Genomic DNA, 111295 nt, shown 5'->3' on the forward strand with positions numbered 1-111295 from the left:
GCTGCTGCGCGCTGGGCGCGCTCACTCTCGTGCCGCTCCTGAGCCTCTTTCGCCGCGGCGCCTGGGAGGCGCCGTGCCTCGTGATGCTCATCGTCGCGCTGGGCGTGGGCTCGGCCGTCCCCGCGGAGCTGCGCGCCCGGCGCGCGGCTCGTCCCCTGCGGGCGGGCGCATCGGCGCTTCTCGCGCTTGCCCTTGTTACGTCTGGGCTCATGGTGACGTCCTCCGTCTTTGAGGCGCGGCGCGGCTTCACGCTCCTCGAGTCAACGGCCGAGCTCACTCACGCCGCAGACGCCCCCGGGGAGACGGAGAACGCCGGCGAGGAGGCCGCGCCGCTCGAGGCTCTTGTCGCCATTGTGACCGACGGCGCAAACCAGCTCGCCGGGGCGCAGACGGATGCCGAGAGCGAGGCCTGGGACCTCGTGATCGTGCTCGGGGGCACCGCGGTCTCGGCCGTGGCCGCGCTGCTCGCGGGCTCAAGGGAGCTGCGCTGCTGCACGGCGCTCATCCCCCTTGGCATTGCCGTGGCGGACCAGCTGGTCATGGGTGCCGTGCGACCGGTTTGGACGGCGGCGGTCGTGGCGCTGGGCCTGCTGCTCGCGCGCGGGGCGGGACGCCCCTCGCGCGGCGCCCTGCGGCTGGGGGTCGTGGTGCTTCTTGCCTGCGGGCTTGCCGCATCCGGCTCGGCGATTGCCTGGGGCGCCGGAGCAACCGAGAGCCGCCTGGGCCAAGGCGACGAGGGCGGCAGTGTGCCGGCCGCCGAGCAGTCTGACGTACCGCGCATCGAGACGCTCGTGGACCTCTCGGCAAACCTCACGAGAAACTCCTCCACCGTGGCGCTCACCTACACCACGTCAGTGGGCAGACCTCTCTACCTGCGCCTTGGCGTGCTCGACCGCTTTGATGGCAGCGAGTGGCGCTTCTCGGACAAGGGGTCGGCGCTCTACGAGGAGGTCAACTGGAGCCTTTACGACGGCATCATTGGCTACGCGCGCGGCGAGGGAACCACGTTCGTAACGACCATCTGGACCGACGGGGATGCGGTCCCCGCGCCGCCGGGAACGCGCGCGGTGCGCAGCCTCGACGAGCGGACCTACGTGATGAACGGCACCTACGTGGAGCCCCTGCGGGATGCCACGGAGGCGGACGTGTTCGTGCAGAGCCTCGAGCAAATCAGGGGGTCCGGCGCCCCGGTGGACCTCACCGGCGGCGACCACGCGGCAGAGCTTGAGGTGTTTGGCTCGGTGCCCGAGAGCGTGAGCGCCGTCGTGGAGGCGGCGCGCGCGGACGGCATAGAGGGAAGCGACTACGTCGGGCGCGCCGAGGCGGTGCGCTGGCTCATGGCGTACTTCTCGTCCGAGGACTTCACCTACTCCGCAGCGGCGCCGGGCGGCGACGGGAAGGACAACCTCAGCGCCATCGGCGACTTCCTCACGCAGAAGCGCGGGTACTGCACGCACTACGCCACGGCGTTCACGGTGCTCGCTCGGCTGCTCGGCGTTCCCGCGCGCGTGGTGATGGGCTATATGCCCTCGGACGCAACGGACGAGAGCGGCAACTACGAGGTCACGATGCGCCAGCTCCACTCGTGGAGCGAGGTGTGGATCGACGGCATCGGCTGGGTGGGCGTTGACGTGACGCCAGCCGCCACGAGCGAGGGCGTGGCGGTGGACGACCTTCCCACCGAGCCGCAGGTACAGCCGGATGAGAGCCCCGTGGACGAGACCCCGCAGGTGCCTGAGGCCGATGCCCCCGAGCCGCCCGACGAGCAGGATGGCCAGGAGCCCTCCGCCGGCGAGAACGAGGCCTGCCAGGACGTGTCCGAGCTGCCGGGCTGGGTGGCGCCGCTGGGTGGCGCCGTGCTTGCGGCCGGCGTGGGGGCGCTCGCGGTCCTTCTCGCCCGCCGTGCGCGACTCGCCCGGCTGCGACGCGGGGACTGGGACTACGCCTGGCGCCGCGTCTGCCGCACCGCTCGCAGGGCACGCCTCTCCTGGGGACCGGAGGCCACCGAGAAGGACGTTGCGGAAGTTATCTGCAACACGCTCTCGGACGAGGGGCTTGCGCGGGCCGTGCGCCACGTGGCGAGAAACGCCTGCCTCACGCGCTACGGAAGCGGCGCGCCCGCAACGGGCGCCGAGAAGCTCCCCGACCTTCTCGCCCGCCTCAAGGGCGCGCTGCGACAGAAATGACGGGGCGGAGGAATTCTGCCCTCCGCCCCGTCGCGACAACCCGGAACCGCTCCGCTCGGCGCGCCCGGAGTGACTACTCCTCGGCAAAGCCGTACCAGGCGATGCCCTCCGGCTTCCAGCCAAGGGCGGTGAGCTTCTCCTCCTCGCTCTTGTCGGCGGTATAGAGGTGCGTAGCCCTCTGCTCGAACGGGTTGAAGAGGCGATAGAGCGGGATGGCGTCCGTTGCGTTCTTGCTGGCAGACAGCCAGGCAACGCCCTCTTTCTGCCAGCCCAGCGCCTCGAGCTTGTCGTACTCGTCGGTGTCCATGGTGTAGTGGTGATCGTCGCTGAACGGGTTGAACAGACGATAGACGGGCTCGCCCGTGGTGGGGGCAACCCACGCCACGCCCTCGCCCGTCCAGCCGATGCCCACGAGCCCGTCATACTCGCCCTTGTCGGCGGTGAAGAGGTGCTCGCCGGTGTACTGGTTGTAGAGGCGATAGAGCGTCTCGTTCTCGGTGTTTACGTTGACCGCAAAGGTCGAGAGGTCAGAGATCTTGACGGTGGCGTAGCCGTTCGTGATGGGCGCGCTCATTGGCGCGAGCGTGCCGTTGTCATTGAAGTGGGTGACCGTGGCGTCACGCCCCTCGTACGTAAGGCCAACCGGGAAGGAAATCTCGAGGGAACCAAAGCCGTCGTGGACTATCTGGCCGTTCACGTAGAGCTCGATCGTATAGGCGGCAAACTGGGTCCCGTAGTTTGCCACGGAGCCCTGTTGCTTGTCGGTGAGCTCGGTCTCGTTGGCAACGATCATGACGCTCGCGCCCTCGGGGACGTTCTCGCCCTTGGCCTGTCCCTTGACGATAATGTTGGCGTCACCATAGACCTGGACGTACTCCTTGCTGGAGAGGTACCACACGTAGACGTCAAACGGCTCGTCGGAGGAGCTGGTCGCCCAGGCGCGCTTGCCAAAGGCATCCTCGTCAACGAGGTCGAATCCGTCCGTGTCCCAGCTCAGGCGCTGACGGAAGTAGCCCTTGTGGCGGTCGGCGCCATAGCGCATGAGGAAGGGCCCGTTGTCCGCGCCGAGGTCGCCGTCGTAGATGAAGACGGTCTCGTTCCAGGTGCTGCCATCGAGCGTGTCGTGGAAGCGAACGGCCACCTGGTCGCGCGCAAACTGCGCGTAGAGGTTGATCGTGGTCCCGCGCTTGGTGGAGGCAACATACGCCACCGTGTCGTCGACGGGCTGCTTTCCCTCCTTGTCGAGGCTCCAGAAGACAAAGGAGACGCCCTCGCGGTCGCGCAGGTACGAGTGGAGCGAGAGGCCCGAGCACTTCTCGAGGGTCTGCGTGGTTCCGTCGTTGGTGTCATGGATGATGACGGTGCGTACGGGCTCATAGCCATACTGGGCGTAGAGGACGACGGTCTTGGCGCCCTCCTCGCTGGCCTCCCAGAGGCTGTTCTCGTTCTCGTCGTAGAGATAGTTCTTCGTGCCGGCGGCGTCCCACGTCAGGCCCTCGCAGCGATAGTCGGCGATCTTCTCGCTGAGGTCCTCGGCCGGCGACAGGGAGAAGTTGCTAGAGCCATACTCGCTTGTGAACGGTATGTTCCAGACCTCGTCGTTCACGTTGTTGTGGACCTCAACCATGACCCGGTAGGCGGCGGTCTGCGCAGTCGCGCCAGCGAGCTCGTGCGCGGCGGCTGCCGACGGGACCGCCTCCTCGGCGTGGGCGAGCGTGCCGCCCCCGAGCGCCAGAGCCGCCCCCAGGGCAACCGAGAGTGCCCCGTGCAAAAGCGTCCTCCTCATACTTCCCCTTTCCTCGGAATCCACAGCGTTGATTCCTTCATAGGGCGAGAAGCTTTTCAGGTCAAGTTAAGCTCTAGGAACGGCACTCCTTGCTCGAGAAGCGTCAGGCGAGACGATCATTGGTCGAATCTCTCGCAGAAAGCGGGGGCGGAGGGTTCTTGCCCCCCGCCCCCGCCAAGGGACGTTTATGTGCCCGACAGGCTACATGAGCTCGCAGACCTGAGTGGCAAAGGCCACGGGGTCCTCGGGAAGGATGCCCTCGACGAGCAGGGCCTGGTTGTAGAGCAGGCCGGCGTAGAGCTTGACCTTCTCGGCGTCGCCCGCCTCCTGAGCGGCGCGCAGCTTCTCGAAGACCGGGTGCTTGGCGTTGACCTCGAGCACGCGGACGGCCTTGGGCGCCTGCTCGGCCTCGGGGCCGGCGGCGAGGACCTTCTCCATCTCAAGGCTGAGCGGGCCCTCCGAGGTGATCACGGCGGGCGCGCCGTCGGCGGCAAGGCGCGTGGACACCGCGACCTTCTCGACCTGGCCCGCCAGCGCGTCCTTCATGGCGTCGAAGAGGCCCTCGTTTGCCTTGGTGGCCTCCTCGGCCTCCTTCTTCTCCTCATCGCTCGCGAGGTCCAGGTCGCCGGAGGTCACGTTCTTGAGCTCGACGGTGCGGTCCTCAAGCTCGGGCTCCGCGCCGTCGGCCACGGCCTTCTCGGCGGCCTCGCGCTCGGCGTCCGTCTCGTAGACCTTGGGCAGGCCCTTGGCCGTGAAGTCGCGCATGGTCTGGAAGCAGAACTCGTCCACGTCCTGCGTGGCCAGAAGCACGTCGTAGCCCTTGGCGAGGACGGCCTCCACCACGGGCATCTTGGCCAGGCGGTCGCGGTCGTCGCCGGCGGCGTAGTAGATGGCCTTCTGACCGTCCGCCATGGCGGCCACGTACTCCTGGAGCGTGACCATCTTCTGCTCGCGTGCGCTCCAGAAGAGCAGGAGACCCGCGAGCTCGTCCTTCTTCATGCCGTAGCTCGAGTAGATGCCGTACTTGAGGCCGCGGCCAAAGTTCTCGAAGAACTTCTCGTAGGCCTCGCGGTCGTCGTTGCGCATGGCCTCGAGCTCGCTCGTGATCTTCTTCTCAATACGGCGCGCCATCGCCTGGAGCTGGCGGGTCTGCTGGAGCGTCTCGCGGGAGATGTTGAGGGAGACGTCGGAGGAGTCCACCACGCCGCGGACAAAGTTGTAGTAGTCAGGCAGGAGGTCGGCGCACTTCTCCATGATGAGGACGTTGGAGCTGTAGAGCTCGAGGCCCTTCTCGTAGTCGCGGCTGTAGAGGTCAAAGGGCGCCTGGCCGGGGATGAAGAGCAGGGCGTCGTACTCGAGCGCGCCCTCGGCGTGCAGGCTGAAGGTGCGCGCCGGGTCTGCCCAGTCGTGGAAGGTGGACTTGTAGAACTCGGCGTACTCCTCGTCGGTGACCTCGGAGGCGTGCTTCTTCCAGATGGGGGTCATCGAGTTGATGGTCTCGAGCTCGGTGTAGTCCTCCCACTCCGGCTTGTAGTCGTCGCCGGCGTCGGCGGGCTTCTCCTTCTCGCGGCTCTTGGTCACGAGCATCTTGACGGGATAGCGCACGTAGTTGCTGTACTTCTTGATGAGCTCGCGGAGCTTCCACTCGCTGAGGAACTCGTCGTAGCTGGCCTCCTCGACGTTGTCCTTGAGGGTGAGGATGACGTCGGATCCGCAGGCTGCGCGGTAGGCGGGGTCGTCGGCGGCAACGGGCTCGATCGTGTAGCCCTCAATGCCGTCGGAGGTCCAGCGGTTGCACTCGTCGGAGCCCCAGGCGCGCGTGACGACGGTGACCTCCTTGGCCACCATGAAGGCGGAGTAGAAGCCCACGCCAAAGCGGCCGATGATGTCCACCGCGTCGCCCTGGGCCTCGGCGTTTGCGGCCTTGAACTCCTCCGAGCCGGAGTGGGCGATGGTGCCGAGGTTCTTCTCGAGCTCCTCGGCCGTCATGCCGATGCCGTTGTCGGAGACCGTGATGGTGCGGGCGTCCTTGTCAAAGGCCACGTTGATGGCGAGGTTAGCCTGGTCCACCCGCACGGAGCTATCCGTGAGGCTCTTGAGGTAGAGCTTGTCGATGGCGTCCGAGGCGTTGGAGATAAGCTCGCGCAGGAAGATCTCGCGGTTGGTGTAGATGGAGTTGATCATGAGGTCGAGGAGCTTCTTGCTCTCTGTCTTGAACTTGCGCATGCGACGCTTCCCTTCCGAGCGGGTTGTTAAACGAAGGGTAGTGTACCCGTTTCAGATAATCTTAGTCACCCACGCTTAGATGTTCATGACAATGGTGACAGGGTAAATTGTCATGACACTGGCATCAGAGCTGAGTGTCACGCTCGTCCATGAGCACGGGGCCGAGAAACTCCGCGTCGTAGGGGATGGCGTCAGGCAGGTCAATCGGGGCGTCAGATGCCACGACGAGGTAGTTGTCCTCCGCCGCGTGCTCGTCGTCTGTTGCCAGGGCAATCTTCACGTTTGAGAAGGCAACGTTTGCGGTTGCCACAAACGAGCGGAGAAAGCTCACGTCCGCCCCACCGTCGCAGGAGACGACGTTTGCCAGCAAAACGCCGCCGGGCACGAGGGATCCTCTGGCCGCGCGCAGCGCCTCGAGCGTGGCAAGGGAGCGGACCGGCTCTGCACCCACAAAGGCATCGAGCACGATGGCGTCATAGGGCCCGGCGCCCCGGTCGAGAAAGGCTCGCCCGTCGTCACAGAAGACGCGCAGGTCGCCGCCAGAGGCACGGGCGAGCGAGACGGCCTCGTCCAGAAAGAACCACCGGCGGGCTGCGCGGATGACGGCCGGGTCAATCTCCACCACGTCCACGCGCGTGCTGGGACGCTCCGAGGCCACGAGCTTGGGGAAGGCGAATCCCCCGCCGCCTATGGCAAGAACGCGGCGCGCCGTGGGCATGATCTCGAAGAGCCTGCCAAAGGAGCGGTAGTACTCAAAGACCGGCTCCATGCGACGGTCGTCGAGATAGGTGGCGGACTGGTAGACGCCACCGGTGCGCAGGACGCGAACGCGTGCGCCCTTCTCGTCCCGTATCGTGTAGACGAGAGCAAGGCCGGACATGGTTCGGATGACGTGCGGACCAATGGCCGAAACGGAACAGGCAACGGAAGCGGCGGCTGCAACGCCCACGGCTGCCAGTGCCCCAGCTCGATGAAGTCCCCTGCCTCGCATGCGGCCTCCTTCCCAACCCCATGATAGTAGCTGCTAGGATTGTTCCAGAGAGGAGCGACATGAAACTGAGGCTCATAACATCGCCGGCAAAGAAGATGCGCGTCGTCGACGCGCCACCGTGGCCCGTACGAAAACCCGCCCATCTTGAGCGGACCGCGCGGCTCATGGAGGCGGTTCGCGCGCTCACACGCAACGAGACCCAGGCGCTCTGGGCCTGTAGCGACCGCCTCGCCGACCTCAACTACGAGCGCTTTCTTCACATGGACCTCAGGCGCGACACCACCGCGGCAGCTATCGCGTACGAGGGAATCCAATACACGCACATGGCACCTGAGGTGATGGACGAGCGCGCCCTCGCGTGGCTCGACGATCACCTGCGCATCCTCTCCGGCTTCTACGGAATCCTGCGACCGCTTGACGGGGTAGTCCCCTATCGCCTTGAGATGCAGGCACGCCTTGCCGTGGACGGAGCACGAAACCTCTACGAGTTCTGGGGGCCCAGCCTCTATGAATCGCTGGCAGACGAGGGATGCGATGTCATCGTGAACGTGGCTTCCGTCGAGTACGCACGAGCCGTCACGCCCTGGGTCCGCACGGATGGCCCCCAGGCTCTCACCTGCCTCTTTGGCACCATGCGCAACGGGGCGTTCCGCCAACCCGCAACGGAGGCCAAGGCCGCCCGCGGGACCTTCATTCACTGGTGCGCGGAGCGCGGCGTTGAGGACGCAGGCGTGCTGCGCGGCTTCAACGAGCGCGGGTATGCTTTTGACGACGCCCTCTCGGACAAAACGACCCTCATATTCGTGCGATAAGAGGCTCTCATTATGAAAAAGGGCCTTCGTGTAGCGCACGGTTAGCCCGAGAGGAAATCTGGCCCTTCGTGTAGCGCGATTTTGAGGGTCCCTTCGGTATCGGACACCTTGCGAACAGGTAATTCTTCAAGTGTCCTAGATACGGTATCCGGAGAATCGGGTCAATTGCCTTGGTTTTACGCTACACGAAGGGGCAGATTTCCTGCCAGACCGGTCGCGCGCTGCACGAAGGCCCGTTTTTCGATCTAACGACCACCCGGTGGCACGTCGCGTTTCAGCGAAGGCTCTGAATCACACCCCATGCCCGCTCCGGTTAAGATGAGTCATCGGGAGGAACCATGAGGGACATCGACGCGATCATCGAGCAGATCATTGCGGCGAGCCGCGCCAAGGCCGGCCACGCGTTTGCCAGCTCGCGCGTCTATTCCGACGAGCCAATCATCATGCGCGGATCTCAGCTCGCAAGCTACGTTCCTGAGCCAATTCGTCAGATGCGCGCGCTCGCGCGACGCCCCGAGGCACGCAGCTGGTCGGACGCGCGCCTCTTCGTCGAGCAGGCCCGCCTCATGGCGGGCTACACTGACGACTTCCCCTACGAGGGAACGTTCTCGAGCTACTTCCCCACCTACGCCGTCATGGGCGACCGCCAGCTGCGCGGGTACTTCACCTGGCGCACCCGTGTGAGAGATGGGCACGTCGAGAAGACCTCAGCGTCATTTGCCTACGTATACCTCTACGAGCTCATAAATGGCATAGGTGCCGAACCTGGGGAGCCGGCCTTCCGCGCCATCGAGGCCTTTTGGCAGGCATATCGCACGTTTGAGCCCACCATGGACCGCTATGTTCGCCCGTGGCTCGTCGATTACGTGGTGTACCACGGCCTCGACGCCACGCTCGCCACGCCCTACCTTAACTCGGAACACGACCGCGCCGTCTGTGCACTTGCCAAGGTCGAGAAGTCCGCGCTGCTTGCAGCCCCCACAAGGGGACGCCGAAAGGAGACGAGAGACTTCGGCGCGCTCCTCGCCTCCGGCACAGGGCTCATCGACGCGCTCGACCTGCTCTCGACCTACAGAATCCGCGAGTCGCGCCTCTACCGCGATGACCCCGACGCGCTCACCACAGTCACCTTTGCCGTGTTCGAGCAGCTCGCTCGCTACTATCACGGCAGCCGGACGCAGGGCCTCACGGAGAGCCTCTTCGGCGTGCGCCACGCCATGCCCCACCTCATGTTTGCCTCAGCCGTCTTCTACCCGGGCGCAAAACATGAAGACTGCGTTTTTGAGCTGGACGAGACCTGCCGCTTTACCTGCCAGAATGGCATCTGGTCCTGCGACGCGCTCCATGACGGTGGCGCCCGGAGCGCAAAGCTGGGCCAGATCCTTCGCGCCGTGGACCGTCAGCTGCGCCTTGCGCTCGACTACCCGCACCCGCTCAAGGAGCACGGCGACCCCAAATACCTCATCAAGATCATTGACCGCGAGGCCCAGGACTACCTCGCGTGGCGCCGGGCCCATGCGCCGCGCCGCATTGAGATCGACCTCTCCAAGCTTGCCGGCATCCGCGCGGGAGCCGCCCTAACGCGCGAGGCGCTGCTCGTGGACGAGGAGCGCGAGGAGGAAGTTGTCGCACCGGAGCCTCATCAGGGGGACGAGAAGGACACTTCCCTCAACCTTACCCCCGCCGAGCTGGCGCTTGTTCGCACCCTGCTCGAGGGCGGACAGCCGGATCCGGCTAACGTCGACCTCCTCGTCGACTCGATCAACGAGAAGCTCTTCGACCTCGTTGGCGACACGGTCGTGGAATTTGACGACTCGGGCGCACCCACGCTCATCGAGGACTACGTCGAGGACGTGCGCGAGGCGCTCGGCGCGTAAAGAACCACAACGGCGTCCCCACCATCGAACACATGTGCTAGAATCTTCTCCCTAGACACGGCGAGAGGAGCAGGGCATGGGAGACGCACCGAGAGTGCCCAAGCGCATAGCGGCGGTCATCATCAACTCCCTCAAGGGAGGCGTGGTGCCGCGCATTGGCCTCCCCTACGTCACCGTGGGCCGCGAGCGCGAGATTGGCGCGCTCCTGCACGACCTTGACCTCGTGGCGGACGGCGGAGCGAGCTTCCGCTTCCTCGTGGGACGCTACGGCGCCGGCAAGAGCTTCCTGCTCCAGACCATCCGCACGCACGCCATGGGCAAGGACTTTGTGGTGGCTGACGCGGACCTCTCCCCCGAGCGCCGCCTCCAGGGCGGGCAGGGCCAGGGACTTGCCACGTACCGCGAGCTTGTCCGTAACCTCTCCACCAAGACCCGGCCCGAGGGCGGGGCGCTTCAGCTCGTGCTCGACCGCTGGGTGGCGGCGCTGCGCGAGACGCCGGACGCGGAGGCAGCGCTCGCCGCGCAGCTCGGGCCCATCCAGGAGCTCGTCTGCAGCTTTGACTTCACGCAGGTCCTCAAGATGTACTACCGCGCGAGCCTCGAGGGAGACGACGAGCGCAAGGCCAGCGTCATCAAGTGGCTGCGCGGCGAGTTCCGCACCAAGACCGAGGCCCGCGCGGAGCTGGGCGTCAACGCCTGCATCACGGACGAGACCTGGTACGAGTACCTCAAGCTCTTTGCGCAGTTCCTCGTGGGCGCCGGCTACCAGGGCCTCATCGTCCTCATCGACGAGCTGGTGAACCTCTACAAGATTCCCAACGCCACCTCGCGCCAGTACAACTACGAGAAGATCCTCACCATGTACAACGACACGCTCCAGGGCAAGGCACACCACCTAGGAATCATCATGGGCGGCACGCCGCAGTCCATCGAGGACCGTCGCCGCGGGGTCTTCTCCTACGAGGCGCTGCGCAGCCGCCTCACGCAGGGGCGATTTGCGAGCGCGGGCCTCGCCGACCTCCTGGCCCCCGTCATTCACCTCGAGCCGCTCACGTATGAGGAGCTCCTTGTACTCATCGAGAAGCTCGCGGAGATTCACGCGGGCTACTTCGGCTACGAGCGCAGCCTCACCGAAGAGCAGCTCGTGGGCTTCCTTAAGGTGGAGTTTGGGCGCGTGGGCGCAGACACCCACCTCACGCCGCGCGAGGTCATCCGCGACTTCATCGAGCTTCTCGACATCGTGTACCAGAACCCGGGCACCAACGTTGCCGCGCTTCTCAAGACGGATGCGTTCTCCGGCGCCGTGGCCGCCCCCGTTGCCGCCGCAGGCGAGAAGGACGTCGACGCCGCCTACGCCGAGTTCACCATCTAGACGCCGCCGTCCTCGTCCCACACCTTCTCGACGACGCCGCGCTCGCCCACCGCGTATGCGGAGTAGATCGGCTTGTCCTGCGCCGTCGCGCTGACCTCAAGATAGCGGGGCTCACCCCCGTTATCAGCAAGCTCGTAGTAGACGACGCCATCCCCCATCCACGACACGCAGCAGGGCCGCCCAAAGCGCTCCTCGAAGTCACCGATGGTCTTCTCGCCCTCGTCGAGAAACGCCGCAGCCTCACCTGTGCCAGAGATGACGTCCCCAGCCTCGTAGCGCAGGGGGTCGTCGTTCACGAGACGCGTCTCCCACTCCAGGGGATAGCTCAGCCGGAGGTGCAGCCCCGGACCCTCGGGCCAGTCCGTCTCCCGTGCGTCGTAGAGCATCGCCGAGTATGCGCTCTCGGACCACACGATGATCGTGGAGACGCCCTCCTCGTCCTCGTCAAAGTCACTCTCGCTCACGAGCGTCATGAAGCACCAGTAGTTCTTGCCATCGAGGGCAAACGAGAAGTCGGTCGAGAGCTCAATGCGGTGCCCTCCGTCATCGACCTTCTCAGACTCCATGGGGCGCGTCACTGAGTGAGTGTCCAGATACTCAACGTGGCCAGAGCAGCTCTCCACGAGCTCTCTGGCCCGCCCGTCAAGATCATCGGACCCTGCGCGGACCTCGGGCGAGAAGAGCCCCACGATCGCGTCCTCGTCTCCCGCCTCGAGCGCAGCGAGAAGCGCCTCCGCCGCATCGAGGCATGCCTGCCCCCGCGGGCTCACGTACTCCTCTCCCGTCACGAGGCTTCCGACATAGCGGACGAGGGAGTCGGCGCCCTCCGCGCATCCCGCGCACGGGACAGTCGCGAGCGCGACGAGCAGGCACGCAGCCAGGCGTCTGATACGACCCCGCCCTCTTCCGAACATGATCTGCCTCCAAAGCTTCGGCAACGTGCAATTTTATTTTATCAGGTCACCGAGGGCCTCTCTCTGGTAGTATGAAACACATGTTCTATTCAAGGGAGGACCGTGGGCGTCTTTGACCGATATGCGCCGTTCGTTCAGGACTTCATCTTTGCGCACGAGTGGGAGAACCTGCGCGGGATTCAGGTTGCCGCCGGCGAGGCCATCTTTGACACGCAGGACCACGTGCTGCTGTGCGCCTCCACGGCGTCCGGCAAGACAGAGGCCGCGTTCTTCCCCATCCTCACGGAGTTCTGGGAGGACCCGCCCGCGTCGGTGGGCGCCCTGTACATCGGGCCCACCAAGGCGCTGATCAACGACCAGTTCTACCGCCTCGAGGAGCTCTGCGAGGAGGCGGGCATACCCGTCTGGCACTGGCACGGGGACGTCTCCTCCTCGCACAAGGCCAAGCTCATGAAGCGCCCGTCGGGCATCCTGCAGATCACGCCTGAGTCCCTTGAGGCCATGCTCGTGCGCCGGCACGCCGCCGTGGCCAAGCTCTTCTGCGACCTGCGCTACGTGGTCATCGACGAGGTCCACGCGCTGCTGCGCCAGGATCGCGGCGGCCAATGCCTCTGCCTCATCGAGCGACTGTCGAGAATAGCGGGCGTGGAGCCGCGGCGCATCGGGCTTTCCGCCACCATCGGCGACCCCGAGGCTGTCGGCGCGTTTCTCGCCGCGGGAACCGGACGCAACACCGTCATCCCCCGCATTGAGGAGCCCCCGCGCACCTGGCGCATCTCGATGGAGCACTTCTACAACACTGATCCCCAGGCGGATGATGGCGGCGCGCGCAGCTCCGGCAACACGGTCGAGGCAGATGTCGTGTCCGTGGAGCCTCGGGACGGGCGGGCACTATCCCCGTGCTCAGACAGCTTCGGCGCAAAGGACGCGCCCGCAGAACTGCGCGCGGGAATAGTGCCCGCCCGTCCCGAGGCGCGTACGGATACCGCACCGGTCAATGCGGACCCGGGCATGGGCTACATCTTCGAGCACACGCGGGGCCACAAGTGCCTGATCTTCTCCAACTCCCGCGAGGAGGCCGAGGAGGTCTGCACCACGCTGCGTGCGTACTGCGAGTTTAACGGGGAGCCGGACCGCTTTCTCATCCACCACGGCAACCTCTCGGCTGCCATCCGAGAGAGCGCCGAGGAGCAGATGCGAGACGACGCCTCTGAGGCGAGCATCGTCGCCACGTCAACGCTGGAGCTGGGGGTGGACATTGGCCGGCTGGAGCGGGCGTTCCAGATTGACGCGCCGTTCACCGTCTCGAGCTTCCTGCAGCGCATGGGTCGCACGGGGCGCAGGGAGCGGCCGCCCGAGATGTGGTTCGTCATGCGGGAGGACCAGCCCGAGCCCCGTACGCTCCTGCCCGAGACCATCCCCTGGAAGCTCCTCCAGGGGATAGCGCTCGTACAGCTTTACCGAGAAGAGCACTGGGTGGAGCCCCCGCGCCTCGATCGCCTCCCCTACAGCCTGCTCTGCCACCAGACGCTCGCCATCCTCACCTCCGAGGGCGAGCTCTCCCCCGCCCAGCTCGCAAGCCGCGTACTCACGCTCACGTACTTCCACCGCGTGAGCGCGGATGACTTCCGCGAGCTGCTGCGCCACCTCATCCGCAACGACTTTGTGGAGCAGACCGAGGGCGGCGGCCTCATCGTGGGGCTTGCCGGCGAGCGCGTAACGAGCTCGTACAAGTTCTTTGCCGTCTTCCAGGAGAACGTCGAGTACACGGTTCGCTCGGGCTCGGAGGAGATCGGCACGCTCTGCGCCCCGCCGCCACCCGGCGAGAAGGTGGCCATTGCGGGTCACGTGTGGATTGTCGACGAGGTGGACCACGAGCGACACCTGCTCTACGTGACCCAGGTCAAGGGCAAGGTTCCCGCCTACTTTGGCGAGGTTGCCGGAGACGTGAACACCCACGTGCTCGAGCGCATGCGCCGCGCCCTGGAGGAGCACGCCGCCTACCCCTACCTCATGCCGCACGCCCGGGCGCGCCTGCGCCAGGCCCGCCACGTGGCGGAGAGCTCGCACCTCACGGACGGCCCCCTCGTGTGTCTGGGCGAGAACGACAAGGAGCAGACCATGTGGTGCCTGCTCCCGTGGCTGGGAAGCTACGCGTTTCTGGCACTGGAGCGCCTCATCAAGATCAAGTGCGCCGACGAGCTGGGCATCAAGGCCTTCAGCTCGTCTCGGCCCTACTTCATCACGTTTGTGATGCGAGAGGACGAGCGCGCGTTCTTCTCGGTGGTGTGCGACGCGGCAGAGCGGCTGGAGGACCCCAACGAGCTCCTCTACCCCGCCGAGGTCCCCTACTTTGAGAAGTACGACGAGCTTGTGCCGGAGAGCCTCATCCGCAAGGGGTTTGCCGAGGGCGTGCTCGACGTGGCGGGCATGAAGGAGCGCGTCGCAGAGTGGGGGCGCCGACTCCTTGAGGCCGGCCGCGCGTAGGCGATCCTCACTTCTTCACGCCGTACCAGCCCACGCCCTCGTCATGCCAGCCAAGCCTCACGAGCATGTCGCGCTCCTCAGCGGAGGTGGTGTAGTTGTGGGTGCCCACCTGCGCGTAGGGGTTGAACTGCCGGTAGAGCGGCACGCCCTTGGCGTCGTCTGAGTACCAGCCCACGCCCTCCTTGGACCAGCCGAGCCTTCCAAGGTCGGAGTACTCCTTGAAGCTCGTCGTGTAGTGGTGGTCACCACCGGCAACGTACGGGTTGTAGAGGCGCCAGACCGGCGTCTGCGAGCCCTTGGGGGCGATCCAGCCCACGCCCTCGTAGGTCCAGCCAATGGCAACGAGCCCGTCACGCTCGTCCCTGCTCTCGGTGTAGAGGTGCTCGCCGGTATACGGGTTATAGAGACGGTGCATCGGCACGGTGGGGCCCTGGTCCGTTGTGTCATGCTGGCCGGAGCTCGAGGTCGTGCCCTTGATCGCGAAGGTGGTCGTGAGCGTCCCCGTGTAATTTCCCTTTCCGGTCACGGTGATCTTTGCCGTGCCGGGCTGCACGTTGTTGGAGTAGGACACGGTATAGCCGCTGGGCGGGACGGAATCGCCGCTGGCGAGACGAACGCTCACGTACGGCTCGATCGCCTTTCCGGTGTAGCGCTGCTCAGAGACGGCCGAGACGGAGCCGCCGCTCAGGCTCCGGGGCAAGATCTTGTACGTGACCGTCTTTGTGCCCATGACCTCTCCCCAGCCGCGAAGGGTGATGGTGACCGTTCCGGCATTGGTGTAGTCGGACTTGTCGAACGGGTAGTCGATGACGTAGTCCTCGCCCTCCTCGAGCACCCTGCCGTTGAGGGTCACGACCGGGTGAACCTTGATGGCGCTGCCCGTGTACGTCTGATCGGGGATTGGGGCCACCGCTGCCGCAGAGATGTCCGGGGCTATGGTGAACGTCTTGCTCCAGCTGTAACCGCCCGGCGACGTTGCCGTGATGGTCGCCGACGAGCCGGGACGGTTCTGTGCCGTCACCTTACCGTTCTTATCGACCGTCAGGACCGACGGGTTGGACGAGGTCCATATGTAGCCGGAGGCCCTGGTGGAGACGTTTGCGTACGTCCACTTTGGATTGCGCATCTTCATAGTCAAAGTGAAAGTCGCGCCTGCGAAAAGCGTATCCGAGCTCGAGCTCGAAGAAATGCTGGTATACGACGCCGGGACCAGACTGCGGTTCACCTCAACCGTAAAGAATCTGGTAATGGATCCGCCTCCCGAGGTAGTGCCACCTCCTACCGACTCAGCAAAGTTCTGACACCAGTACGTAGTGCTTCCAATCGTGACGCACCCGATGCCAACGTAGCGATACTCCTTCTTGAGCATATTCTTCCGGTGGCCCTCGCTGTTCATCCACTGATCGGTGACGGCCTGTGCCGTAGAGTTTCCCGCCGCGATGTTCTCGCCCCACCAGCCGGACACCGGTGTCTGGAGAGCCGTATCCCACTTCTCGCCGTTCGGACGAACGTGATCGAAATAAAGCGCGGTTTCCGCGGCGCGCACGACCGCCGTGTTCTGGAGGGCAGAGCTCATCGTAAGGGGACTCGCCCCAACCTTTGCGCGCTCGGCGTTCATCAGCTTGAGCTGCTCCTCGGCCCGAGCGTAGTCGACCGTCCCCTCAAAAGACACGGTGTCAGTTGAGCTGGCCGCTCGAGCGATCGTGGGCGCAAACGTAAGGACGAGCACCATTCCCAGTGCAAGGGCAAGGCAACGCAGCAGCTTTCTCATGGCTTCTCCCGGTCGCGGCCTGAGGTTAGCGCGATTATATCGGCGAAGCGCAGGTATCTGAAAGGGGAGGGTGCATTTCTCTTTGTCTGGGCAGCAGAGAGCGCTCGACGTACTTGGAGCACCTTAGCAAAGGATTAGCAATCGCTTCATGCGACGTTATGGCGGACGCCCCTAGGCTTGGCTGAGCCACGTCGAAGGGGGAATCATGAACATGACTCGCATCGCGCCGCGCAGGTACCTCAATCGCAGGAGGGCCCGTCGCATTCCGCTTGTGCTCGGGGCCGCCGAGGCGCTGGTGGTCGCACTCGCCGTCGCGCTCTGGTTTGTGGTGGCCTCGACCGCACGTGGCACCGGGCAGGCGGGCGGCTCGGCGCCGGCCCACTCCACGTCGCGCGCGGAGTGGCGCGCAGGGGAGGTCCCCTACCTCTACCAGACCGACCCGCAGTGGGCGGGCCACCCCTACGCCGGGGGCACCGTCGAGAAGAACGGCTGCGGTCCCACGTGCCTCTCGATGGTCTACGTGGCGCTCACCGGGCGCGACGACCTCGACCCCTCCGCCATGGCCGACTTTTCCGAGCGCGGCGGCTACACGACCGACGGGATGACGGCATGGGCCCTCATGACCGACGGCGCGGCCGAGCTTGGGCTCGTCTCAGAGGAGCTGCCCGCCAGCACGGGCGCCGTGCGCGAGGCGCTCCTCGCGGGGAGGCCCGTCATCTGCAGCGTGGGGCCAGGAGACTTCACCACCACGGGCCACTTCATCGTGCTCTCGCGCCTGACCGAGAGCGGCGAGGTCATCGTGCACGACCCCAACAGCGCCGAGCGCAGCGCGCGTCCCTGGGACCTCGAGCGCGTGCTCGACCAGTGCCTGAACCTGTGGGCCTTCTCAGTGTGAGAGCGGCAGCTCGACGGTGAAGGTGGTCCGGCCGTTCTCGCTCGCGGCGGAGATGGAGCCGCCGTGCAGCTCCACGATCTCGCGGGCGATGGCAAGGCCGAGGCCGGCGCCGCCGGTGGCGCTCCCGCGGGACTCGTCCAGCCGGAAGAACCGGTCGAAGATCGCGCGGAGCTTGTGCGAGGGGATGGTCGCGCCCGTGTCGGACACGGTGACGACGACGCTCCCCTCCCCGGCCACGGCCCCGACCTCCACGGGCGTCCCCTCGTCGCTGTAGGCGATCGCGTTGCGCAGCAGGTTGCCGAAGACGCGCGCGAGGCGGGCGGCATCGGCAGTGACCATGAGCGGCTCGCCGGGCTCCTCGACGGTCCGCACGCTCCCCTCCACCGTCACGCGCGCCACGTTGCCGTGGGCGGCAAGCGCCGGGTAGAACTCGTCGGCGAGCTGGACGAGAAGACCCGCGAGGTCCACCGGGGCAAGCTCGAGCTCTATGTGCGTGAGGCTGTAGCGCGTGATGTCGAAGAACTCGTTGACCAGACGCTCGAGCCGGCACGCCTTGTCGAGCGCGACGCCCGTGTAGCGGGCGCGCTGCGCATCGGGCATGTCGGGCACCTCGTCGAGCAGCGAGAGGTATCCGATCACCGAGGTGAGCGGCGTCTTGAGGTCGTGCGCGAGGTAGGTCACGAGGTCGCTTCTGCGGGCGGACTCGTCTGCGAGCTGGCGCTCCTTCTCGGCCGCCGCGCGCTTGGCATCCGACGCCACGAGCGCGAGCTCCTCCCAGCCGGCCGGAAACGCCTCGTGGACCTCCAGGTCATGGTCAAGAAAGACGCGCAACAGCTCGGCGGCGCGGGCGCGCTCCTCGCGACGGGCGCGGCGGGCCGACAGGACGGCAGCGGCCGCACACCCCACGGCGAGAAGAACGATGCCGCAGATGCCCAGCTGCAGGAAGAAGTACTTGATGCCGGAGACGTCCAGCACCATCTCCGGCCAGATGCCAAATTCGTTCAGGTTGTTGGTGTTCAGAATCTGCGGGGCCAGCCAGTCCATGAACGAGCCGTTCCAAGCCTTGTCCACAAAGCCGAAGACCGTGTAGAACGCCGCGGACGCAACCAGGATGGCGCCCGCCACCATCGCGACGGTCAGGACGATTGACCGGGCCCCGCCGCTCTTCTCGCTAGCGCTCAATCTTGTACCCCAATCCCCAGACGGTCTTGATGTAGCGAGGGTCCTCGAAGGAGTCCCCCATCTTCTCGCGCAGGTGCCGCACGTGCACCGTGATGGAACCCGAGCCCCGCTCGTAGTACTCGTCGCCAAAGATGCGCTGGTAGAGGTCGCGCGCGGAGACGACCGCTCCGTCTGCCTCGAGCAGGATCCGCAGGAGGGAGAACTCCGTCGGCGTGAGCGCGAGCGGGCGCTCGTTCAGGGTCGCCTCATGGGCCGGAACGTCGAGCACAAGGCCGCGGCAGGCGATGACGCCGTCCTTCTCGCCATGCGCCCCGCCCGCCGCGTTGTACGTGGTATAGCGCCTGAGCTGCGCCTTCACGCGCGCCACGAGCTCGAGGGGCAGGAAGGGCTTGGTCACGTAGTCGTCCGCGCCCAGGGTGAGGCCGGCTATCTTGTCCGCCTGCTCGCCGCGGGCCGTGAGCATGATCACCGGGTAGCTGTGGCGCGCGCGAATGGCACGACAGACCTCAAGGCCGCTCGCGCCGGGCAGCATGACGTCGAGAACGGCAAGGTCCACCTGCGGCGCATCGTCATCCGTCACGCGAGCGACCGCCGCCGCGCCGTCCGCGAGCGTCTCGACCTCGAAGCCCTCCGCCTCGAGGTAGACGCGCACGAGCTCGCAGATCTCCGGCTCGTCGTCCACCACCAACACGCGTGCGCCCATGCGCCCCTCCCCTCGTATCGGCCACAAGGATACGCGAGAAGGACGCGGCAGTTCCTAACGTTTGCTTAAGGGCGCGAGACGGGCAATCAGACGTAGCGCGCGTAATCCTGCAGCGAGTGGAATATGTGGGCGATCACGATCCTGTTATCGCGGTATGCGTACAGGACGACGTAGCGCATGACGGGCATCACGCGATAGCCGCGGGCGGCAACCTCCGGCATCTGGCTGAGCGGATGCATCTCCGGATGCTCGCAGGCGAGAAGGACCTTGGACTCGAACTCCTCGACAAAGCGCAGGGCGGCCTTCTTGCTGTCGAGCTCGATTGGCAGGTAGCGCACGATCTCCTCGAAGTCCACCTGGGCACGAGGAAGAAGGACGTAGTCACAGGCCATACCTCTCCCTCACGCTCGAGACGAACGCAGGGCCGTCGGCGAAATCGCCCTCTTCGTACGACCTGTCCGCGTCTGCGAGCACGCGCAGGAGGCGTGCCTTGGCAACCTCCTCCCGCATGAGGTCATAGTCCTCGGCGCGCATGACCACGAACTCGCTGTAGCCGTTCTTCGTGACGGTGATTGGCTCGGAAGACTCCCTCACGAGCTTGGCAAACGCCGCCGTGTCCTTCATGTCGCGAACGGGAACGCAGATTGCCATATCAGACGCCTCTTCTCATGCGCGTATGACCGTGGCCTAATAATACCACGTCAGCATAGACAAACCAGACGGAGCCAGGAGCAAATCCTTCTCAACGAAGTAAACGATGTGGACTACAGTGCAGCGGCAATCTTGGAGAAGGGCTTTATCTTCCTGAGCTCGGGCTCGAGCTTGCGTCGGGCCACCTCGATGTCGTACGCCGCCTGCGCACGCAGCCAATACCCGTCAGACAGGCCAAAGAAGCGACAGAGCCTCAGGTCAGTATCGGCAGTTACGGAACGGCGCCCCAACACGATCTGTCCGATGCGCTGTGCGGGTATACCCGTCTCCTTGGCAAGACGGTACTGCGAGATGCCCATGGGCACGAGGAACTCGTCGCGCAGCAGCTCGCCCGGAGTAATTGGAGAAGCCATCTCTCCCTCGTGAACAGGCTCAGTGATAGTCGACGATTTCGACATCCTCGGCACCTCCCTCGACCCACCGAAAACAGACTCGGAACTGGTCGTTGATGCGGATGCTGAATTGCCCAGCTCTATCTCCGCTCAGTGCCTCGAGACGATTTCCCGGCGGTATTCTGAGGTCAGACAGCTCGTTTGCGATTTGCAGCTGACGAATCTTTCTCAGTGCAACACGCTCGAACGCCACAAACCGTGCAACGCGAAATCCCGACGAGAGCCGCTCGGTATCCTTGTCTGCAAATGACCTAATCATAGTATCGCCTCGCGTTACTATTGTCAATGTCAATTTCGCCGCCACAGACCCTGTGGTAGGCTTATTATATAGGAACACGTGTTCGTTTCAAAGGAGTCACATGAGGAGAGAGACATCGAAGGACGGCTCTGCTGATTGCATCCGGCGTGAGCTCGAGGCGCTCGCCGACCCCGCGTACCGCGACTTCCAGGCCAAGCTCGTGCCGACCGTCGACCCCGCGCGCATCCTCGGCGTGCGCACGCCGGCGCTGCGCAGCTACGCCCGCAGGTTCGCACGCGAGCAGCCAGCTGAGGCGTGCGCCTTCCTCGCGGCGCTCCCGCATGAGACCTACGACGAGAACAACCTGCACGGCGAGCTCATCGGCAGAATGGCGAAGATGCCGACGGAGGCGTTCGAGCTGCTCGACGCCTTCCTCCCCTTCGTTGACAACTGGGCGACCTGCGACCTGATCCGCGTCCCCGCCTTCAGGCGCGACCTGCCGGCGGTGCTCGAGCGCATACGCGACTGGATTGCCGCCGAGCCGGAGTACACGGTGCGCTTTGGGGTGGTCCAGCTCATGACGCTCTTCCTGGACGACGCCTTCGAGCCCGAGCACCTTGCGCTTATCGCTGGCATCGATCGCCCCGAGTACTACGTCAACATGGCGCGCGCCTGGTACTTCTCGTTCGCGCTCGTCAAGCAGCCCGCGGCGACGCTTCCCCTCTTTGAGCAGCGACCAATCGCCCTCGACGCTTGGACACACAACAAGGCGCTTCAGAAGGCCCGCGAGAGCCGCCGCATCGCACCGGAGCAGAAGGCATACCTGCAATCGCTCAAGGTTTGACGCACCAAGGTCACGAGCTGAGGAATAGAATGGGCGAGAAGAACGTCGAGGGGAGATTCATGAGAGCCCGAACTACCATCGCCGCCCTGCTCGCCGCGAGTGTTGCGCTGCCCCTCACGGGGTGCTTCGGGCTGCCCGGCCTCGATGACGTCGCCGGTCAGGCGGAGGACGTCGCCTCGCAGGCGCAGGAGCTTGCCGACACGCTCTCGAACGTCGATTGGGGCAAGGTCTGCCGCCTTGTGGTGAAGGACGCCCAGACTGACGAGGTCATTCGCGAGGTGACCGACCAGACGGAGATCGAGAAAGCCTTTGAGCCGTTCTCTGGGGAGAGCGGCATCGCCACGGAGCCGGACGCCGACGCAGAGTACGTCTTCGAGCTGTGGGAGCCGGAGACGCAGAAGCTCGGGCAAAGCGCCGACGACCTCAAGGAGTACAAGGGCCTCGAGGTCACCACCTACGAGGGCTCACCCGTTGTGGGGCTCGAGGTGAGCCCCATCGGCCTCAAGCTCTACCTCACGTCGCAGGCCGCCGCCAACGCGCTGCGTGCGCTCGCGGGGTAGAGGCTACGCGCCGGCAATCTCGCGCTGAACGCGCTTGGGCAGCTTGGAAAAGACGAGGTCGTAGCTCATGTCGCAGAGGTCGAGCACGAGGTCCCCGGGAAGGCCGGCGTCAAGGTCGAGCGAGACCCACGTGCGTCCGTCGGAGTAGTAGCCGGGCAGCACGGCCTCCGGGTGCTCGGCGCTCAGCTCCAGGATGCAGTCGGGGTCGCACTTGAGCGAGAGCAGGTGGCGCCCCGCGTAGGGCGGCTTGGCGTCGGGAGAGGCGACGAACTCGCAGGCGAACTGCCTGCCGCCGACCCAGTAGACCATCCATCCCCACTTCTCGTGGAGGGCCTTGGTGGCGCCGGGGCGCGAGAGCAGGCGGGCGTCTATGCGCGAGAGGTCCATGGCGCGCCTCCTTTGGTCGGGCTCACGCTCCCGATTATATCGGGCGTGCCGCCGACCCTGACGCACCCATGGGATAATGAAGGCGGCCGGAGCGCGGGCGAAGGGCGCCCTCGTCACGCCCGCCGAGCGGGAGCACCATCACGGCCTCCCCGTCGTCGCCGGAGACCTCCCGGAAGTCGAGCCGCTCGTAGAGGCGCGCGGCGGGGTTGGAGCGCTGCACCGAGAGCGACAGCGCGGGGTGGCCGAGCTCCGAGCACCGCTCGATGAGGGCGGAGAGCAGGGCGGTCCCCACCCCGCGGCCGCGATGGCCCGGCAGGACGGCGACGGCGAGCTCCGGCACGCCTTCCCCCGCGAAGCCGTAGCCGCGCATGAGGCGCGTCCAGGCGGCCCCCACGACCTCACCGCCCTCCTCGGCGCAGACGGCGACGTCGCCGGTTCGGCCGAAGCCCTCGACGTAGGCGCGCAGCGCCGGGTCCGCGGTCACGGAGCGCGGCGGGCGCGGCTCGCCCGGCTCGGTGTGGATCGCCTGGTACAGGAACTCGTCCAGCAGCCCGTACTCGCCGGGCAGCATCTCCCTGATTTTCGACATAGCTGTCCCTCCATCCGATAGCTAAAGCATTGGGCGTCATCGGCTAGAGGTCTGTCGTCATGCGCGCCTCCTCGTGAGGGGACGATCGGGGTGATTCTACCCGCAGAGGGGCGCATGGATGCACGGAAACGTGAAGGCGCCCCGTGGGAGGCTCCCTCGGGACGCCCGGTGGCCTCGTCGGTTCCGGCGACGCCGCGCCTACCCGCGGCGGTACCTCCGCCCGATTGCCCAGAACGCGAGGAGCGAGATTGCGCCGCCCGAAACGGCAATCCAGCCGCGCGGCGAGGCGAGGCCGCCCGTCGCGGCGCCGAGGGCAATGGCTCCCACGACCCAGAGCGCCGGCAAGATGGCCGCCGTCCACATCGGGCGGGCGTAACGGCCCAGCATCCGTGCCGCCACCAGCGCCGCGATAACGCCAACCGCCGCCGCGAGCCCGATGAACCCCCGCATATCGAGCATCAGGTCGCCCAGCACGAGCACGCCGATGCCCACGGCGAGCCCCACGAACACCTGGAGCACCAACCGCATGACGTTGGCAGAGGCGCTCTCCTGCGCCGCCTCCACGGGGTCGCCGGATGCCGCGCCCAGAAGCTCAGCCGCGCTCTTGGCCTCCCGGCCCTCCCCGCCGCGCCGCGCGACAAGGGCGACCACGGCGGACGCCAGCACCAGCACCGCCAACAGCAGGCGCAGCACCGGCTCCAGGTACGCGCGCCCCACCACCGCCGTGATGGCGAGCACGGCGATGACGGCGACCTCCACCGCCCCCAGCGCCATCGCGAAGGCCCTCGTCCGCTGCTCGTCCTTCTCGACCATCTCGCGCATCTCATCCACGTCCCCTCTCACCATCTCGTCGATCGTGGTGCCAAAGAGGTTCGCGAGGAGGAGCATGCTCTAGACGTCGGGCAGGGTCCTGCCCTGCTCCCAGCGCGAGATTGCCTGCCGCGTCACGTAGAGCCTGCGCGCCATCTCCTCCTGCGTGATGCCCGCCTCCTTGCGAATGGCAGCGATGACGTCTTTGATGGCCATGGAGTTCCTCCTTGCTCGGGTCTTTCGGTAAGGCCATTGTCACCGGGCGTTCGATGCCGCACAAGAAACGGCCTGTTGCGTGGCCACTCAACGCACAGCATAAGGATGCTGTTTGGAACGCACCGGAGCGAAAGTGCCCGGATGTATGTGCACGATAAGTCCCCTTGCGCCCGAACCGCGCACTACGGAAGATGACTACGAGAGACCCAATACGAGCGCGAGCTTTTCTGTCACCTCGTCCATCCGTTCTCTCTCCAAGACACCAATTCGCTTGCCCAACATACTGCGGCTGACGGAAGCAATTTTGTCCGTCATCACATAACTCGTTCGCTCGAGTCCATTATCTTTGGACGGCTCGACTCGTACGCGCGTCGGTATATTGGAGCTCTCGAACGTTGTCATCAGGCAGAGCACAACGGAATCGAAACCACTTATCTTGTCGCTCTGCACAATGACGACTGGACGCGCTTTGCTCGCGTAGAGGTCATCCCTCATCGTCCAAATCTCACCGCGCATCACTCATCATCCTCAAGGCGAGCCGATTGGAAAACTCCGCTGCTTCCTGCTCAGAAGTGAAAGCCTCGACCTCGGGCTCTGCCAAGCGCACTTCAAACGGGAAACCACGATGTGCGTTAAACGCGGAAACGAAGATGCGCATAGCATCCGCAGGCGTAGTACCCAATAGCCGCGTTATCTCGCGAAAACGCGCCGCCTCAGCATCTTCAACACGCGTAGCAAGTTGCGAACTCATAGCAGCCTCCAACATTCTGTTGAGATTCGCTATGAATTGTACCCAGATTGTCATATCTATCATTCCAAACTCTGCGAACGCGCTCCACTTCGCCACTTGAGAACCTAGCTTCATACCAGCGTCGCCTCATCTTCCAACAGCCACTCGATCTTGTCGCCAAAGGCGGCTATGTCCTCGTCATACACATGCATGAAATCGAGAATGGTCCCACAGCTCTTTGGGAACATGCCCTCGCAATACACGGGGATGACGTCGCGAGGAACCACACCTATGAGATCCTCCCCTTTGAAGCGAGCGAGGATCGCGCGTGCGTCTCTCAGGACAGCAGGAAGCCCCGCGCGCTTGAGCGCAACATAGAAACGCACGGATTCAACCGCCCGATTCCATGCCTTACCGGCCACTACGTAGTAGTAGCCCCATGATTGCTCTGCAGCTCTGAATTCCTCGTCAGAGAGCTCTCCGACGCGGTGTCGAAACTCCGCCTCCCGTCCGTCATGACACACAAAGAGACTCACGTGCGTGGAGTTGCCGCCCCGGCACACCTCCCATGGGTGTCCGCCCCTGCGGGCCCGGTCGAAGAACCACGCATCCCAGGCCGCAGGACTGGTTAGGTCGATGCCTGACCCAGAGCAGAGCCCCATCCCCTTGCCGGTCAAACCCTCATCGCGCCCGTCCGCATAACGGATGTAGAGCTCATCGAGCGGAAGGCGCTCACCGCCTTTTCCGCAGACGTCGTACCCACATGCCTCGTAACCGAGCGCGCAAGCAGCAAGGAAATCGTTGCCCGTCATCGAGGCCAAGCGACCAATCGAGCCTGCGTCCTCCGCATTCGCAGTGGCATATTCGCAGAACGCACGATATGTGCCCTCATCCATACCGTTAAAGATGGCATCCCGTTCTTCTGGTCGCGCAGTCCAGACCACATTTCGCTCGACCACGCCAGCGCGCAGGCAATACGGAAGCTGCTCGGCAACGGCTGCGTTATACGACCCCTCCCGCAGCGCGCGCATGCTTTCGCATGCAGAACGAGCCAGCAGGTCGAGCAGAATGACCGCGTGTTCTTCGAGCCAATCTAAGTCAGCGGGTTTTTTCTGGGAGTCAGCGCAGAGCACCATCACGTTACCAACCGACACCGCCCGACAGAGTTCGTTCTCAACCACAACGAGCTCATACCACGAATAGTCGTCGGGGTATTCATTTTCCCACAGCTCGACATATTCCTCGCGCGAAGAAACCTCCCCCTCGGCAAGCAGTTCCTCGTAATCGCCGAAGTCATCCAAGCTCCCACGCGATATTTTGAGCCAGATGGACTTCACCTCATCGTTGTCAGCCAAAGGCTTGAGGTCAGCAAGGACGTCGACGAGTCGGTCAAGCGCATCGAGCACCTTTCTCGTCTGAGCGGAGGGATTCTTGTATCCCCTACCGAAAGCCCTAAGAAGCCTATCGATTTCGGGAGCAACGAGCTTCCATTCCATGCACGCCTCCAATTCACATGGCGCTCCTGATAAAGCATAGATTCATAAGCTGATCGCAAGCTGCGGCACAAAGACCGAGTGCCTAACGAACCAGCGCGCAAACCCGCACGCCGCTCTTCTCGTCAAAATGATTGATGGACTTCTTGGCCATAGCTGAACCCCCGCCTCACTCGCGGCAAATTAACCTGCATAGACTGTGAGTCCGGACTCTTGGGGTGCCGGAAGACGGGGGCGCGTGCCCGCCCGGGGGCTTCAAGTGTGACCAGTCCCTGCTACCCCTGATCACCCGCCGGCACGTACCATTGGGGGCCTCCGTGCCGCTCTTGTCGCTCCCGTACCTTGCTGAGAGTATAGCACAAGAAGAAACATTTGTTCGTATCAATTTGATACTCTGCCGCGTCTCTTTCCGAGCAGCCCGTTCTTCTCGTCCACGACTCTGAACTGCGAGAATGCGAGAAGAACCATCAGGAGACCCGTCAGGCAAGGGACGCGCGCCACATAACCTCGCGCGCCTGTGCTACGATTCGTCCGACCCAACGGGTCTCTGACGAGGGCAGCCGTACCAGAATCGCAAAGACGGCGCATCTATCTGGGAGGTTGTCATGGATTGGGTCATCTTGGTCGTGTCGGGCGCGATGGAGGCCGTGTGGGCCCAGGCCCTCGACCGCTCCGAGGGCTTCACGCAGCCCGTCCCCTCGATCGTGTTTCTCGTCGCGCTCGCGGCGCCACGAGCCATGTGCCAACTACCATAAGGACGAGCGCGAGGACAAACGTCGGCGCAAGCGGCGTGCGGAACAGAGCGAACGCCAGCGCACTGCCAATGAAGGGGTTCACCGCGTAGAACGCGCTCGTTCGCGCCGCCCCCAGGTCGCGCTGGGCGCGCACGTAGCAGGCAATCGACAGCCCGTATGAGACAAACCCGAGCAGGAGCGCAAGCCCCGCGTCAACGAGCGTCGGCAGGGCGTCGCCCGCGCAGAGCGCCACGACAAGCGCGCCGGCACCCGAGCCCCACCCCTTGATGACGACAATATGAACCGGATCGCAGTCCGACAACCTATTCGTGCAGTTGTTCTCGATGCCCCAGCACAGACATGCTGCAAGCGTGAGAAGCGAGCCGACGGAGAACCCCCACGCCCCTGCGTCCCAGGACAAGAGGACACATGCCAGGGAGATGACTCCAATGCCGACTGCCACACGACCCCCTACCCGCTCCCCGAACACGAGGCGGGCGATAAGGGCGGTCGCCACGATCTCAAAGTTGTTCAGCAGCGACACGCTTTCCGCCGACGAGAGGGACAGTCCGGCCATAAGGAGCAACGGCGCCGCTACGTCGAGAGCGACCATCGCAGCCACATAGGGGGCGTCCGCGCGCTCGAGGGGCCGTCCGCGAACCTCGCCCTCACCTCCGCGTGCGCCGCTCGCGAGCGAAAGCATCGTCATGCCAGCGCCCGCGCCAAGATACAGCAGCGCCGCCATCATGTTCGGCGCGACGTCGGCAAGCAGCACCTTGGAAAACGGCGTGCTCAGAGCATAGAGCGCTGCCGCGGCGAGCGCGAAGGCAACGCTTCGCCCTGTACGACCGGACAACACGCAACGCCTCCCCGATTCTGAACGACCTGCTCAACCTGTTTCAACAGTAAAGCAGGCAATACAACACCGCAAACTGTCAAGAGAAGTAAGGAGGAGCGCATAAGCTCCCGTCACAGACCTCGCAATCGCAGAGCATTCGCAAGTACGTCCCGATAGCGCGGCTCATCGCCCGCGAGCTCACGCCACCCAGAGGACGCGACGCGCTCGGCAAACGCCTGGCGCATGAGCGATGCTACTTCGTCCGACTGTCGGGACTTGTGAGCTGCCCAGGCTTCTCCAGCTTGGGCGGGGTCGAGGCGATCGGCCATGCGGTCCCAGAGCGGAGAGCCGGACGGGTCCGAGCACGCCGAGACGGCCGCCAGATCCTCTGAGGCCCGAGCAAGGGCGTCGAGCGCAGCGTCCTTCTCGCCAGCCTTGCGCAGCACCTCCGCAACCTCAAGGGACATTGTTGCCGAGAAAAACGGGTTCACCGTGCCCATGTCAAGCGCCTGGAAGACCGCTTCGGCGGCATTGCCAGCCGCGAGCGCAAATGCCGCATCATCTCGCATCCCCACCTCCTGCATGAGCGACGAGAGCACGAAGCTCGCCGCGCGCAGGCGCTCTGCCTGCAGGAGCCCGAGAGCCTCGTCGTCACGGGCGAGCTTGCGATAGGCGGAGGCCAGAAGCATCGTCGAGGCGCTCGAGTCCTGACGGCGCACGAGCGGCTCCAAGAGCGAAGCAGCCTCCGCGTAGCGACCTGCCTGGAAGAGCGTCGTGGCCTTCTGCTGCTGCGCGAGATAGAGGGTCGAGGGGTCCGTCGCCACCTCGAGCACGCGACCGAGCAGGGTGAGCGCCTCGTCGGCGAGGTCGTCGGCATCAAGCGGGGCATCGGGCGAGCCGTCCTTCTCGCCCGCGGGCGTAAACGGCGTTGCCATGTCGCCCGCCCAGACCGTGAGGAGCGACGCCAGCATGAGCAGCAGGTTCACGTCCGAGTAGTGCTCCGAGGCAAGCGCGCGCAGTCGCTCGTGCGCGGCGCCAAGGTCCTTCTCGCCCAGCGCGCAGACCTCGGCGTAGAGCGCGGCAGATTCCTCGCTCGTAAACTCGTCGCGCCAGTCGAAGAGCTCGTCCAGGGTGAGCGAGAAGTACGCGGCGATGCGCGGCAGCAGGCTCACGTCCGGGAGGCTCTGGCCGAGCTCCCACTTGCTCACGGCGGCCTTGGAGACGCCGAGGTGGGCGGCCAATGCCTCCTGCGTGACGCCCGCGCGGCGCCGCTCTCGTGCGATCGTACGGCCAATGTTGATGCTCTCGCTCATGGCTCCCCCTCGACGTTGCAGCCGGCTTTCACCTCCAGTATGTGGTCGAGCGTCAGTGGAATCAAAGGAGCGATGGTTGACATCTCTCGCACGCGGTCAACCGAGGCTCGACGCCGCGCACTAAAGCCGCACGAACATGCGGCGAGAATCGCTCGCCAGGCGCTGGAACCCAAAGTGAGCGTAGAAGCCCTCCGCGCGCTCGTCGGCCGGGTCGACGACAAGCGCCCGCGATGCGACGATGCGAGACGCCGCAGCCGCGCGGCGAATGGCGTCCTGCAGCAGACGGGCTCCCGCCGACTCCCCCTGGTAGCGCTCGTCAACGGCAAGCTGGCCAAGCAGCGTGCAGGGGATCGGGTTCGGGGCGTTTCGGCGCAACGAGCCGGCAAGCGTCCCAACGCGCGCAACCGCATGGGTGCTCAGGGCATAGAAGCCACAGATCTCACCGGTAGCGAGGGACAGCACGTACACCCGCGCCGTTCCGTCGCGCATCGCGCGGTGCGCGCGCTCCTTGAGCCAGGTGTCATTGTCGTTGTTGCCGGAGCTAAACCCGCTCACGTCGTCATCGTCGCGAAGCGGGCGGATACGACGAAACGCTAGTCCTCCCATGAGAACTCGCGATCGAGCAGCTCGCGGGTGGCCGCGGGAACGGCAGAGTCAAGCGCGCTCGCAAAGCGCCCGTAGTCATCCGCGGAGAGGTAGGTCGTAGTCTCGTCGCTCACCTGCCGACGAACCTCAAACGGGAAGCCGCCGCACTCGTTGAACATGTGGACGAAGACCTTGATGGCAGCGGACGGCGTCAGGCCCAGAGCAGCGGTGTTCCTGACAAAGGCGTCCTTCTCCTCTGTGCTCAGCTTGGTATTGAGCGACGTCATTGTCGTTGCCATAGAACCTCCCCTTCCGCTTGTCCAAGTGTCATTGGTTGATTCCATTTATACCACGTTAGACCACATTGTAATCCCTATTGATTGGTAATTGGCTGGCTCACGCCCCACCCAGCAGCACGCGCGAGCACTCGCGGACGCAGAGCAGGTAGTACAGGGCGAGAAGCCCGAGCGTACCCACGACCGAGCAGGCCGCGATGGCGAGAAACACCTCGTCAGGCACGCCGCGCGCGAGCTGGCGCACCAGCATGAGCCCAAAGCAGTCGTGCGCCACCGCAAGCGCCGCGGGCAGCGCAAAGGCAACGCCCACCTGCGCCCGCACGGCACCGCGCGCCTCCCGCTCGTCCGTCCCGAGCGCCATGAGCGTGGCGTAGGCGCGCCGGCCGTCTGCGGCCTGGCTCACCTGCTGCAGCGCGAGCACCGCAGCGGCCGCCACGAGAAACGCCTCCCCGTAGAAGATTCCCACGTAGCCGATTGGCGCGAGCGACGCCTCCGAGAGCGCCCCCGGGTCCTCGAGCCCGGCTGCGCGCTGCCCAACCGAGAAGAGAAGCCCCGCGCAGATCATGCAGACCGCGCAGGCCACGAGCACGCACGTGCACGAGAGCGCCTGGCACCCCGTGGACACGTGGCCCTCCACCTGCCGCAGCGTGAAGGCGCGCATGCCCTCCCAGTAGCGGGAGCCACGACGCACGCGACCGGGCACGCCCGTCGCCACCAGACGAAAGACGAGCGAGGTGGCCACGTAGGCAGCCCATCCCATCGGCAGGATCGCGAGCACAAAGAGCCCGGGCTGGGCCACGCACGTGCCCCACACCACGGCGAGAAGGACCACGGCCAGCGCCGCCTGCACGCGCGTCACGCCGCGATGCGTCGCAAAGGCGAGCCGCTCCGGGGCGCGGTCCCGCTCGAGAAGCTCCACGAGCGGCCGGCGCAGCACGTCCACCACGGAGAGCGCGATCGCCAGCCCCTCGATCCCGGCAAACCACGAGAGCGCGTCGAGCGCGGCCGCGGGCGAGAAGGACCAGGCGAGCCGCCACGGCACGCCAAAGACGAACGCCGCCACCGCACCAAAGGCCGGCGACGCCGCCGCTCCGAGCGCAAGTCCCGCCGCCAGCGCCGCGAGCCCCACGAGCGCGCTCTCCACCGCGAGGATCGCCGCAAGCGCCGGCGCGCGCATGCCGAGCAGCGCGTACGTCCCAAACTCCCGCGAGCGCCGGCGCACGATGAAGCGCGTGGCGTAGGCCACGAGCACGGCGAAGACCAGCACAACGAAGACCGAGAAGGCGCCCGTGATGTCGCGCGCCTTGTGGATGACCTCGAGCTGCGTGCCCGTGAGCGGCATCGCCATGAGGTAGTCGCCCGAGGCGTTGAACGAGTAGAGCAGGCACGTGGCAAAGGAGAGCGTGACGAGGTAGACCGAGTAGTCGCGCGCGCAGCGCGAGACGTTGCCGAGCGCGACGCGCAGGGTGACGGGCATGGCGGCTCCTTTCGGGCGGCGTCAGTAACGAGCCCATCGTCCTTCTCGCCCGCCCGGCGCGCCATCGCCCGGACTTATGCTCCCCTAACGGTTTTGCAAGGTTACCTGTCGGCGCGCGCCGCCAACCCCCAGCTCACCTGCTGTAAACTGGGACTCTACCAACGGTCGAGCCAACTCAACTGGCGGTCGGTTGAGCGCGGGGCGCTGTCGCGTGACGATGGCCCTGCCAGACGGATTCCAGCGAAAGGACCATCATGACCAAGCAGACCTTCGGCGCCACCATCTCCGCCCTGCGCAAGGAGAGGGGCCTGACGCAGCTCGAGCTTGCCCAACAGATGGGCGTCACGGACAAGGCGGTCTCAAAGTGGGAGCGTAACCTGTCGTTCCCGGACGTGGCGTCGCTGCCTAAGCTCGCCGAGGTGCTCGGCACCTCGGCGGACGAGCTGCTCGAGGTGAAGACAGCGGCGCAGGAGGAATCGGCGACCTCCAAGGTGCCCGCGCTCGTTGAGCTCGTCCTCAAGGCGGTCGCGCTCGCCATGGGCGTAGGCGTGACCGCGCTCACCATCATGGACGAGGTGGAGCCGAGAAACGCGCTCGGGCTCCTGGGCATTGGAGTCGCGTGCCTGGCGCTCGTCCAGCTCATGCACACCCCCGAGCAGGAGTGATACAAAGGGACTGTCCCCTCGCATCAGTCGCCCTAGCGGGAAAGTACGCCCCGGGCCTTCCGGCGGAGACCGTAGACGCCGAGGTCGCGCGCCTCTTCGCGCGGACCACGATCGCCGACCTTCTCGCCCAGCTCTAGGCCGTTTCCGCGCAGCCGCGCCCAACGAGTCCGCGGCTCGTCGCAAGGAGGCCAACTCAACCACAAAGGGCCGGGACCGTCGCTGGCGGCCCCGGCCTCTCCGCCTCTCCTCGCTGCGCCTACGCGCCGAGCCTCTCCTTGAGGGAGATCAGCTCGCGATAAGTGTCGGCGAAGTTCAGCGCCATGAGCTTGCAGGTCTCGGCGCTCGCCATCTGGTCCTCGGCGTGGAGGAGCAGAAGCGGCAGCGTCTCCTTGCTCTCACCGGACGCCTCGGCCTGGAGCAGCCTCATGTGCACCTCATGCCCGCCGTTGTACGCCTCGTCACCCTGCTTGACCAGGTCGGCCGCCGCGTCGAAGTCGCCCTCCTTGGCCTTGGCGATCGAGTTGACGTAGCAGGACTTTGCGGTGCCCACGTAGCTGATGATCTCGAAGCAGATCTGCTCGAGCTCGTCCATGTCTTCCATCTCAGCCTCCTAGCTGACTAGCCGAGCATCTTCTTGACGTCATCGAGAATCTTAGCGGCATTCATGCGACCGTAGTCGACCATCGGGATGACGGCGACGGGGATACGCCCCTCGACGGCCTTCTCGAAATCGCCCTTCGCGTAGCCAATCTGAGGTCCAAGGAGGATGACGTCGGCCTCGTTGATGTGGTCCATGGCCTCGTTCATCGGGCGCGCCTCGATTGCGACCTCCTCGCCGCGAGCCGCAGCCTCCTTCTGCATCTTCTGGACGAGCAGGCTCGTGGACATGCCCGCGTTGCAGCACAGCATGATCTTCATGATCTGTCCTTTCCGACCGGCGTACCGGTCCTTGCATCCGACGACCGCCAGATGACGGTCACCGCTTCTTGACATGGGACCCCCTCGGGACACCTCCCGGGGGGCACCCTCTGCGGACAAGCTGGTATGGCCCGTCCGCAGAGAGCAGGGGGAACTACGCGACTACTCCTGAGCTATCTCGAACTGCTTGCGCTGCGCGGTCTCCGACGCCTTCATAAAGGGCAGGTAGATCAGCGTGAAGATTACCAGCAGCACGATCTGGAGAATGCCCGCGCGGATATCACCACCCGTGGACAGGACGCCCGAGGCAATGATTGGCGTGGTCCAGGGCACCTGGATGCAGGTGGGGTTGACCAGGCCGACGGCCGTGGCGAAGTAACCGACGAGAATACCGATGATGGTGTTCAGCACGAACGGCACCATGAGCGGGATGTTGAACACGATCGGGTAGCCGTAGATGACCGGCTCGTTGATGTTGAAGACGGCAGGCAGGATGCCGAGCTTGGCCACCTCGCGGGAGGGACGCCACTTGCCCCAGATGAACGTTGCGATGAGCAGCGCCAGCGTGCAGCCCGAGCCGCCCATGAGCGCGTAGACGTTGATGACGTTCATGTTGAGCCACAGGTCCGGGTTGGCGATGACCGCGTCGATGCCGCCGGCGCTGTACACGCTCGTCGCCTCGACGAGCACGATGGTGAGGATGGGCTCGACGAGCACGCCGTTGATGGTGGACTGGTGGATGCCGAGGGTGAACAGGAACACGCCGAGCGAGTAGATCACCACGAGGCCGACCGGGTTGGTGGTAAGGGAGCGCAGCGGAGTCTGGATGAAGGTGTTAATGAGAGCAGTGACGTCAGTCTGGAAGCCTGCGTAGAGAACCATCGAGAGCACGCCGAAGGCGCCCAGGGTGAGCAGCATCGGGATCAGGACGTTGAAGGACTTCTCGACCGCGGGCGGCACGCCCTCGGGCATCTTGATGCGCAGCTTCTCGATGCCCGAGACCTTGATGAAGAGCGTGGGCGCAAACAGGCCGATGATGATGGCGGTGAACATGCCGTTGGTGCCAGTGTAGTTCGTGATGAACGCGCTCGAGACCTGGGCGGTGGTCACCTCTTCGGCCACGTAGAGCGGCGATGACGTAGCAAGGTTGGCAGCCACCGTCTGCGGCATCATGATGAAGAAGACCGCGAGCGCCACCACTACGCATGAGACGGGGTTGTCGAAGCGCTTGTTGTTCGCGAAGCTGTAGCCCACCATGGCGCATAGCAGGATGGCTGAGATGGAGAGCGCACCCTGCGTGAGCGAGTTGCCCCAGTACTGGGCCGTGGCGAGCACGTCGGCGTTCGGGAAGAGCCCGGGGTTGCTCGGGTCCGCGCTCCACAGGAACGTGAAGACCACGTTGTTGAGCAATGCGGCGATGCCGGCAAGGATGAAGATCGGCATGATGGTGGCGAAGCCATCGCGCAGGCTGCGCAGGTGCACCTGGTTGCCGACCTTGGCGGAGACTTCCGCGAACTTGTCGAGGAAGCTTTGTCCGTTGGCCATGTCTTTCACTCCTAACTGAACTGTTGGAAACATTAGCCGTGCCATCGCGCCCCTCTCCAGGGGGGCGCGTATCCGATGACCGAACCAGGGGGGAGGGAGCCCGGGACCGTTCCTCCCGATCCGGACCAAGGACCTACTTCACCACGTGCGTCGTGGTGACCTCCTTGAGCCAAGCGGCTGATTTCTTGGGCCTGCGCTCGTAGTTCTCCATGAGGTCGACCTCGACGAAGCCATAGCGGTTCTTGAAGGCGTTCGCCCAGGACCAGTTGTCAATGAGGCCCCAGTAGTGGTAGCCGCGGCACTTGGCGCCGTCGTCGATCGCGCGGGCGATCCAGGAGAGGTGGTCGCGCACAAAGTCGACGCGGTAGTCGTCCTGGATCTGGCCGCTCTCGTCGCGGTTCTTGTACTCGCCCTCGATACCGATGCCGTTCTCGGACACGAACCACTCGAGGTCGGGGTACTCGTCACGGCACTTCATGCCGAAGTCGTAGATGCCCTTGGGGTAGATCTCCCAGCCGCGGCTCTCGTTCATGACGCGCTCGGGCCAGACGTAGGGCTCGGCAAAGAGAGGATTGCCCCACTCGTCATGATCGCGGCTCGGCGCCTGCACGCGACAGGGCTGGTAGTAGTTGCAGCCGAGCCAGTCCACGACGCCCGAGCGCAGGACCTCCTCGTCACCGGGGCGAGCCGGGACCGGCGTCCCAAGGCGGGCGAGGGTCTCGAGCACGTCCGCGGGCAGGCTGCCCTTGGTCGCGAGGTCGAGCCACCAGCGCGTGGTGAGGCCGTCGTTCATGCGCAGCGCCTCGAGGTCGGCCTCGCTCGGGTCCTCCTTGGTGTAGGAGGGGCTGAAGTTGCACACGATGCCAATCCTCGCGTCCGGACGGAGCGCGCCCTCCTCGCGCGCCGCGCGGTAGCGGGCGACGCCGAGCGCGTGCGCGATCGAGATGTTGTACTGCGCCACCACGGCCTCGCGGAAGCTGTGGTGCTGCGGGTACCAGCCACCGTGCCAGTAGCGGTTCTCGGGCTCGACGCTCGGCTCGTTGAACGTGAACCAGTACCGGACCTCCTTGCCGAACTCGTGGAGCGCCTTCTCGACGTAGTTCGCGTACGCCTCGCAGGTCTCGCGGCTCTCCCAGCCGCCGCGGCGGAAGAGGAAGGTGGGGAGGTCAAAGTGGTAGAGGGTCACGAAGGGCTCGAGCCCTTCTTCGCGCGCCGCGCGGAAGAGCTCGTGGTACCAGGCCGCGCCCTCGGGGTTGACGTTGCCGTCGGCATCGAGCAGGCGGCTCCACTGGATCGACGTGCGGAAGCTGTCGAGCCCGAGGCCCTTGAGGATGGCAAGGTCCTCCTTGTAGTGGTGCATGAAGTCGTTGCCCACGTAGGAGCCCACGCGGTTGTAGAACGCCTCGATGTCCTCGTTGGACCAGGTGTCCCACACGTTCTCAAGCTTGCCGCCTACGTTCCAGCCTCCTTCCGTCTGCGGGCCGGACATAGCCGCCCCGAAGAAGAAGTTCTCGGGCAGGGTCAGTTCTGCCATGACGCCTCCGTTTCCTCGCTCGTCCTGCGCGGCTCTTTGTCGCGCTTTGTTAGTTGAATTGTAGCGCTCTTATTTTCTCTATGTAGCGGATTTATTACCGACAAAGACGGGAACAAAGGAAGATAATGGATTACGTCAGACGAGAATCACGTCGATGAGCTGGGGTTTTACAGCCGACCAGCCCGACGGGGCACAACGCGCACGAACCCGCACCCTCTTGCCTGACCGTAAAATCAAACCGCTCGCGGGCGAAACAAGACCGTTCGCGGAGCGCATCGAGGACCGCGGGAGGCACGAGGGAGGCCGCCATGCTCAAGTACGAGACGATTGCCCAGAACATCCAGAGCCGCATCGAGAGCGGCGACCTCGCCCCCAACGACAAGCTGCCGACGGTCGTCGACCTCTGCGACCGCTACGGCGTGAGCAAGATCACCGTCAAGCGCGCCTTCGAGATCCTCACCGAGAAGGGCCTCATCGCCAGCAAGCGCGGGTCGGGCACCTACGTGAAGAACACCACCGAGCTCTTTGACACGGGGAGCGTCGACCCGTTGCTCGTGGGCGAGGACGGCACGCGGGAGGACACGTTCGGGTTCACCAGGTCCGACCAGCCGATCGGCTTCACCGCCTCGCACAGCGCGCGCGGGAGGAGCGTGAGCTCGGTGGTCTACGACTTCTCGGTCACGAACCCGCCCGAGAGCGTCGCGCGGCACCTGAACATCTCCCCCTACGACTTCACCTACTACTTCTGCCGGGTGCGCTGCCTCGAGGGCGAGCCCATCACGATTGAGTACACGTACATGCCGATCGACGTGACACCCGGTCTCAAGCGCGACCAGCTCTATCACTCCGTCTATGCGTTCGTGCAGGACACGCTCGGGCTGAAGATCTCGAGCTTCCACCGTATCATCCGTGCCGTGGGCGCGACCGAGGAGGAGGCCGAGCGCCTGCAGCTCGACACGAGCGCTCCGCTGCTCGAGATCTCCCAGGTCGGCTTCCTCGATGACGGAACACCCTTCGAGTTCTCCGTCGCACGCAGCAACGGCAAGCGCTCCGAGCTGCGCGACGTGAACGTCATATAGGCGAAAGACGAAGGCAGGAGAGAGACATGAAGAGGCTGGCGGTTCTCGACGTAGGCGGCTCTGCGATCAAGTACTGCACTATGAGCGACTCGGGACTCGAGGACAAGGGCCAGGTGCCCACCCCCGACGGAAAGAGTCACGACCCCGAGGCGTTTCTCGAGACCATCGAGGGCATCCTCAGCCGCATGGGCGACGTCGAGGGTCTGGCCCTCTCCATGCCCGGGGAAATCGACGCGAGCCGGAAGTACATCCGGACGGGCGGCGCGCTGCTCTACAACTACGACGTCGACGTGACGGAGTGGGAGAGGCGCTTCGGCCTCACGATCGAGGTCGAGAACGACGCGCGCTGCTCGGCGATCGCCGAGCTCGCCCGCGGCAACCTGCAGGGCGTGGACTGCGGCGTGGTGCTTGCGTTTGGGACGGGCATCGGCGGCGGGGTCGTCGCCGGCGGCAAGGTCCTGCGAGGGGCGCACCTCTTTGCGGGGGAGGCGTCGAAGGTTCTCACCTCCTGGCCCGAGGACCCCCGGGACCCCATCGCGAGCGACCAGCTCTGGTCGTCCTCCTGCTCGACGAAGTCCCTCTGCCAGCGCGTCGCCCGGGCAAAGGGGGTCGACAGCTGCGACGGGCGGCAGCTCTTCGGCTGGCTCGGGGACGGGGACGAGGTCGTCGCCGGGGTGTTCCGCCAGGTGTGCGACGAGATTGCCGTGCAGATTCACAACATCCAGTGCTGGCTCGACCCCGAGCGCATCTGCCTCGGCGGTGGCATCAGCCAGAACCCGCTCTTCGTGGAGGGCGTGAGGGACGCGCACCGACGCTTCAACGCCTCGTTCGGCGACGTTTTCCCCGAGACGGACATCGTGGCGTGCCGGTTCTTCAACGATGCCAACCTCATCGGCGCCTTCGAGCACTTCCTTGCCATGCAGCGGTCACGCTAACGCGCAGGCGCGCCCCGGTTACGTACGCTCCCGGCGGTTACGTACACTGTTGCGACTTCCATATCGAGAAGCCCAACGCCCCGACCTGGGGTTTCTCGCCAAACGGCAAGACATGAGATTTTGAATAGTGTACGTAACCGACCGCGCATGATCCAAAAGGGGACTGTCCCCTTTTGGATCATGCGCACCGCCCGCAGTCGGAGCAGCCGTTGCAGATGAGACGCTGGCCGCACGTCTCGCAGCGCTCGCGGAAATGAGGCCGATAGAGCTCCTCGGCGGGAATCGGCAGACCGAGCGGGTCGTGCAGGTGCCACTCGATCGAACGGCCCGCGCGGCTCACACCGGACTTGTACGCCTGCTCGCTCTGCAGCCGGTGGTCGCGCAGGCGTCGGTCTTCTCGATGTCGTCCTTGTTGAGCACGCCCGGCACCAACACCTCGCCGACCATATCCCACTTGTTGAGGGCGCAGGTGCGCTCCATGGGCACGCGCACGCCGTCGAGCGCCGTCGGATCCTCCTCCTCGCAGCAGGCGATGAGCGCGCACTCCTTGCCGGCAATGTCCTTGCCGCCCACCACGAGCGAGTAGATACGGTCGATGACGGCCTTGATCTGCGCGGGAATCGAGTACCAATTCACGGGCGTGGCGAAGACGAGCACGTCGGCTTCGAGAATCGCCGGAGCGATGGTGTTGAAGTCGCCATTGAAGCCGCAGGCCTTGCCGGCGCTGTAGCAGGTCTCGCACGCGTGACATCCGCCGATCTTCATGAACGCGGCGTCGAAGCGCGTGACCTCGTGACCGAGCTTCTCGGGGGCATCCACGAATGCGTCCACCATCGCGAAGCTGTTGCCGCCCTTGCGCGGGCTGCCAGTGATGACAACGACCTTCTTGCCCATGATTGCTCCTCTCCTCTTTTGGCGACCCCTCGCCTTCCGGACATAATCGTAGGAGAATGCTTGTGCGATAATAAGTACGTATAGCAAAGTTTAGTACTTACCTTAAGTAAAGTGAGGAAGCATGAACTGCCACATCTCGGAGGCACAACTGGGCGAGACGGGCTTCTCGTACACCCTGTCGCTCATCAGCGGCAAGTACAAGATGACGATCCTCTACGCGCTCATGGAGTTCGGCGTGGTGCGCTTCAACGAGCTGCAGCGCTACATCGGCACCATCTCGTACAAGACGCTCTCCTCCACGCTCAAGCAGCTCGAGGCCGACGGGCTCGTTCACCGCGAGGAGTACCCGCAGATCCCGCCCAAGGTGGAGTACAGCCTCACGGGGCGCGGACGCTCCCTCGTGCCGGTGCTCGACCTCATGTGCGAGTGGGGCGAGCAGCACCGCCGGTAGCCGCGGCGCCCGGGCGCTAACCCCAAAGACAGTACTGGCACGCGCTGCGGGCGGGCCGTATGCTGCGGGTAACGCAAGGTCCCGTGAAAGGAGCGCACCATGAAGAGGAGCCTGGGCAACGCGGGCGAGCTGTTCCCGCAGTCGGTGTTCATCATCGCGAGCTACGACGAGGACGGCGTGCCCAACGCCATGAACGCCGCGTGGGCGGGCGAGTGCAGCCGCCACGAGGTCTGCTTCAACATCGGCGACCACAAGACCACGGCCAACATCGTCAGGAAGGGCGCCTTCACCGTGGCTCCGGCCGACGCCGCCAACGTGGTCACGGCCGACTACTTTGGCATCGCCACCGGCAACAAAGTCAACAAGGCCGAGAAGAGCGGGCTCACGTTCATCCGCTCCGAGCATGTGGACGCGCCCGTGATCGAGGAGTACCCGCTCACCATGGAGTGCGAGGTCACCGCGATCGACGGCGACGAGCACGGCGCGCGCGTGGTGGGCAGGATCGTGAACGTGCTCGTGGACGAGGACATCCTCGACGCCGACGGCAAGGTCGACTTCTCCGCGTGGCGCCCGCTCGTCTACGACGCCTCCCACATGACCTACCGCGTGGTGGGCGAGGAGGTCGGAGGCGCCTGGAACGTGGGCAAGCCGCTCGTGTAAGCCGCGCGCCCGCGCAACCGGCTCAGCGCGTCCGGTGAGCCCTGGCCGAGAAGCCCCTTCTCACCATGCGGGCGGAAGGGCGCCTAGTACCAGTCGTGCTTCTCGCCGCGGTCGAGCGCGTCGATGCGGCCCATCTCCTCGTCCGTCAGGCTGAAGTGGTAGAGCTCGGCGTTCTCGCGGATGTGGTCGGGGTCGCTGGAGCCGGGTATCACCACGACGCCCTTCTGCAGGTTCCAGCGGAGGATGGCCTGCGCCGGGGACACGCCGTGCGCCGCGGCGACCTCCGCGATCACGGGGTCCCCGAAAAGCTCCGCGGTGTGGCCGCGCCCTCCGAGCGGGTACCAGCCCTGCACCACGATCCCCCGCTCCTGGATGAAGGGGATCACGTCGTTCTCCTGGTAGTAGGGGTGAATCTCGTTCTGCACGAGCGCGGGGGGCGTCTCCACCCGCGGGAGGAAGTCGGTCAGCTCCTCCACGTACCAGTTGGACAGGCCGACCGAGCGGATGGCGCCCGCGTCCACGAACCGCTCCATGGCCTGGTAGGCCAAGACGTCGTTGCGGTCGGGGTGGTGCAGGAGCATGAGGTCCACGTAGCCGATGTTCAGCCGGTCGATGCACGCCTGGATGGCGAGCTCGGGGTCTGCCATCTCGGAGCCGGGGTAGATCTTGGTGGTGACGAACAGCTCCTCGCGCGTGACCACGCCCTCGTCGATGGCCGCGCGGACGGCCTGGCCCACCTCCTCCTCGTTGCCGTAGGCCGAGGCGGTGTCGAAGAGCCGCGCCCCGGCGTCAATGGCGGCGCGCACCGAGGAGACGCACTCCTCGCCGTGCAGGCTGTAGGTACCAAGGCCGTTCAGCGGCAGCGCGTAGCCGCTGTTGAGCATGACCGTCCTGGTGTCGAAGTTGAAGACGCCCACGTCGGAGCCTCCTTGCGTCGTAGGTGTGGTCGCGGCGGGACCCGCGCGCGGCGGGCCCCGTCACGGCCTTTAGGCCAGGTACTGGGCGAAGAAGCCCTCCAGCTTGTCCCAGGGGATGGCGCCCTTCTCGCCCCCGTCGTAGAGGTCGGTGTGCGTGGCGCCGGGGATGACGAGCAGCTCCTTGTTCTCCGGCACGGGGTTGCCCTCCATCAGGTGCTCGAAGGCCTCCTTGCCGAAGTAGAAGGAGTGCGCGGCGTCGCCGTGCATGACGAGGACCGCGGAGCGGATCTCGTTTGAGTAGCGCAGAATGGGCTGGTTCATGAAGGACATGCAGCCGATCACGTTCCAGCCGCCGTTGGAGTTCAGCGAGCGCGCGTGGTAGCCGCGCGACGTCTTGTAGTAGTCGAAGTAGTCCCTCACGTAGAAGGGGGCGTCCTCCGGCAGCGGGTCCACCACGCCGCCGCCGAGCGCGTAGGTGCCCGCCTCATAGTCCGCGAGGCGCTGGGCGTTCAGGGCGACGCGCTTGGCGTGTCGGGCCTCCTCCGAGTCCTCGGCGTCGAAGTAGCCGTTGGCGTTCACGCGCGTCATGTCGTACATGGTGGAGGCGACGGTCGCCCTCACGCGCGTGTCGAGGGCCGCCGCGTTGAGCGCCAGGCCGCCCCAGCCGCAGATGCCCAGGATGCCGATGCGCCTGGCGTCGACGTCCTCGCGGCAGGAGAGGTAGTCCACCGCCGCCTGGAAGTCCTCGGTGTTGATGTCCGGCGAGGCCATGTAGCGCGGCTCGCCCGAGCTCTCCCCCGTGAAGCTAGGGTCGAAGGCGATGGTCAAGAAGCCGCGCTCGGCGAGCGTCTGGGCGTAGAGGCCCGCGCACTGCTCCTTCACCGCGCCAAACGGTCCGCACAGCGCGATCGCGGGAAGCGTGCCGTCCTCGCCGGCTCGCGAGCGATCGCGCGGCACGTAGACGTCCGCCGCCAGCGTGAAGCCGTAGCGGGTGCGAAACTCCGTCTTGCCGTGCTCGACCCTGTCGCTTGCCGGGAACGTCTTGTCCCACTCGCTCGTCATGCTCAGCGTCTGCTCTGCCATGGTGTTGCCCCTTTCCTTGAGCGCCTACGTCCGTTCTTCCTCCATGCGTCTGATCAGGTAATCGAGGCAGTCGACGCGCGCCTGGCTCTCGTGAAGGGCATCCATCAGGTCGCACCGGTGCCTCCGGAGCGCCCTGACCGCGTCGTCGACCCGATGGCTCTCGCAGAGCCGGCGGACCGCCTCCGACGTCCCCTCGTCGCATCCCGCGTCCCTGAGCGTCTGCGCCAGATCGTCCATGTTGCCTCTCACCTCCCTGTCCGACTTCGTTATACGTCGGCCGAGAGGGGTGCGCTAATGGCTATTCTGTATATCGTGATATGAAGAAACGGAATGTCACGAGCGGGGGTCCCATGGAGCTGAGAACGATGCGCTACTTCCTGGCCGTCGCGCGCGAGGAGAACATGACCCGCGCCGCCGAGCAGCTCCACGTGACCCAGCCGACCCTCTCCAAGCAGCTGAAGTCCCTGGAGCGGGAGCTCGGCAAGAAGCTGTTCGTCCGTCGCAGCTTCTCCATCCGCCTCACCGAGGAGGGGATGCTCCTGCGCAAGCGCGCGGAGGACCTCGTGAGCATGGCCGACAAGATCGCCGAGGAGTTCCACGGACTCGACGAGGTGCTCGGCGGCGACATCTACCTGGGGCTCGCGGAGTCCTACCAGATCCGCCGCCTGGCCGCGGTCATCCGCTCGCTCAGGGCCCTGTACCCCAACCTGCGCTACCACATCACGAGCGGCGACACCGAGCAGGTGACCGAGAAGCTCGACCGCGGTGTCATCGACTTCGCCGTGCTCGCCCAGGAGCCGGACACCGCCAAGTACCACGCCCTGCCGCTCCCCGAGCCGGACGTGTGGGGCCTGGTCGTGCCCGCCGGCCACCCGCTGGCGTCGAGGGACGCCGTCACCTTCGACGACCTCGTGGGCCTGCCGCTGTTCTGCTCGGAGCAGGGCTGGGACGACGACATCGCGCGCTGGTGCGGCGAGGGCCGCGACCGCCTGCGCCTGGAGGGGTCCTTCCGCCTGTCCTACAACGGGTCGCTCTTCGTGAGGGAGGGCCTCGGCTGCCTGCTCACCTTAGACCACCTCGTGGACACGAGCCCCGGAAGCGGGCTGGTCTTCCTGCCCCTCGCGCCGCGGCTGGAGACGCGGATCCAGCTCATCTGGAGGCGCTACCAGGTGTTCAGCCCCATCGCCGAGCGGTTCTTGGAGGCGGCGCGCAAGGCGTTCTCGGACGACGTCCGGATGCGGGGCGTGATCGGAGAGCACTTCGACGACGTCCAGCGTGCCGCAGAAGATGCAATGGCCTCTGTTACGCTGGAGCAAGTCATTGCGCAATATCGTGAGCGGGTCGACGCTCTCTAAGGAGGTCCCATGGCGCGCAAGCCGATCGCGGAGATGTCGTTCTCGCAGGTCTATCCCCTGCTCGTGCAGAAGGCCGAGCGCAAGGGACGCACGCGCGCGGAGGTCGACGCTGCGTGCTGCTGGCTCACCGGCTACGACGAGGCGGGTCTCGCCCGGCAGCTTGAGCGCGGCGTCACCTACCGGGAGCTCTTCGACGAGGCGCCGAAGCTCAACCCCAACCGCACGCTCATCACCGGCAAGGTCTGCGGCGTGGACGTGGCCACGATCGAGGACCCGGTGGAGCAAAACGCCCGCTACCTGGACAAACTCGTCGACGAGCTCGCCCGCGGCCGCGCCCTGGAGAAGATCCTGCGGAGCTAGCGCCGAGCGGCTCACGCGTTATCAGCCGCGGTAGCGCCACATGTGGTCCACGGGACCGGAGCCGCGGCCCAAGTTCAGGCCGGAAGAGAGCGCGCCGGTGAGGTAGTCCTTCGCGTGCAACACCGCCTCGGGCAGCGCGAGACCCTCCGCCAGGCCGCAGGCGATGGCGCTCGAGAGCGTGCAGCCCGTGCCATGGGTGTTCCCGGTCTCCACGCGCGGGGCTCGCAGCCACGTCACGCGCGGGGCGCCCTCGTCATCGACGGCCGACTCCACCAGCACGTCGTTGGCGTCCGCCACGCCGTGCCCGCCCTTGACGAGCACGGCGCAGCCCAGGCGCTCCGCAAGCGCGAGCGCGGCCGTCTCCTGCTCGTCCTCGTTTCGCACCGGCTCGCCGAGCAGCGCCTCCGCCTCGGGGATGTTGGGCGTGACCACGCGTGCGAGCGGCAGCAGACGCCTCACGAGCGCCCCCGCCGCACCGTCGTCTATGAGGCGCGCGCCCGAGGTGGCCACCATCACCGGGTCCACGACCACGTTCTCGGCGCCCCAGCGCTCGAGCCGTTCTGCAATGGCCTCGACGATCGCCGCGGAGGACACCATGCCCACCTTGACCGCGGCGGGCGGGATGTCCTCGAAGACGGCGTCGATCTGCTCGGCCACCATCTGGGACGTGGCCTCCATGACGTCGCGCACGCCACAGGTGTTCTGCGCCGTGAGCGCGGTTATCGCGGTCTCGGCAAAGAGCCCGTGCGCGGCGATGGTCTTGATGTCCGCTTGGATGCCCGCACCGCCGCTCGAGTCCGAGCCGGCGATGGCGAGCACCGCGGGAACGCTCCAGCTCCCCATGTCCATGAGACCCCCTATCTCGACTCCACGGCGTCCTCGGCAAGGCGGCGCAGCTCGCGCGTCGCGGCCTCGATGTCCTCGGCGGCAAAGATAGCCGAGACCACCGCCGCGCCGGCGGCGCCCGTCCCCGCGAGCGAGGGCAGCGTGCGCGCGCTCACGCCCCCGATGGCCGTCACCGGAATGTCCACGGCGGCGCAGATGCGCGCGAGGTCCTCGAGGGACACGGCCACGGTGTCGGACTTGGTGGACGTTCCAAACAGCGCCCCCACGCCCAGGTAGTCCGCTCCGGCAGCCTGCGCGGCGAGCGCCTCATCCACCGTGTGGGCGGAAACCCCCACGATGGCGTCCGGCCCGAGCGCCTCGCGCGCGGCGGCGCACGCCGTGTCAGACTGCCCCACGTGCACGCCGTCCGCGCCGCTGCGCCGGGCCGCCTCCACGTCGTCGTCAATCACGAGGGGCACGCCGGCCGCGTGGCAGAGGGGCAGGAGCTGGCGCGCCTCCGCCACAATCTCGTCCGTCGAGAGGCCCTTCTCGCGGAGCTGTACGAAGGTGGCTCCGCCCGCAACCGCCGCGCGGACGCAGTCCACGAGCGAACGCCCCCTGAGCCAGGAGCGATCCGTCACCGCGTAGAGCAGCATGCCGCGGCGGATGTCGGCGGGCGAGAAGGACCCGCGGAAGACGGGTCCCACTTTTATGTGATTGGCGTCCATGAGGGGCGTCTCCTTTCCTGGGCTCACGCCATTGCGTCGGACATGCGAACGGCACCGGCGGCACCGGCGGCGCGGACGGTAGGCTCGGTGGCGTCGGTGATGCCGCCGAGGGCGAGCACCGGCACGTGGGCCGCAGCGATGACCTGCTCGAGAAACGCGACCCCGCGGCCCGGGAGTGGCTTGCACGACGGCGCAAAGACGGGGCTCGCCACAAGGTAGTCAGCGCCGAGCCCCTCGGCAACCGCCACCTCGTCCACCTCGTGCACGTTGGTACCGACGAGGTCAAACCCCTCCGGGCGGCCGTCACGCTCAAGCGCGGGCAGCGGCAGGTGCAGGCGCGACGCGCCGGCCTCACGGGCGGCGAGCACGTGGCCGTGGGCGATAAAGGCGACGCCCGCGCGGTCGCAGGCCGCCATGACCTCGCGGGCAAGCGCAGCGTACGCACCGTCGTCCAGGTCCTTCTCGCGCATGATGAGCGCGTCGTAGGCACCGGCGACCCGCGCCACCTGCTCGGGCAGCGGCCGCGCGCAGCGGCGCCGGTCCGTCATGGCAACGCGCAGGAAGCCGCCATCAAAGAGCGATCCCATAGGCGCCCTCACACCAGAACGTGGTCGTTCATGACCGGCTCGAGCCCCATGTCGCGCATGGCGGTGCACATCTCGGCCAGGCTGCGGCTGTCGTCGATCTCAAACTGGTCGTCGCCCTCCTCAGCCTGGTGCGTATGCTCGCCGATGCCCGTGGACACGCCGGCCGAGACCTTGGTGGCCGTGATCGTGGCCACGTGGTCGCGGAAGCGCGCCGACTCGCGCGACGAGACCGTGACGCCGGCAAAGGGCATGAACAGGCGGTAGGCGCAGATGACCTGCAGGAGCTGCGCCTCGCTCACGTGCGGCCCGTTGGGCGTGACGGCGCCCGCGGCGGGACGCAGGCGCGGGCACGAGAAGGAGATCTCCGCGTGCGGGTAGGCCCGGCTCACGTAGTAGGCGTGCAGCGCGCAGGCGAGCGCGTCGTGGCGAAACTCCGAGAGGCCCAGCAGCGGAGCGAAGGCCACGCCGCGCATGCCGCCCCTGAGCGCGCGCTCCTGCGCCTCGAAGCGGTAGGGCATGATGCGCTTGCGGCCGCGAACGTGGAGCTTGGCGTAGCGCGCCGGGTCATAGGTCTCCTGGAACACGGTCACGAAGTCCGCGCCAGCCTCGTGCAGGCGCGCGTAGTCGGCCACGTTGGCGGGGTACACCTCGACGCCAACGTTCCTGAAGCGCGCGGCCGCGAGCTCGCAGGCGCGTGCGATGTAGTCCACGTCCGACGTCACCGGGTCCTCGCCGGTGAGCAGCAAGATCTCCTCCTGGCCCGTGGCGGCGATGGCGTCGAGCTCGGCGATGGTCTGCCCCTCGTCCAGGCGGGCGCGACGGATGCCGCTCTCGCAGTTGAAGCCGCAGTACACGCAGCGGTTCTCGCAGTAGTTTGCCAGGTAGAGCGGCGTGAAGAACTGGATGTTGGTGCCAAACCAGCGCACGCGCTCGGCACGGGCCCGCTCGGCCATCTCCTCGAGGAAGGGCTCTGCCGCGGGCGACACGAGCACACCGAAGTCGGTGGGCTCCACCACGTCAGCGTCGAGCACGCGGCGCACGTCGGCGGCGGTCACGGCGTCGGGATCGTAAGCCTCCACGGCGTCGAGCACGCGGTCGAACATGCCGTTGTCCAGGACGTCCATGTCGGGCAGGAAGGTCATGGGGTCCAGGCCGTAGTCGGTGCGGATGGCGCGCGCCATGTCCTTCTCGTCCATGGAGACGATGCGGCGGCAGCGCTTGCCCACCGGCATGGTCTCAGGCCCCGCGACCTGCACGTTCTTCTCGTCCGCGCTCATCGGGCCTCCTCCCCCAGAAATCCGGTGAGCGGGCTCGAGGCCTCGCCCGCGCCGGCGAGTACGCGACCAGGACCCGCAAGGAACGCCGCGCGACCGGCCCGCACCGCGTCGCCAAAGGCGCGCGCCATGAGCGGGATGTTGCCGGCGGTGGCCACGGCCGTGTTGGCCATGACGGCAGCCGCGCCCATCTCCATGGCCTCGCACGCCTGCGACGGGCGCCCGATGCCCGCGTCCACGATCACCGGCAGGTCAATCTCCTCTATGAGGATGCGGATGAAGTCCCGCGTCACCAGGCCGCGGTTGGAGCCGATGGGCGCGCCGAGCGGCATGACGGCGGCCGCGCCCGCGCTCACCAGGTCGCGCGCGACGTTGAGGTCGGGGTACATGTACGGCAGCACCGTGAAGCCCTCGCTCGCCAGCATGTCGGTGGCGCGGACGGTCTCTGCGTTGTCGGGCAGGAGGTAGCGCGCGTCGCGGATGACCTCGACCTTGATGAAGTCGCCGCAGCCAAGCTCGCGCGCGAGGCGGGCGATGCGCACGGCCTCCTCGGCCGTGCGGGCGCCCGAGGTGTTGGGCAGAAGCGTCACGCCCTCGGGCACGGCATCGAGGATGCTCCCCTCCTGATTGGTGTTGGCGCGGCGCACGGCAAGGGTCACAATCTGCGCGCCTGCGTCCTCCACGGCCGCCCTGACCACGTCGAGTCTGAACTTGCCCGACCCCAGGATGAAGCGCGACGCAAACTCCTTGCCGCCGAGGGTCCAGGTGTCTGCGGTGGGCGCGACGGCGCCCGATGCGATGTGCTCTGTCATGGTGCTTCCTTTCGTTGATGGGCGCCACGGGCACTGGGCCCCGCAAAACAGGTCGGCCCGCGGCGCGCTTGGTTGCCAGATAGCCGTGGATGTCAGCAGCCCTCAAGCCCCAGGACGATTCTCACGGCGAGAAGAGCCTGCTGGGCGGCGCAGAGCGCGACGCGCGGGGCGAGAAGCGCCCCGGTCGCCCCGACGTCCGACGCGCCGTCGCCGCAGACGTAGAAGCGCCGGCTCACCCGCCTCGTGACGATCTCGCTCGCCGGGCCCGCGCCCGCCATGCCGTTGCCAGCGACGAGCACGGGACCCTCGGGCAGGGTGAGGAGCTCCTCGGCGAGAAGCGCCTTGGCCTCGGGGTCGTCGAAGGCCTCGCAGACGATGTCGCACCCCTCGAAGATCCCCCGGGCGTTCTCGGGCGTGACGCGGGTGCGCAGCGCACGCACGCGCGTGCCCGAGCCGATGGCGAGGAGCTGCTCGGCGAGCGCCTCGACCTTGGGACGGCCCAGATGCTCGCGGAAGTAGTGCTGACGGTTGAGGTTGCCCTCGTCAACCACGTCAAAGTCGGCGACAACGAGCTCGCCCACCCCGCTGCGCGCAAGCATGACGGCGATGTTGGAGCCGAGCCCGCCCGCCCCTGCGATCCCGATGCGCGCCGCGCGCAGGCGCTCCCGCGCCTCGTGCCCGATACGGCGCTCGAGGGCGTCGGGGAGAGCGTCCCCCACGACGGCACCGCCCCTCTCGACGTCCCTCTCCCCCGCCATCAGCCGCCTCCCACGAAGCGGACGACCTCGAGCGCGTCCTCGGCCGTCAGCCGGCGGACATCGAACTCGGCGCGGGGAAGAATCTCCCCGTTGAGCTCGCACGCCACGCGGGCACGCTCGTATCCCATCTGCTCCAGCACCTCGGCGACGGTCCGGCCGTCGGCCTCGGGCGCGGTCCTGCCGTTTATCTGTGCCATGGCAGCCCCCTATTCCAGGTCGAGGTCGATCGTGGTGCCCTCGAAGACCTTGTTCACCGTGCGGACGGCGCACATCTTGCCGCACATGGTGCAGGTCCCCTCCGTCGAGGCGGGCGAGGCCTCGTGGCGCGCACGGGCCGTGTCCGGGTCGAGCGCGTAGTCCCACATCTCGCCCCAGGCCAGGCGCCGCCGGGCGTCGCCCATGCGGTCGTCCGCCTCGCGCGCGCCGGGCACGCCCTTGGCGATGTCCGCCGCGTGCGCGGCAATCCGGGTGGCGATAAGACCGTCGAGTACGTCCTTTGCGTCGGGCAGGCAGAGGTGCTCGGCCGGCGTCACGTTGCAGAGGAAGTCTGCCCCGGCGCTCGCCGAGATGGCCCCGCCGATGGCCGCCGTGATGTGGTCGTAGCCCACGCCCACGTCCGTCACGAGCGGGCCGAGCACGTAGTACGGCGCGCCGTGGCAGAGGCGCTTCTCCATCGTCACGTTGGCGGCGATCTCGTTGATGGCCATGTGGCCCGGGCCCTCGATCATGACCTGCACTCCCGCGTCCCAGGCGCGCTTCGTGAGCTTGCCGAGCTCGATCATCTCGGCCGTCTCGGCGGCGTCGTTGGCGTCGAAGAGGCAGCCCGGCCGGCACGAGTCGCCCAGCGAGATGGTCACGTCGTACTCGTGGCAGATCTCGAGCACCTCGTCGTAGTGCTCGCAGAAGGGGTTCTCGTTGCCCGTGACCTCCATCCAGCCAAACAGCAGCGACCCGCCACGGCTGACGATGTTCATGAGGCGCCCGGTCTCCTTGAAGGTCTCGATCACGCGACGGTTGATGCCGCAGTGGATGGTGAGGAAGTCCACGCCGTCCTCCGCATGAGCGCGGACCGTGGCGAGAAGGTCCTCGGCGGTGAGCTCCACGAGCGGCTTCTCCATGTAGCCGATGGCGTCGTACATGGGGACGGTGCCCACCATGAGCGGCGTGCGCTCCACGAGCTGCTGCCGGAAGAAGCGGGTCTTGCCCGAGTTGGAAAGGTCCATGATGGCGTCCGCGCCGTACTTCTCGGCCGTCCCGACCTTCTCCCACTCCATGCTGGCGTCCGCCACGTCCCCGGAGATGCCGAGGTTGACGTTGACCTTGGTGGAGAGGCCCGTGCCCACGCCGCGCGGCACGAGGCCCTTCTCGAGATGGCGAACGTTGGCCGGGATGGCGATGCGCCCCGCCGCCACGCCCGCGCGGACGAACTCCGGGTCTCGGCGCTCCGCCTCCGCCACGGCGCGCATCTCGGGCGTGATCTGCCCGGCGCGGGCGTAGTCGAGCTGCGTGACGAGGTTCTTCTCGCCGCGCGGTGTCTGTCCGCCCAAGTTCTCTACAGCTGTGCTCATGCGCAAAACTCCCTCCGTTGGCATTACCCATGTCAGGTTCCTCGGGTCGGGGCGGGCGCGCCCCCTCTCAGCCTGCCGTCCTGCAAGCTCCCCGCGCTATGCGATTGTTCCGGCGGCGCGAAGTCCGCCTGCGGCAAGTATAGCGCTCCCCCAGGACGTGCGCTCGCGCAGGCAAAAGGTGGCCGCAGCGGGGCAAACGGCGTGTCGAGAAAAACTTTGGCCTTCTCGCTTGCACTGTGTATATGTGTGTATATATTGTACTTATCGAGTATACACGGTGGGCCCGCGGGAGACGTCCTGGCGGGCAAGCACGGAAGGATCGCAGCTTGGACATCATCATCTCGAACTCGAGCGGCAAGCCCATCTACGAGCAGATCACGGACCAGATCAAGGCCGCGATCGTCAAGGGCGAGCTCGCCGAGGGCGAGCAGCTCCCCAGCATCAGGGCCCTCGCCAACAGCCTGCGCGTGAGCGCCATCACCACCAAGCGCGCCTACGCGGACCTGGAGGCAACGGGGCTCATCGAGACGGTGCAGGGCAAGGGCAGCTTCGTCGCCGGCGGAAACGCCGACCTCATCCGCGAGGAGCAGATGAGGGAGGTCGAGGGGCTTCTCGCCAAGGCCGTCGAGCGCGGGCGGGCCTGCGGCCTCACCGACGCCGAGCTCACCGAGATGCTCGCCCTCGTACTGGAATGATGTGCAGGGGGCCATCCCCTTGCACGGGAAGGACGTCACCATGAGCGCACTCATCGAGGCGAAGGGCCTCACCAAGCACTACGAGGGGTTCTCCCTCGAAAACGTCAACCTCGCCGTGGAGGAGGGCGAGGTCGTGGGATTCATCGGCCAGAACGGCGCCGGCAAGTCAACCACCATCAAGGCCCTTCTCGGCCTCTTCCCCACCGACGGCGGCACCTCGAGCGTGCTCGGCGTTTCCAGCGAAGAGCTCTCTCGCGCGTCCGGCGCGGCAGTGAAGGAGCAGGTCGGCGTGGTCTTTGACGCGATCTCGCTCCCGGAGCACCTCAAGGTCGCCGACGTGGGACGCATCTACGAGCGCACCTACGCCACCTGGGACGCGCACCGCTTCGAGCGTCTGACCGCAGATTTTGGTCTGGACGCCAAGAAGACGGTGAAGGAGCTCTCGCGCGGCATGGGCATGAAGCTCTCCCTGGCCTGCGCCCTCGCGCACGACCCGCAGGTCCTCATCCTCGACGAGGCCACGGCCGGCCTCGACCCGATGGCGCGCGACGAGGCGCTCGATCGCCTGCGCGACTTCGTGGCGCGCCCCGGCCGCGCGATCCTCATGAGCAGCCACATCACGAGCGACCTCGAGCGCATCGCCGACCGCATCGTCTGCATCGACGCCGGGCGCATCGTCTTCGACCTGCCCAAGGACGTCATAACCGACGAAATGGGAGTCGCGCGCTGCCGCGTGGCCGACCTCGAGAAGATCGCGGACGCGGGCATCATCTCCGACGCCGAGCTGCGCTACCTGCGCCACGACTACGGCATCGACGTGCTCGTTCCCGACCGCTTTGCCTTTGCGGAGAGCTTCCCGGAGATCCCGGTCGACCGCATGACCATAGACGACTACATGACCCTCACCCTGAAGGGCGGCGTCCGATAATGAGGCGCGCGTTCCTCCTTGAGATGACGGTCTTTCGCGACTACGCACGGCAGCTCGTGGGCCTGGGGCTTCTCGTGAGTCTGTGCATCGGCCTTGGCATGCAGACGCCACTCGCAATGCCGGTGACGCTCACCTGCATGTTCTTCATGATGAGCGCGATGGGCCTGGCCGCCTACGACCAGCTCAACCACTGGGAGCTCTTCCGGCTGACGCTGCCGCTCTCCCGCCGCGACGTGGTGCTCGGCCGCTATGCCGCCATCGTGGCGTTTGGCCTGCTCGGCATGGTCGTGGGCCTCGTTGCGGCGCTCGCGGCGACTGCCGTCGTCTCGGCGGTGGGCCTGCCCGGCGAAGTCGGCGAGGCGTTCGCCTTTGACCCGAACATGCTCTCCGTCATGGCTGTCGTCACCTGCTTCACCCTGCTCATTGGCTCCGTGGTGGCGAGCATCGTGACGCCACTCTACTTCCGCTTGGGCCAGACGCGCGCCACGCAGATCCTGCCCACGGTGATCGTGCTTCTCTTCGTGGTGCCCGTGGTCATCCTCGGCAACAGCGGCATGCTGGACGGCGGCATCCCGGGCATGGAGCTCGTCTCCGCCGCGCTCGAGGCGCTCGACACGCCGGCCGGCATGGCCGTGGGCTGCGTGGTTCTTATCGCCCTGTCCGCCGTGGCGCTCGCGATCTCCGCCGCCGTCTCGCTCAAGCTCTACGAGAGGCGCGAGCTCTAGGGCTAGCGAGAAGAATAGATGCGTCCCCAAGGTACGGGCTTCGTAAGCATCGCCCTGGCTGCCCCCGGCGCGCCGTGGCGCGTCCTAGACTGAGGGCGCTATCGCCAATTGGATTGGAACACGCATGCCCTTCTCGCCAGCAGACATCCTGGAAACCGCACGCCCATGGATCGTCGCATGGGGCGTGCCCGTTGCCTACCTTGTCCTGTGCGTCGCAATGAACCGCGTGAGCAAACGGCTCGATCCGCCGATTCCTGGCGAGATTTCCGCAACCGCCGACGTCCCCGAGCTGCACCCGGTGCTGCTCGGCGCGCTGCGCTGCCACGAGGAGAGCGAGCTCTCCAACAAGGGCAACGCCTACGAAGTCGCCCTCGCAGCGGTCGTTCGCATGCTGGGACACGGAGCCGCGACCTTCACGGCGCGCGGCCACGCAACGGGCGTTATTTCGACGTCCGACGAGGACGAGGACGCGGGGCCCATTGTCACAAAAAAGCGCCGCAGGGACCAATTCAACCTCAAGGAGAGGCTGATTCACTCCTACGGCGCTCACCTGCGCCTCGCGGTCGAGGCAGCTGGACTGAGCCGCTACGACCTTGACGCGCTCGAGATTGTCATGCCACCGGACACCGTGAACGCGAACGTTGAGGAGCTCTGCAAGCACGCGAGAAACGCCGATCAGTACCCTCAGCTGGGCTGCTTCCTCAAGGGTTACGCAGACGACCTCTGCTCGGCGGGGCTCGCCCATAGACCAAACCCGCTCGTCTACCTTGTATTCAACCCTCTCGTCAGCATACTCGCCTGCCTCTGGTGCGTGTTCGGGCCGGCCGCCGCGCTCACCGACCCAAGCCCCGCACTCGCAGGTGTGTCGGTTGTCCTGATCGTTGCGGTCATGATCTTTCGTGCATTCTTCGTTGACCTGGGGCTGAGGCTCACTCCGGCGGGCTGCCAGGTGCTCGCCCATGCGTCAGCGAACGTCAGCTGGGCCGCGACGGCGCGCAACGGCGACGCGTCCTTGGTACGGGAGCTCGCTGACGAGCAAGTTGCCGACCTGCTTGCGGTCCTTCTCGCCATGGGTCGCCGAGACCTGGCAGGCGACCTGGCCGATCAGCTCGTTTACGTGAAGGGGGAGGGCGATCCGGACGCGCGCGGCACGTCCATGGCAGAGAGCTTCTGCGCGCGGCGGCGCTACATAGACGCCTCAACTATGAGGCAGGACCTCTCCCCTGTCGACCTGCTGATCAAACAGACTGACGATATGGTCGACAGCATGAGCTAGGCCGTGGCGTCAGCGCGCGAGCGTCGCGCGGCCACGGGGCGTGGCGACGAGCACGTGCTCGAGGGCGCCGGAGCCGTGGAGCGGGGCGCCGCAGGTCACGACCTCGCGGGCCAGCGCCGCGTCGGCAACCACGCTGCCGGCGACGAGGTCCGCACCCGCCTCCAGCACCGGCGCGCAGATCGTGGCCGAGGGGCCCACGACGCAGGTGAGCGCGTCGCGCGCGAGCTCGAGCAGCCGGGGCATGGTCTTGTTGGCGAGCGTCATGCCCGTCATGACGACGAGGTCCGCGCCCGGAAGCAGGTACTCGCAGGCAGTGTCCGGCAGGTCCGTGTCCGCGCGGGCGGTGCGCTCCAGCACGGCAACGTCCGCGTGCTCCGCGATGGCCGCGAGGTGCGGGAAGTGGCCGACCACCACCGTGCGGGGACGCGAGCCGTCGTTCTTCTCCGCCGCCACGCGCGCTGCGACCGGGACGAGAAACACAAACGGGTCCGTGCTCTCCGCATCCTTGATCAGGCCCAGCGCGTCCAGACGCTCGCGCTGGTTGTGCCAGGCGTTGAGCGCCGCGACGCCCACCGACGCCACCTCGAAGTCCCACGACTTTGCGCAGGCAGCAAGCTCGCGCAGCGGCCTGTCTGACCAGCCGCGCCCCATGCGCAGGCGCGCACCGCCGCGATGGAGCGCCGCCACGCCCGTCCCGCACTCGGCCTCGACAAGGCAGTGGTGAGCGCCCATGGCCACGTGCCGCACGAGGACGTCCTCAGGAATCTGGGCAATCATCTGATCGTAGAGCGACCACGCATCTGTCATCATTTCCTCCAGGTCTAGTTGTCGTGGTTTGGCGGTTGGAGACGACATGCTGTTCATTCTCACCGGAGACATCCGGACGGGCAAGACCACGTGGCTCGAGGCACGCGTTCGCGAGCTCGAGGCGGCGGGCGTGCCCGTGCGCGGCGCACTCGCGCCCGGCGTGTGGCGCGACGGCGAGAAGGTTGGGATCGAGAACGTGCTCTTGCCCACACGCGAGCGCGTTCTTCTTGCCACGCCGGTCAGGCATGGGTGCTCGGCCGGCCTAGGCTGGGAGTTTGACGCCACGGCGCTCGCGCGCGTGAACGAGCACCTGGCTGGACTGTCGTCTGACTCGGGGGGCGCTCCCGGCCTTCTCGTCATCGATGAGATTGGCCCCCTTGAGCTGCGGCGCGGCAGCGGTCTCACCGAGGGGCTCGCCCTTCTTGCTGCCGGGCCCACTCCCACCTGGCCGAACGCCCTCGTGGTCGTGCGCTCTTCGCTCGCCGAGGAGGCTGCCGCTCACCTGAGCCCCGCTTGGCACTCCGTCGAGCTCATCCGGCCGGATGAGGCCGGTGCGGAGCGCCTTCGAGGTGCCATTCTCTAGAGCGGCTTGTCAGGCCCGCCTAAAATTAACGGGCACAGGTCGACCTCAGAGAAACTGCCAACTGGGAAAACGAAGTCCCCGACAGCAAAATGAAGTCACCTGTGCCCGTTATTTTTGCCCCTCGCCGGATACTACTCCCGCACGGCGCCGCGCATCAGGGCGTCGTACTCCTCGTCCGTGAGGTCGTGACCGTAGAAGAGCTGGTAGTACTCCCCCACCACGTCGCGCAGGTCGTCGTCAAAGCGGTCCGGGTAGCACAGGCGCGCGTACCACTGCAGGCCAATGATCTGGTTGACAGACGCCGGCATGGAGATCCAGTTGTACGGCACGCTCGGCGCGCGGAAGTAGTTGCCGGACTTGATAGCCGTCATCTCCGCCCAGGCGGGATCGTCGCCAACGGTGTCATAAATCGAGTCGCCAACAAAGACGATGAGCTCGGGGTCCCAGAGCGCAATCTGCTCGAGACCGATCTCGTTGCCCTTGCCGCTGGACGACGGGTTGTCCACCACCACGACGTTCTCGGAGCACAGGTCAATGATGCCGGACTGGAAGCCGCCGCGCGCCATCGCGTTGGTGCCCGTGTCACCGAGCAGGTACGCCGCGCGCGGGCGCTCGTCCTCGGGGACCTCCGCCACGACGGACTCCACCTCGGCAACGGCGTCGCGGCAGTACTCCGCGAGCTCAGCGGCCTTCTCGGAATTCAGGATGTCCGCAAGCTGGTCGTAGAGGTCAGCGTAGCTGTGGAGGTCGGTCGAGTCGATGTGCACGCACGGGATGCCAATCTGGTCCTGCAGCGTGTCCAGCTCCTCGGTGAGCGAGTCCTTGGCCTCACCGATGTCGATGATCAGCTGCGGGTCCGCCGCGGCCACCGCCTCACGGTTGAAGTCGCCCTTGCCACCGTAAATCTGACCAAAGACGGGCAGGTCAGCCAGGTCCTCGCCCAGATAGGCAAGCTGCTCGTCCGTGAGCTCGCCGGAGAGGCCGACCATCTTCTCGGGCGCCACCGTGAGCAGCACCTGCTGCGCCACCGGCCCGGACGCCGCGATGCGCTCGACCTCGGCAGGGATCTCCACCTCGCGCCCGAGCGAATCCGTAACCACGCGCGTGGTCGCCTGCTCCTCCGCGGGCTGCTGCTCGGACTGCTGCGCGGCCGGCTCGCCGCCACACGCCCCAAGCGACACCGCCACCGCAAGCGCCGCAAGCGCCGACAAGAACGTTCTTCTCCTCATCTCTTCCCCCTTCCCGATGTTACGAAGGGACTGTCCCCTCGTAACATTTCCGTAGGTACGCAGGCGCGCACCTTATCGTCATAAAGTGAGCTGACCTCCACGGGCAGACCGTAGAGCTCGCTCAGGAGCGGCCCCGTGATGACGTCGGCCGGGGAGCCGCACGCGCGCACGCGCCCGTTGTCAAGCGCAAGAACCGTATCCGCGTAGAGATACGCCAAGTCGGGCGCGTGCGTGGACGCGATCACCGAGAGCCCCTCGCTCGCCAGGCGACGCACCACCGCCATCACGCGCGCCGTGTTGCCAAAGTCAAGCGCGCTCGTGGGCTCGTCCATCACAATCGAGCGCGCGTTCTGCGCGATGGCGCGGGCGATAAGGACAAGCTGCCGCTCACCGCCCGAGACCTGCATGAAGCTTCGGTGCGCGAGGTGCGCCACGCCCACGCGCTCGAGCGCCTCCTCGGCGCGGGCACGGTCGGACGCGGCGGGCGCGCGCAGCGGCCCCAGGCGTGACGCCGCGCTCATGAGCACCACGTCGAGCACCTCGTAGTCAAAGACCTGTGCGTGGCTCTGGGGCACAAAGGCCATCTCGCGGGCGCGCTCGGCCACGGAGAGCTCGTCGAGCGGCCGGCCGTTCACGAGGATGGTCCCCGCGCGCGGGCGCTCGAGGCCCAGGATGCAGCGGAAGAGCGTGGTCTTGCCCACGCCGTTGGGCCCGAGCACGCACGCGAGCTCGCCGTCCGCAACGGAGAGGTCAACGCCTTCGAGAACCGCATGGTCGCCGTAGGAGAAGCTGAGGCCGGTAATTTCAAAGCTCATGTCAGCCGCGCCCCCTCTCGCCCGCCGCGTGGCCGGAGCGCCAGGTTCTTCTCGCCCGCATCAGCCGCGCCCCCTCTTCACGATGAGCCACAGGAAGAACGGCGCGCCCACCACGGACGTGAGGATGCCGATGGGAATCTCTGCCGTGAGCGCAAGGCGCGCGATGTCGTCCACCACCAGCAGAAACGTCGCGCCCGCGAGCATGCTGGCCGGCAGGAGGTGCCGGTAGTCGCTGCCCACGAGGCCACGCGCAAGGTGCGGCACCACGAGTCCCACCCAGCCGATGAGTCCCGAGACCGCCACGCTCGCAGCGGTCACAAGGGCCGAGAAGAGCACGGCCACGGCGCGCACGCGCGGGGCGTTGACGCCCATGGAGAGCGCCTCGTCGTCGGACATCGTGAGGACGTTGAGGTGCCAGCGCATGGCCATGAGGCCGGCAAGGCCAATCGCGATGGGCGCGGCCGCCAGCGCGAGGTCCGCCGCCTTGGCGCCGCTGAAGGAGCCGAGCAGCCAGAACGTGATGGCCTGCAGCTGGTTGGACGGGTCGGCGACAAGCTTGGTGTAAGAGACGCCGGCCTCAAAGAGCGACTTCACCATGATTCCGGCGAGCACCGTCACAAGGATGCGGTTGCCGCGCGCCCGCCCGCTCACCAGAAGGACGATGCCCACGGCAATGAGCGAGGTCACAAAGGCCGAGGTAGAAATCGCAAGCGAGCCCGCGCCGGCAAGGATGGCCACGCACGCGCCCAGCGCCGCGCCCTGAGAGGCGCCGAGAAAATCCGGCGAGACGAGCGGGTTCTGGAAGATGCCCTGAAAGGCCGCGCCAGCCGCCGAGAGGCTCGCGCCCACGAGAATCACGAGTAGGATGCGCGGCAGGCGCACGTTGAAGAAGAGCGTCTCCTGCTGCGCGGAGAAGTCGCCGAGGCCGGGTGCCACGCGCGAGGCAAGCAGCTCGAGCGCGTCTGCCGGGCCGATGGGATAGCGCCCCAGCGCCAAAGATACGAGCACGGCGGCAACCAGCAGCACGCCGAGAAGGGCGATGACGCGGCCGGAATGCCTGCGCAGGGCGGCGCTCATGCTCGCTCGCCCTTCCCCGGCCCCTCGCCGCGTCGCTCGGCGCGACGGCGGACGAGCTGCGCCGTGATGGCAAGCGCGATCTCCGATGGCGTGACGGCACCGATGGCCAGGCCAATGGGCATGGCAACGGCGTCGATGCGCTCTTGCGGCACGCCGGCAGCGGCGAGATGCTCGCGCGCGAGGGCGGCCTTGCGGCGACTGCCAATGCAGCCCACGTAGGCGGGCTGGATGTCGCGGGTCAGCACGGCGAGAAGAACCGTCTCGTCGTAGGCGTGCCCGTGCGTGAGAACGACGACGGAGTCGTACGGGGCAATGGTGGCGCTTGCAGCAAGCTCGTCAAACGAGCCGCAGGTCACGGACGCTGCCTGCGGCAGGCGCTCGCACGTGGCAAGCTCCGGGCGGTCGTCGTAGACGTGGACCTCAAATCCCGCGGCGGCGGCAAGCCCCACCAGGGCCGCACCCACATGCCCGGCGCCAAAGACGTGCAGGCGGCTCGTCGCGGAGGCGGTCTCGCGGTAGGTCATTGTCGTCTCGTCCCAGCTGGGGTGAGCGGGGCACGGCGCTGCGGAAAGGGTCAGCGTTGGCGCAGCTGGGCTGTCCCAGCGCTCCTCCACGGACACGGCCTCCCCGCGCTCGAGCGCATCTCGCACGGAAAGAAGAATGGGCAGGTCGTCGGCTGTGAGCGTGCGGACGGCGAGTAGGGCGTCCCCACCGCAGGCCATCGCGTCGCCAGTGTGGTACCACTCGAGGACGGGCGCGGAGCCAGCCTGAGCCGCGCGAGCGCGCTCGATGGCGAGCTGCTCGATCGCTCCCCCGCCAACGGTGCCGATGAGCTGGCCGTCCGCCGTCACGGCAAGGCGCGCGCCCTCGTGGCGCGGCATCGACCCGCTTGTGGCGAGCAGGCTCGCCAGCCCAACGTGGCGGCCGACGGCGAGCTCGGCCACAAGCGCGGAGACGAAGCCCGCGTCCGAGAACGAGCCGTTTAGGGGCGGCGTGTGGACGGTTTTCTCGGTAGAAACGTCCGGAACCTGCCCGCTAGTGGCTGCGGGCGGCGTGCGGACGGTTTCGGCGCCGGAAACGTCCGGAACCCGCCCGTTCTTCTCGGCAAGCACACCAGAGAGGGCGAGAATGGCCTCCAAAACGCCACCGCCCACAGCGAGCGCCTTGTCAGACGAGCTCTTGATGTACTCCGGGTGGCAGCGCGGGTCAACGTCACCGGACTTCATGCCCTTGCGCACGGGAACGCCCGCCTGCAGGAGCCCCCGCACCACGCCGTCGATAGTGGCGCGCATGGGCTCGCCGGCCACCGTGGCGCACACGTCACCGGCCGCCACCTGCGCGCCGATCTCCACGCACGGCTCGAAGACGCCGTCCGCCGGCGCGCGCATCACACGCTCCCCCGCGTAGCCACCGATGAGCCCGGGCACCGCCGTATTGGGGATCGGAGAGCCCTCGTAGTAAACGCGCCCCAGGTAGTGGCCGCGCATCGTCTCCACAGCGGCGTCGCAGTCCTCGCGCGCGGTGAATCCGGGCCCCACGCCGATCACAATGGGTGCCATGTCGCGCGCGGTGCCGAGGTTGCGCTTGGCCAGGATGGCGTCAACCAGCACGTCCGGCGCGAGGCCGCGCACGCAGGAGGCCTCCGGGTCCACGAGCACAGCAACGTTGCCCGCGGCCACGACGGCACGCGCCGCAGCGGCGTCCGCGCAGAGCACACCGCGCACGTCCTCCACGCGGACTTCTCCCAGGCGGATGGCTTCCGAGAAGCACACGGTGCGCCGGATGGACGTGGGCACCGCGAGGTCGCACATCACGACCTGCATGCCCGCGCGGTACAGGCGCAGGGCGATGCCCGAGGCAATGTCCCCTGCTCCTCGAATCACGACCAACATCTGAGAAACCCCCTCTTCAGCGTTATATTTTTGAAAATGTAACGCTGTACGTCATTCTAGGTCTTTCTTCTGGTTAGTATACCTCACAAAAAGTTTGGCCCTTTCGCAATGCGGCGAGCGGCCCGACTGCCAACCCCAGCGGTTGCCCTGCCCCGCCAAGCGGCGCTGCCTGGAGGGTATGTACACTATTGCAGTTTTGATGTGCTTCTCGCAACGCCCTGACCTGCGGTTCTTCTCGCCGGTCTGCCGAGAAAGACTTTAAACTGTGTACATACCCCAACGCGCAGTCACCCCGCGGCAATCTCGCGGACCGCGGCGGCTGCCACATCAACCTCTTCTTCCGTGTTAAACCAGCCGCAGCTCAGTCGAACAATGCCCCGCCGCTCGGTCCCCAGGGCGCGATGCATGAGCGGCGCGCAGTGAGCACCGGCGCGACAGGCTATCCCCCAGCCCGCGGACAGCGCGTCGGCAACCTCGGCGGAGTCCAGGCCGTCCACGTTGAGCGCCACGATGGAGCCGCAGCGCTCGGGCGCCACAGGCCAGCCGCCGTAGACCGTCACGCCCGGCACGTCGCGCACACCCTCCCACAGTCGCCGCGCCAGCTCGTGCTCGCGAGCGCCCACCGCCGCGGGCCCACCGTTCTTCTCGATAAACGCTATTCCGGCAGCTAGGCCCGCAAGGCCGTGCGCGTTGAGCGTCCCCGCCTCCATGCGCGTGGGCCACTCCTGCGGATGTCGGCGCTCAAATGAGTGCACGCCGGAGCCGCCCTCGGCCCACGGCCGCATGCCTATGCCCTCTGCCACCGCCATGCCACCCGTACCCTGCGGACCCATGATGCCCTTGTGCCCGGTGAAGCACACCACGTCAATGTCCATGGCAGTCATGTCCAGCGGCACGGCTCCGGCGGTCTGCGAGGCGTCTACCAGCACAAGAGCGCCCGCGGCATGCGCGATCTTGGCCACGCGGGCCACGTCCACGAGGTTGCCCGTCACGTTGGAGCCGTGCGTCACCGCCACAAGGCGCGTGCCCGGCGTGACCAGGCGCTCAAGCTCCTCCATGTTGAGAAACCCGTGCGCGTCGCAGCCGGCGTAGGCAACCTCAACCCCCCGCTCGTCCGCAAGGCGCGCGAGCGGGCGCAGCACGGAATTGTGCTCGAGCACCGTGGTCACCACACGGTCCCCCGGCCCCACCAGCCCGGACAGCGCCGCGTTGAGGGCAGCGGTGGAGTTTGCCGAGAAGCACACGTGGTCGGCGCGCGGACAGCCCAGAAGAGCCGCCACCGCCTCGCGGCAGCGCAGCACCACGCGCCCCGCGTCGAGCGCGCCCGCCGAGGCCCCGCGGCCCGCGTTGCCAAGCGAGCCCATCGCCTCCACGACGGCGTCCACGACCTCCTGCGGCTTGCGCATCGTCGTCGCCGCGTTATCGAGATAGATCATCGACCCCACGTCCTTCTCGCAAATGTTACGAAGGGACTGTCCCTTCGTAACAACGGAACTCGAGGAGCTCGATCACGGTCATGGCCTCCACGGGCACGCCGTCGGCGGCCAGCGCGGCAGCCAGCTCCTCGCGAGCCTCCGGCGCCGTCTTCCACGCCAGACCGCAGCCAGCGGAGATCTCGCCGGGCACCGGGATCATCCGCCCACCCAGGCCGCGCCGCTCGCAGCACTCCTCACATGACATCGCAGCCGCCGTGGTGGGAAACGTCACCACCAGAGACGGCACCCGCACGCGCGCCATCGCCCGTCGCCCGCCGGCCCTACGGCCTCACCACGAGGCTCGCGCCGGTGAGCCGCTGCGCGATCACGTACATGTTGGTGACCTCGCCCACGGCCAGCGTGTCCGCAATGCCGTAGTGGTCGAGGCAGGTGCCGCAGGTGAGCACCTCCACGCCGGAGGCCGCAAGGCCGCGCAGGTCCTCGAGCGCCGCCGAGCCCTCGCAGCTGAGATGCGCGCCGCCGTTGTAGAGCAGCACGCAGGCCGGCAGCTCGTCGAGCTGCGTGAGCGAGTAGACGAAGCTCCCCATGAGCTTCTTGCCGAGGACGTCGTCGCCGACGCCCATGCACTCGGAGGTGATCGCCACCACCACGTTCTTGCGCGCAGCTGCCGCGCCCGGCACCGGCACCTCGCACGTAGCCGACTCCGCCTCTGCGTCGCTCACGCCCAGCGCCACGGACGTGGTCACGGTCACGCGCCACTCCTTCTCGCCCAACCGCTCGCTCGCCACCGTGCAGCCCTTGCCCTCGCCCATGCGCGTGAGGTTCTGCACCGCGATCTCGTTGTCCACAAGGGTCTCCACGCTGCCCGGGCCCGCGAGCGCGCCCAGCGCCTTGAGGGTTCGCACCACGGGGATGGGGCACGCCTCGCCCCGCGCGTCAATCGTGAGCACCGTCTCTGCCATGTTGTCTCCCATCCGGCCCGTCCGGGCCTCGCTCAGCGGGCGAGAAGAACCTCAACCCGCGTCTCGTACAGCCTACTCCAGCTCCTGCGCCACGAGCGCTGCGCCAATGGCGCCGGCGAAGCGCGCCTCCGGGCATGTGCTCACGCGCGCGCCGAGCTTCTCGCCCAGCAGCTCGACCACTAGCTCGTTGTCGCAGAGCCCGCCCGTGAGATAGTACGGCGTCGCGCCACCCGCAGACCCCACGAGCGTTGCCACGCGGCCAACAACGCTCTCGATCACGCCGCGCGCGATGTTCTCCCGCGGCTCCCCGCGGCCCACGAGGCTGATGACCTCGCTTTCCGCAAACACGGTGCACATGCTCGTGATCTGCGTCGGCTCGCCCGCGCGCGCCAGCGCCGAGAGCTCGCCGTGGGACACGCCCAGACGATCCGCCATGATCTCCAGAAACCGACCGGTTCCCGCCGCGCACTTGTCGTTCATCACAAACTTGGCCACGCGAGCGCCGCGCAGGCGAATCACCTTGGTGTCCTGGCCGCCCACGTCGATCACGGTGCCGTCGGCCCCAAAGAGCCACGCGGCGCCGCGGCCGTGGCAGGTGATCTCGGTCACAACCTTGTCCGCATACGGCACCGCCACGCGTCCGTAGCCCGTTGCCACCACGCGCGTGCCGAACGCGGAAAAGGGGCTGTCTCCCTTCCACGTCTCGAGCGCTGCGCGAGCGCGCCCGGCAGCATCCACGCTGGAGAAGCCCGTGGGCATGAGCTCGGTGCGCACGAGCTTACCGCCCGCATCCACCACGGCGACCTTCGTGGCCGTGGAGCCGATGTCAACGCCTATGCCCAGGCGCCCAGCCGGCACGTCCTTCTCGCCTCCCTACAGCGTCTCAATGAACGCGGCGATGCGCGTCTCGAGCTGACCCATATCACCGGCGGAGTAGTCGGTCTCCACCTTCATGTACGGGATGCCGGCGCCCTCAACGGCGCGCTCCACGCGCGCGGACTCAACGTTGAAGGTGTGGCACGCCGTGAGCACGCACTCGATCACGCCGTCCACCTGGTACTTCTTGGCCATCTCGAGCGTTGCGGCAAAGCGGTCGTCGTTGGGGGTCATGACGGAGCAGTTGATCTTGAGGTAGCGCTCGGCAATGGCCCGCAGGATGTCTGGCGCGTCCTCGTCCACCATGAAGCGGTTGGTTCGCTCGCCAGAGCAGTCGTCCTCGCAGACCACCACGCCGCCGTTCTTCTCGATGGTGGCGCCCACCTTGTTGATGACGCCGCCTACGGGACAGCCGGTGATGAGGATACGCTTGGCGGACGCGCTGATGGGACTGCCGCCCGCCTCGGCCTCCGCACGGCGCTGCTCGCACAGGCGCTCGAGGCTCTCCACGTACGCGCGCACGTCAAAGTTGAACGTGCCCGCAAACATCGTGCTCATGAGCTCAACGCCGCTCATCGCGGGCGGCACGCTCCGCTGCAGGTCGTAGAGGGCCAGAATCGCGCGGCGCAGGCGGTTGCGCAGACGCGCGGCCTCGCGCAGGGAGTCATCGGTGATCTGGATGCCGTAGAGACGCTCGAGTGCCTGCTTGAGGCCAACGACCTCCTGGTACCAGCCCTCGCGCTCGTGCTCGCGCGAGCGCCCCTGCGGCAGGTGCAGCACGTAGGTGGGCTTGAGCTCGTTCAGCAGCTCGTACATCTTCTTCTTGCCGTCACAGGTGGTCTCGCCCACGATGAGGTCACTGAAGTGCGTAAACGGGCACTTCTGCGAGTACGCAAAGCCGTAGGTCGACTTGATGAGCGGGCAGAGGTTGGCCGGCAGGACCTCCTCGGCCGCGGGGATGACCTCGTCGGAGGTGCCGCAGAGTCCCACGCCGGAGGCCCCCGCGGCGTCGATGACCTCAAGCGGCGTGTAGCTGCAGAGGTATCCCACCAGACGGCCGCCCGCCTGCTTGAAGTCCTTCACCTTGAGGAAGCTCTGGCGGCGCTGCTCGTTGAACTCCTCGAACGTGCGCGGGAGCTCGAGTGCGGTGGTCGTGGACATGTCCCCTCCTTGAGCGACAACGTTTGCCGAAAATCGGTTAGGCACCCAAACAAAGAGTAATGCAGCGTTGTATTTTGAAAACTACAATGCGCCGAACGGTAGGATATCCTCGAGGAGGAGAGACATGGCACTGGCAGAGCCCCTGGGCGTTGGGCCCGGCGTGACATCGGTCGTGGGCAGCGGCGGCAAGACGTCGCTCCTCGCGGCACTTGCGCGTGAGCTGCCGGGCACGGTCGTGCTCACCACCACAACGCACATCCTGCCGTTTGCCGGCGTGCCGCTGCTGGTCTCGCCCAGCGCCGATGAGGTTGCTGCGGCCCTTGCCACCTCGCGCGTGGTCTGCGTGGGGTCGTACGGCGAGAAGAACAAGCTCGTGGCGCCTGAGCTGGGCATTGATGCGCTGGCGTCCCTCGCCGACCACGTGCTCGTGGAGGCCGACGGCGCCCGGCGGCTCCCCCTCAAGGCGCACGCCGCCTGGGAGCCCGTGATTCCGCCGTGCACCGCGCGCACGATCCTCGTGCTGGGCGCGCTCGGGCTCGGACGGCCCGTTGCCGAGAAGGTCCATCGCCCGGAGATCTTCTGCGAGCTGGCCGACTGCAAGCCGGAGGACGTCGCCACGCCGGAGCTCGTCGCGCGGGCGGCCAACGCCGAGGGCCTCGGTGACGTGGCGCTTGTCAACCAGGCGGACGCGGCGGCGGGGGCGGCACGCGAGCTCGAGGCCCTTCTCGCCATACCGGCACTTGTGGGCAGCGTCCAGACCGGCTGGGCCCGCCGACTCTAGCGCCAGACCTCGCCGCACCCCCGTTGTCCGTGGAGAGCCGGGGCCCGCTCGCACCCCCTTGGTTTTGGGCAAAACGTTTGATGCAAAACGGCAAACGCGGCGAAAGGAACGCCCTTCTTGCCAGCAACAACTGGGCAAACGCGAGTCCGCCCCGCCGCCCGGCAGCCGTCACAGCCCCGCGACATAAAACATTTGCCCCAAAACTCGCAAAAAGGCCCCGGAGGCGGCACCCTCGGGAGCGCAGAGGGGCGAGAAACCCAAAACCCAGCCCCTTTGGACAAGGGCGACGGGCCGGAGGCAACGTGACGGCCAACTCCGACGCCCGTCACAACCGCTAGACTGTGAAAAGGGGATGGCCCTTTTCCACACCGGGAGGCGACCATGTATCGAGCGCTCATCGTCGAGGACGACCCGGCCGCCGCGGACGTCCTGCGCGCACACCTCGCCCGCTTTGGGGCGGAGCGCGGCGCGGAGTTTTCCGTTGAGGCGCTCTCCTCCGCCCTTGAGTTTCTCGAGCGTCGCCCCACGGCCGACATCGTGTTTCTCGACATAGGGCTTCCCGGCATCAGCGGCATGGAGGCCGCCGAGGTCATGCGCCAGACGGACACCGTGACGCCCATCATCTTTGTGACCGATCTCGCCCAGTACGCCGTGCGCGGCTACCAGGTGGACGCGCTCGACTTCATGGTCAAGCCCGTGGAGTACGAGGACTTCTCCCTGCGCATGGGCCGCGCGATGCGCGTGATAGAGCGCAACGCAGAGCGCACGGTTGCCGTCCCCACCGCCGACGGCGTTCGCGTGGTCGCCCAGCGCGACATCATCTACGTGGAGATCTTTCGGCACGACCTCTGCTGGCACGTCACGGGCGAGTCGGAGCCGCTGCACGCGCGCGGCACGCTCACGGCCGTGGCAGAGGGGCTCGGCAGCGAGCGCTTCTGCCGCATCTCCGCGAGCTACCTCGTCAACATGGGTCAGCTTCGGCTCATTCGGAGCGAGTCCGTGGTGATGAGCAACGGGGACGAGCTGCCCATCTCGCGTCGACGCCGCAAGGACGCGCTCGACGCGCTGACCCGCTACGTGGGCGGGAGCATCTGATGGGCGCGGCGGGCAATACGGCGCTGACCCTCGCCGGGCTCCCCTACGACCTCATCAGCATCCTCGCGCTCTCGGCGAGAATGGCGGTGGGCATCGCACTCTTCTCCTGGCAGCTGCCGCACCGAAGGGGCTTTGCCCGCCGCCTCACGTTGCTGCTGGCCCTCTGGGCGGCGGGTGTTGCGCTCTTCGTGGCGGCGGGCCTGCACGTGGGAGACCCCTCCCCCGTTGGCTCGGCGCTGCTGCAGCTCGCGCTCTTCTCGATGGTCCTCGTGGGCTGCACCGTGGGCGTGTACGCACTCTTTGAGACGAGCGTGTGGGTGGCGCTCTTCTGCTCCACGGCGGGCTACACCGCGCAAAACCTTGCCTCCGGTACCGGCGAGCTGGTCTTTTCCCTGCTCCCGCTCCTTGGCGTCAACCCGCGCGATCCCATGGTCGCCCTTGTCACGTGGGGGCTGAGCGCCGTGGCCGTCTTTGTGCCGTGCTACCTGCTCGTGGGCAGAAAGATCAGCAGCGAGGGGCTCTCGCAGGTTGAGGACCGCTCGATGCTCGCCATGATGGCGGTGGTGTCGCTTGTGGTCATTGGGTTTGACCTCACGATCAAGCTGCTCGGCGAGCAGGGCCTCGCGCTGGGGTACGTGGTGGTGCTGCGGCTCTTTCACGCGCTCGCGTGCGTCTTCACCCTTGCGATGGAGTACGTCCTGCTCTACCGGCGGCACCTCGAGCAGGACATGGCGGCTACCGAGCGCCTGCTTGCCGAGCGCGAGCGGCAGTACCAGATGAGCCGCGAGAACATCGAGGCCATCAACATCAAGTGCCACGACATCAAGCACCAGATTCGCTCGCTCGCCGGCGGGGGCGCCGCGGTTGACGCCCGCGTGCTCGACGACATCGAGCGCGAGGTGAGCGTGTACGACTCCGCGGTCAAGACGGGAAACGAGGCCCTGGACACCATCCTCACCGAGAAGAGCCTCGTCTGCGAGCAGCGCGGCATCACCCTTACGTGCATCGCCGACGGAAGCGCATTGGCGGGGATGGCGCCCGCTGACCTCTACGCGCTCTTTGGCAACGCGCTCGACAACGCCATCGAGGCCGTGAGCAGGCTCGACGACCCGGCACGGCGCTCCATCTCGCTCACCGTGCGCGCCATCGTGGGCGTGGCAGCCATCCACGTGGAGAACTACTGCGACGATACGCTGGTCATGGGTGCCGACGGCCTGCCCGAGACCACCAAGGCGGACCGTGCCAATCACGGTTATGGCACGCGCTCCATGCGCCAGATTGCCGAGCGCTACGGGGGCTCCTTCTCGGCCGTGGCCGAAGGCGGGGCCTTCATGCTGGACGTGATGATCCCACTGGCGTAGGGGCCGACGGGGCCCACGCCCCCCTCGGCCCACGCTCCCGCCGCCGCGCCCAGCCCCGCACGCACCCACCGCCGCGCCTGGCCACGCACGCACCCCCCCGGTTTTGGGCAAAAAGTTTGATGCAAAACGGCAAACGCGGCGAAAGGAACGCCCTTCTCGCCAGCAACAACTGGGCAAACGCGAGTCCGCCCCGCCGCCCGGCAGCCGTCACAGCCCCGCGACATAAAACATTTGCCCCAAAACTCGAAAAAGGTCCCGGAAAGGGCATCCGGGCAAGCGCAGGAAGGCGAGAAACCCAAAACCTCTCAAAACGGTGCAAGAAGCACGCACCGCAGAGCCTGAAGCGACTTCTTGGAGCTTCAGGCCGCAAAGAGACCTCTCCCGTCGATTACTCAACAGGTCACCATGATCGAGATTTGGGCCTTCGTGTAGCGCCGGGCGGCCGCGTGAGGGAATCTGGGCCTTCGTGTAGCGCTCAAATTGGGCAAATGCTTGGTTTGCGGAGCGAGACAGGGAGCCTTGGAAGAGAAAGGCCAGTTAGCGAGAACGACAACCCCGCGTGCACCTCAGAAAAGACGCTACACGAAGCGGCAGATTCCCTCACGCGGCCGCCCGGCGCTACACGAAGGCCCAAATCCCGCAAGCAGGACGGGCGCCGGCCCGCAAACCACGAGCCGGCGCCCAAAATCCAATGCGAACCGAACCCTCACTCTGCCAGCGCGGCGCGACCGTAGGCATCGGCGGCGAGCATGGCCGCGGCGACCTTCTCGGGCGTGACCTCAAACGGCATGTTGCCGAGGGTGTCGCTGGGCGCGCAGGCCAGCTTGGCCACCTCGAGCACGCGCTCGTAGCTCGCATCCTCAACGCCGAGCTGGGCAAACGTCACCGGCAGGCCAACCTCCACGCAGAAGTCGAGCACCTCGTAGAGCTCGTCGGCGTTCTCCAGCACGAGCTGCGTCAGCGTGCCAAAGGCGACCTTCTCGCCGTGGTAGTAGGCGTGGGTCTCGGGCATCGCGGTCATGCCGTTGTGGATGGCATGAGCGCCGGCAAGACCCGCGGACTCAAAGCCCAGGCCGGAGAGCAGGGTGTTTGCCTCGATGATCTTCTCGACGGACTCGGTGCAGGCGCCGGCCTCCAGCGCGAGCTTGGCCTTGAGGCCGTCGGAGATGAGCGTCTCGTAACAGAGCTGCGCGAGGGCCATGGCGGCCTCGGTCACGTGGCCGCCGGCGCAGGTGGTGGCATCGGAGCGGCGGCAAGCGCGCGCCTCGAAGTAGGTGGCCAGCGCGTCACCCATGCCAGAGACCGTCAGACGCACCGGGCTCTTGGCAATGACGTCGGTGTCCATGAGGACGAGGTTGGGGTTCTGCTTGAAGAACTGGTACTCCTTGAACTGGCCGTCGTCGGTGTAGATGACGGAGAGCGCGGAGCACGGGGCGTCGGTCGCGGCGATGGTGGGCACAATGACCACGGGCACGTCGACGGCCGCGGCCACGGCCTTGGCAGTGTCGAAGATCTTGCCGCCGCCCACGCCCGCCACAAAGTCGGCACCGGACGTGCGGAACACCTCCACAAGGCGGTCGATCTCGGCCTGGGAGCACTCGCCGTTGAAGTTGTCGTAGGTGTGCGCCACGCCGGCGGCATCAAGGCTCGCCGTGATGACGTCGCCGGAGCGGCGCAGGCCGCCCTCGGAGATGACCACGAGCGCATGGGTGCCGTAGGCCTTGGCGTACTCGCCAAGACGGGCCAGCTCGCCGGGGCCCTGGACGTACTTGCCGGGGCTGATGAAGATACGTGCCATGCTCTTTCCTCTCAGACAAAGAAACGGGGCGGAGACCCCTTGGCCTCCGCCCCTATTGTTCCCCAGACGCTGCGCCCATCATGCACCTCTCGGCAAAAGGCGGACGAGAAGGGCGCGCTACTCGCTACGAACAACGAGCAGCGGGTCGCCGATCTTGACGAGCGGGCGACCGCCGATGAGGGTGCCCGAGTCTCCCACGCGGTCAACGCGGTCGAACTTGTCCGCGTTGGTGATCGTGCAGGTGACCACGTCGTCATAGCCGGCGAGCTTGATGGAGTCGTCGTCAAAGGCGAGCAGCGGCTGGCCGGCAACCACCTCGTCGCCCATGGAGACGAGCGCGGTGAAGCCCTTGCCGCCCATGTTCACGGTGCCAATGCCCACGTGGACGAGGACCTCCATGCCGTTATCGGCGGCGATAATGATCGAGTGGTTGGTCACCGTGGTGGCGCCCACGTGACCGGAGACCGGTGAGTAGATGACGCCCGTGCTCGTGGTGGGCACGATGCCGTAGCCAACGCCGAGAAGGCCGGCAGGGATGACCTCGTCGTTGACCTCCTGAAGGCTTACGAGCATGCCTGTGAGCGGGGCGTAGACCGTGTCCGGGCGCGTGGCGAACGAGGCAGGCGGCGGCGTAAGCTTGCCGTCAGCAGAGACGAACTTGCTCTTAATCTTCTCAAAGAGTCCCATTGTGTACCCCCTTTACATGCGCCACGAGCGCCTTCTGACGCCCGTAGCAACCGATAGCGTTTGTGCGCCGTACGGCTACTTCTTGACGGTGAGCAGCGGGTCGCCAACCTTGACGAGCGGGCGGTCGCCGATGAGCGTGCCGGAGGCGCCCACGTGGCGGATCTTCTTGAAGGCGTCCGGGTTGGAGACAACGCAGGCGACGACCTCGTCGTAGCCAGCGGACTTGATGGCGTCCACGTCAAAGGTCATGAGGACCTGGCCGGCGCGCACCTCGTCGTTGGACTCGACAAAGCGCCTGAAGCCCTTGCCGTTCATGTTGACGGTGCCGATGCCAATGTGGATGAGGACCTCGATGCCATCGTGCGTGGCGATGCCGATGGAGTGGTTGGTCACCGTGGTGGCGGCGATGCGGCCGTTGACCGGGGCGTAGAGAACGCCGGTGCCCGTGGGCAGGATGCCGTAGCCGTTGCCAATGAGGCCGGCGGAGATGACCTCGTCGTTGACCTCCTCAAGCGGGATGATGACGCCCGAGACGGGGGCATAGACGGTGTCCGGACGGGTGGCGAACGAGGCGTCGGGCGGGTTGAACGTGCCGTCGGCCGAGACGAACTTGCTCTTGAGCTTATCGATCAGTCCCATGGTTTCCTCCTTGACCGCGGGGGTAGGCGCGAGCCCTTTCCTCCTGTCAATGGTACCCGCTCTTGCGGCAATAATAGAATTTACATTCGGCCAGTGGCCGCCCGGGCGGACGCCCTTCTCGCCGCTGCGCGCCGTAGACCCTCCCAAACCCACGTTCTTCTCGCCAGAGTGTGGGTTTGGGAGGGTTCAGGTTGCTTAATGCCGCTCAAACCTTCATCTCACGGCGAGAAGTGCAGGTTTGGGAGGGAGTAACGCCGAGCGACCTACGCACGGGAGAGCATGCCGCGCGAGGTGAGGTACGTCACGAGGAAGTAGCCGCCGTAGAGCGCCACCACAAAGGCCACCGTCCCCGCAAGCGCCGTGCCAATCTGGAAGCCCGTGAGCAGCGCCACGATGTCGTTCACCACGGAGAGCGCCACCGCCGCGTGCGCCACGGCTACCACCAGCGGAAAGAGGAAGTACACGCCAATCTGGGCGAGAAGGGCGCGGTTCACCATGCGCTTCTCGGCGCCGAGCTCGGAGAGCACGCGGTAGCGGCCCACGTTGTCCGCCGCCTCGGAGAGCTGCTGCAGGGCGAGCACCGTCGCGCAGCACACGAGCAGGACCACGCCGATGTAGATGGCCAGGTAGGTGACCACGACGGTCGTTCCGGAGGACTGGTCGAGCAGGCTCTGGGCGGTCGTGCTCATCCAGACCGGCCAGGCGTCAAGCGTGGATCCCTGGTTCATGACGTTGCCGTAGGCCTCGTCGATCGCGGCGACGGCGGCGGGCTCCACCTCCGTGCGCTCGCCGTTGTACATGAGGTTCACCACGGTCGAGGTGGGGCCAATGCCCTCCGGGACCAGCTCGTCGGGAACGATGAGCGCGCCCGACACCGTGCCGCCGGCGCTCGTGTCCGAGAAGGGCAGGTGCGCGAGTGGCTCGTCGGCAAAGTGCAGCGTCTGACCGGCGACCTCGACCTCGGGGTTCTGCGCGATCACGGCCTCCCAGAGCTCGTCCAGGGACGACATGTCGTTCCAGAGCAGGCACTCGTCGTCCGCAAGCTCCACGTTCTTCTCGCCAGTCATCTGGGCCAGAACGTTGTACTCAGAGACGGGCACGATGACGAGGCGCTGGTCGGTGTTGCCCTGCATCATGGTCTGCATGGTCGCGTTGCCCGTGAAGTCCGTGTTGGCAAAGAGCTCCTCCACCGTGGTGCCCACGATCGGGTTGCCCTCGGCGTCATAGGTATACTGGTTGACCTGCGCGGCGTCACGGAAGAGCTCGTCGTAGTTGGGGATGTCCGCGCGCAGGCGGGCGATGGCGTCGTAGCCGTCCGCCGCGGCCGGGCCCTCCTCGGGATCGGCGGAGACGAGCGCCGAGGCCATGCCCATGGGGTAGCTCACGAGCGACATGTCGTAGCGCGTGCCCACGCGCAGGCTCTCGTTCATGCCCGTGGCCACCGAGAAGCCCGTGCACACGCCGCAGATGGCCAGGAAGAGCATCGCGCAGACCAGGGAGATGGAGAGCCACGCGGTGTTGATGCGACTGTTGAGCTGGCGCATCACGAACATGTTGAGGCCGGAGAGGTAGGCGCGCGGGCTCGCCTGGAGCGCGCGCAGGGCAAAGCCGGAGATCGAGAAGAAGAAGAGCAGCGTGCCCACCGTGACCAGGCCCGTTGCGATGGCAAAGTACGGGCCCTCCTCCATCATGCCGTGCTCGAGCAGCGTCTTGTACGCCACACCGATGAGCGCGAGCGACACGAGGAAGAGCACCACGGAGAGCGGCAGGCTGCGCAGACGGACCTTCTCGCTCACCTTGTCCGCGTTGATGAGGTCGATGAGCTTGTAGCGGCTGACCGTGGTCACGTTGAAGACGAGCGTCACGAGGAAGATGCCCGCGAAGCACGCCACCGTGGAGAGCGCGGCGGCCGGCGAGAACGCGAAGGCGAAGCCCTTGATCGTGGCCTCGAAGAGCCCCGCCGTGACGTACATCATGACCTGCGAGAGCGCAAGGCCCAGAAGCAGCCCCACCGCGAGCGCGACCACGCCCACCGTGAGCGTCTCTATGACGACGATCCACGAGACGTGGGCGATGTCCATGCCCAGCGTGAGGTAGATACCAAACTCGCGCTTGCGCCGCCGGATGAGGAAGCGGTTGGCGTAGACCACGAGAAACCCGAGGATGATGACGACAAAGACGGAGAGGCCGGAGAGGATGTCCGCGAGCGCCTGCACCATGCGGCGCTGGTCCTCGCCCATCTGGATGACGGCGGCCTGGTCCGTGATGGAGCCGAAGGCGTAGAACACGCAGACGCCAAAGGCCAGCGTGAGGAAGAAGACCGCAAAGTCACGAAAGGACTTGCGGACGTTGCCGAGCGCGATCTTAGCGTACATCTGCGCCCTCCCCTCCCAGGAAGGACACGACGTCCATGATCTCGTTGAAGAAGTCCTTGCGCGTCTTGGAGCCGCGGACTATCTCGTTCCAGACGCGGCCGTCCTTGAGGAAGAGGGCACGACGCGCGTAGCTCGCGGCAAAGGAGTCGTGCGTGACCATGATGATCGTGGCGCCGTCCGCGTTGAGCGTCTCAAAGCTCTCGAGCAGGCGACGGGAGTTCTTGGAGTCCAGGGCGCCGGTGGGCTCGTCGGCCAGGACCAGCGACGGGTTGGTCACGATAGCGCGAGCCGCGGCGACGCGCTGCTTCTGGCCGCCGGACATCTCGTGCGGGAACTTGTCGAGCACCTCCGCAACTCCCAGGCGTGCGGCGACCTCCTCCACGCGGGCGGGCACGTCGCGGGCGGGCGCGTGGTTGATCGTGAGGGCCAGCGCGATGTTCTCGCGCGCGGTGAGGGTGTCGAGCAGGTTGGAGTCCTGGAAGACAAAGCCCAGGCGCTCGCGGCGGAACTTCGAGAGCTGGTGCGCGCGCAGCGCCGTGATGTCCTGGCCGTCCACGTAGATGTGGCCCGAGGTGGGGCGGTCGATCGTGGAGATGCAGTTGAGCAGCGTGGTCTTGCCCGAGCCGGACGGGCCCATGATGGCAAGGTACTCGCCGGCGTCCACGTCAAAGGACACGCCGTCGAGGGCACGCGTGACGTTGGAGCGGCTGCCGTAGAGCTTCTCGACGTTCTGGCAAGAAAGGACCGGTTCTGTGTGAGCTGGTGCCATTACGGCTCCTCTCGTGTATGGCCTCTGGTACACGACCATACTCGCTAAACGAGAAGAACGGCGCCATCGAAGGGGCTTATCCGTACCTTACGCTTTCGCAAGGTTGCCGCCGTCCCCCCTTGTCCCCCCTTGCCTCACCCGCGGTCGACCATGTCGGGAAAGGCGAGGTGGACCGTAGTGCCCACGCCCTCCTCGGACTCCAGCCACACGGAGATGCCCATCTTGTCGCAGAGCTCGCGCACGAGATAGAGCCCCATGCCGGTGGAGCGCGCAAAGCGACGGCCATTCTCGCCGGTGAAGCCCTTGTCAAAGACGCGCCCCACGTCCGAGGCCGGGATGCCCACGCCGTCATCGGCGATGGAGAGCACAGTCTCCCAGGAGTCGAGGCCCGTCTCGCGGCGCGCCGCCGAGATGCGCACGCAACCGCTCCCGTCCTTCTCGCCGCGGTACTTTGCCGCGTTCACGAGCACCTGGCCTATCACAAAGGAGAGCCACTTGGGGTCGGCTCGCACCGTGTAGTCGAGCTCGCCCAGCTCGGGCGCCACATGCGCGCCAATCAGCGTGCGGGCCTTGTGGCGAAGGGCGTCGCGCACCACCTCGGCGAGAAGGACCTCGCGAATCTGAAGGTCCTTCTCGAGCGACGTGCCGCGCGAGTAGTAGAGCGCCTGCTCGACGTAGCCCTCAATGGCATCTACCTCGGCATCCATGGCGTCAACCTCGGGCGAGGGGTTGTTCTTGGCTATGAGGTGCGCGGCGGCGATGGGCGTCTTGATCTCGTGCACCCAGGTCTCGACGTACTCGCGATACTCGCGCGAGCGCCTGCGCGCGGAGGCGATGCGGTCGCGCATGGCCTTGGACTCGCGGTCGAGCGCGTCGTAGAAGAGCTCGCCCTCAAGAAAGCCCGGGCGCTCGACGAGCTCCGTTGCGAGGTATGTCTCGTCCAGGGCATCCAGCATGTCAGAGATCCGCTGGTAGAAGGCGCGCCGATGCAGCCAGTCGAGCAGCAGGGCAAGGGCGGCCGCAATCACCAGGACCGCGCAGACAAAGGCGACGGCCGCAGCGTCGAGCCCGTAGACGCTCATGACGAGCGCGCAGAACGCGAGCGCCATCACGCCCACCACGAGCGGGACCAGCCGGTCGGCGATGTATGCGCCAAAGCCCATGCTCTTTTCTCCTCCTCTTGATATGGCGGGGCAGTTTGGTGGCAGAGGCGATGACAAAGGTGACAGGGTAGTTTGTCATGAACGGCTTCATGACAAACTACCCTGTCACCTTTGTCATCGCCTTTGTCATCACCCGCCCCGCCACCACTACTCCACCAGATAGCCCATGCCACGCTTGGTGAGCACAAAGTCCTCAACGCCAATCTTGGCGAGCGTCGCGCGCAGGTGGCTCACGTTCACGGTGAGCGTGTTGTCGTCCACAAACTCGTCGGAGGCCCAAAGCTCCTCCTGCATGCGCTGACGGGAGACCACCGCGCCGGCGTTGCGCATGAGCAGTGCCAGGATGCGCAGCTCGTTCTTGGTGAGCTCCGCCGCGCGCCCCTCGTGGGTGACGCGGCAGCGCGCGGTGTCCAGCGTGACGCCGCCGTGAGAGATCTCCGCCGCGGCGGCGCCCTCGCCGTAGCTGCGCTTGAGCACGGTTGCCACGTGGGCAAGAAGGACCTGGTCGTTGTAGGGCTTGGGCACAAAGTCGTCCGCGCCAAGGGAGAGCGTGAGCAGCTCATCCATGTCGTTGTCGCGGCTCGTGACCACGATGATGGGCACGGAGCTGGCGCGGCGCACCTCGCGGCAGACGTACTGCCCGTCCACCCCCGGCAGGTTGAGGTCAAGAAGCACCAGGTCAGCCGAGGCAGAAAGAACCTGCCCCACGGTATCGGAGAAGTCCGTGAGCGCCACGGCCTCATATCCGTTGCGCTCGAGCAGGACGCAGAGCTCGTCGCGCAGGCGCGCGTCGTCCTCCACCACCAAAAGCCGTCTCATGGGCACCTCCCCGCCCGAGGTTCTTCTCGCCATCTTGCCACGAGGGTAGCACAGGGGGCGGGCGATGGCTCCCGCCGCGCCCCGGGCCCGCGAGGAAAGCGGCCCCGTCACGCACCACCTGGTTTTGGGCAAAATGTTTGATGCGCTTATCGGTCCATATCAAATCTTTGCCCCACAAGCGAGAAGAGCGTGCTCATATGACGCCCTTCTCGCCCCATCTGGGTGGTTTGCCCCACCTTGCCTGGCGCAGACATAAAAGATTTGCCCCAATACCAGGAGAAACATTACGAATCCGGCCTTACGGGAAGCGCGGGACGGCAAGAAACCCAGAACTTGCCGTATTGGGACAAGGGGCCGTATGGGAGCCGCCCCTTTCGAGATAACTCGTCGACTGTACCAGGGGTCGTATCCCGCGCGGCCCGGCACTGCCGCACCGCGCCCCCCACGTCACGCGCGCGTTACGCCCGTGCGCGCCCGGCCGCAGGCGGGCTATGATATGAGGACTGTGCGACAAGACCGAAAGGCACCCCATGACCATCGTCGACATGCTGCGCGCCAACGCCGAGAAGTACCCCAATGAGGTGGCCCTCGTTGAGGTCAACCCCGAGCGGCGCGAGAACCGCCACATCACCTGGCGCGACTACGACCTCGTGGAGACCACCGAGGACGAGCCGTTCCGCCGCGAGATGACGTGGTCGGTCTTTGACGAGAAGGCCAACCGCTTTGCCAACCTGCTTCTCTCCCGCGGCGTACGCAAGGACGACAAGGTGGCCATCCTGCTCTACAACTGCATCGAGTGGCTGCCGCTCTACTTTGGCGTCCTCAAGTCCGGCGCCACGGTGGTGCCGCTCAACTTCCGCTACTCCGCGGACGAGATCGAGTACTGCCTGGACAAGGCCGACGTGGACATCTTGGTCTTTGGCCCGGAGTTCATCGGCCGCGTGGAGGAGATCGTCGACCGCATCCAGGCGGGCCGCCTGCTCTTCTACGTGGGCGACGACTGCCCCACTTGGGCGGAGAGCTACCGCGAGCTGGCGAGCCTCTGCTCCTCGGCAGACCCGCTCGTCCCGCTCTCCGAGGACGAGGACGCCGCCATCTACTTCTCCTCCGGCACCACGGGCTTCCCCAAGGCCATCCTGCACCACCACGAGAGCCTCACGCAGGCCGCCGAGATGGAGCAGCGCCACCACGGGCAGACGCACGACGACGTGTTTCTCTGCATCCCGCCGCTCTACCACACGGGCGCCTGCATGCACTGGATGGGCAGCCTGCTCGTGGGCGGGCGCGGCGTGCTGCTGCGCGGCGTCTCTCCCAAGACGGTGCTCGAGACCGTCTCCAACGAGGGGTGCACCATCGTCTGGCTGCTCGTTCCCTGGGCTCAGGACATCCTCGTTGCCATCGAGGAGGGCACGGTGCGCCTCTCAAACTACCGCCTGGACCAGTGGCGCCTCATGCACATTGGTGCGCAGCCCGTCCCGGCGAGCCTCATCCAGCGCTGGCGCCAGGTCTTTCCGCACCACGCCTACGACACCAACTACGGCCTCTCGGAGTCCATGGGCCCGGGCTGCGTTCACCTGGGGCTCGAGAACATCGACCACGTGGGCGCCATCGGCGTGCCGGGTTACCGCTGGGAGTGCAAGATCGTGGACGAGAAGGGCCTTGAGCTGGGAACCGACGAGGTCGGCGAGCTCTGCGTGCGCGGCCCCGGCCTCATGGAGTGCTACTACAAGGACCCCGTGGCCACCGCGGAGACGCTCATCGACGGCTGGCTGCACACCGGCGACATGGCCCGGCGCGACGCCGACGGGTTCTACTGGCTGGTGGACCGCAAGAAGGACGTCATCATCACGGGCGGCGAGAACCTCTACCCCGTGCAGATAGAGGACTATCTCATGGGCCACCCCGCGATCCACGACGTGGCCGTGATAGGACTTCCCGACGAGCGCCTCGGCGAGATCGCGTGCGCCATCATCGAGCCCAAGCCCGAGCACGCCGACCTCACGGAGGACGAGGTCAACCGCTACTGCAAGGGGCTGCCGCGCTACAAGCGGCCCCGCAAGATCATCTTTGCGCCCGTGCCGAGAAACCCCACGGGCAAGATAGAGAAGCCGGCGCTTCGCGCGAAGTACGGGGCCGACGCCCTCGTTGCCCGCGAAACCCGCCACTAATGTTACGAAGGGACAGTCCCTTCGTAACATCAAGCGTGAAACGTGACAAAGGGACTGTCCCTTCGTCACAGGAGAGGAGAGACATGGAGAAGCACCTCATGTCCGGTAACGAGGCCATCGCCCAGGGTGCCTGGGAGGCCAGCGTGGCCGTTGGCGTGGGCTACCCCGGCACGCCGTCCACCGAGACGCTCGAGGCCCTCGTGCGCAAGGACGACGTCTACTGCGAGTGGTCCCCCAACGAGAAGGTCGCCTTTGAGGTGGGCCTCGGCGCCGCCATCGCCGGCGTGCGCTCGCTCGTCACGATGAAGCACGTGGGCGTCAACGTTGCCGCCGACCCCTTCATGGCCGCAGCGTCCACCGGCGTGAACGCCGGCCTGGTCCTTCTCGCCGCGGACGACCCCTCCTGCTACTCGTCCCAGAACGAGCAGGACTCGCGCTTCTACGCCGCCTTCGGCCGCATCCCCTGCCTCGACGCGGCCGACTCGCAGGACTGCTACGAGATGGCCCGCGCCGCCTTTGAGCTCTCGGAGCGCTTTGACACGCCCGTCATGCTGCACGAGACCATGCGCATCGCGCACACCCGCACGCTCGTGGCGGCCGCCGGCGCGCGCGAGGCCGTGGCGCCGCGCGACTACGCGGACGACATCCCCAAGTACGTCATGATGCCGGCCAACGCCGTCAAGCGCCGCGCCGTGGTGGACGAGCGCCAGGCCGCTCTCGAGGAGTACGCCGAGACCTGCCCGTTCAACCACGTGGAACGCCACAGCGAGAAGATCGGCGTCATCTGCGCCGGTGCCGTCTACCAGCACGTCCGCGAGGCGCTGCCCGAGGCGTCCACGTTCAAGCTCGGCCTTGCCTGGCCGCTGCCCGCCCGCGCGCTCGCCGACTTTGCCGCGTCCGTCGACGCATGCTACGTGATCGAGGAGGCGAGCGACTACTTCTCCTCGCGCGTCCGTGCCCTCGGCATCGAGCTGGCCGAGCCGCCCGCCGGGGCCCTGCCCGTGGCCGGCGAGCTCAAGCCCCAGCTCATCCGCGCCGCCTTTGGCGTGGAGCAGCCCACGCACCGCGCGCCCGCCACGGACCTGCCGCCGCGCCCGCCGGCGTTCTGCCCCGGCTGCCCGCACCGCCTCGTCTTCTGCGAGCTGCGCCGCCTCAAGGCCATCGTCACCGGTGACATCGGCTGCTACACGCTCGGCGCCGTCGCGCCCTACGGCGCGTGCCATACGGTCATCGACATGGGCGCCTCGCTCTCCATGGCGCACGGCATGGAGCTCGCCGGCGCCGCTGAGCGCACCGGCCGTCCCGTCGTGGGCGTGATCGGCGACTCCACCTTCGCGCACTCCGGCATCACGAGCATGCTCGGCACCATCTACAACGGCGGCACCGGCACCCTCTGCATCCTGGACAACCGCACCACGGCCATGACCGGCACGCAGGGCAACCCCGTGAACGGCGTCACCCTCACGGACAGCTCGCACAAGATCGGGCCGCTGGACAACCCCACCGGCAAGGCGCTCGACCTTCTCGCCCTGTGCCGCGCTATGGGCGTCGAGGACGTGGTCGAGGTTGACGCGCAGGACCTCCAGGCCGTGCGCTCGGCCCTCAAGGCCGCCACGTCCGCGACCGACCGCCTCTCCGTCATCGTCTTCAAGGCGCCGTGCCGCCTCATCGACCGCAGCCGCGGCAAGCTGCCCACCATTCGTGACTGCCGCGCCTGCGGCCAGTGCATCAAGATCGGCTGCCCCGCCCTCGGGCGCGCCAAGGACGGCACGGCCGCAATCGACCCCACGCAGTGCGTTGGGTGCGACCAGTGCGTCCAGTCCTGCCCGTTCGGCTGCATCACGAAGGAGTAAGCAATGGAGAAGTTCAGCGGAACCAAGACCATCCTCCTCGTGGGCGTGGGCGGCCAGGGCACGATCCTCGCGGGCAAGCTGCTGGCGAGCGTGGCCGCCGGGGCCGGCCTTGACGTCAAGGTCTCCGAGATACACGGCATGAGCCAGCGCGGCGGGTCCGTGAGCACCGTCATCCGCCTGGGCGAGCACGTCTCCACCATGGTCTGCGACGACGGCTGCGCCGACGTGGTGGTGGCCTTTGAGGCCGTGGAGGCCCTGCGCGCCCAGCACTACCTCGCCGAGGGCGGCCGCATGTTCGTAAACGACGAGGAGATCACGCCCGTCTCCGTGAACATCGGCAACTTCACGATGCCCGAGCGCGTGGACGAGCGCCTGCGCGAGCTGGGCGCCCACCTGCTGGACGCGGGCGTGATCGCGCGCGGCCTCGGCTCGCCCCGCTCCACCAACGTGGTGCTCGTGGGCGCACTCTCCACGGCGCTGCCCTTCGACGCCGAGCTCTGGCGCAACGCCGTGCGCGCCTGCGTGCCGCCGGCCACGGTGGAGGCCAACCTCGCGGCCTTTGACGCCGGCCGTGACGCCGCGCTGCGCGGAGCCGCCCGCTAGGCTGCTCTCGCCCGCTGATTTGGGGATTGGGGACCCTTCCCGACGCTTTCTGTCCGCGGAGCGTCGGGAAGGGTCCCCGCTTGTGAGGCGGGGACGCGGGCCGACGGTTCTTCTCGATGAAGTGTCGCTGCGCGTCCCCGCATCCTGGTCCGGGGACGCAAACCGACAATCTGCCGAGAAGAACCGTCGGCCCGCGTCCCCAAAAAACAACGTGGCCCCGGCTGCGCAACAGCAACCGGGGCCCTTCTCGTCTGGTGGGCTGGCGCGTCCCCCGACCACGCCAACCCGTTGCGTTCGGGGGATGTAATGGAATAGTACCCTATTTTTCCTGCCCGTATGCCGAGGGTCACCCAGCAACGCCGTCTCCCCGACCAAATTCGACCGTCCGCGTATGCGTTGCGCCCAAACGCGGCAGGCCGGGCTAATCTTTTGTAATCAGTAGGTAAAACGAGTTTGGTGGTGATTCTTATGGGTCAGTATGTCGTGGTTGAGAACGAGGGCCGCTACTGCTTCAACCTCTGCGCCAGCAACGGTCACATTCTCATGTCGTCGATCATCTTCCCGTCCAAGGACGAGTGCCTGCACGGCATCGAGTGCGTGCGTGCCTCCGCAGCGGATGCGGAGATCGAGGACAGCACCGTTGACGCCTTTGTCCGCGAGCCGTCGCCCAAGTTCCGCATCTACGAGGACTTTGACGGGCACTACTTCTTCCGCTTCATCACGCAGGACGCCGGGGACATTGCGCGCTCGCACACCTACGAGCACAAGGAGTCCCTGCTCAGGCGCATTGAGCGCACCCGCGCGGAGTGCGACTCCTCCCTGGCGGCAGACGAGAACTAGTTGCGCCTCCGCACGCATTGACTCGGCATGCCCCGGACGTCCCGCATGACGCCCGGGGCTTTTCTTGGCTCGCGCAGGAAGGCAAGAAGAGCGGGCCGCGCCCCACCGGGGGACGCGGCCCGAAAAACCTGACAGTTTACCCTGTCACCTTTGTCAGGATTTTACGCCGTACCAGGCGATGTTCTCGTCGACCCAGCCGTTCTTGACCATCTGGTCGCGCTCGGAGGTCGAGGTGGTGTAGTGGTGCGTGCCAATCTGCTCGTACGGGTTGAAGAGGCGGTACAGCGGCACCCCAGACGCGGCGGGCGCGGAGTGCCAGCCCACGCCCTCGTAGCTCCAGCCCAGCTTCACGAGGGCGTCGCGCTCGTCCTCCTTCATGGTGTAGTGGTGATCGCTCGAGTAGGGATTGTAGAGGCGGTAGACCTCCTCGCCCTCGGCGGGCGCGATCCAGGCGACGTTCTCCTGGGTCCAGCCGATCTTGCCGAGGTTGTCGTACTCGGTCTTGCTGGAGGTGTAGAGGTGCTCACCGGTGTACTGGTTGTAGAGGCGCCACATGGTGACGGTCTTTGCGGACTCGCTCGCCGGCGGCAGGTCGGCCTCGGAGCCGTACGCCTTGATGAGCGCGTTGCCGTACACCTTGCCGTTTGTGGTCAGCTCGGCGTTGCCGTTGAGCGTCTTGGCGTCCGCCCACGAGCCGTTCGTCATGACCCAGGACTCGCCCGAGTTTGAGACGGCGTTCCAGTGGTGGTCGTATCCCTGGCTCTTTGCGTACTCGGACGTGGTGCCGCACTCAAGGGCCAGGTAGTACATGGTGCCGGAGCCCTTGCCCTCAACAACGTTTGAGGAGACCGTCTCCACGATGGAGAAGCGCTGGCCCTCGCGGATCTCAATCGGCTTGCTCAGGTCAACGCGGTAGCGGCCGGGGATGGCGTAGGTCTTCGTGGTGGTGCCCGCAAGCGTTCCGTCGGTGGGGCTGGAGGCGCCCGCGCCCAGCAGGTAGACCTCGATCTTCACGGTTGAGTTGTCCGTGATCGTGGAGGCGGTGGTGGCCTCCAGGAGCATGTCCTGCTCGGCGGTGAACACGTTGGCGGCAGAGGCGGCCTGGTCGACGAGAAGCGCGTCCGAGTAGGGCGAGGTGCCGAGAAGATCGTACTGGAGCGTCACGTCATCAGAGGCGGCGTTGGGACCCGCAACGAGCTGGCAGGTGTAGTCGAGGCTGCGGTCGTAGTAGGAGACGTAGCGGAAGCCCGTGCCGTCCTCGCCGGAATGCGACCACCACTGGGAGTCGATGGTGCCGTAGCTGTCCTTGATGATCCAGGCGCCGTCGCCCTCGGGGGTGGCGTGGCTGACGCTGTTGACGAAGTTCTCCTTGGGGAAGGTGTCGTCCCAGCCCACGATGGCCACGAAGTGACCCATACCGATCGTGTCGCTCACAAACTGGGCGGCGTGCTCGGCGTTGTAGTACTCGGTGTCCGTGTCGCTGAAGCTGGGGCTCGACACGCTACCGCCCGAGTAGATGCCCACGGAGACGGCGCCGTCGCTCATCACGGCCTGCTTGACGCGGCTCACGGCGTCCCAGTCAACGCCCTCGTAGACGCCCTGGTCGTTGACGATGCCGAGAGTGCCCAGGCTCAGGCTCTCGTCGATCCAGAGCACGGGGTCATAGGCATAGGGGTCGGAGACCCGCCAGGAGGTAGCGCCCACGGGGGCAATCATGTCGGGGTCGTCCATGGGGCCGAAGACCCAGTACATGTCCGAGTTCTCCTCCACCTCGGAGGGCACGGTCGCCTCGGCAACGGGGCCCATGCCGTTGAACATGGCGTCCCCCGCCTCATAGATGTAGCCAGAGCTCAAGAGGAAGTCGTTGTCGGAGTGCACGTAACGGTAATCTCCAACGTCGACGATCGGCTCAACGCCCTCCCCCGCCTGTCCAACCGCGCCGAGGCGCTCGGCCTGGCTGGAGCTCACGAGCGTCCTTCTTGCCTGCGTGAGCTGCCGCTCGGAGAAGTCGTTGCCGGCAAGGCTCCCACGACCCTGCACGAGCAGGTTGCTCTCGAGCGAGGACATGGAGGCAAAGACCCAGCAGTTCTGCCAGCGGAGCTGGTTCTTGACGGCGGACACGTAGCCCTTGTCGCACAGGTCGTACTTGGAGGGAAGGGCGACGCGGCCGCCCGAGGAGCTGCCGCCCGCCGTGTCGAGCCTGCCGTACTCCGGCGAGAGGCCCTTGGGCATGCCGTCCTCCGTGACCTCGATGCCGCCTTCCACGCCGTCGGGCACATAGAGGTGGTCGGCAAGCCCCTGCGCCACGGAGCCGTCCTCCGCAGCCTGGGCAACGCCCGCAAACGGCGCGATCGAGAGCGAAAGGGCAAAGATCGCCGTAAGCGCCGGCCGCACCCATGCCAGGCGACCAGCGCGTCTTGGATCGTTCATATGAACCTCCCGGATTCTCTGGATGTGAGACACGTGGCGGCGAGAAGCGCCGTCACCCCTCCTAGGGTAAACGAGCGACCGGACAGAACGCCCTCCGCGGGCGGCCCACCCGGCAAACGGCGCGTTCCGTTCGACGGGGCGCCGGCGGCAGGCGCTTCTCGCCGCCCGGGCGCGTACTTCTCGCCGCGCACCGACGCTCTACTTTCAAAACTACAACGCCTGACAGATACTAAGGGGGCCATACCATTTGTTTGGCCGCGCGCGTGCCGCGCAGGTTTGCCAGAGAGGGGCAGGTCATGGACATGACGGGGGTTCGTCTGACGGAGCTCGTGGAGGCAGCCGGGTGCGCGGCAAAGATCGCGCCGGGCGAGCTCGCGGGCGTGCTCTCGGGACTGCCGCGCCTGGACGCGCCGGAGCTCGTGGTGGGCTTTGACGCCTCCGACGACGCGTGCGTGTGGGACCTCGGCGACGGCCGCGGCCTCATTGCCACCACGGACTTCTTCCCGCCCATGGTGGACGACCCGTTCCTCTTTGGCCAGGTGGCGGCCACCAACGCGCTCTCGGACGTCTACGCCATGGGGGGACGGCCGGCGCTGGCGCTCAACCTCCTGTGCTTTCCCAACTGCCTGGGCATCGAGGTCGCGGGGCAGATCCTGGCCGGCGGGGCCGAGACGTGCCGCCGTGCCGGGTGCGTGGTGGCGGGCGGTCACTCGATCAACGACCACGAGCCCAAGTATGGCCTCGCGGTGACGGGCTTTGTGGCCCTGGACGAGCGGCTTGAGAACGGCGGGGCGCGCGCGGGCGACGCGCTCGTGCTCACCAAGGCGCTCGGCACGGGCATCCTCACCACCGCGCACAAGGGCGGCCTTCTGGACGACGCCGGCGTGCGCGTGGCCACGGACTCCATGACCACGCTCAACGAGGCGCCCATCCGTCTGGCGCGCGAGCTGGGGTGCTGGCCGCACGCGGCCACCGACGTCACGGGCTTCTCGCTCATGGGGCACTCCTGCGAGATGGCCGAGGCCTCGGGCGTCACGCTTGAGATCGATGCCGCCGCCGTGCCCGTCATGGCCCGCGCCCGCGAGATGGCGGCGCTCGGCCTCATCCCCGCCGGGGCCTATCGCAACCGGGACTTCTTTGGCCCGCGCGTGGGGCTTGACGAGGCGCTGCCGCTCGACCTTACGGACGTGCTCTTTGACCCGCAGACCTCAGGCGGCCTGCTCCTGGCGCTCGGCGAGAAGGACGCGGAGCGGCTCGTTGACGCCCTGCGTGCCGAGGGCCTCCCCGCTGCCGTCATCGGCCGCGCGCGCTGTCGCGCCGAGAAGAGCGTTCTCGTCAGATAAGTGCCCACTTTGTACCGGGTACAAAGCGGGCGCTCGAGTTGTCCGCAATTATTTGCGGACAACGGCCATCCGCAACCCTCCCAGGACCTTCGGAACCGGTGTTGTCCGCAAATAATTGCGGACAACAGACGGCGAGAAGGACGCGCGGGTGATTCTGCATCACACAAGGAGGGTCCGGACCACCCACGTTCTGCAGCCCGGGCCCAAATGATTCAATAGTGATTGTCCAGTTTGTACCGGGTACAAAGTGGACGCTTAGGCGATGCGGGCCTGCATATAGCGACGAATATCTGCTGGCTGCTCCATGTCGTAGCGCTCCCAGAGATCACGGAAGAAGCTCCCGATCCCCTCGAGCGTCATCTCGTTGTTTGAGGGAGCGTCGTCCGGAATGCCCGCCCGCGCGTCAATCCAAGGAGATTCGTCATGCGTGCAGTCCCGAAGAACGTACGGGCTGAAGCAAGCAACGTATCTTGTTACCGCATCAAGCACCTCAAGCTCGCGATTTGAGAACGTATCGGCCAGATAATTGGCAACTTCGTCTCCAAACAGAAGGCTCTCGTCGACTCCCTTTAGTTCTAGATCTTCCCAGAGCCGGGGAAAGACCGGCCCATATCTCCACGCCTCACAGCGGTCTGGAAAGAGCGGGGCCCCCGAATAGGAAATGCAGAGACCATCCGCGTAGTAGAGCTCCTTTTGAAGGGCAAGCGGAGATCCACTCCCCGTCCGAGCAATGAGATAAGCCGCTGCGCGCTCAATGGCCTCCCCCGAGTCATGCAGCACCCTTAACGCCGCGTCTTTGCTTTTCCTAAACGCAACGTCAGACATCTCATTTATATTGTTATATAATTTCAAGAGATATGCGAGAGGACTTCTGGCGATTCTCTCAATTGTCTTTGAATAGTCCCTGCTTGGAACGTCTCCGTCCAAGAAACGAGAATAGGTGTGTTCCCCCCAGCCAAGCATCCTCGAGAGCGGACGCTTGCCTATTGAATACTTCTTCGGCACATCCTCAACGGTGTCCTGATCTACGATTCCGTTTGCCTTCCGAACGGCCTTGGTAAACGCTCGCTGGTTTTCATCCTGAACAGCTGCCGGAGTAGCGGGCTCACCGCACTCCAAACAAACGCCGTGCACAACGGGATATGAATACGCTACTCCGTCAAGCTCTGTTGTTTCCGTTGCCTCGGCCAGCTCGACCTCAACCATCTTGCGGCAATGCTCGCAAAACGCGCTCTGCCTCTCCGCCATGTCTCCCACCGGTTCCTTTCGTCAAAATGCGTATTCTGGATCTCTCTCAGCCTCGTGCATGGAGACAACAACAGCAAACGAATCGCCGACCAGGTCAAACTTGTAATAGACAAGAACCTCTTCCGAACGCGATGACATAAGTCTGTAGAGAGCATGGCGCCTACAAAACACGAAGAGCTCCTGTCCCTCGTTTCCCTCCATCTTGCTTGGGACGGCATGCAGAAAGTCTTCCGGGCAAAGGGAGAGGATCATTTTGGCAGCACGGGAGCGATTGACATTGAATTGACGGATAAAAGGGAGGTTCTTGTCTTCGCGCTCCGAGATCTTGTAGTTCCCCTGAGCTACCGCGTCTTTGATTCTCTCCAAGTATTGGTCAACCTCTTTGTAGGTCTTCTGTATGTAATATCCCGCCCCTGTTTCATCATTCATCAATCCCCTCTCACCGTCTCATTATTGTACTAATAGTACACTATTTTCATAGTTGTCTCGTCCATCATCCCCATACTGAAGCGTCCACTTTGTACCGAGTACAAAGTGGACGCTTCAAATGATTCAAAAGGGGTCTGTCCCTTTTGAGTCAGAGCTTAATGAGGTGCTCGCGGAGCTCGTTCTCCCAATTGCGGGACGAGAAGCCGTGGCGGAAATCATTAAGGGGAGAAGGTCTGGACGACCAAGGCAAAATGCCACCCCAACTTCAGAAGGATTCTCCCGCTTATTGTCCCTTCCAGAACTCTTATTATTTGGCTCATAAGAGTCGCTCGCGATTACCCAATTATTGCCTGCAATCAAGCGTTGCGCCCAACATGACCCCACTCATTACGCCCCCGCAAAATCATTCCGCGTAGAACAGCGTGAGCTTCCTCTTCACCCGTCTAGAAACTATTATGCGAAGATCTGCGCAATCGCGTTAGGCGCCGATGTAACCCCACGCTATAGCAGCCTCTTTATAAGTGGAACTTTGTTCAGAATCATTGTTAGAGCGCAAGAGCCCGCAAACGTTAGAGCCCATATCACCATCTCAAACACAAGCGGAGGAAGAAAAGTCTCACGTACATGTCCCACCTTATAGAACACATTGAGGAAAATGGGGTGAACGAGATAGATTCCAAAGCTGGCAGAAGACAAAGCTCCTATCACCTTTCCATAAGGCACGTTTAACCAGCGCTTTCCTGCCAAAAACACAACCAGAGACCATCCGGCAATTAGCGGATTGGCAGGAGAATCAACCCAGTTGAACCAGGAATCAAACATCAGCGCACCCGTGCACTTAAGTGCGATTGCAGCAAACGCGCAGACGCACCCGACCGCCCCCCAACGATGGTCAGATTGAGATAGGTGTATGCGTACCATCCCAATAAAAGATAAAACGATGATGAAGTCAACCAGACTAGGTTACTAAACCCAACACCAAAAACGTTGTTTACCGTGGGCACAATTAGCGTGAAGATAGCGAGAATAGTAAGCATAATTTGCATGTCGCGCCTTGATGCGCTGGCAACATAAGCTCTAAAAATGGGCAGCAGCAAATTTTGAACTGCCTCCCATTTCTTGGACAACGAGAAATGGGAGGTTTTTCATGGCGCAGGACATAAGGGTCAAATACGATGTTGCCCTGAGAAGGAAGGCCGCCGACCTCTTCGGCAGGGGACTCGGCTACCATGCCGTGTCGACCGAGCTCGGGATCCCCAGGAGGACGGCGAAGGGGTGGCGGCGCAGGTTCCGCGCCACCGGAGCGGAGGGGTTGCTCGACGTGGGCGGCTCGCAGTACAGATACAGCTTCGAGACGAAGCTGGCCGCCGCGAGAGCGGTGGTCGAGGAGGGGGCCACGAGGTCCGAGGCGATGGCGTGCTTCGGGGTCAGGTCCGAGGCGCCGATCTCGAGGTGGGTGAAGGCCTACCGGGAGGGCGGCGCGGAGGCGCTCCGACCGAAGCCGAAGGGCAGGCCCAGGGGATCGGGCTCGAGGGTCGCGCCCATGTCGCGCGAGCAGGAGCTCGAGCGCGAGGTCAGGCGGCTCGAGGCCGAGGTGGCGTACCTAAAAGAATCGATAGCCCTGAAGGCGGAGCTGCGCTCCCGAGCCGGGAGAAGGCCCTAGCGGTCGCCGAGCTTTCAGGGCGGGGGCACGACCTCGCCGACCTGCTGGAGGCCGCCGGGCTCGCGAGGCCCACGTACTACCACGCGCTCGCTCACCCGAAGAGGCCGACCAGGCCGGAGCTCCGGCCGCGGGTCGCCGAGATCTTCGGCAGGCTCCCCAACGGCGTGGGCCACCGGCAGGTGGCGATGGAGCTGAGGGCGGTCGACGGCGAGCGGATAGCGGACAAGACGGTGCTCAGGATGATGCGCGAGATGGGGCTGCGCTGCGGGATCAGGCGCGAGACCGACCACCACAGGTACAGCTCGTACAAAGGCCCGGTCGGCGAGGCCTTCGAGAACGTGCTCGGCCGGGACTTCGCCGCCGACGGCCCCTGGCAGAAGATGGGCACCGACGTCACCGAGTTCAGGCTCTCCTTCGGAAAGGCCTGCCTCGCGCCCGTCTACGACTTCGGCAGCAAGGAGATCGTGGCGCACTCGATATCGCTGCGCCCCGACCTCGCCCAGCAGGGGGAGATGCTCGCCATGCTCGTGGCCGCGAAGCCCGAGGGCGCCAGCCCGATCCTGCACTCGGACATGGGCTGGCAGTACCAGCACGCCTCGTACGTCTCGAAGCTGAGGGAGAACGGGTTCGTCCAGAGCATGTCGCGCAAGGGCAACTGCATCGACAACGGCGCGACCGAGCAGGTCTTCGGCCACCTGAAGGACGAGTTCTTCCGCGGTAGGGACTGGGACAGCTTCGAGGAGTTCAAGCGCGACCTCGAGGCGTACATTCACCATTGGAACCATACGAGGCGACAGGTCAAGCTGAAGGGCCTGACCCCGGCGGAGTTCCGGGAGCAGGCCCTTCGAGAGGCCGCCTAGCGGTAATGATTTAGCGCGTCCAAGTTCTGGGGCGCAGTTCATTCGCGACACGGGCGGTCTTAACGCTTGACAGGCTGATTTACATATCAGCGGCTGATCAGGTGTTTAAAGAAGCGCCGGACGCCTTTGGGCAGGACCCTCTTAGCGGCTTCCCTCACCCGATAGCGTACTCCCCGCTCACGCCGCCGCCAAAGGGCTTCCACGGAGTTCCAGTCCCCATCACGGAAGGTGGTGAGATAGAGCTCGCGGTCTGTCGGCTTCGTACTCGGATGCCGAAGCTGGTCGTTACCCTTGGCGATGTCCTCGAATTCGACCTCGCAGAGATCGAGGTCACGCCCGAAGCGTTCCAGAGCCTCTCTGCCATGCATGTTGTTAACGAGCAGACAGGAGATGCCCCGCTCAACGTCGAACCTACCGTCTAGGAGGACATCGGGCCGATTATCCTCAACCCCCCAGAAGTCACCTACGGTGAGGTCTCCCGGGCGTATGGGACTGGCGAATGGGCAGGCGTAACAACTGTCGCGCAAGATCATGCGCCTGAGGAAAAGATCGTAGTACGTGAAGTCACTCGCCTGGATTTGGACATCTTCGTCATCACATGTACTCGTTTCACCAAACGGCCGAAGGCGCACGAGAAGCATGGAGTGACCCCATCCTCCATGCTTGCAACGAAAACGAAGATCGACCACTCTTTTTCCATAACGTCTCTCAAGAGCCGCCACCAATCCATGAAACATCACCTCCGACGGCACCCCATGACACACGAGGTCCACCGTGACGAGGTTCGTCCAGTCCCGCCCAAGGTACCCCTTGAGACCAGCCACCTGGCAGGGCGTTCCCGAGAAGAGCACCTCTCGACCCGCCCTGAGCTCTCGCTCGACTTCCGGAAAGCACGCTCCCGCGTCGCTTTGAACGTACTTCGAGCCCTGTAGAGAGGAGAGCCCTGCCTCGTCCTCTGTCATTACATGTCGCACGCTCAGGCGCCCATCATCACGCATGTACGCCGCGCCGAAAACCACACCGCCCATGCTCACGACAGCTCGTGCGAGCGCAAAAAACGCCCCTCCAGACGCAGAGAGCGACGAGTCTCCTCGTAAGGACGCGGCATACCAGGGCCCACTCGTCTGCAGAGCGCGCGCGTTCTGAAGTCCGCAGACACGCTTGCAGAGCCCGCAGTCAACGCAGAGAGACTCGTTGACCTCGGGGAAGACGAACCCGTCCGCACCCTCCCGCAGCCGGATGGCACCGCGCGGACACCGTGCGGCACAAGCACCACAGCCGCAGCATCTATCCGGACTCGCCCAAAGACCTCTCGTGTCCAAGCAGACTCCCTCCAAGTTTTTCCCAAGTGCCCGGCGACGGCCACCTTATCCACGTACTATCAACGCAACGCTGTGCGCCAAACAGCGCCCCGATAAATCCGCGTCTCAATCGCGCGACCAGGGGCAATTCCATCAGACGATTCTTCGCACCACAGGAATCCTCTTCAGGAGGTACACGCCAAGAGCGACGGCAGCAAAGACAATGGGTGCGCCAAACAGGCGGAACAGCACAGACCCTCCCGATATACCCATTCTCTCGAAGCAAATCTGGTGGATAACCTCGTAATGGATGAGATAGACCCCGAAGGTACAGCTCGCGACTTTGGCAATCGTCGGCGCCTTAGTCTGCAGGAACGACCAGTCGTGGTACTTGAACCACACGAATACGGCAATCGCCAGAAAAACGGAAGGGAACCCGCAATAGAGGAACCACTGTCGATCGACCTCGCCGGCAGCCTCCGACGACACCAACGTATAAACGAACCTGTAGAGCAGTCCAAACGCACCGAACGCATACGCGAGTATGCGCTGCTTCTTGTTCAGGTCATTATTTTCCAGCCAGTTCCCCAGCAAGACGAACATTACATATGAGCTCGCAGAGCTCACCACGAACGGCTTTCCAATCTGGAAACCAAACTGAGAGGCGAGGGGAAAGACGAGCGACTCGAGCACGAATGTTGCGCAAATCAGGTACAGCTGCGTGCTATATCTACCGTCAAGCAGCGACAGGAGCGGCATTGAGAGATAGATGCCAATCAGCGGATATATAAACCAGTAGACGCTCACGATTTTACCGACAGCCACTTTCTGAACGAACTCAAGCAAGCCGCACGAGCCGCCGTTGACGCCAGGAAGCAGCAGATACCAGATCAGGCTCCACGCAAGAAACGGCACCACCACCCGAGTGAACCTATGTGCGAAAAATGCCTTGGTGTCATATCGCTTGCGATACCCGATGAGAGTGGCGCCAGTAAGCATGAAGAAGACCGGAACTGCCCAATAGAATACGCATTCGATCACCAGCCCGAAAACCCAGCCTCCCCCCCCTTGGAAGGAATGGACCATCCCGTTACAGTGAAGGTAGACGACTCCAAGCGCAGCTGCGATGTTCAGCAAATCGAAGTAGAGAACCCTGCCCGAGGATACTTTCTTTTTCTGCTCCATGTGGTGTCCCTGACAAACTAAGACTTGCGAGGTCTTAGCCTTCCCGAAGTTCCGACTTCCGCCGCGGGCGATGCCTGCAGAACGTGTAGAATCGATACGTAAACGAAATCACATTCATCATCGAGGCGGTAACGCAGACGTTCTGGACGGTGATGTAGCCCGTAGCCCAGAGGAGAACGAAGACCGCTAAGCTGACGCAAGTGCCCAACATAATCGCGACGTTTGCCTGCTTTGCCTTCCCGATGGGCGAGAGCGCGGGATAGCCGAACAGGTTACTGAAGAACCCAAAGGCGACGCCGACCAAAAGTACCCTGAGATAGTCGCCGGCTACGGCATACTGAGGACCCAGTATCAGCTCGCACAGGGGATTCGCAAGCAGCGCGGCACTCACGCATCCGGCAACCCAGACGCCGCCCCCCAGGAGCACCGTCTTGTAAAACAGCCTGTAGTCTCTGCTTTTCATCATCGACGGGTAGAGTGCATCCCCAATCGGGCTAATCATCTGCTCTGCGGCAGTGGAGAGCCTCGTCGCGCCCGAGTACAGACCCATCTCGACGGACTCCGGGCTATACCTAAATCCCAGGAAGAGCGACCCGAGCGATCCGTTGATGCTCACCGAGATGCGAGAGACAAAGAACCAGAATCCGCTTTTAATCTCCCAGAGCGCATCGGCAATTGGCACTCGATAAACCTTGACTCCGTCCCGTCTGATAAGCAGAAACGCCCACACAAGAGCAACGGCGTCGCACAGAATCATCGACAGCGGATAAATCAGAAATGTGTCGTCTCCCTTTACAAAGAAAGCGGTAAGAACGAGTATTCCCGACTTCACCGCGACGGCGCGCGTAGTGATCTGCCCCATCTTCTCGATGCCCCTGAAGTAAGAATCGGGGAGAAACGCCTTTATCGCCGCATCACAGTAGAACAGCGCCAGCGCGACGCCATGCTCCCTGAGCGACTCGCTCAGGGAGCAGCACAACATGAAGGCAGCCAAGGAAATGCCCGCTAGCACGGCCTTCGAGCAGGTCATAGTGGAGATGACTTTGGAAATCTTTTCCTTGCTGTCTCTGTTGAGGGCAATAGTGGCAGTGGTCGAAATCTGGAACCCGTACTCGATAATCATCTGAAAGACCATGCACAGGGATGTCGCATACCCAATGATGCCAAACACCTCGACGCTCAGGACGCGCGAAAGGTATGGGAAGAGCAACAACCCGATGAAGTAGTTCGAGAACGTAAGCGCATAGAGGAACAGAGCGTTCTTTACTATTTTCTTCTGTGAACCCATGCCTTCTTTACCAAACCGCGACTCTCGCAGCTAGATTGACTTCTGGACTCGCTCAAGAAACGCTTCAGCCTTGAGACGCTCCTCTGTGAGACGTCGCGTGACCACGTCGAAGTCTACGCTGCGGTTGACCACGTCGAAGTCCTCGAAGCTCTCGGCGTGACGCTGCTCGCTCTCGACGAGCTTAAGGAACTCGGAGATGCGACCAGAGTAGTCTTTGGGGTAGACGCAAATTGGCTCCGTGCCCATGTTCATCGAAAACGCGGTTGCGTGGAACGAGTCCGTGATGACAAGCCTCGCCTTGTCGACCAGCGTGACAAACTCAAGCACGTTCGGAACTGCAAGACTCTTTCCGTTCCGGAGCATCTGGTCGTAGCGGGTACAAAATCGATAGAGCGGAAGTCCCGTTCGCCTCGAGAGCTCCAGGGCGTAGCGGTCGAACTCCGTGCTCCTGTTCAGGTTATAGATCAGGATATAGTCACCCTTGATTCTACCCCGGGGCTCGTACCCTCGCCAAAACGAGGCGGGCATGACCAGGGTCGGATCGAGAATCCTCGAGGCGCAGTCAAAGCCATACTGCTCGCGAAGGATGCTAACGCCGCTCTCCTCACGAACCGTGATCGCCTGGAACTTCTCGACGTAGCCTCTGGTTGCCTCCACTTCCCAGTCCTCGAGCCGGGTGCGGCCGAAGCTCGACGCGTAGGCGAAGCGTGGCTTGTCATCGGGGACAAAGTCGAGATAGAAAGCGGGTATGACGCCCTTGTTCCATCCCGAGTTCCACACCTGGTCGCTCCCGACGATGTAGACGTCGGCACAGTCCTCGAAGTCGTCAAAGTCCGACTGACTAAGATACGTCCTCTCCGTCAGGTTGAGGTAGCGCTTCCTGAACCCGTCGAACACACTCCTCCAGCGCGCCAGGGTTGGAAGAATCGCTGCAGCCCGAAGGGTGCTTCCCTTCGCAAAGGACTCCAACAACCCCCTCCCGTAGGTGTCAGGGCGTCGATAATCGATGAACACGACATCGTCAAAGTACTCGCGGAGCTTCTCTTGCGTCGCGAGCGCCTGAAGTTGCGTTCCGTAGTTGTTTACCTGATGAAGCGTTATCACTGCCGCACGCATGGACAACCTCGTCTCATGATTTGCACATGGTACCCACGAACTCACGCCCCAATCGCGCGCCGGCGGCGTAATGTGTAGTACAGGCTCCAGACCAGCCGATACCAGCCGAGTCCGGGCAGGAGCATAAGGATGCCAAGTTTGTCGCGCTTCGAGGCGCGAGGGTCACGCAGGACCTGCCCAGCATTTTTGCAGACGAAGTGACGCATCTCGCCCGCCCGTTCGTCGTCGAGATGACGTGTGTTCACCATCTGCGAAAGTGTGGAGAGCCGGACGAACACGCGCTTCTCCATCGCGGCGTCGGCGAGGTCGGGATAGATGCCGAGCACATATTCGGCAACTTTATCGCCAATGGGGACCAAATCGAATTTATGATCAATCCACGATGTCCCATTCGCAGTCGACGAGTAGCGCTGAACGTAATGGTACTTCGGCTCCATACTCACGACCACACGACCGAGTCGCTCGGTAAACAGCGGTGCAATTGCCGTGTCCTCATAGTATCGCACTACGGGAAATCTCAGGTCTCGAAATGTAGAAGCGCGAAACATCTTGTTCCAGACAGTTATATCCCAGACTCCATTCCTCAAGACACTTTCGAGCGCATCCCTTGTGGTCAGCTCAATCTGCCCGTGGTCCTCATTCTTCTCGACCTCGCGCGTCGGAGAATACGTAACGTAGTGACCACACTGAACTGCATCAGCACCAGAAGCGCTGAGTAAACGGAGCAGAAACTCGACGTAGTCGGGCTCAACCCAATCGTCGGAGTCGACGAAGACGATAAGCTCGCCGTCCGCACTACCAGTCGTCCCAATTCTGTCGAGCGCAGCATTGCGCGCCGAGGCCTGCCCCCCGTTCTCCTTGTGAATCACCACGACGCGCCCGTCTCTCGCCGCTAATTCGTCACAGGCCTGCGCAGAGCCGTCCGTAGACCCGTCGTCCACAAGCCACACGCGGATGTTCTCGTATGTCTGCGCCAGCACGGAGTCGACGCACCTCGCGAGATACTCCCTCACGTTGTACACGGGAATTATTACGTTCACGAGACCGTTATCAACGCTTACCATCTATGCCTTTCGTATGTGCTGGACTCGCTCCCCTGGCACTCTTATAAGGGGACATTCCCTTCTGCGCCGAACCCCGTCGAAACGAAACCGTAAGCACAGCAAAGATGAACATGCTCAGGAAATACTTCGTGCCCCCGGGCTGCCAGATCATGAAAGAACCAAGCAAGGTCTGGAAAAGCAGCAGATACCACATAAAGGCCAGCTTTTCCCTGCCGAGAAAAGCCTTCCGATACACAAAAGTGACAAACGCACCAAACAAGCCAGACAAGACGGGAATGCCAACAATACCGAAGTCAAGATAGAGATAGTAGAACATCGTGGCAAACGCGTTATATACCCTGTTCGGGAAGAGTCCCGCCACCCATTCCTCCTGTGGCAGGCCGACATAGTAAACGAGGTCTCCTAGGAATTCGCTTCCCGCCCCGATGGCTTTCATTGCGGCGTTCAAGAGGTAGAACAGCGGATAGAGAAACGAAGCCCCGAACGAGCGGAAACCCGCCCCATCAACCACCTCAATAAAGTGAGAAAGCAGGCCCATTGGAATCGATAAATAGGCGTATGCTGAAAACCCCAGCGAAGACGCCGACCGCAGCAACGTCAGGGCAGCAACGCCGAGAATCGCGAGACCAGCGATGACGAGCAGTACGTACTTAGTTCGCCTCGTCAACTGATCACGATAAAAAGTATAGGCAACCACGAGCTGCCCAACGATATAAATTATCGTAATTCGCCCGCCGCTTGCCGCGATACTCATCGCCAAACATGCCAGCACCCCCACGCAAAATACCTGACGCTTCCGTTCGAACAGGCTCGTCACTGCAACCGGCACGAGTGCGGTCAAAGCTGGACCGCAGAAGTACGTCAGATAAGCCAAGAGTAGACGGTTCGTCTCAATCGTCTGACCATCGCTGTATCCCAGCAGTGCCCCGCGAATTTGAACATAGCTGGCGCCTCCAATCAGAGCCATAACTGTATTGGCAAGCGAAAGGACCTCCCCGACAAACACCAGGGCAAGGACCCCATATATAAGACGTTCACCGATTCGCGAAGAATGCTCGGAATTGGACTTCTCGAGTCCGACGCCAACCACGCCGCCCCTCTCCGCCGTGACCCGCCCATCGAGAACTCGCGTCGTTATCAGACTGCCGAGCCCGAAACCTACAACTCCAAGCGCCACAGAACAAAGAGCATTGTCCGAGTAGCCGGAGAACTCGAACAACCCAAGTGACGCCAAGGCAACTATCACGGCCCATAGGCAACAGAACACTACGACAGGACTGCAGATGTTTCGGTAGCGCTGGACATCGAAGAGCAGGAAAACTGTTATGACTATAAAGAATAAAATAAGCATATGAATATCATGTTAAATAGATAAACGCCATAATCTTTCAGAAACTCTTCTCGTACCTCTTGCCCAGGAACTTCGCCGCAAGGAACCCACTGATCTTGAGAGGCCAGTCGACAGGTTCAGGACTCACGGTCGACAGCTCCGTATACGTGACGCCGTTCACCGCGAGCCACGTGTCGAGCAGAAGCTCGGAGATTCGTCCCGGGTAGCGTGCTTGAAAGGGCGGGTACTGCGACGGATCAAGACGAGCCGTAAGCTCAGAGAGCAGCGGGAAGACCCAGTCGCAGTACGCGTTAAAAACGTCCGAGCGCATAACCATCATGTTGAACATATGAGCGCCGCGCGACGAGAGCACCCTCGAGAGCGCCTCCGAGTAGCCGGGCTCGAGGTCCGCCACGACCCGCTCCGCCTCGGCGAGCTGCTCGGGGGGCTGGGTGTGGTCCCAGTGGGATCGCATCGTCTCTATGTAGTAGTTGCGCCTGCGCGGGAGCACCGCGTCGTGCCTCGACAGCAGGCCGAGGAGCTCCTCGCCCGTCGCGACGCGCGAGAGCCGGTCATCGGACCCCCTCCTCGCGGGATCCGGGGAGGCGAGGTGGCGCCTGTAGTGGACGAGCCCCTTGAAGTCGGAGTCGCAGTTCCTCCAGAGCCACCAGAGCGCGGTAAGCTCGCAGTAGGTCGCGTTCCTCCCCGAGATGCTGTCGCCGGTGTCGTCGCCGACGAAGCGTGGGTCGAGCTGGGGGACGACCTCGGGGTGCAGGGCCCTCCCCACGTGGATGGGCAGGTAGCAGGGGTCGTCGGGCATCTCGTACGGCTTGTGCGCCGCGACGCCGACGGTGATGGTCCCCGCCGTCACGCCGCCCCCTCCCCGGTAAAGACGACCCCCACCGTCTTGGCAATGAGCTTGAGGTCGTAGAGGAAGCTACGCTTTTCGATGTACTCGCGGTCAAGCTCCACCATGTCCTTGAAGGAGAGGTCGGAGCGGCCGCTCACCTGCCAGGGGCCGGTGAGGCCGGGCTTCACCGTGAGGCGCTCGAAGTCCCCGTCGTCGTACTCCGGGATCTCCCGCGGCAGCGGCGGGCGGGGGCCCACCAGGCTCATCTGGCCCAGCAGCACGTTCACGAACTGGGGGAACTCGTCGATGGAGTGCTTGCGGATGAAGTGCCCGATCCGCGTCACGCGCGGGTCGTCCCTCATCTTGAACATGGCGCCCTCGACCTCGTTCTGGTCGAGGAGCTCGGCCAGGCGCTCGTCGGCGTCGGCGTACATGCTCCGGAACTTGTACATCCGGAAGGGGTGCAGCGTGCCGTCCCTGTCCAGGCGCCCCATGCGGATCTGCGAGTAGATGGGGCATCCCGGGCTCTCCAGGCGGATGGCCAGGCAGAGCAGCGCCGAGGGGATGGTGGCCACGACGATCACGGCGCCGGAGAAGACGATGTCGAAGGCGCGCTTGGCCGCGCGGTACCCGCGGCGGCCGAGCTCGGGCCTGAGGCCCGTCTCGAAGGTGCCGTTGGCCGCCGCGCGCGCGATGCGCTTCTCGAAGGACGCGGTGTTATCGCTGGCTACGGATTCGGTTGTAGAGTTACTCACTTACGCAACTGCCTTAGTACGAAGCCGCGCGGCACGGGATTCCACGGTGTCCGGGGTAGAGAGCACCGCAAGGCCAACGCGGGTGGATACCTTGCGACCACAGAGGTCAATCTCGAGCGTTGCGCAGGACTTGCGGCGGTTGACCTCCTTGATGAGGCCCTCGTGACCCAGAAGCGGACCCGCCACAACCACGACCCTCTCGCCGTCCTTGACGGCCTGGCTCATGGGGACCACGCGCTCGCCAGGGTGCGTAAAGCCCCCGATGAGCTCCACCTCCTCCGCTGCCAGCGGGACGGGCTTCTCGCCCATCGAGAGCACGCGCGCAAACTCGGGGAGCTTGACGAGCTCTTCCTCAAGCGCAACGGGGCTGTCCGTCACGGCGATGAGGTAGCCCGGGAAGAGCGGCTTTGCGCAGCGGGTCCACGTGCCGCGGAGCTTTATTTCGGTCTCGTATTGCGGGTAGAAGCACTCGCTTAGCACGTCAGCGGGGGCAACGCGACCGATGAGCTCGGCCATTGCCTCTTCGCTGCCTCGTGCAACCTGAATCACGTACCACATGCGCATCACCACCTCTCGCGCTCGCATCCAACAAATCGCGGGAATGCCGCCCGCAAGGACGTCTATGGCTTCGCCATCTCCGGCTTGGCGCCGGCCTTGCGGGCGTATGCATTCCCTTGGCCTGTTGGAGCACGCTCGTGGCGCTGCCCCAAAGGAGAAGGTATGTCCCCAGCCCAGTTGGGCGAGGTCGCAGTTTCCTGCGCAGAGACCATTTGCCGTAGCGGCGCCGCTGAAAATGGGCTCTGCGGAAGAAGCTGGCTTGTGGGCGCGGTGCGGGTGCTTCTCGCTAGCTCTTGCTCGTCACCTCCAGCCCCACGGGAATGCGACGGCCGGGCTCTGGTTCCAACCAGGCAAGGCGCTTGTGGCGATCGATCTTGCGCACGAGGGGCTCCAGACCCATGAGGGGGCCAAAGAGCACGGTGAGCTGGCCGCTCTGGATGCGCCCCTCAGAGACGGGGATGACGTGAGAGCTGCCGCACAGACGGCGAACGAGCGCGGACTCGAGCTGGCTGAGCTGGCCCACAGCGCCCAGGTCCTCCGCGGTCACGCCGGGTGCGGGCTCGGCGAGAACGTAGCCCTGCCAGAGCGGCTCCACGTGTGCGACCCACGTGCCGCCCTCGCGCCTGAGCGCAACGCGCTGCGGCGAGAAGGCATCCGTTGCCAGGCCCGAGCGCAGGGCGCGGGCGCACGTGAGACGCTCGCCGCGCAGGGCGCGCAGGACGACGAACGGGGCCCGGTTATCAATTGTTAAGAGAGTTTTGAGCTCGCTGGAATTTCTCAGCTGGAAAGACTCAGCTGAGACGCCCCCCCCCGCTACGTTTTGCGAGGTAGAGGCCGAGAAGGGCAGTGCTGAAAGCGTGGTCTTGTTCTCTGCGCTCATGGTGCTGCCCCTCCCCTCAAATACACGTTGCATAGACCTTACGTATCGTAACCCATATCGCAGATTGGAGAAACCCCGCGGCGCCTGCGGCAGGTGGATTTGGACACGAATGACACACAGGTTGAGAAGCTGTATCAGCGCAGGGTGGCGTCCTTCTCGGCACTTGGCCCGCGACGGTCGTGTTGTCCGCAGATATTTGCGGACAATGGCGGCTCCGGACCCGCCCGGGGCCCCAGCACCCCTGTTGTCCGCAAAAAAAGTGCGGACAACACGGGGTGCCGTGCGCGCGGGGCCGGCCGGGGCCCTGCGGCCGGGCGCGCGCTTGGGAATCGCGCCGAGTGCGTGCAGTGGGGAGGCCGGGCGCTCCGGAAACGCGCCGAGTGCGCGGCGGACGGCGCTGGCGCTTAGGTTTCGCGCCGAGTGCGCGGGCCCCGGGCGCCTCTCGCCGCGGAATCCGGCCGAGTGCGCGGCAACCGGGCGGCTCCCGCGCGCACTCGGCGCGTTTCCTCAGCGCCCCCTGCCCCGCCCGCGTGCACTCGAGGGGATTCCTCAGCGCCCCAGCGCCGCACCGCGCACTCGGACGTTTTTCTCGGCGTCGGACCCACCAGGAAATTGAGAAGGCCCTCTCAACACAAAGGAGGGCCCGGACCGTAGGGGGTAGACGGTCCGGGCCCAAATGACTCAAAAGGGGTCTTCCCCTTTTGGATCAGTGCATGCTCCAGGCGTGGTGATTGGTGTGGAGGAGCTCCTCGGCGCGCTCGGAGAGCGGCTCGCCAAAGTAGTCGCGATAGATGGCCGCGATGGAGGGGTTCTCGTAGGAGTTGCGAAGCTTGGCCCTGCGGTCGAGGCCCCAGAGGACGTCGCCGCGGGCGCCCGCGAGCTCCTGGCCGTCGTGGATGGGCTGGCCGCCGCCGCCCGCGCAGCCGCCGGGGCAGGCCATGACCTCGACGAAGTCATACTCAACCTCGCCCGCGGCAAGGGCGTCGAGCAGCTTGCCCGCGTTGGCCAGGCCGCTCACCACGGCAACGCGCACCGGGGTGCCCGCCAGGTCGAACGTGGCCTCCTTCCAGCCGTCCAGGCCGCGCACCGCTGAGAACGCGTCCGGACGCGGGGTCTCGCCGGTGACCACGTGGTAGGCCGTGCGCAGCGCCGCCTCCATGACGCCGCCCGTGGCGCCGAAGATCACGCCGGCGCCCGTTGCGGTGCCCAGGGGATCGTCAAACTCCTCGTCGGGCAGGGTGGTGGCGTCAATGTGCTCGGCGCGGATCATGCGGTCCACCTCGCGCGTGGTGATAGAGACGTCAACGTCCGCATCTCCGCAGGCGTCGTTCATCACGGGGATGGCAACCTCGGCCTTCTTGGCCGTGCACGGCATGACCTCCACGCAGAAGATGTTGTGCGGATCGATGCCCTTGAGCTCGGCGAAGTAGCTCTTCGTCACCGCGCCAAACATCTGGCCCGGGGACTTGGACGTGGAGAGCTGGTCGGTGAACTCGGGGCGCACCGCCTTGACGTAGCGCACCCAGCCCGGGCAGCAGGAGGTGAACATCGGGAAGGTGTTCTCGTCCTTGTGGGCGAGCTTGTGCAGAAGCTCGGTCCCCTCCTCCATGATGGTGAGGTCCGCCGAGAAGTCCGTGTCAAAGACGTAGTCCACGCCCATCTGACGCAGCGCGGCCACCAGGCGGCCGACGGTGGCCTCCTCGCGCGGCAGGCCCAGGCTCTCGCCCCAGGCCGCGCGCACGGCAGGCGCGATCTGCACCACGACGACCTTCTCGGGGTCGGCCAGCGCGTCGAAGACCTTCTGCGTGTCGTCGCGCTCGCGAAGCGCGCCCGTGGGGCAGTGCGTGATGCACTGGCCGCAGAGGGTGCAGTCGGACTCCTCGATCGTCATGCCGCCGCGCACGTTCACGCTCGTGTGGGTAGCGCGGTTGGCGAGGTCCCAGATGCCCAGGCCCTGGATCTTCTCGCACACCTGGATGCAGCGCAGGCAGTTGACGCACTTGTCGTTGTTGCGGATGAGCGGGAAGCTCTTGTTCCACGGGTCGTGCATGAGGCGCTTCTCGTAGGGGAGCTCGGCGATGCCGAGATCGTTGGCGAGCGTTTGCAGCGTGCAGTTACCGGAGCGCACGCAGCTCGTGCACTCAGAGTCGTGCGTGGCGAGGAGCAGCTCCATATTCATCCGGCGCGCCACGCGGACCTTGGGGCTGTTGGTCCGCACGACCATGCCCTCGAGCACGGTGTTGTTGCACGCGGCGACGAGCTGGTCGATGCCCTCGATCTCAACCACGCAGATGCGGCAGGCGCCAATCTCGTTGAGGTCCTTGAGGTAGCACAGCGTCGGGATGTTGATGCCCACGGTTGCGGCAGCATCGAGGATGGACGTCCCCTCGGGAACGCTGACGGCGCGGCCGTCGATAGTGAGGTTTACCACTGCTCGATCCTCCCCCCGCGGAAGGCCCCGAAGCCGAAGTGGTCGCAGCGCAGGCAGCGCGATGCCTCCTGGTGCGCCTCCTCGTCCGTGAGGCCGTTCTCGACGATGTCGAAGTCATAGATGCGCTCGTGAGCCTCGCGCTCGCGCATCTCGCAGCGCGCGCACGAGATCTTGCCCTTGAACTGGACGGGCGGCAGCTCGACGTCGAGCTCGATCTTGTTGTTGAAGCCGAGGTAGTTGTCGATGTTGCCCGCGGCGACCTTGCCCGCGTGGATGGCGCGGATGACGGTGGCCGGGCCGCTCTGGCAGTCGCCGCCAGAGAAGAGGCCGTCCTGGCCGGGCACGGCGCCGTCCGGGTCGGTGACGATGCGACCCCACTTGCAGGGCACGCCCTGCTCCTCAAAGGTGGCGGAGTCGATGTCCTGGCCAATGGCCACGATCACGCGGTCGCACGGGATGACCACGTCTCCGCCCTGGGCGGCACGGGGCGCGGGACGCCCGCGCTTGAGGCCGCCGATGATCTGCGGCTCAACCTTGAGGCCGCAGACGTGGCCGCTCTCGTCGACCATGACCTCCTTGGGCGCGTGCAGGTCCATGACCTCGCAGCGCTCGGCCTCGGCGCCGGCGATCTCCTCGTCTTGGGCGGTCATGTCGGCCACGCGGCGACGATACGCGATGATCACGCGCTCGGCGCCCAGGCGCACGGAGGTGCGGGCCACGTCCATGGCAACGTTTCCGCCGCCCACGACGGTAACGGTGAGGCCGCTGAAGTTGGGCGGGTTGTTGTCTCCCATGTCGCGCAGGAGCTGGACGGCGGACATGACGCCCTCGGCGTCCTCGCCCGGAAGGCCGAGCTTCTTGTCCGCGTGCGCACCGATGGCCAGGTAGACCGCGTCGTACTCCTTGCGCAGGCGGTCCATCTCCTCGCCGTCGACGCTGTGGTTCTTCTCGACCTCAATGCCGCAGTCGAGGATCCACTGGATCTCGGACTCGAGCTGCTCGCGCGGCAGGCGGTAGTTGGGAATGCCGTAGCGGAGCATGCCGCCGAGGTGGGCGCGCTGCTCGAAGATCGTGACCTTGTGGCCCATGAGCGTGAGGTAGTACGCGCAGGAGAGGCCAGCTGGGCCGCCGCCGATGACGGCGATGCGCTTGCCCGTGGCGGGCTTGATGTTGGGGCGGTAGTCGCCGGCGTGCTCCACGGCGTAGCGCTTGAGGCCGCGGATGTTCATCGGGTCGTCCACCATGCCGCGGCGGCAGTGCATCTCGCAGGGATGCTCGCAGACGAGGCCGCAGACGAGCGGCAGCGGGTTGTCCTTGCGGATGAGGCGCACCGCCTCGGTGTAGCGCCCCGCCTCCACGAGCGCGATGTAGCCGGGGATGTCCACGCCGGCCGGGCAGCCCGAGACGCACGGGACCGTCTGGTGCTGCGAGAAGCCGCACGCGTGCTTGGTCACGTGGTGCTCGAAGTCGTCACGGAAGCCGCGGACGGCCATGAGCGCAACCTCGCCGGCCTCGTAGCCGATGGCGCAGTCGCTCGACAGGTAGACGGTGCGCGCCGTGGACTCGATGAGATCTATCGTCTCCATCGTGGCGCGGTTGTTGAGCACGTCGTTGAACAGGTGGCGCAGCATCCGCAGGCCGTTTCTGCACGGCGTACACTTTCCACAGCTCTGCGTGGCGCACATCGCCACATAGGAGGCCGTGAACTCGACGGGGCACGGAGCGAGCGAGCTCACCGAGAGGCGCTTCTCGAGCATCTCGTGCATGCTCGACATGATAGCCTGGGTCTCGCTCTGCTCCATGACGTGCATTCTAGCCATAGGCCCTCTCCTTGCACTTCTGGAGTCCTGGCGCCGGGCCCCCTCGGCCACGGCACATAGTAGCCATATGCTACCGGAGATTCTCAGGCGTCCCTCAGGGTTTCGGCGAGAAGCCCGTTTGGCCGTGCGGGCGGGCACATCCCCTGAGGCCCGAAAACCGTCCGGGGGACCATACATTCCGCCAACCGAACCCTTATCGCTACCTGAAAGTCATCTGACATACTCACATCCTAAGGATGTCCCAACCGAGGGGAGAAGACATGAAGATGCGCTCGCTCAGGCTGCTTGCCTGCTCGCTCGTTGCCGTTCTTGCTGTTGCCTGCGGTCTTGTGCTGGGCGGGTGCTCCGGCGAGAGTCCCGAGAAAGTAATCCGGGAGGACCTCACCGCCAAGCTCGACCAGATCAAGAACGTGGACGACGAGGCCATCGAAGACCTGCTGGGCGCCACGGACACATCCGCCTTTGAGCAGCTGGGCGTTGATCCGACCGACTTTATGAAGGCGTTTCTCGGCGGCTTTGACTACACGATCGGGGACGTTGTGGTTGACGGAGACACTGCCACGGCCTCGGTGAGCGTTACCTGCAAGTCTCTTCAGACGATGCAGGGCGAGATCGAGGATCTTGCCTACGACCTCCTTGCGGACCCGGAGATCTACACGCTCAGCGAGGACGAGGTCATGGAGCGCGTCGGCTCGGCCATGCTCGAGGCGATTGAGGGCTCCGAGCTACACGAGTCCAGCTACGACTTCACGTATTCCAAGACCGACGACGGCTGGGAGATGGAGGACTCCGGCTCGGAGTTCATGACCGCCGCCTTTGCGTGACGCAGGTTGCGCGGGCGCCGATGGCGGCGCCCGCAGCGCGCGTCTACCCCAGGACCTCCCCGGCAATGCGCGCGGTCTCCGTAGCGTCCTTGGCGTAGAAGTCCGCACCGACCATCTGGGCATACTCCGGCGTGAGCACCGCTCCGCCCACGACGACCTTGCACCACGGCGCGCGCTCGCGCAGCAGCGCGATGGTCTCCGCCATGGCCGGGACCGTTGAGGTCATGAGCGCCGAGAGGCCCACCAGGCGCACGTGGCGCTCCTCGACGGTTTTGACTACGGTCTCAGGGTCAACGTCGCGCCCGAGGTCAACGACGTCAAAGCCGTAGTTCTCGAGCAGCATGCGCACGATGTTCTTGCCGATGTCGTGGATGTCGCCCTTGACGGTGCACACCACGACGGTGCCCTTGTCCGCCGTTGCCGCGCCTTCGACGCCAGCGGAGCGTATGGTCTCAAAGCCCGCCTTGGCCGCCTCAGCCGAGGCCATGAGCTGCGGCAGGAAGAACGTGCCCGCCTCAAAGCGACGCCCCACCTCATCAAGGGCTGGTACCAGCACCTCGTTGATCGCGAAGAGCGCGTCATGGTGGAGGAGCACCTCGGCCATGGCGTCTGCCATGGGGGCGGCGCGGCCGTCGAGCACCAGCTGGCGAGCGCGCTCGACGGGGTCGGCCGGAGCGGCGGCCGGGGCCGGCGCGTTCTTCTCGCCCGGCGCGCCCTTGCTGACCGCCGGGGCGGGCGCGGCATCCGAGCGGTCCGCGTAGTGCTCCACGTAGAAGCGCGCCTGCCCATCCTCGCCGGAGAGCACGCGCCAGGAGCTGACCACGTCCATCATGCGCTGCACACCGGGGTTGATGATTGCGAGGTCAAGCCCCGCGCCGAGCGCGGCGGCCAGGAACGTGGCGTTGACGAGCGGACGGAAGGGCAGGCCAAAGCTGATGTTTGAGACGCCGAGGACCGTGCGCACGCCGGGAAGCTCGGCCTTGACGGCGCGGATGGCGTCGAGGATGGCTCGCGGGGCGGACTGGTCCGTGGAAGCCGCCATGGCCAGACAGTCTATCACGACGTCGTGGCGCGGGATGCCCGCCTCCTCGGCCGCCGCCACGATGCGGCGCGCGATGGCAAGACGTCCCTCGGCGGTGGCGGGGATGCCGTCCTCGTCCAGCGTGAGGCCAACGACGGCGCACCCGTAGCGCGCGGCGATGGGCAGCACCGCGGCGAGCGACTCCGCCTTGCCGTTGACGGAGTTGATGAGCGCCTTGCCGGGATAGCTGCGGACGGCGGCCTCGATGACCGCGGGGTCCGAGGCGTCGATCTGCAGGGGCAGCGTGGTCACGCTGAGAAGCTCGCTCACGAGGCGGCACATCACGGCGCGCTCGTCAATCTCGGGGAGGCCCGCGTTGACGTCCAGGATCTGGGCGCCGGCGCGCTCCTGGGCGATGGCCTCGGCGAGCGGGTGGTCGTGGTTGCCGCTGCGCAGGGCATCCTTCATCTTGCGCTTGCCCGTGGGGTTGATGCGCTCCCCGATGACGCCGACCTGGCCCGCCTCGAGCGCAACAAGACGCTGCGGACCGGCAACGGCAAAGCAGTCGCGCACGCGGCGCGGGGCGGGGCGGCGGTCGATGAGCAGCGCGCGCTCCGCGGCGATGTGCTCCGGGGTGGTGCCGCAGCAGCCGCCCACGATGGTCACGCCCGCATCAAGCATGTCGGCAACCGCGCGCGCGTACTGCCCGGGTCCGATGTCAAAGACCGTGACGCCGTTCTCCACGCGCGGCAGGCCCGCGTTTGCCTGTACCATGACCGGGCAGCTCGCCCACGGGAGCATCCGCTCCACAAGGGGCGCCACCTCGGCGGGGCCGAGGGAGCAGTTGATGCCCACCGCGGCAGCACCGAGCGAGGAGAGAGTGAGCGCCGCCACCTCGGGCGTTGTGCCCAGGAAGGTACGGCCGTCCTCCTGAAAGGTCATCGTCACAAAGGCCGGAAGCTGGGAGTTCTCCTTTACCGCGAGGAGCGCCGCCTTGGCCTCGGCGAGGTCTGCCATGGTCTCGATGACGAAGAGATCCGCCCCGGCTGCCTCCGCGGCGCGCACCTGATGGGCAAAGAGCTCGTAGGCGTCATCGAAGGAGAGCGGGCCCATCGGCGCCAGGAGCTGGCCCGTCGGGCCAATGTCCGCGGCCACGTAGCGCGGGCGCGCCGCACGCGCGCAGGAAACCGCAGCAGAGAAGACCTCCTCAACAGTTGCGGCGTCTCCGAGCTTGGCGGCATTTGCCCCAAAGGTATTGGTGGTGACAATGTCTGCGCCGGCGGCCACATACGAGGCATGGATCTCCGTCACCTCTTGGGGATTGGAGAGACACAGCAGCTCCGGAAGCTCGCCGGCAGCGAGGCCACGCTCCTGCAGCTGCGTTCCCATGGCGCCGTCAAAGAGCAGGAAGCCCTCACCAGCAAGCGCGCTGCGAAGAAGGTCATGGCTGTTTTCGGTCTTCATGGGATTCCCCTCGTCGTGGTCCTCGCTCAATCCTAGCAGGCCGCCAAAGAATAATCGAAAAAGGTCTCTCGTGTAGCGCGCAGCCCCGCCAGCTGGAAAAACGCTCCTTCGTGTAGCGTTGTTTTCTAAGAAAAAACGAAGATGGAGCGCACGCCGGCCTCAACGGCCTTGCAAAAGGCCAGTTGGCTTGTGGACGATACTCAGGCAGGCCCCAAAATCGTGCTACACGAAGGAGCGTTTTTCCAGCTGGCGGGGCTGCGCGCTACACGAGAGACCTTTTTCCAAACGAGAGGTCTATTTCCCCGCCTGTCTCGATTGCGCAAAAGTCTCGCTCGTGCCACAAACGCTCTTTGCCGTGTGCAAAATCGTCGTTCGTGCCACATGAAAATGAGCGAAATTCGTGTTTTGGTTCCAAATTTGATGTTCTTATCTGGGAAAACTCCGCTTGGCTACTGACCCCACCTCTAAAAACTTGTGTCACGAGCGGCGATTTTGCGCACTAACTAACGCCCGCAGCGCCGGCACGTGCTGCGGAGCTCGCAGAACTCGCGGCGCAGGCACTCGTCGCAGATCACGTACTCACGCTCCGGAGGCTCCTCAAAGAGCCCAACCACCGCCGTCACGCTTTTCATGGGCGACATGAGCAGCGTCGGCGAGAGGGTAATCCCCAGCTGACGCCCGGCATCAAGTGCGGAGAGAAGCACCGGCTGCGTCAGGAGCGGCAGGTCGCCGTAACCTGGCGAGAAGCGTGAGCCCACGCAGAGCCCACGCTCCGCCGCCTGCGCCACAAGACTCGCCTCGGCGGCATCAGCCGCCCGTTCCACAAGCGCAGAGCCGGCCGCGTCCATAATCACCTCGGCCACACGGTCCGTGAGCGAGAGGCGGCGCAGCTCCGCATCCACAGGCGCCCCTACTGTCACGGCAAGCACACCAACCGCAACGGCGCCCTCAAGGTGCGCGGCAATGGAGTTCCCAACGAGCTCGAGCACCGTACCGGAAAGAGAGATCACGGGTAGGCCGTCCCTGCTCTCCCGCCCCGCAACCTCAAAGACGCGGGTCACGCCGCGCGGGCGAGCCACGGCAAGACAGCGATCAACGACCTCGCCGATGCGCGAATCAAGCTCGGGGGAAAGCGACTGACCAGAGTAGCCCAGGTAGCGCAGCACCTCAGCGCGGTCGACCGAGCGAATGTCGTACGACTCCGCCACCAGCCCTAGGCCTCCAGGTACCCGCAGGCAAGCAGCGCCTCACGCGCGGCATGGGCCACCGAGAGCTTGTTCATGCTGTAGACGTGCAGGCCGTCCACGCCGTTTGCCGCGAGGTCCGCAAGTTGCTCGCACGCGTACTCGATGCCGGCGCGCGCCTGATCGGCGGGGTCGTCCCCGGCGAGCACGAGCCGCTTCACGACCTTCGCCGGAATCGACGCGCCGCAGGTGAACGCCATGCGCTGGATCTGCTTGACGCTCGTGAACGGCATGATGCCCGCCACGATGGGAAGACGCACACGATGGCGCAGGCACTTCTCGCGAAAGCGATAGAAGTCCTCGTTGTCAAAGAAGAGCTGGGAGACCAGGTAGTCCGCGCCAGCCTCCTGCTTGAGGTAGAGCGCGCGGAAGCTCTCCTCCTCGGTGGGCGACTCGACGTGGCCCTCGGGGTAGCAGGCCGCGCCAATGCAGAGGTCCGTCCCGCGCTCGCGCAGGTAGGCGACAAGATCGGACGCATGGGCGAAGTCACGCGCCTCGCGCCCGGGGGCACGGTCGCCGCGCAGGGCGAGCACGTTGTCGATGCCCGCGGCCTCGAGCTGCGCCACATAGGCGTCAACGTCTGCCCGCTCGGAACCCAGGCACGTGAGGTGCGCGAGCGCCGTCACGCCGAGGTCGCGCTCGATCGACGCGGCGATGGGCACCGTGTTGGCCGAGTTGCCCGACCCACCCGCGGAATACGTGACGGAGATCCAATCGGGCCGGTCGGCGGCCATCTCGCTCGCCACCGCGTAGGCCGTCTCAAGCGGGAGCTCGCCCTTCGGCGGAAAGATCTCAAACGAGAACGTCTGACGCGCGGCGAGCTTGTCGCAGATTTTCATGTGAACCCCTCTCATGGCGTTTCTGCCATGGTAGCGATAAAGACGCCCTAGCAGCCGAAGAGCTCCGCCGCCGCTGCCATGCGCTCGGCCACGTGCACGCCAAAAGGACAGCGGCCCTCGCACGCACGGCACGCGATGCACTCCGCCGCCGTGGCGCCGAGCGCGCGGTAGTGCTCGCGCACGGAGTCCGGCACCTCGTCATAGCTGGTCGCGAGGTCAAAGAACTTGTTGACGGCGGCAATGTCAATCCCGCGCGGGCACGGCGCGCAGTGGCCGCAGTAGGTGCACTGCCCCACGTAGGCGTGGCGCGGCGCACCGGCGAGCACGGAGGCGTAGTCCTTCTCGGCGTCCGTTGCGCTCTCGTAGGCAACGGCGTCGGCCACGTGGGCGGGCTCGCCAAAGCCCACCATCACGCTCGCCACGGCGGGACGCGTGAGCGCATAGTGCAGGCACTGGACGGGCGTGAGCGCCACGCCAAAGGGCGACTGAGAGGCGTCGAAGAGGCGCCCTCCCATGTAGCCCTTCATGACGGTGATGCCGGTGCCCGTCTCCTCCGCGAGCGCGTAGAGCTCTGCGCGCTCGGGGCGCATGCCGTCCGTGGCGGCCTGCTCGCCGCGCTCGTCAAAGTACGCGTCGAGGTCGTCCGTGGCGGGCATCATGTCAAAGGCCGGGTTCACCGAGAAGAGGATCATCTCAATCTCCGGGCAGAGCACCGCGCGGCGCGCGATCTCAGGATTGTGCGTGGAGAGGCCCACGTGGCGGATGGTCCCCGCGGCGCGCAGCTCGCGCACGTAGGCCATGAAGGGGCTTCCCGCCATGAGCGCGTCAAAGTCGTCCGCGCGGTCCACGTAGTGGATCATGCCCAGGTCCATGTAGTCGGTATGGAAGCGGGCGAGAAGGTCCTCAAAGGCCGGGCGGACCTGCGCGATGTCGCGCGTGCGCACGTACTGCTCGCCCTGCCACGTGGAGCCAAGGTGGCCCTGGATGACCCATCGCTCGCGCCGACCAAGAAGCGCGTCGCCAAGATTGGAGCGACGCGTTGGGTCGGGCATCCAGCAGTCGAGGATGTTCACGCCCGCGGCCTCGGCCGCGTCCACCACGGCGCGCGCCTCCTCGGGCGTGCCGTCCATCCACTCGCCGCCAAAGCCAATCTCGCTGACGCGCAGGCCCGTGCGGCCCAGCTCCCGATAGCGCATACGACCTCCCTCTCCGCAGCCCGTACTCCTCCATCGTATCAGGACGCCGCCCGGAGGCGCCGCACGCTCGCCCCGCTCGCCGAGAAGATCTACCGCAAGCGACGCGTCGCTGTCCCCGTAGCGGAGTAAAGTAGCGTCAAGGACCATGTCAGAGCGCGACGAAGGGAGCACCCATGGACGACGTCCTCTCCTACCTCAAGGCAAGCTCCACCTACTACCTGGCAACCGTCGACGAGGCGGGCAACCCGCAGGTGCGGCCCTTTGGCACCATAGCCAAGTTTGAGGGCAGACTCTACATCCAGACCGGGCGCGTGAAGGCCGTCTCCGAGCAGATGCTCGCCCACCCGCGCGTGGCGATCTGCGCGATGGGCGCGGACGGC

General features: G+C 65.5%; 109 protein-coding genes, 1 pseudogene and 1 riboswitch (1 of these 111 cut by a window edge). Of the genes and pseudogenes, 32 read left to right on the top strand and 78 right to left on the bottom strand.

Annotated elements, in window-relative coordinates; genetic code table 11:
* On the top strand, window positions 1–2186 hold a 2186-nt coding region (locus tag QUW25_RS00005), incomplete at its 5' end, for a transglutaminaseTgpA domain-containing protein (RefSeq protein ID WP_289510181.1).
* Window positions 2187–2259: 73 nt separating this feature from the next.
* Here QUW25_RS00005 and QUW25_RS00010 read toward each other — a convergent pair.
* The 3 genes from QUW25_RS00010 to QUW25_RS00020 form a co-directional block, all read right to left on the bottom strand.
* The gene (locus QUW25_RS00010) at window positions 2260–3972 is read right to left on the bottom strand and encodes a hypothetical protein (protein WP_289510182.1); all 1713 of its coding nucleotides are present in this window, start codon (window positions 3970–3972) and stop codon (window positions 2260–2262) included.
* A gap of 201 nt (window positions 3973–4173) precedes the next feature.
* A complete protein-coding gene (gene htpG, locus QUW25_RS00015; protein ID WP_289510183.1) occupies window positions 4174–6198 on the bottom strand; it encodes a molecular chaperone HtpG in 2025 nt (674 codons plus the stop codon).
* 124 nt (window positions 6199–6322) lie between these two features.
* Window positions 6323–7189: a spermidine synthase gene (locus QUW25_RS00020; RefSeq protein ID WP_289510184.1), complete on the bottom strand. Its 867-nt coding sequence runs from the start codon at window positions 7187–7189 to the stop codon at window positions 6323–6325.
* Between the two features lie 59 nt (window positions 7190–7248).
* Here QUW25_RS00020 and yaaA point away from each other — a divergent pair, with 59 nt between their 5' ends.
* The 3 genes from yaaA (at window position 7249) to QUW25_RS00035 (ending at window position 11250) form a co-directional block, all read left to right on the top strand.
* A complete protein-coding gene (gene yaaA, locus QUW25_RS00025) occupies window positions 7249–8001 on the top strand; it encodes a peroxide stress protein YaaA (protein WP_289510185.1) in 753 nt (250 codons plus the stop codon).
* 338 nt (window positions 8002–8339) lie between these two features.
* Window positions 8340–9878, top strand: coding sequence for a TerB N-terminal domain-containing protein (locus QUW25_RS00030; protein ID WP_289510186.1), 1539 nt, complete (start codon window positions 8340–8342; stop codon window positions 9876–9878).
* Window positions 9879–9954: 76 nt separating this feature from the next.
* The gene (locus QUW25_RS00035) at window positions 9955–11250 is read left to right on the top strand and encodes an ATP-binding protein (RefSeq protein ID WP_289510187.1); all 1296 of its coding nucleotides are present in this window, start codon (window positions 9955–9957) and stop codon (window positions 11248–11250) included.
* On the opposite strand, the gene QUW25_RS00040 is transcribed toward QUW25_RS00035, so the two are convergent.
* Window positions 11247–12164 (bottom strand): DUF5104 domain-containing protein, encoded by a 918-nt coding sequence (locus QUW25_RS00040; protein ID WP_289510188.1) that lies wholly within the window; start codon window positions 12162–12164, stop codon window positions 11247–11249. The genes QUW25_RS00035 and QUW25_RS00040 overlap by 4 nt on opposite strands.
* 102 nt (window positions 12165–12266) lie before the next feature.
* On the opposite strand from QUW25_RS00040, the gene QUW25_RS00045 reads away from it, so the two are divergent.
* Window positions 12267–14651 (top strand): DEAD/DEAH box helicase, encoded by a 2385-nt coding sequence (locus QUW25_RS00045; protein WP_289510189.1) that lies wholly within the window; start codon window positions 12267–12269, stop codon window positions 14649–14651.
* Between the two features lie 7 nt (window positions 14652–14658).
* Here the strand turns inward: QUW25_RS00045 and QUW25_RS00050 are convergent, their stop codons facing one another.
* Window positions 14659–16422: a CAP domain-containing protein gene (locus tag QUW25_RS00050; RefSeq protein ID WP_289510190.1), complete on the bottom strand. Its 1764-nt coding sequence runs from the start codon at window positions 16420–16422 to the stop codon at window positions 14659–14661.
* 205 nt (window positions 16423–16627) lie between these two features.
* On the opposite strand from QUW25_RS00050, the gene QUW25_RS00055 reads away from it, so the two are divergent.
* Window positions 16628–17317, top strand: coding sequence for a C39 family peptidase (locus QUW25_RS00055; protein ID WP_289510191.1), 690 nt, complete (start codon window positions 16628–16630; stop codon window positions 17315–17317).
* Here the strand turns inward: QUW25_RS00055 and QUW25_RS00060 are convergent.
* From QUW25_RS00060 to QUW25_RS00085, 6 genes are all read right to left on the bottom strand, one after another.
* Window positions 17309–18499, bottom strand: a complete 1191-nt coding sequence (locus QUW25_RS00060) for a sensor histidine kinase (RefSeq protein ID WP_289510192.1) — start codon at window positions 18497–18499, stop codon at window positions 17309–17311. The two genes, QUW25_RS00055 and QUW25_RS00060, sit on opposite strands and share 9 nt — an antisense overlap.
* Entirely contained in the window at window positions 18489–19202 is a 714-nt protein-coding gene (locus QUW25_RS00065) for a response regulator transcription factor (protein WP_289510193.1), read from the bottom strand. The genes QUW25_RS00060 and QUW25_RS00065 overlap by 11 nt, the downstream gene beginning before the upstream one ends.
* A gap of 86 nt (window positions 19203–19288) precedes the next feature.
* The gene (locus tag QUW25_RS00070; protein WP_289510194.1) at window positions 19289–19594 is read right to left on the bottom strand and encodes a type II toxin-antitoxin system RelE/ParE family toxin; all 306 of its coding nucleotides are present in this window, start codon (window positions 19592–19594) and stop codon (window positions 19289–19291) included.
* Window positions 19584–19853 carry a type II toxin-antitoxin system prevent-host-death family antitoxin gene (locus QUW25_RS00075; RefSeq protein WP_289510195.1) on the bottom strand — a complete coding sequence of 90 codons (270 nt, stop codon included), beginning with the start codon at window positions 19851–19853 and terminating at the stop codon, window positions 19584–19586. Before QUW25_RS00075 ends, QUW25_RS00070 begins: the two co-directional genes overlap by 11 nt.
* Window positions 19854–19966: 113 nt before the next feature.
* On the bottom strand, window positions 19967–20266 hold the full coding sequence (locus QUW25_RS00080; RefSeq protein ID WP_289510196.1) for a HigA family addiction module antitoxin: 300 nt from the start codon (window positions 20264–20266) through the stop codon (window positions 19967–19969).
* Window positions 20267–20285: 19 nt separating this feature from the next.
* On the bottom strand, window positions 20286–20564 hold the full coding sequence (locus QUW25_RS00085; protein WP_289510197.1) for a type II toxin-antitoxin system RelE/ParE family toxin: 279 nt from the start codon (window positions 20562–20564) through the stop codon (window positions 20286–20288).
* 100 nt (window positions 20565–20664) lie between these two features.
* On the opposite strand from QUW25_RS00085, the gene QUW25_RS00090 reads away from it, so the two are divergent.
* The gene (locus tag QUW25_RS00090) at window positions 20665–21387 is read left to right on the top strand and encodes a DNA alkylation repair protein (RefSeq protein ID WP_289510198.1); all 723 of its coding nucleotides are present in this window, start codon (window positions 20665–20667) and stop codon (window positions 21385–21387) included.
* Between the two features lie 29 nt (window positions 21388–21416).
* Window positions 21417–21947 (top strand): hypothetical protein, encoded by a 531-nt coding sequence (locus QUW25_RS00095; protein ID WP_289510199.1) that lies wholly within the window; start codon window positions 21417–21419, stop codon window positions 21945–21947.
* 3 nt (window positions 21948–21950) lie between these two features.
* On the opposite strand, the gene QUW25_RS00100 is transcribed toward QUW25_RS00095, so the two are convergent.
* The 12 genes from QUW25_RS00100 to QUW25_RS00155 all read right to left on the bottom strand — a co-directional run bounded on the left by QUW25_RS00100 (window position 21951) and on the right by QUW25_RS00155 (window position 31415).
* Window positions 21951–22334, bottom strand: a complete 384-nt coding sequence (locus QUW25_RS00100; protein WP_289510200.1) for an MmcQ/YjbR family DNA-binding protein — start codon at window positions 22332–22334, stop codon at window positions 21951–21953.
* A 34-nt stretch (window positions 22335–22368) separates the two neighbouring features.
* Window positions 22369–22923, bottom strand: coding sequence for a GNAT family N-acetyltransferase (locus tag QUW25_RS00105; protein ID WP_289510201.1), 555 nt, complete (start codon window positions 22921–22923; stop codon window positions 22369–22371).
* A gap of 198 nt (window positions 22924–23121) precedes the next feature.
* On the bottom strand, window positions 23122–23811 hold the full coding sequence (locus QUW25_RS00110) for an XRE family transcriptional regulator (RefSeq protein ID WP_289510202.1): 690 nt from the start codon (window positions 23809–23811) through the stop codon (window positions 23122–23124).
* Window positions 23812–23814: 3 nt separating this feature from the next.
* On the bottom strand, window positions 23815–23949 hold the full coding sequence (locus QUW25_RS00115) for a helix-turn-helix transcriptional regulator (RefSeq protein ID WP_289510203.1): 135 nt from the start codon (window positions 23947–23949) through the stop codon (window positions 23815–23817).
* A 195-nt stretch (window positions 23950–24144) separates the two neighbouring features.
* Window positions 24145–24465, bottom strand: coding sequence for a type II toxin-antitoxin system PemK/MazF family toxin (locus QUW25_RS00120; RefSeq protein ID WP_289510480.1), 321 nt, complete (start codon window positions 24463–24465; stop codon window positions 24145–24147).
* Window positions 24455–24814 carry a type II toxin-antitoxin system RelB/DinJ family antitoxin gene (locus QUW25_RS00125; protein WP_289510204.1) on the bottom strand — a complete coding sequence of 120 codons (360 nt, stop codon included), beginning with the start codon at window positions 24812–24814 and terminating at the stop codon, window positions 24455–24457. The genes QUW25_RS00120 and QUW25_RS00125 overlap by 11 nt, the downstream gene beginning before the upstream one ends.
* Entirely contained in the window at window positions 24811–26175 is a 1365-nt protein-coding gene (locus tag QUW25_RS00130; RefSeq protein ID WP_289510205.1) for a hypothetical protein, read from the bottom strand. Before QUW25_RS00130 ends, QUW25_RS00125 begins: the two co-directional genes overlap by 4 nt.
* A 678-nt stretch (window positions 26176–26853) precedes the next feature.
* Window positions 26854–27762 (bottom strand): DMT family transporter, encoded by a 909-nt coding sequence (locus tag QUW25_RS00135; RefSeq protein WP_289510206.1) that lies wholly within the window; start codon window positions 27760–27762, stop codon window positions 26854–26856.
* A gap of 113 nt (window positions 27763–27875) precedes the next feature.
* A complete protein-coding gene (locus QUW25_RS00140) occupies window positions 27876–29057 on the bottom strand; it encodes a helix-turn-helix domain-containing protein (protein ID WP_289510207.1) in 1182 nt (393 codons plus the stop codon).
* A gap of 120 nt (window positions 29058–29177) precedes the next feature.
* Window positions 29178–29663 carry a GNAT family N-acetyltransferase gene (locus tag QUW25_RS00145; RefSeq protein ID WP_289510208.1) on the bottom strand — a complete coding sequence of 162 codons (486 nt, stop codon included), beginning with the start codon at window positions 29661–29663 and terminating at the stop codon, window positions 29178–29180.
* A complete protein-coding gene (locus QUW25_RS00150) occupies window positions 29651–29941 on the bottom strand; it encodes a type II toxin-antitoxin system RelB/DinJ family antitoxin (protein ID WP_289510209.1) in 291 nt (96 codons plus the stop codon). The genes QUW25_RS00145 and QUW25_RS00150 overlap by 13 nt, the downstream gene beginning before the upstream one ends.
* 97 nt (window positions 29942–30038) lie before the next feature.
* Window positions 30039–31415: an FtsX-like permease family protein gene (locus QUW25_RS00155; protein WP_289510210.1), complete on the bottom strand. Its 1377-nt coding sequence runs from the start codon at window positions 31413–31415 to the stop codon at window positions 30039–30041.
* Between the two features lie 254 nt (window positions 31416–31669).
* Here QUW25_RS00155 and QUW25_RS00160 point away from each other — a divergent pair, with 254 nt between their 5' ends.
* Window positions 31670–32080 carry a helix-turn-helix domain-containing protein gene (locus QUW25_RS00160; RefSeq protein ID WP_289510211.1) on the top strand — a complete coding sequence of 137 codons (411 nt, stop codon included), beginning with the start codon at window positions 31670–31672 and terminating at the stop codon, window positions 32078–32080.
* 256 nt (window positions 32081–32336) lie between these two features.
* Here the strand turns inward: QUW25_RS00160 and QUW25_RS00165 are convergent, their stop codons facing one another.
* The 4 genes from QUW25_RS00165 to QUW25_RS00180 all read right to left on the bottom strand — a co-directional run bounded on the left by QUW25_RS00165 (window position 32337) and on the right by QUW25_RS00180 (window position 36077).
* Window positions 32337–32681 (bottom strand): PTS lactose/cellobiose transporter subunit IIA, encoded by a 345-nt coding sequence (locus QUW25_RS00165; protein ID WP_289510212.1) that lies wholly within the window; start codon window positions 32679–32681, stop codon window positions 32337–32339.
* Window positions 32682–32698: 17 nt separating this feature from the next.
* On the bottom strand, window positions 32699–32998 hold the full coding sequence (locus QUW25_RS00170) for a PTS sugar transporter subunit IIB (protein ID WP_354003608.1): 300 nt from the start codon (window positions 32996–32998) through the stop codon (window positions 32699–32701).
* Between the two features lie 162 nt (window positions 32999–33160).
* Complete coding sequence (locus tag QUW25_RS00175) at window positions 33161–34543, bottom strand: PTS sugar transporter subunit IIC (protein ID WP_289510213.1); 1383 nt, start codon at window positions 34541–34543, stop codon at window positions 33161–33163.
* A 133-nt stretch (window positions 34544–34676) separates the two neighbouring features.
* Window positions 34677–36077, bottom strand: coding sequence for a glycoside hydrolase family 1 protein (locus QUW25_RS00180; protein ID WP_289510214.1), 1401 nt, complete (start codon window positions 36075–36077; stop codon window positions 34677–34679).
* Window positions 36078–36385: 308 nt separating this feature from the next.
* On the opposite strand from QUW25_RS00180, the gene QUW25_RS00185 reads away from it, so the two are divergent.
* Both QUW25_RS00185 and QUW25_RS00190 read left to right on the top strand, forming a co-directional pair.
* The gene (locus tag QUW25_RS00185; RefSeq protein WP_289510215.1) at window positions 36386–37156 is read left to right on the top strand and encodes a GntR family transcriptional regulator; all 771 of its coding nucleotides are present in this window, start codon (window positions 36386–36388) and stop codon (window positions 37154–37156) included.
* 26 nt (window positions 37157–37182) lie between these two features.
* On the top strand, window positions 37183–38091 hold the full coding sequence (locus QUW25_RS00190) for an ROK family protein (RefSeq protein WP_289510216.1): 909 nt from the start codon (window positions 37183–37185) through the stop codon (window positions 38089–38091).
* 178 nt (window positions 38092–38269) lie between these two features.
* Here QUW25_RS00190 and QUW25_RS00195 read toward each other — a convergent pair whose 3' ends face one another.
* Both QUW25_RS00195 and QUW25_RS00200 read right to left on the bottom strand, forming a co-directional pair.
* The gene (locus QUW25_RS00195; RefSeq protein WP_289510217.1) at window positions 38270–38431 is read right to left on the bottom strand and encodes a hypothetical protein; all 162 of its coding nucleotides are present in this window, start codon (window positions 38429–38431) and stop codon (window positions 38270–38272) included.
* The gene (locus QUW25_RS00200) at window positions 38428–38985 is read right to left on the bottom strand and encodes a flavodoxin family protein (RefSeq protein WP_289510218.1); all 558 of its coding nucleotides are present in this window, start codon (window positions 38983–38985) and stop codon (window positions 38428–38430) included. Before QUW25_RS00200 ends, QUW25_RS00195 begins: the two co-directional genes overlap by 4 nt.
* A 121-nt stretch (window positions 38986–39106) precedes the next feature.
* Between QUW25_RS00200 and QUW25_RS00205 the strand changes: the two genes are divergently transcribed.
* Window positions 39107–39436 (top strand): winged helix-turn-helix transcriptional regulator, encoded by a 330-nt coding sequence (locus tag QUW25_RS00205; protein ID WP_289510219.1) that lies wholly within the window; start codon window positions 39107–39109, stop codon window positions 39434–39436.
* Between the two features lie 99 nt (window positions 39437–39535).
* Window positions 39536–40096, top strand: a complete 561-nt coding sequence (locus tag QUW25_RS00210; RefSeq protein WP_289510220.1) for a flavin reductase family protein — start codon at window positions 39536–39538, stop codon at window positions 40094–40096.
* Window positions 40097–40179: 83 nt separating this feature from the next.
* Here QUW25_RS00210 and QUW25_RS00215 read toward each other — a convergent pair whose 3' ends face one another.
* The 3 genes from QUW25_RS00215 to QUW25_RS00225 all read right to left on the bottom strand — a co-directional run bounded on the left by QUW25_RS00215 (window position 40180) and on the right by QUW25_RS00225 (window position 42333).
* Window positions 40180–41013 carry an aldo/keto reductase gene (locus QUW25_RS00215; RefSeq protein ID WP_289510221.1) on the bottom strand — a complete coding sequence of 278 codons (834 nt, stop codon included), beginning with the start codon at window positions 41011–41013 and terminating at the stop codon, window positions 40180–40182.
* Window positions 41014–41082: 69 nt separating this feature from the next.
* Window positions 41083–42096: an alpha/beta hydrolase gene (locus tag QUW25_RS00220; RefSeq protein ID WP_289510222.1), complete on the bottom strand. Its 1014-nt coding sequence runs from the start codon at window positions 42094–42096 to the stop codon at window positions 41083–41085.
* A gap of 24 nt (window positions 42097–42120) precedes the next feature.
* Complete coding sequence (locus tag QUW25_RS00225) at window positions 42121–42333, bottom strand: hypothetical protein (RefSeq protein WP_289510223.1); 213 nt, start codon at window positions 42331–42333, stop codon at window positions 42121–42123.
* A gap of 113 nt (window positions 42334–42446) precedes the next feature.
* Between QUW25_RS00225 and QUW25_RS00230 the strand changes: the two genes are divergently transcribed.
* Together QUW25_RS00230 and QUW25_RS00235 are read left to right on the top strand one after the other, a co-directional pair.
* Window positions 42447–43451: a LysR family transcriptional regulator gene (locus QUW25_RS00230; protein WP_289510224.1), complete on the top strand. Its 1005-nt coding sequence runs from the start codon at window positions 42447–42449 to the stop codon at window positions 43449–43451.
* A 9-nt stretch (window positions 43452–43460) separates the two neighbouring features.
* Window positions 43461–43811, top strand: a complete 351-nt coding sequence (locus QUW25_RS00235; protein ID WP_289510225.1) for a DUF2200 domain-containing protein — start codon at window positions 43461–43463, stop codon at window positions 43809–43811.
* A gap of 21 nt (window positions 43812–43832) precedes the next feature.
* Here the strand turns inward: QUW25_RS00235 and thiD are convergent, their stop codons facing one another.
* The 8 genes from thiD to thiC form a co-directional block, all read right to left on the bottom strand.
* A complete protein-coding gene (gene thiD, locus QUW25_RS00240) occupies window positions 43833–44660 on the bottom strand; it encodes a bifunctional hydroxymethylpyrimidine kinase/phosphomethylpyrimidine kinase (RefSeq protein WP_289510226.1) in 828 nt (275 codons plus the stop codon).
* An 8-nt stretch (window positions 44661–44668) separates the two neighbouring features.
* Window positions 44669–45364, bottom strand: a complete 696-nt coding sequence (gene thiE / locus QUW25_RS00245; protein WP_289510227.1) for a thiamine phosphate synthase — start codon at window positions 45362–45364, stop codon at window positions 44669–44671.
* A gap of 23 nt (window positions 45365–45387) precedes the next feature.
* A complete protein-coding gene (locus QUW25_RS00250; RefSeq protein WP_289510228.1) occupies window positions 45388–45951 on the bottom strand; it encodes a thiamine phosphate synthase in 564 nt (187 codons plus the stop codon).
* 8 nt (window positions 45952–45959) lie between these two features.
* The gene (gene thiH / locus QUW25_RS00255) at window positions 45960–47228 is read right to left on the bottom strand and encodes a 2-iminoacetate synthase ThiH (RefSeq protein WP_289510229.1); all 1269 of its coding nucleotides are present in this window, start codon (window positions 47226–47228) and stop codon (window positions 45960–45962) included.
* On the bottom strand, window positions 47225–48037 hold the full coding sequence (locus QUW25_RS00260) for a thiazole synthase (RefSeq protein ID WP_289510230.1): 813 nt from the start codon (window positions 48035–48037) through the stop codon (window positions 47225–47227). The genes thiH and QUW25_RS00260 overlap by 4 nt, the downstream gene beginning before the upstream one ends.
* 92 nt (window positions 48038–48129) lie before the next feature.
* A complete protein-coding gene (thiF, locus tag QUW25_RS00265; RefSeq protein WP_289510231.1) occupies window positions 48130–48795 on the bottom strand; it encodes a sulfur carrier protein ThiS adenylyltransferase ThiF in 666 nt (221 codons plus the stop codon).
* On the bottom strand, window positions 48795–48992 hold the full coding sequence (gene thiS, locus QUW25_RS00270; RefSeq protein WP_087226084.1) for a sulfur carrier protein ThiS: 198 nt from the start codon (window positions 48990–48992) through the stop codon (window positions 48795–48797). Before thiS ends, thiF begins: the two co-directional genes overlap by 1 nt.
* A gap of 9 nt (window positions 48993–49001) precedes the next feature.
* Entirely contained in the window at window positions 49002–50363 is a 1362-nt protein-coding gene (gene thiC, locus QUW25_RS00275) for a phosphomethylpyrimidine synthase ThiC (protein WP_289510232.1), read from the bottom strand.
* Window positions 50355–50467, bottom strand: a riboswitch (TPP riboswitch). Its footprint overlaps the gene before it by 9 nt.
* Window positions 50468–50689: 222 nt before the next feature.
* Here thiC and QUW25_RS00280 point away from each other — a divergent pair.
* From QUW25_RS00280 to QUW25_RS00295, 4 genes are all read left to right on the top strand, one after another.
* Entirely contained in the window at window positions 50690–51058 is a 369-nt protein-coding gene (locus tag QUW25_RS00280) for a GntR family transcriptional regulator (RefSeq protein ID WP_289510233.1), read from the top strand.
* A gap of 40 nt (window positions 51059–51098) precedes the next feature.
* Window positions 51099–51986, top strand: a complete 888-nt coding sequence (locus QUW25_RS00285) for an ABC transporter ATP-binding protein (protein ID WP_289510234.1) — start codon at window positions 51099–51101, stop codon at window positions 51984–51986.
* A complete protein-coding gene (locus QUW25_RS00290) occupies window positions 51986–52711 on the top strand; it encodes an ABC-2 transporter permease (RefSeq protein WP_289510235.1) in 726 nt (241 codons plus the stop codon). The genes QUW25_RS00285 and QUW25_RS00290 overlap by 1 nt, the downstream gene beginning before the upstream one ends.
* A 124-nt stretch (window positions 52712–52835) precedes the next feature.
* On the top strand, window positions 52836–53987 hold the full coding sequence (locus QUW25_RS00295) for a hypothetical protein (RefSeq protein ID WP_289510236.1): 1152 nt from the start codon (window positions 52836–52838) through the stop codon (window positions 53985–53987).
* 9 nt (window positions 53988–53996) lie between these two features.
* On the opposite strand, the gene QUW25_RS00300 is transcribed toward QUW25_RS00295, so the two are convergent.
* Entirely contained in the window at window positions 53997–54794 is a 798-nt protein-coding gene (locus QUW25_RS00300) for a Rossmann-like domain-containing protein (RefSeq protein WP_289510237.1), read from the bottom strand.
* 46 nt (window positions 54795–54840) lie between these two features.
* Between QUW25_RS00300 and QUW25_RS00305 the strand changes: the two genes are divergently transcribed.
* On the top strand, window positions 54841–55377 hold the full coding sequence (locus QUW25_RS00305) for a nucleoside-triphosphatase (protein WP_289510238.1): 537 nt from the start codon (window positions 54841–54843) through the stop codon (window positions 55375–55377).
* Window positions 55378–55508: 131 nt separating this feature from the next.
* Here the strand turns inward: QUW25_RS00305 and QUW25_RS00310 are convergent, their stop codons facing one another.
* The 9 genes from QUW25_RS00310 to QUW25_RS00350 all read right to left on the bottom strand — a co-directional run bounded on the left by QUW25_RS00310 (window position 55509) and on the right by QUW25_RS00350 (window position 64825).
* Window positions 55509–56606: an ABC transporter substrate-binding protein gene (locus QUW25_RS00310; protein WP_289510239.1), complete on the bottom strand. Its 1098-nt coding sequence runs from the start codon at window positions 56604–56606 to the stop codon at window positions 55509–55511.
* Window positions 56603–57421 (bottom strand): ABC transporter ATP-binding protein, encoded by an 819-nt coding sequence (locus QUW25_RS00315; RefSeq protein ID WP_289510240.1) that lies wholly within the window; start codon window positions 57419–57421, stop codon window positions 56603–56605. Before QUW25_RS00315 ends, QUW25_RS00310 begins: the two co-directional genes overlap by 4 nt.
* Before the next feature lie 60 nt (window positions 57422–57481).
* The gene (locus QUW25_RS00320; protein WP_289510241.1) at window positions 57482–58498 is read right to left on the bottom strand and encodes a FecCD family ABC transporter permease; all 1017 of its coding nucleotides are present in this window, start codon (window positions 58496–58498) and stop codon (window positions 57482–57484) included.
* Entirely contained in the window at window positions 58495–60381 is a 1887-nt protein-coding gene (gene yqeB, locus QUW25_RS00325; RefSeq protein ID WP_289510242.1) for a selenium-dependent molybdenum cofactor biosynthesis protein YqeB, read from the bottom strand. Before yqeB ends, QUW25_RS00320 begins: the two co-directional genes overlap by 4 nt.
* 296 nt (window positions 60382–60677) lie before the next feature.
* The gene (locus tag QUW25_RS00330; protein ID WP_289510243.1) at window positions 60678–61826 is read right to left on the bottom strand and encodes an aminotransferase class V-fold PLP-dependent enzyme; all 1149 of its coding nucleotides are present in this window, start codon (window positions 61824–61826) and stop codon (window positions 60678–60680) included.
* 25 nt (window positions 61827–61851) lie between these two features.
* Complete coding sequence (locus tag QUW25_RS00335; protein WP_289510244.1) at window positions 61852–62127, bottom strand: DUF3343 domain-containing protein; 276 nt, start codon at window positions 62125–62127, stop codon at window positions 61852–61854.
* Window positions 62128–62146: 19 nt separating this feature from the next.
* Entirely contained in the window at window positions 62147–62788 is a 642-nt protein-coding gene (gene yedF, locus QUW25_RS00340; RefSeq protein ID WP_289510245.1) for a sulfurtransferase-like selenium metabolism protein YedF, read from the bottom strand.
* Window positions 62789–62860: 72 nt separating this feature from the next.
* Window positions 62861–63646: an acyl-CoA dehydratase activase gene (locus QUW25_RS00345; RefSeq protein ID WP_289510246.1), complete on the bottom strand. Its 786-nt coding sequence runs from the start codon at window positions 63644–63646 to the stop codon at window positions 62861–62863.
* Between the two features lie 15 nt (window positions 63647–63661).
* On the bottom strand, window positions 63662–64825 hold the full coding sequence (locus QUW25_RS00350; RefSeq protein ID WP_289510247.1) for a double-cubane-cluster-containing anaerobic reductase: 1164 nt from the start codon (window positions 64823–64825) through the stop codon (window positions 63662–63664).
* Between the two features lie 124 nt (window positions 64826–64949).
* On the opposite strand from QUW25_RS00350, the gene yqeC reads away from it, so the two are divergent.
* The 3 genes from yqeC (at window position 64950) to QUW25_RS00365 (ending at window position 68062) form a co-directional block, all read left to right on the top strand.
* Window positions 64950–65606 (top strand): selenium cofactor biosynthesis protein YqeC, encoded by a 657-nt coding sequence (gene yqeC / locus QUW25_RS00355; RefSeq protein ID WP_289510248.1) that lies wholly within the window; start codon window positions 64950–64952, stop codon window positions 65604–65606.
* A 381-nt stretch (window positions 65607–65987) separates the two neighbouring features.
* Complete coding sequence (locus tag QUW25_RS00360; RefSeq protein ID WP_289510249.1) at window positions 65988–66701, top strand: LytR/AlgR family response regulator transcription factor; 714 nt, start codon at window positions 65988–65990, stop codon at window positions 66699–66701.
* Window positions 66701–68062: an ATP-binding protein gene (locus tag QUW25_RS00365; protein WP_289510250.1), complete on the top strand. Its 1362-nt coding sequence runs from the start codon at window positions 66701–66703 to the stop codon at window positions 68060–68062. The genes QUW25_RS00360 and QUW25_RS00365 overlap by 1 nt, the downstream gene beginning before the upstream one ends.
* Window positions 68063–68768: 706 nt before the next feature.
* Here the strand turns inward: QUW25_RS00365 and QUW25_RS00370 are convergent.
* The 7 genes from QUW25_RS00370 to QUW25_RS00400 all read right to left on the bottom strand — a co-directional run bounded on the left by QUW25_RS00370 (window position 68769) and on the right by QUW25_RS00400 (window position 76312).
* Entirely contained in the window at window positions 68769–69860 is a 1092-nt protein-coding gene (locus QUW25_RS00370) for a glycerol dehydrogenase (RefSeq protein ID WP_289510251.1), read from the bottom strand.
* Between the two features lie 117 nt (window positions 69861–69977).
* Window positions 69978–70547: a PTS sugar transporter subunit IIA gene (locus QUW25_RS00375; RefSeq protein WP_289510252.1), complete on the bottom strand. Its 570-nt coding sequence runs from the start codon at window positions 70545–70547 to the stop codon at window positions 69978–69980.
* 75 nt (window positions 70548–70622) lie between these two features.
* Window positions 70623–71186 carry a PTS sugar transporter subunit IIA gene (locus QUW25_RS00380; protein WP_289510253.1) on the bottom strand — a complete coding sequence of 188 codons (564 nt, stop codon included), beginning with the start codon at window positions 71184–71186 and terminating at the stop codon, window positions 70623–70625.
* Window positions 71187–71449: 263 nt separating this feature from the next.
* The gene (locus tag QUW25_RS00385; protein ID WP_289510254.1) at window positions 71450–73561 is read right to left on the bottom strand and encodes an FtsX-like permease family protein; all 2112 of its coding nucleotides are present in this window, start codon (window positions 73559–73561) and stop codon (window positions 71450–71452) included.
* A complete protein-coding gene (locus tag QUW25_RS00390) occupies window positions 73551–74330 on the bottom strand; it encodes an ABC transporter ATP-binding protein (protein WP_289510255.1) in 780 nt (259 codons plus the stop codon). The genes QUW25_RS00385 and QUW25_RS00390 overlap by 11 nt, the downstream gene beginning before the upstream one ends.
* Window positions 74331–74464: 134 nt before the next feature.
* Window positions 74465–75493: a sensor histidine kinase gene (locus tag QUW25_RS00395; RefSeq protein ID WP_289510256.1), complete on the bottom strand. Its 1029-nt coding sequence runs from the start codon at window positions 75491–75493 to the stop codon at window positions 74465–74467.
* 147 nt (window positions 75494–75640) lie between these two features.
* The gene (locus QUW25_RS00400; RefSeq protein ID WP_289510257.1) at window positions 75641–76312 is read right to left on the bottom strand and encodes a response regulator transcription factor; all 672 of its coding nucleotides are present in this window, start codon (window positions 76310–76312) and stop codon (window positions 75641–75643) included.
* Between the two features lie 530 nt (window positions 76313–76842).
* Here QUW25_RS00400 and QUW25_RS00405 point away from each other — a divergent pair.
* The 4 genes from QUW25_RS00405 (at window position 76843) to QUW25_RS00420 (ending at window position 81776) form a co-directional block, all read left to right on the top strand.
* Window positions 76843–78480 carry a class I adenylate-forming enzyme family protein gene (locus QUW25_RS00405; RefSeq protein WP_289510258.1) on the top strand — a complete coding sequence of 546 codons (1638 nt, stop codon included), beginning with the start codon at window positions 76843–76845 and terminating at the stop codon, window positions 78478–78480.
* 83 nt (window positions 78481–78563) lie between these two features.
* Window positions 78564–80333, top strand: a complete 1770-nt coding sequence (locus QUW25_RS00410; protein WP_289510259.1) for a thiamine pyrophosphate-dependent enzyme — start codon at window positions 78564–78566, stop codon at window positions 80331–80333.
* A gap of 3 nt (window positions 80334–80336) precedes the next feature.
* On the top strand, window positions 80337–80936 hold the full coding sequence (locus tag QUW25_RS00415; RefSeq protein ID WP_289510260.1) for an indolepyruvate oxidoreductase subunit beta: 600 nt from the start codon (window positions 80337–80339) through the stop codon (window positions 80934–80936).
* A 468-nt stretch (window positions 80937–81404) separates the two neighbouring features.
* Window positions 81405–81776: a DUF1508 domain-containing protein gene (locus QUW25_RS00420; protein WP_289510261.1), complete on the top strand. Its 372-nt coding sequence runs from the start codon at window positions 81405–81407 to the stop codon at window positions 81774–81776.
* Window positions 81777–81929: 153 nt separating this feature from the next.
* Here the strand turns inward: QUW25_RS00420 and QUW25_RS00425 are convergent, their stop codons facing one another.
* Window positions 81930–84206, bottom strand: coding sequence for a lectin like domain-containing protein (locus QUW25_RS00425; protein WP_289510262.1), 2277 nt, complete (start codon window positions 84204–84206; stop codon window positions 81930–81932).
* A gap of 302 nt (window positions 84207–84508) precedes the next feature.
* On the opposite strand from QUW25_RS00425, the gene selD reads away from it, so the two are divergent.
* On the top strand, window positions 84509–85549 hold the full coding sequence (gene selD, locus QUW25_RS00430; RefSeq protein ID WP_289510482.1) for a selenide, water dikinase SelD: 1041 nt from the start codon (window positions 84509–84511) through the stop codon (window positions 85547–85549).
* 255 nt (window positions 85550–85804) lie between these two features.
* Here the strand turns inward: selD and QUW25_RS00435 are convergent, their stop codons facing one another.
* The 3 genes from QUW25_RS00435 to QUW25_RS09965 all read right to left on the bottom strand — a co-directional run bounded on the left by QUW25_RS00435 (window position 85805) and on the right by QUW25_RS09965 (window position 88147).
* Window positions 85805–86797 carry a type II toxin-antitoxin system antitoxin SocA domain-containing protein gene (locus QUW25_RS00435; protein WP_289510263.1) on the bottom strand — a complete coding sequence of 331 codons (993 nt, stop codon included), beginning with the start codon at window positions 86795–86797 and terminating at the stop codon, window positions 85805–85807.
* A gap of 21 nt (window positions 86798–86818) precedes the next feature.
* A complete protein-coding gene (locus QUW25_RS00440; protein ID WP_289510264.1) occupies window positions 86819–87226 on the bottom strand; it encodes a hypothetical protein in 408 nt (135 codons plus the stop codon).
* Window positions 87227–87727: 501 nt separating this feature from the next.
* Window positions 87728–88147 carry an acyltransferase family protein gene (locus tag QUW25_RS09965; protein WP_354003611.1) on the bottom strand — a complete coding sequence of 140 codons (420 nt, stop codon included), beginning with the start codon at window positions 88145–88147 and terminating at the stop codon, window positions 87728–87730.
* A 226-nt stretch (window positions 88148–88373) separates the two neighbouring features.
* Here QUW25_RS09965 and QUW25_RS00445 point away from each other — a divergent pair, with 226 nt between their 5' ends.
* Window positions 88374–88889, top strand: coding sequence for a helix-turn-helix domain-containing protein (locus QUW25_RS00445; protein WP_289510265.1), 516 nt, complete (start codon window positions 88374–88376; stop codon window positions 88887–88889).
* A gap of 41 nt (window positions 88890–88930) precedes the next feature.
* Window positions 88931–89749: an IS3 family transposase gene (locus QUW25_RS00450; RefSeq protein ID WP_289510483.1), complete on the top strand. Its 819-nt coding sequence runs from the start codon at window positions 88931–88933 to the stop codon at window positions 89747–89749.
* A gap of 86 nt (window positions 89750–89835) precedes the next feature.
* Here QUW25_RS00450 and QUW25_RS00455 read toward each other — a convergent pair whose 3' ends face one another.
* The 13 genes and pseudogenes from QUW25_RS00455 to QUW25_RS00510 all read right to left on the bottom strand — a co-directional run bounded on the left by QUW25_RS00455 (window position 89836) and on the right by QUW25_RS00510 (window position 104327).
* Window positions 89836–90711 (bottom strand): Coenzyme F420 hydrogenase/dehydrogenase, beta subunit C-terminal domain, encoded by an 876-nt coding sequence (locus QUW25_RS00455; protein WP_289510266.1) that lies wholly within the window; start codon window positions 90709–90711, stop codon window positions 89836–89838.
* Window positions 90712–90912: 201 nt separating this feature from the next.
* A pseudogene (locus tag QUW25_RS09970) lies at window positions 90913–91086 on the bottom strand (4Fe-4S binding protein); the annotation flags it as partial.
* Between the two features lie 117 nt (window positions 91087–91203).
* Window positions 91204–92235 (bottom strand): acyltransferase, encoded by a 1032-nt coding sequence (locus tag QUW25_RS00460; RefSeq protein ID WP_289510267.1) that lies wholly within the window; start codon window positions 92233–92235, stop codon window positions 91204–91206.
* Between the two features lie 34 nt (window positions 92236–92269).
* A complete protein-coding gene (locus tag QUW25_RS00465; protein WP_289510268.1) occupies window positions 92270–93523 on the bottom strand; it encodes an oligosaccharide flippase family protein in 1254 nt (417 codons plus the stop codon).
* 30 nt (window positions 93524–93553) lie between these two features.
* Window positions 93554–94639: a polysaccharide pyruvyl transferase family protein gene (locus QUW25_RS00470; RefSeq protein ID WP_289510269.1), complete on the bottom strand. Its 1086-nt coding sequence runs from the start codon at window positions 94637–94639 to the stop codon at window positions 93554–93556.
* A gap of 41 nt (window positions 94640–94680) precedes the next feature.
* Window positions 94681–95703: a glycosyltransferase family 2 protein gene (locus tag QUW25_RS00475; protein WP_289510270.1), complete on the bottom strand. Its 1023-nt coding sequence runs from the start codon at window positions 95701–95703 to the stop codon at window positions 94681–94683.
* The gene (locus QUW25_RS00480) at window positions 95690–97054 is read right to left on the bottom strand and encodes an O-antigen polymerase (protein ID WP_289510271.1); all 1365 of its coding nucleotides are present in this window, start codon (window positions 97052–97054) and stop codon (window positions 95690–95692) included. The genes QUW25_RS00475 and QUW25_RS00480 overlap by 14 nt, the downstream gene beginning before the upstream one ends.
* A gap of 37 nt (window positions 97055–97091) precedes the next feature.
* Entirely contained in the window at window positions 97092–97904 is an 813-nt protein-coding gene (locus tag QUW25_RS00485; protein WP_289510272.1) for a DUF4422 domain-containing protein, read from the bottom strand.
* Window positions 97901–98638, bottom strand: a complete 738-nt coding sequence (locus QUW25_RS00490) for a sugar transferase (RefSeq protein WP_289510273.1) — start codon at window positions 98636–98638, stop codon at window positions 97901–97903. The genes QUW25_RS00485 and QUW25_RS00490 overlap by 4 nt, the downstream gene beginning before the upstream one ends.
* Window positions 98639–99223 carry an antiterminator LoaP gene (gene loaP, locus QUW25_RS00495; RefSeq protein ID WP_354003612.1) on the bottom strand — a complete coding sequence of 195 codons (585 nt, stop codon included), beginning with the start codon at window positions 99221–99223 and terminating at the stop codon, window positions 98639–98641. It lies immediately after the preceding gene.
* 259 nt (window positions 99224–99482) lie between these two features.
* A complete protein-coding gene (locus QUW25_RS00500; protein ID WP_289510275.1) occupies window positions 99483–100076 on the bottom strand; it encodes a hypothetical protein in 594 nt (197 codons plus the stop codon).
* A gap of 706 nt (window positions 100077–100782) precedes the next feature.
* The gene (locus QUW25_RS00505) at window positions 100783–102507 is read right to left on the bottom strand and encodes an NADH-dependent [FeFe] hydrogenase, group A6 (protein WP_289510276.1); all 1725 of its coding nucleotides are present in this window, start codon (window positions 102505–102507) and stop codon (window positions 100783–100785) included.
* Complete coding sequence (locus tag QUW25_RS00510) at window positions 102501–104327, bottom strand: NAD(P)-binding protein (RefSeq protein ID WP_289510277.1); 1827 nt, start codon at window positions 104325–104327, stop codon at window positions 102501–102503. Before QUW25_RS00510 ends, QUW25_RS00505 begins: the two co-directional genes overlap by 7 nt.
* A gap of 260 nt (window positions 104328–104587) precedes the next feature.
* Here QUW25_RS00510 and QUW25_RS00515 point away from each other — a divergent pair, with 260 nt between their 5' ends.
* A complete protein-coding gene (locus QUW25_RS00515; protein ID WP_289510278.1) occupies window positions 104588–105151 on the top strand; it encodes a DUF5105 domain-containing protein in 564 nt (187 codons plus the stop codon).
* A 43-nt stretch (window positions 105152–105194) separates the two neighbouring features.
* Here QUW25_RS00515 and QUW25_RS00520 read toward each other — a convergent pair whose 3' ends face one another.
* The 4 genes from QUW25_RS00520 to QUW25_RS00535 form a co-directional block, all read right to left on the bottom strand.
* Window positions 105195–107636: a homocysteine S-methyltransferase family protein gene (locus tag QUW25_RS00520; protein WP_289510279.1), complete on the bottom strand. Its 2442-nt coding sequence runs from the start codon at window positions 107634–107636 to the stop codon at window positions 105195–105197.
* A gap of 503 nt (window positions 107637–108139) precedes the next feature.
* A complete protein-coding gene (locus tag QUW25_RS00525; RefSeq protein ID WP_289510280.1) occupies window positions 108140–108844 on the bottom strand; it encodes a hypothetical protein in 705 nt (234 codons plus the stop codon).
* Between the two features lie 5 nt (window positions 108845–108849).
* Complete coding sequence (locus QUW25_RS00530; protein ID WP_289510281.1) at window positions 108850–109719, bottom strand: methylenetetrahydrofolate reductase; 870 nt, start codon at window positions 109717–109719, stop codon at window positions 108850–108852.
* Between the two features lie 47 nt (window positions 109720–109766).
* Window positions 109767–110915: an aldo/keto reductase gene (locus tag QUW25_RS00535; RefSeq protein WP_289510282.1), complete on the bottom strand. Its 1149-nt coding sequence runs from the start codon at window positions 110913–110915 to the stop codon at window positions 109767–109769.
* 173 nt (window positions 110916–111088) lie between these two features.
* On the opposite strand from QUW25_RS00535, the gene QUW25_RS00540 reads away from it, so the two are divergent.
* Window positions 111089–111295, top strand: partial view of a pyridoxamine 5'-phosphate oxidase family protein gene (locus tag QUW25_RS00540; RefSeq protein WP_289510283.1) — the 5' portion only. It continues 192 nt past the right edge of the window; the window shows 207 of its 399 coding nt (coding positions 1–207); the start codon lies at window positions 111089–111091; the stop codon falls past the right edge of the window.

This window comes from Thermophilibacter provencensis (assembly GCF_030372065.1).
GTDB classification, from domain to species: domain Bacteria; phylum Actinomycetota; class Coriobacteriia; order Coriobacteriales; family Atopobiaceae; genus Thermophilibacter; species Thermophilibacter provencensis_A.

Coding starts and splice junctions, on each gene's coding strand:
- QUW25_RS00010 (WP_289510182.1), bottom strand. CDS start 3,972: ATGAGGAGGACGCTTTTGCACGGGGCACTCTCGGTTGCCCTGGGGGCG.
- htpG (WP_289510183.1), bottom strand. CDS start 6,198: ATGCGCAAGTTCAAGACAGAGAGCAAGAAGCTCCTCGACCTCATGATC.
- QUW25_RS00020 (WP_289510184.1), bottom strand. CDS start 7,189: ATGCGAGGCAGGGGACTTCATCGAGCTGGGGCACTGGCAGCCGTGGGC.
- yaaA (WP_289510185.1), top strand. CDS start 7,249: ATGAAACTGAGGCTCATAACATCGCCGGCAAAGAAGATGCGCGTCGTC.
- QUW25_RS00030 (WP_289510186.1), top strand. CDS start 8,340: ATGAGGGACATCGACGCGATCATCGAGCAGATCATTGCGGCGAGCCGC.
- QUW25_RS00035 (WP_289510187.1), top strand. CDS start 9,955: ATGGGAGACGCACCGAGAGTGCCCAAGCGCATAGCGGCGGTCATCATC.
- QUW25_RS00040 (WP_289510188.1), bottom strand. CDS start 12,164: ATGTTCGGAAGAGGGCGGGGTCGTATCAGACGCCTGGCTGCGTGCCTG.
- QUW25_RS00050 (WP_289510190.1), bottom strand. CDS start 16,422: ATGAGAAAGCTGCTGCGTTGCCTTGCCCTTGCACTGGGAATGGTGCTC.
- QUW25_RS00055 (WP_289510191.1), top strand. CDS start 16,628: ATGAACATGACTCGCATCGCGCCGCGCAGGTACCTCAATCGCAGGAGG.
- QUW25_RS00065 (WP_289510193.1), bottom strand. CDS start 19,202: ATGGGCGCACGCGTGTTGGTGGTGGACGACGAGCCGGAGATCTGCGAG.
- QUW25_RS00070 (WP_289510194.1), bottom strand. CDS start 19,594: ATGGCCTGTGACTACGTCCTTCTTCCTCGTGCCCAGGTGGACTTCGAG.
- QUW25_RS00075 (WP_289510195.1), bottom strand. CDS start 19,853: ATGGCAATCTGCGTTCCCGTTCGCGACATGAAGGACACGGCGGCGTTT.
- QUW25_RS00080 (WP_289510196.1), bottom strand. CDS start 20,266: ATGGCTTCTCCAATTACTCCGGGCGAGCTGCTGCGCGACGAGTTCCTC.
- QUW25_RS00085 (WP_289510197.1), bottom strand. CDS start 20,564: ATGATTAGGTCATTTGCAGACAAGGATACCGAGCGGCTCTCGTCGGGA.
- QUW25_RS00090 (WP_289510198.1), top strand. CDS start 20,665: ATGAGGAGAGAGACATCGAAGGACGGCTCTGCTGATTGCATCCGGCGT.
- QUW25_RS00095 (WP_289510199.1), top strand. CDS start 21,417: ATGGGCGAGAAGAACGTCGAGGGGAGATTCATGAGAGCCCGAACTACC.
- QUW25_RS00100 (WP_289510200.1), bottom strand. CDS start 22,334: ATGGACCTCTCGCGCATAGACGCCCGCCTGCTCTCGCGCCCCGGCGCC.
- QUW25_RS00105 (WP_289510201.1), bottom strand. CDS start 22,923: ATGTCGAAAATCAGGGAGATGCTGCCCGGCGAGTACGGGCTGCTGGAC.
- QUW25_RS00110 (WP_289510202.1), bottom strand. CDS start 23,811: ATGCTCCTCCTCGCGAACCTCTTTGGCACCACGATCGACGAGATGGTG.
- QUW25_RS00115 (WP_289510203.1), bottom strand. CDS start 23,949: ATGGCCATCAAAGACGTCATCGCTGCCATTCGCAAGGAGGCGGGCATC.
- QUW25_RS00120 (WP_289510480.1), bottom strand. CDS start 24,465: ATGCGCGGTGAGATTTGGACGATGAGGGATGACCTCTACGCGAGCAAA.
- QUW25_RS00125 (WP_289510204.1), bottom strand. CDS start 24,814: ATGAAGCTAGGTTCTCAAGTGGCGAAGTGGAGCGCGTTCGCAGAGTTT.
- QUW25_RS00130 (WP_289510205.1), bottom strand. CDS start 26,175: ATGGAATGGAAGCTCGTTGCTCCCGAAATCGATAGGCTTCTTAGGGCT.
- QUW25_RS00140 (WP_289510207.1), bottom strand. CDS start 29,057: ATGAGCGAGAGCATCAACATTGGCCGTACGATCGCACGAGAGCGGCGC.
- QUW25_RS00145 (WP_289510208.1), bottom strand. CDS start 29,663: ATGGGAGGACTAGCGTTTCGTCGTATCCGCCCGCTTCGCGACGATGAC.
- QUW25_RS00150 (WP_289510209.1), bottom strand. CDS start 29,941: ATGGCAACGACAATGACGTCGCTCAATACCAAGCTGAGCACAGAGGAG.
- QUW25_RS00155 (WP_289510210.1), bottom strand. CDS start 31,415: ATGCCCGTCACCCTGCGCGTCGCGCTCGGCAACGTCTCGCGCTGCGCG.
- QUW25_RS00160 (WP_289510211.1), top strand. CDS start 31,670: ATGACCAAGCAGACCTTCGGCGCCACCATCTCCGCCCTGCGCAAGGAG.
- QUW25_RS00165 (WP_289510212.1), bottom strand. CDS start 32,681: ATGGAAGACATGGACGAGCTCGAGCAGATCTGCTTCGAGATCATCAGC.
- QUW25_RS00170 (WP_354003608.1), bottom strand. CDS start 32,998: ATGAAGATCATGCTGTGCTGCAACGCGGGCATGTCCACGAGCCTGCTC.
- QUW25_RS00175 (WP_289510213.1), bottom strand. CDS start 34,543: ATGGCCAACGGACAAAGCTTCCTCGACAAGTTCGCGGAAGTCTCCGCC.
- QUW25_RS00180 (WP_289510214.1), bottom strand. CDS start 36,077: ATGGCAGAACTGACCCTGCCCGAGAACTTCTTCTTCGGGGCGGCTATG.
- QUW25_RS00185 (WP_289510215.1), top strand. CDS start 36,386: ATGCTCAAGTACGAGACGATTGCCCAGAACATCCAGAGCCGCATCGAG.
- QUW25_RS00190 (WP_289510216.1), top strand. CDS start 37,183: ATGAAGAGGCTGGCGGTTCTCGACGTAGGCGGCTCTGCGATCAAGTAC.
- QUW25_RS00200 (WP_289510218.1), bottom strand. CDS start 38,985: ATGGGCAAGAAGGTCGTTGTCATCACTGGCAGCCCGCGCAAGGGCGGC.
- QUW25_RS00205 (WP_289510219.1), top strand. CDS start 39,107: ATGAACTGCCACATCTCGGAGGCACAACTGGGCGAGACGGGCTTCTCG.
- QUW25_RS00210 (WP_289510220.1), top strand. CDS start 39,536: ATGAAGAGGAGCCTGGGCAACGCGGGCGAGCTGTTCCCGCAGTCGGTG.
- QUW25_RS00220 (WP_289510222.1), bottom strand. CDS start 42,096: ATGGCAGAGCAGACGCTGAGCATGACGAGCGAGTGGGACAAGACGTTC.
- QUW25_RS00225 (WP_289510223.1), bottom strand. CDS start 42,333: ATGGACGATCTGGCGCAGACGCTCAGGGACGCGGGATGCGACGAGGGG.
- QUW25_RS00230 (WP_289510224.1), top strand. CDS start 42,447: ATGGAGCTGAGAACGATGCGCTACTTCCTGGCCGTCGCGCGCGAGGAG.
- QUW25_RS00235 (WP_289510225.1), top strand. CDS start 43,461: ATGGCGCGCAAGCCGATCGCGGAGATGTCGTTCTCGCAGGTCTATCCC.
- thiD (WP_289510226.1), bottom strand. CDS start 44,660: ATGGACATGGGGAGCTGGAGCGTTCCCGCGGTGCTCGCCATCGCCGGC.
- thiE (WP_289510227.1), bottom strand. CDS start 45,364: ATGGACGCCAATCACATAAAAGTGGGACCCGTCTTCCGCGGGTCCTTC.
- QUW25_RS00250 (WP_289510228.1), bottom strand. CDS start 45,951: ATGGGATCGCTCTTTGATGGCGGCTTCCTGCGCGTTGCCATGACGGAC.
- thiH (WP_289510229.1), bottom strand. CDS start 47,228: ATGAGCGCGGACGAGAAGAACGTGCAGGTCGCGGGGCCTGAGACCATG.
- QUW25_RS00260 (WP_289510230.1), bottom strand. CDS start 48,037: ATGACAGAGCACATCGCATCGGGCGCCGTCGCGCCCACCGCAGACACC.
- thiF (WP_289510231.1), bottom strand. CDS start 48,795: ATGGCGGGGGAGAGGGACGTCGAGAGGGGCGGTGCCGTCGTGGGGGAC.
- thiS (WP_087226084.1), bottom strand. CDS start 48,992: ATGGCACAGATAAACGGCAGGACCGCGCCCGAGGCCGACGGCCGGACC.
- thiC (WP_289510232.1), bottom strand. CDS start 50,363: ATGAGCACAGCTGTAGAGAACTTGGGCGGACAGACACCGCGCGGCGAG.
- QUW25_RS00285 (WP_289510234.1), top strand. CDS start 51,099: ATGAGCGCACTCATCGAGGCGAAGGGCCTCACCAAGCACTACGAGGGG.
- QUW25_RS00290 (WP_289510235.1), top strand. CDS start 51,986: ATGAGGCGCGCGTTCCTCCTTGAGATGACGGTCTTTCGCGACTACGCA.
- QUW25_RS00295 (WP_289510236.1), top strand. CDS start 52,836: ATGCCCTTCTCGCCAGCAGACATCCTGGAAACCGCACGCCCATGGATC.
- QUW25_RS00300 (WP_289510237.1), bottom strand. CDS start 54,794: ATGACAGATGCGTGGTCGCTCTACGATCAGATGATTGCCCAGATTCCT.
- QUW25_RS00305 (WP_289510238.1), top strand. CDS start 54,841: ATGCTGTTCATTCTCACCGGAGACATCCGGACGGGCAAGACCACGTGG.
- QUW25_RS00310 (WP_289510239.1), bottom strand. CDS start 56,606: ATGAGGAGAAGAACGTTCTTGTCGGCGCTTGCGGCGCTTGCGGTGGCG.
- QUW25_RS00315 (WP_289510240.1), bottom strand. CDS start 57,421: ATGAGCTTTGAAATTACCGGCCTCAGCTTCTCCTACGGCGACCATGCG.
- QUW25_RS00320 (WP_289510241.1), bottom strand. CDS start 58,498: ATGAGCGCCGCCCTGCGCAGGCATTCCGGCCGCGTCATCGCCCTTCTC.
- QUW25_RS00330 (WP_289510243.1), bottom strand. CDS start 61,826: ATGATCTATCTCGATAACGCGGCGACGACGATGCGCAAGCCGCAGGAG.
- QUW25_RS00335 (WP_289510244.1), bottom strand. CDS start 62,127: ATGGCGCGCGTGCGGGTGCCGTCTCTGGTGGTGACGTTTCCCACCACG.
- yedF (WP_289510245.1), bottom strand. CDS start 62,788: ATGGCAGAGACGGTGCTCACGATTGACGCGCGGGGCGAGGCGTGCCCC.
- QUW25_RS00350 (WP_289510247.1), bottom strand. CDS start 64,825: ATGTCCACGACCACCGCACTCGAGCTCCCGCGCACGTTCGAGGAGTTC.
- yqeC (WP_289510248.1), top strand. CDS start 64,950: ATGGCACTGGCAGAGCCCCTGGGCGTTGGGCCCGGCGTGACATCGGTC.
- QUW25_RS00360 (WP_289510249.1), top strand. CDS start 65,988: ATGTATCGAGCGCTCATCGTCGAGGACGACCCGGCCGCCGCGGACGTC.
- QUW25_RS00365 (WP_289510250.1), top strand. CDS start 66,701: ATGGGCGCGGCGGGCAATACGGCGCTGACCCTCGCCGGGCTCCCCTAC.
- QUW25_RS00370 (WP_289510251.1), bottom strand. CDS start 69,860: ATGGCACGTATCTTCATCAGCCCCGGCAAGTACGTCCAGGGCCCCGGC.
- QUW25_RS00375 (WP_289510252.1), bottom strand. CDS start 70,547: ATGGGACTCTTTGAGAAGATTAAGAGCAAGTTCGTCTCTGCTGACGGC.
- QUW25_RS00380 (WP_289510253.1), bottom strand. CDS start 71,186: ATGGGACTGATCGATAAGCTCAAGAGCAAGTTCGTCTCGGCCGACGGC.
- QUW25_RS00385 (WP_289510254.1), bottom strand. CDS start 73,561: ATGTACGCTAAGATCGCGCTCGGCAACGTCCGCAAGTCCTTTCGTGAC.
- QUW25_RS00390 (WP_289510255.1), bottom strand. CDS start 74,330: ATGGCACCAGCTCACACAGAACCGGTCCTTTCTTGCCAGAACGTCGAG.
- QUW25_RS00395 (WP_289510256.1), bottom strand. CDS start 75,493: ATGGGCTTTGGCGCATACATCGCCGACCGGCTGGTCCCGCTCGTGGTG.
- QUW25_RS00400 (WP_289510257.1), bottom strand. CDS start 76,312: ATGAGACGGCTTTTGGTGGTGGAGGACGACGCGCGCCTGCGCGACGAG.
- QUW25_RS00405 (WP_289510258.1), top strand. CDS start 76,843: ATGACCATCGTCGACATGCTGCGCGCCAACGCCGAGAAGTACCCCAAT.
- QUW25_RS00410 (WP_289510259.1), top strand. CDS start 78,564: ATGGAGAAGCACCTCATGTCCGGTAACGAGGCCATCGCCCAGGGTGCC.
- QUW25_RS00415 (WP_289510260.1), top strand. CDS start 80,337: ATGGAGAAGTTCAGCGGAACCAAGACCATCCTCCTCGTGGGCGTGGGC.
- QUW25_RS00420 (WP_289510261.1), top strand. CDS start 81,405: ATGGGTCAGTATGTCGTGGTTGAGAACGAGGGCCGCTACTGCTTCAAC.
- QUW25_RS00425 (WP_289510262.1), bottom strand. CDS start 84,206: ATGAACGATCCAAGACGCGCTGGTCGCCTGGCATGGGTGCGGCCGGCG.
- selD (WP_289510482.1), top strand. CDS start 84,509: ATGACGGGGGTTCGTCTGACGGAGCTCGTGGAGGCAGCCGGGTGCGCG.
- QUW25_RS00435 (WP_289510263.1), bottom strand. CDS start 86,797: ATGGCGGAGAGGCAGAGCGCGTTTTGCGAGCATTGCCGCAAGATGGTT.
- QUW25_RS00440 (WP_289510264.1), bottom strand. CDS start 87,226: ATGAATGATGAAACAGGGGCGGGATATTACATACAGAAGACCTACAAA.
- QUW25_RS09965 (WP_354003611.1), bottom strand. CDS start 88,147: ATGGTACGCATACACCTATCTCAATCTGACCATCGTTGGGGGGCGGTC.
- QUW25_RS00445 (WP_289510265.1), top strand. CDS start 88,374: ATGGCGCAGGACATAAGGGTCAAATACGATGTTGCCCTGAGAAGGAAG.
- QUW25_RS00455 (WP_289510266.1), bottom strand. CDS start 90,711: ATGACAGAGGACGAGGCAGGGCTCTCCTCTCTACAGGGCTCGAAGTAC.
- QUW25_RS00460 (WP_289510267.1), bottom strand. CDS start 92,235: ATGGAGCAGAAAAAGAAAGTATCCTCGGGCAGGGTTCTCTACTTCGAT.
- QUW25_RS00465 (WP_289510268.1), bottom strand. CDS start 93,523: ATGGGTTCACAGAAGAAAATAGTAAAGAACGCTCTGTTCCTCTATGCG.
- QUW25_RS00470 (WP_289510269.1), bottom strand. CDS start 94,639: ATGCGTGCGGCAGTGATAACGCTTCATCAGGTAAACAACTACGGAACG.
- QUW25_RS00475 (WP_289510270.1), bottom strand. CDS start 95,703: ATGGTAAGCGTTGATAACGGTCTCGTGAACGTAATAATTCCCGTGTAC.
- QUW25_RS00480 (WP_289510271.1), bottom strand. CDS start 97,054: ATGCTTATTTTATTCTTTATAGTCATAACAGTTTTCCTGCTCTTCGAT.
- loaP (WP_354003612.1), bottom strand. CDS start 99,223: ATGCGAGCGCGAGAGGTGGTGATGCGCATGTGGTACGTGATTCAGGTT.
- QUW25_RS00500 (WP_289510275.1), bottom strand. CDS start 100,076: ATGAGCGCAGAGAACAAGACCACGCTTTCAGCACTGCCCTTCTCGGCC.
- QUW25_RS00510 (WP_289510277.1), bottom strand. CDS start 104,327: ATGGCTAGAATGCACGTCATGGAGCAGAGCGAGACCCAGGCTATCATG.
- QUW25_RS00515 (WP_289510278.1), top strand. CDS start 104,588: ATGAAGATGCGCTCGCTCAGGCTGCTTGCCTGCTCGCTCGTTGCCGTT.
- QUW25_RS00520 (WP_289510279.1), bottom strand. CDS start 107,636: ATGAAGACCGAAAACAGCCATGACCTTCTTCGCAGCGCGCTTGCTGGT.
- QUW25_RS00530 (WP_289510281.1), bottom strand. CDS start 109,719: ATGAAAATCTGCGACAAGCTCGCCGCGCGTCAGACGTTCTCGTTTGAG.
- QUW25_RS00535 (WP_289510282.1), bottom strand. CDS start 110,915: ATGCGCTATCGGGAGCTGGGCCGCACGGGCCTGCGCGTCAGCGAGATT.